Here is a 114,117-nt window from a genome sequence, read left to right on the forward strand (position 1 = left end):
CAGGCCGCGCTGGGCCAGGGTTTCCACGAGGCGCCGGTACCGCGGCAGCATCCCGGCGTGGTGCACGCCGATACCCGCACGGACCAACCGCGACAGCGTCTTGCCGAACCCGGTCGTGAACCGGAACCCGCCGATCGCGTCGGCGATCGCGTCCCGCTGCTCACGGGTGACCACCTTCACGCTCGACAGGGCCTGTGCCCGCTCGACGGCAGCGGCCTGGGAGAAGTGCACGATGTAGATCGGGGCCTCGCGCTCGTCGAGCAACGTCGTGACGAGTTCGTGCGCGGGCACCCTCGCGTAGGAGAAGTGCAGCGGCACGGGTCTCACCGCTCCGGTCACGCGCGCCACCGGGCGGCCTGTGCGGCGCTCGAGATCCTCGGCGATGTCGGTCACGTCGCCGAGCGTGGCCGACATCAGCAGGAACTGTGCGCGCGGCAGGAGCAGCAGCGGGATCTGCCACGCCCATCCGCGATCCGGGTCGCCGTAGTAGTGGAACTCGTCCATCACGACCTGGTCGATGTCGGCGTCGGCGCCCTCGCGCAGCGCGAGGTTCGCGAGGATCTCCGCGGTGCAGCAGATAATCGGCGCGTCCGGGTTCACCGACGAGTCTCCCGTCACCATGCCGACGTTCTCGGCGCCGAAGACCTCCACGAGCGCGAAGAACTTCTCGCTCACGAGCGCTTTGATCGGCGCGGTGTAGAACGTCACACCGCCTCGCGCGAGCGCTGCGGCGTGGGCGGCGATCGCGACCAGCGACTTGCCCGTGCCCGTGGGTGTGGACAGGACGACGTGGGAGCCGCCCGCCAACTCGATGACCGCTTCCTCTTGCGCCGGGTAGAGCTCGATCCCCCTGGCCGCCGCCCACGTCACGAAGCCGTCGTAGACGGTGTCCTCGTCGGCTCCGACCGGGACCAGCTCGAGAAGCGACGACATGCCCCCACTCTTCCATCTCGCCCCCCGGTCGGCACGATCGGGGACGACGCAACCCCTCGCGGAATCTTCGACCACACCCGTACCGTGGGGGAAGCGACGGAAGGAATCCCCGTGACCGACAGCTCCGAGACCCCGCGCATCACCCGCAACGACGACGAGTCCCGTTACGAGATCCACCTGGGCGAGGTGCTCGCCGGCTTCACCCGATGGGAGGCCGACGACCGCGGGCGCCTCCAAATGGTGCACACCGAGGTCGATCCCGCGTTCACGGGGCGTGGTCTGGCGTCGATCCTCGTCGCCGATGCCCTCGGCGACATCGCGGAGCGTGACGAGACGATCGTGCCGCGGTGCCCCTTCGTCGTCAGATACCTGCGGGACAATTCCGTGCCGGGCCTGTCGGTCGACTGGCCGCACGGCGCGCCGACCGACGACTGACGCCCATGACGCGCGTGGATGGCGCGGGCGAGGTCGTCGCCGAACAGGCCGCCGAGTGCGACGGGCCCCGCGCAGTGATGCTGGAGTCGCGCGAGGTGCCGCTCGGCGGCGTCCGTGCGATGTCGGTGCACCGCTCCCTCCCGCAGCGGGAGCTCCCGCTGGTGGGGGCGTGGTGCTTTCTGGACCGGTTCGGTCCGCAGCGCACGCGGATGCGCGTCGAGCCGCATCCCCACATCGGACTGCAGACGGTGACATGGCCCTTCGTCGGCGATGTGCGCCACCGCGACTCGGTCGGCAGCGACGTGATGGTCCGCCGCGGCGCACTGAATCTCATGACCAGCGGCGCCGGGATCGCACACTCGGAGTACTCGGACGGCGAGGAGGCGACCGATCTCGACGCCCTCCAGCTGTGGGTGGCTCTGCCCGAATCCCGCCGTCACGGCCCGCCGGACTTCGAACGCCACGAGGACCTCCCCACCCTCCGCCTGCCCGCGCGGATCGGGGAGGAGGGCCGTGCGACCGTCGTGCTCGGCCGCCTGGGGGAGGTCGTGTCGCCGGCATCCGTCTACACCCCGATCGTCGGCGCGGAGCTGCAGATCCCGGCCGGGGCCACCGTGGCGCTCCCTCTCGAACCGGCCTGGGAGCACGCGCTCATCGCGATCGACGGGACCGCGAGCGTGGACGTGCGGCCGGCGGGCGACGTCGACACGGTCGACCTCGACGACAAGCGCATGCTCTATCTCGGCACGGCGCGCGATCACGTGACGCTCTCGTCCGCATCCGGAGCCCGCCTCTTCCTCATCGGCGGCGCACCGTTCGAGGACGAAATCGTCATGTGGTGGAACTTCGTGGGCCGCGCCCACGAGGAGATCGTCGAGGCCCGTGAGGCGTGGGAAGCCCACGGCGAGCGCTTCGGCGAGGTCGTCGGGCACGGCGACGAGCGCATCCCCGCCCCGCCGTTGCCGAAGGTGCGCCTCACCCGACGCCGACGCCGCCTCTGACCTCGCCCCGAGGCGTGCACGGCTGCGGGGATCGTCGCCGGCACGCCGACGGGAGGTCCGGCGGCCCGGCGCGTCGCGCACGATCCCCGCGGGTGTGCCCTCCTGGCGACCCGGGCACGACGACCCAGGGAACGACGACGCGCCCGGACGTCGGCCCGGGCGCGTCGTGGTGGGGGTCAGCGGAGGACGAGGAACCCGGTCAGACCGACCGAGCGGGCCAGGGTGTCGCTGCCGGTGTAGGTGGCGACGACGACCTTGATGCCCTTCTTCTGAGCCGGCAGCTCGAAACGGACGGCTCCGTCGGCGAGGGTGCCGGTGAGCTTGGTCGAGCCGACCCACACCTCCACGGTGCCCTGCGGGACGGATCCGTCGTCGGCTTCCACCTCGACGGTGGCGACCCAGCTGGTCTTGGAGGTGCCGACGTAGCGGTTCATCGACACGTCGGTGTCGGTACCGACCTTGACGAAGACCTCGTTGCTGAGGGCCGATCCGGCGTTGGCGTTGCCCTCCGCGGCGGCCGTCACCCGCACCGACAGGGTCGTGCCGACGTCGTCGCGGGTCACCTCGTACGACGGGGATGTCGCCCCCTCGATCGGGGTGCCGTCGCGCAGCCACTGGAAGGTGTGCGCGACATCCGCCGGCTCCCACTCGCCCGACGTCACCTCGAGGATGCGTCCGACCTTCGCCGTGCCGGTGATCTCCGGCGCCGTGACCGCCTCCGGTGCTGCGGCCCCGGAATCCACCGACAGGATCGTGCGCACCTCGGAGTCTCCGTAGCGCACGACGCCCAGGTAGGAGGTCTCGGCCTGAAGGCCGCTCCAGGACAGCGCGTAGGTCGCCTCCTCACCCTTGGTCACCGGCAGCGGGTTCGGCGTCGCGGTGAGCGCTCCCTCACCCTCGGGGGTCACGAGGGCCTGGGTGAGGTCCCACGTGAACGGCTGCGTGATGGCGTACATGTTCGCGACGATCAGGTAGGTCCCGGCCGTCGGGGCGATCAGGCTCACCTGTTCGTCGGCGGATGCGGTCGCCGACACGAACTGCTCGTAGTAGCGGGTGTCCTCACGGCTGACCACGCGGTAGACGATCAGGTCGAGGTCGCTCCCCTCGTCATCGGAGGAGTCCAGCGTCCACTGCGCGAGCGTGGTGCCCTCCGCCACGTCGGCGAACCAGAACACGTTGCCGTCGGCATCGCCGGAGTTCTCGTCACCGGTGTGCCCGTCTACCGGGTTGGCCGGATCGGCGAGCAGCTCGACCGGCGCGAGACCGGAGAGGTTCAGGGGAAGCTCACCGGAGACGCCCGCGTCGATCGTGACGTCGGTCGATCCGGTGATGCCGGTGCCCGACACCTCGGCGGGGGCATCGGCGGTGACGGGACGGACCGCCAGCGGCGAGCGCGCCGTCGTGCCGTCCTCGCCCGTCCACGTCATCGACCCGGTGGCCCACTGCTCGACGGGGGCGTCGAGGTTGCGGATCGTCACCTCGAACGACTGCTGCTCGCCGGCGGCGCCGAAGGTGAGGGTGGCCGGCGAGACCGACACGTCGACACCGGGGATGGCCGCCTCGACCGTGTACGTGCCCGGCCGCGTCGCGGTGAGCGTACGGGTGACCGTCTGCTCCTTCGACAGCGTCCCGATCGCGAGCGACGCGAGGTTGAGGTCGCTCGGGTCGATCGGATCGATCCCGCCGAAGTCCCAGTTGCCGGTTCCCTCGACGAAACCGGCCCAGTCGACCGGGCCGTTCAGGTAGAGCACACCCGGGTCGAGGAAGTCCGTCGGCTCCACCTGCCCGGCGCCCTGCGCGAACGGATCGGTGGTGGCCGAACCGTCGGCGTTCACCGTGTCGGATGCCGTGGTCATCATCGCCGACTTGACCTCGTCGGGCGTGGCGCCGGGGTTGGCGGTCAGGTACAGCGCGGCCAGGCCCGCGACGTGGGGCGCAGCCATCGAGGTCCCCGAGAGGATGCCGAAGGTCGGGTCCTCCCCCGCGCCGTTCTCGGTCGCGGCGAGGATCGCCACACCGGGTGCGGCGACGTCGGGCTTGATGACGTCGCTGCCGTCGGCGAGCATGGGCCCGCGGCTGGAGAACCCGGCGATCTGCGGCACGGGGGTCTCCTCGCCGGTGGTGTTCTCCCCGATGAGGGTCGCTTCGGCGTCGGCGGTGTTCCGCACGTAGTCCAGCAGGGCCTCACGCGTCGTGTCGGGCAGATGCACCGTCGGCACCGAATGGAAGTCGTTGTCGAGCGAGCCCGGCGTGACGTTCACGAGGATCGACCCGACGCCTCCGGCCTCGGCGACCGTCTGCGATTTCTCGACGCGCGCGATCACCCCGCGATCGCACACCACGATGTGGCCCGCCGCGGCGGCCGGATCGATCGAGTCGAGGTAGCACAGGGCCGCGTCGGCGGCCGAGACGCCGGCCGCCGGGATGTCCCCGGCGTAGACGACGGGGGCGGTCACCGAATCGCCGAAGGGAACCGTCACCGATGCGCCGGCTTCGAGGAAGCCGTTCGGAAGCGACACCGTCCCCTCCCAGGTCGGGATGGTGGATGCCGCCACCGTGGTGTACCAGGGCGCGGCGTGATCGGCGGTCGACGCGTCGGGCCCGGAGTTGCCGGCGCTGGCGGCGACGAACACCCCGGCGACCGCGGCGTTGAAGAAGACCTGGTCGTCGGGCGACCACGTCGTGGTGGCCGCGCCGCCGCCGATGGAGTAGTTGATGACGTCGACGCCGTCGTTCACGGCGGTGTCGATCGCGTCGAGGAGGTCGCTCAGCGCGCAGATGTCGTCGCTGGTGACCAGGGGGTCGGGTCCGACGTAGCAGGCCTTGTACGACGCGACCTTCGCGGCGGGTGCGACGCCCGAGACGGCCCCGAAGTCGATGCCCTCCACCGAAGCCGACACACCCGCCTCACCGGCGGCCGTGCTCGCGGTGTGCGACCCGTGGCCGTCGCCGTCGCGCGGTGACAGGTAGTCGTACCCGAAGTCGAACCCGGCGTTGGCCGCGCCGGTGGCGAAGTACTTCGCCCCGATGAGTTTGGTGGAGTAGTCCTCCACGCTCCAGTCCTGGCCGGTGACCCGCGTCGCGCGGAACTCGTCGCCGTTCGCCTTCGCGAACACGACGTCGTCGCCGTCGAGGTACGGCTCGTCGCCGGGGACGGAGCCGAGCGGCTCACCCGCGAACGACGGGTGTTCCGGAGCGATGCCGGTGTCGACCACGCCGACCACGATTCCCTCGCCGGCCGCATCCGCACCGCCGAGCGACTCCCACACACCACCCGAGCCCTCCAGACCGAGGAACTCCGTGGAGGGCACGGCGACGGGGTGGCGGATCTCATCGGGGTAGACCCCCACGACACCCTTGGCCCCCGCGACCTTGGCCGCCTCCTGGGGCGACATCTTGGCACTGAAGCCGTTGAGGGTGACCTGGTAGGTCGCCTCGGGGTTCACACCCGTCTCTGCGGCCACATCCCGCTGGCGTTCCTCGAGGAAGCCGGCGTATTCCTTGACCTCGCTGGACTGCGTGTCGAGTTTCTCGCCGTCGGCGGGCTTGGTGGCCCGCAGGCCCGATTCGCCGCCGTCGTAGGTCGCGACGGGATCCTCCTCCAGCAGCACGATGTAGGTGCCGGTCGGAGACTCGATCGGGGTGGGCGGGTTCACCTCCTCGGACCCGGTGGCGCCGAAGGCGGTGGCGGTGGTGGTTCCGGTGAGCAGCGCGGCGACTGTGACGACCGCTGCCGCTCTCGCGGTGTTTCGACTCATGTGGTGAGCTCCCGACGGGGAAGGGAAGGGAAGGCTGCACGGCCCCGTTGCCGTGCAGTGGGCCCAAACGTAACTCACAGTCCGTTCCCAGGGAACGGGGTCTGCGTGAGAAACCGATGAGAGGACGGGGCTACGCTGGGCACGTGTCCACCCGATCCCGCCTTTCGACGAGCGTTCTGCTCACCTGCGCGGCGATCGGGGTGGCGACGGGGGTTGTCTCGGCCGGCGCAGGGGCGGTCAGCGGCGTCGTGTCGGCGGCCGTGCCGGTGCTGTACGGACTGGTGCTGGGCGTCCATGTCCTGCCCGGGGTGATCGCCCAGGTCCTGCTGCGGATGCCGTGGGTCGCGCTCATCTCCCACCTGCTGGCGGCGTTGGTGGCGAGCGCCTTCGTGGCCCCCTGGATCGGACGCTACCTCGGCACCGCGATCCTCATCGGCGGACTCCAGGAACTCATCGCCGCGATCGGACGCTACCGCCGCTGGGAGCGCTGGCGCTACTTCGTCTCGGCCGTCATCGTCGGGATCGTCCTGGCCGTTCCCATCGCGCTGGTCGCCGACCTCGCGCGGTTCGAGCCGTGGGCGCAGGTGATCTACATCGCCATGTTCATCGTCGGCCCGGTCGCCTGGACCGCTGCAGCCGTCGCGATCGGGGAGGCCCTGCGCCGCACCGGCGTCGGCCGCACCGCGCGCCGCCGCTGACCGCACCGCGCATCCCGACCGCCGCGAAGGTCGGAGAATCGGGTCGATGTCGGATGATCGAGCCGAGATGCTCCGACATCGGCGCGATCCTCCGACATCGGCGAGCGCACCGGGACCGCCGACGCGGCTTCCGATAGCGTCCGGAGGGTGATTGCCGCGCTCGTCGTCCTGCTCGCCCTCGCGGTATGGAGCGCCCTGTCGGGTCCCCTGCAGAAGCGCGGCGTGACCGCGGCGCTGTTTCTCGCGACGGTGGGCGTGGCCGCCGGCCTGGCGCTCCCCGACGTGTTCGACCTCGACATCGACCCGGCCGGCGCCGAACGGGTCGCCGAGGTCGCGCTGGTGCTGCTTCTGTTCAGCGACGCGATGCGGATCGACCTGCGGGCACTGCGCCGCCAATTGGAGTGGCCGAGTCGGCTGCTGCTGATCGGGCTTCCGCTGACGGTGCTGGCGGGCCTCGGCGTGGGGCTGCTGGTGTTCCCGGGCGTCGCCGTGATCTCGATCGCGCTGATCGCGGTGATGCTCGCTCCGACGGATGCCGCACTCGGCCAGCGCGTGGTCGATGACAGCTCGGTGCCCCCGCGCGTCCGGCAGGCGCTCGACGTCGAGAGCGGGCTGAACGACGGGATCGCGGTGCCGTTGTTCCTCGTGGCGTTGTCGGTCGCGAACGCCGAACTCGAGTCGAGCATCCCGTCGGCGGTCGCGGTGAACGTGGCCGAGCAGATCGGATGGGGAGCTCTGGCCGGCCTCGTCGCGGGCGTCGGCGGCGGGGCGCTGTTCCGCGCGGCGTCGACGAAGGGGTGGATCGACGGCCGGTGGCGCCAGGCCCTTCCCCTGCTGGCCGCACTCCTCGCCCTCGCGATCGCCGAGACGCTCGGCGGCAGCGGCTTCATCGCCGCCTTCGTCGGCGGACTCGCCTTCGGACGCACCGTGGGCAGTCCGCGCACCGAGGTCGGCGTCTTCACCGAGAGTGCGGGCGACCTGCTGGCCGCCGCGACGTGGGTGCTGTTCGGCGCCGTCGCCGTGACCCTCGCCCTGCCGCTGCTCACCTGGCAGGTCCTGCTCTACGCGGTGGCGAGCCTGACGGTGGTCCGGATGGTGCCGGTCGCCATCGCGCTCGCCGGCCGCCGCGTGGGGCTTCCCACGATGGCCTTCATCGGGTGGTTCGGCCCGCGTGGTCTCGCCTCGCTGGTCTTCCTGCTCATCGCGACCGGGGAAGGCATCCCCGACGCCGACATCGTCACGCCGACGGTCATCACCACCATCGCCCTGAGCATCGCGCTCCACGCGCTGACCTCGGTGCCGTTCATCGGCCGCTTTCACCGCTGGGCGCAGCAGCGCGCATCCGCCGATCCGCTCGCCGCCGAGGCGATCGCCACCGACGTTCCCCGGCGCCGCCACGACCACCCCGCGTGGCTCGCCCATCTGAATGCGGGAGCACCGGGACACCGGGAGTGAGGGTGGGCTAAGTTAGGAGCACCTCACCTTTTGTGATGGTGCTCCCGACGTCCGAACCCGAAGGGCATGACCCGTGGCCCGAGCCGACAGCGACCGGCCCGCCGCCCTCGCCGCGGGCGGCTCCGACGTCGGCTCTCCGCTGGCCCGTCTGCGCGACGTCGCCATCACGCACGACGAGTCCGCCGTCGCCACCCCCGCCGAGGTGTCGTTCGACGTGTCGCCGGGGGAGGTCGTGCTCGTCCTCGGCCCCAGCGGCTCGGGCAAATCCACCCTGGCACTCGCCCTGAACGGGCTCATCCCGCACGCGCTTCCGGCGACCCTCGCCGGCTCGGTCGTCATCGACGGGATGGACACGGCCGAGGCCTCCGTCGCGGCACTGAGCACCCGCGTGGGGATGGTGTTCCAGGACCCGGATGCGCAACTGGTCACCGGCACGCTCCTGGACGAAGTCGCGTTCGGACCGGAGAACCTGCGGCTTCCCGTCGCGGAAGTCTTGGCACGCGCCGAGGCGGCGCTGCGGCGCGTCGGCCTGTGGGATCGCCGGAGCGAGAACCCCGATCGGCTCTCCGGCGGCGGACGCCAGCGGCTCGCCATCGCCTGCGCGTTGGCGATGGGGTCACCCCTTCTGGTGCTCGATGAGCCCACCGCCAACCTCGATCCCCGGGGCATCGACGAGGTCTATGCGGCACTGGGAGACCTCGTCGCCGCGGGCGACCGCGCCATCGTGCTCGTCGAACACAACCTCGACGCCGCCATCGGCTTCGTCGACCGGGTCGTCGTCCTCGACGGCACCGGCGTTCTGATCGCGGACGGGCCCGTCGACGAGGTGCTGCGCACGCGCGCGGAAGAACTCCACCGTCTCGGCGTCTGGCTGCCGCACTCGACGCTGGCCGCGCTGCGGCTCCGCGCCGCCGGCTATCGACTCGACCCCCTTCCGCTGACCCCCGTCGAGTTGCGCGCAGCCCTCGCGACCGCGCCCGTCGTCACCGCCGCCCGCAGCGCTGCGCCCCGGCAGCGTCACGCCGGCGAGGTCGTGGTGACCGTGCGCGGGATGGATCTGCGACGCGGCCGCACCGACGTGCTCCACGGCATCGACCTCGACGTCAGGACCGACGAGTTCGTCGCCGTCGTGGGCGCCAACGGGGCGGGCAAGACCACCCTCGTCCAGGCGATCGCCGGGGTCATCCGTCCACCCCGCGGCTCCGTGCACGTGGCAGGGACCGACATCTCCCGCGTCGACCCACGGCGCCTGGCGACGCGCATCGGTTTCGTGTTCCAGAACCCCGAGCACCAGTTCATCGCCCACACCGTTTACGACGAGCTGGCCCACGGACTCCGGCGAGACGGGTTCGACGAAGCCGCCGTGCGCGACCGCGTCGAGGAGCTGCTGGAGCGGTTCGGACTCTCCGACAAGGCCGACGCCCATCCGTTCCTGCTCTCCGGCGGCCAGAAACGACGCCTCTCCGTGGGCACCGCGCTCATCGCCGGGGCCCCCGTGCTGGCACTCGACGAACCCACGTTCGGACAGGATCGCGCCCGCGCCGAGGAGCTGCTGAGCCTGCTGGGCGACCTGCGCGACGCAGGGACGACGATCCTCGTGGTCACCCACGACATGCAGCTGGTCGCCGAGCACGCCGACCGCACGATCGTCGTCGACGCCGGACGCATCGTCGCCGACGGCCCCACCTCTGCGGTCTTCTCGGACGACGAGCTGATCGAGCGCGCCGGGCTCCGCATACCGCCCCTGCGACGAGCTCTGCAGGCGCTCCCGGGGCATCCCGAACTCGACGGCGTCGCACGATTGGCCGACCTGCCCGGCGGTGCGCCGTGACCGAACCGCTCAGCATCCCGCACGCGCAGACCGCACCCGTGCCGGTGGACCCGTACGCGGCGTTGCAGCCGGCCTCCCCCATCCGGTTCCTCTACGGCATCAACCCGCTCGCGAAGCTGCTCGCGCCCCTGCCCGCGATGGCGCTGCTCGTGTTCGTGCGCGACATCACCACGCCGCTGGCCTTCGTCGCCCTCGCCTACATCGTCCTCCTGATCGGCGTGCGCCTCACCCGGCGCCTCATCGCCCTGCTGCTTCTGATCCCGGTGGCCGCGCTGGTGATGGGACTCGGCTTCGCGATCTGGACCGACGCCTCCGGCGTCGACCAGAGCGTCATCCTGTGGCAGATCGGCGGCTGGACGATGTACGGCGGCGCGATGCTCGTCGGACTCGCCACGGGCGCCCGCATCGCCGCGATCGTCTCGCTCGCCCTGATCGTCGGGCTGTCCACGAGCGGACCCGACCTGGTGCGGGCGAGTGTGCAGCAGCTGCGTGTGCCGTACCGGATCGGATACACCGCGCTCGCGGCGTTCCGCTTCGTCCCCCGGTTCGGCTACGAACTGGAAGTGATCCGCCAGGCGCACCGTGTGCGCGGCAGCCACGGTGGTCGCGGCCCGATCGCCGCCGTGCGGCGGTGGGTCGGGTACATCGTGCCGCTGCTGGCCGGGGCCATCCGTCATGCCGAGCGCGTGGCCCTCGCCATGGATGCGCGCGCGTTCGGCGCCCACCCCGACCGCACCGAGCGGCACCTCGTGCCGTTCCGGAGCCGCGATGTGGTGTTCATCCTCGCCTTCCTCATCGTGTCGGCGGGCGTGTTCGCCGCCACCTTCCCCTGGATCCTCGCCTGAGCATCCCGACGACCGACATCCCGAGAACGAACGGAGACACCGATGGCCCGCGCCGGCCGACTCGTCAAACCCGCCGTGCAGGAACTGATCCGCCTGACCGTGGTGCGCCGTGAACGACTGTCGCCGCACTGGATGCGCGTGACCCTCGGCGGCGCCGAGATCGAACGCTTCACCCCTCTCGGCTACGACCAGTGGTTCCGCATCTTCCTCCCCCTCGGCGGCGATGACGGCCTCGAGCGCATCCCCGCCAAGGCCAACAAGCTGTTCGGCTACCTCCGGTACCTCCGCATCCCCGACGGAATGCGCCCGGTCATGCGCAACTACACCGTGCGTGCGTACCGTCCCGCCACCGCGGTCGCCGGCGCCGAGATCGACGTGGACTTCGTCCTCCACGGCTCCGACGCCGACGGCACCGCCGGACCCGCCTCGCGGTGGGCAGAGACGTGCGAGCCGGGCGAGAACGTCGTCATCATCGACGAAGGACTCGCCTTCAATCCCGCCCGCGGTACCGACCGTGTGCTGCTGGCCGCGGACGAGACGGGACTGCCCGCCGTGGCGGGAATCTGCGCATCCCTCCCCGCCGACGCCAGCGGGATCGCCCTCGTCGAGGTCCCCTCGGAAGACGACGCACTGCCGTTCCCGCACCCGGCTGGTCTCGAGGTGCGCTGGATCGTGCGGGAGGGCGACGAGAAACCGGGCACCCTCGCCCTGTCGGCCCTCCAGCACCTGCGCGCAGACGAGCCGCCCACCCCGTTCCACGCCTACATCGTCGGCGAGCAGGCCCTGCCCACCGACGCCCGGCGCCACCTGGTCGGCGAACGGGGGCTGGACAAGGACCTCGTCAGCTTCTGCGGATACTGGCGCGCCGGCGCATCCTCCCCGACCCCCAAGGCGCAGTCCGCGCCCCCCTCGGAAGGCCACGCATGAGTCGCGTCTCCACCGTCTACCTGCTCACCTGCGCCGCGATCGGCGTCGCCGGCGGCGCGCTCCTGTGGGGCGCGGGCTGGATCGCCGGCGCCGTGTTCGCCGTTGCCCCGTTCCTCTCGGTCGCCGGCGCCGGCCTGTGGCTGCTGCCGGCCGCCGTCGGCATGCGCCTGCTGGAACGGCCCGGCACTGCGATGCTCATCGGCCTGCTGTCAGGACTGGTCGCCTTTCCGTTCCTCGGCGCGAGCCTGTGGTGGGCGTTCTTCATCGAGCTGCCCTTCTTGGTCCTGCTCTACCGGTCGTGGCGGACGTGGCAGTACATCGCCGGCGCCGTCGTGGTCGGCATCGTCTACCCGATTCTGTCCTGGGCCTCGTTCGACCTGGGTTCCCTGCCTCTCGGTCTGCAGATCACCTTCTTCGCACTGACGATGCTCTCGTGCCTCATCGGCGCCAGTCTCGGTGTGCTCATCGGCGATCGGCTGCGCAAGGCCGGGGTCGCCAAGCTCGCCCGTCGCCGCGGTCTCGCCGCGCGGGGCATGGGTCGTGGCGCGGGTCCCGCCGGGCAGCACTGAGGCCTCGCCGCCCGGCAGCCGGAGAGAAAACCTCCACGCGGAGGTTTTGGTGCTAGCCTGTGTCGGTCACCGTCGTCGACGTCAACGGTGACGGAAAGGAAGGTCACCGTGGCCCGACCGCTCGCCTCGGTTCAGCTCTACACGCTCGCCGAGCAGTTCTCCGCCGACATGGCGGGATCCCTCGATCGGCTCGCCGGCCTCGGCCTGCGGAACGTCGAGGCCTTCGACTTCGTCCGCCGCCCCGCCGAGATCCGCGCCGCCCTCGACTCCTCGGGCCTGGCCGCTCCGACCGGTCACGCCCCCCTTCTCTCCGACGAGCTGTGGACGCCGGACGGCTCGATCCCGACCCCGGCTCCGGAGGTCGTCTTCGACGCGGCCGCCGAGATCGGCATGACCACCGTCATCGACCCCTTCGTCGCGCCGGAGCGGTGGCGCACCCTCGAGGGCGTCACCGACATCGCCGAGCGCCTGAACACCCTCGCCGACACCGCCGCCGGCTTCGGACTCACCGTCGGCTATCACAACCACGCGCAGGAGTTCGTCGCCTCCTTCGACGATCAGAGCGCGTACGAGCGCTTCGTGGCGCTCACCGACCCACGCGTCGCGCTCGAGCTCGACCTGTTCTGGGCCCTCACCGGGGGCCAGGATGTCGTCTCCCTCGTCGAGAGGCTCGGCGAGCGCCTGGTGGCCGTGCACGTGAAGGACGGCGTGACCCCCGCCACCAACCCGTGGGAGCCCGGCGCTCCCGCGTTCGCGTCCTCGAGCCTGGACCAGCGTCACGCCGGCACGGCCGACGTCCCCCTTGCCGACGCGCTCCGCGCAGCGACCTCGCTGAAGTACGCCGTGATCGAGTACGACCACGCCCCGGGTGACGTCTTCGACGACATCGCCGCCAGCCTGGCGTTCCTCACCGACGGCGGGTTCGTCCGATGAGCGCGGTCGGCATCGGCATCATCGGGGTCGGCGTCATCAGCGACACCTACCTCGAGAACCTGGCGTCGTTCCCCGACACGGAGGTCCTGATCCTCGGCGACCTCGCCCCCGAGCGCGCCCGTTCGCAGGCCGAGAAGCACGGGGTGCCCGCATTCGGGACCGCCGACGACGTGCTCGCGCACCCGGGCGTCGACCTGGTCGTGAACCTCACCATCCCGGCCGCACACATCGAGGTCTCTCGCGCGGCGGTCGCGGCCGGAAAGCACGTGTGGACCGAGAAGCCGCTCGGACTGGACCGCGACGGCGCCGCCCTGCTGCTGCAGGAGGCGGCCGCCGCGGGGGTGCGCGTGGGCTCGGCGCCGGACACGCTGCTGGGACCGGGTTTTCAGACCGCGCGACGCGTGATCGACGAGGGTCGTATCGGCCGCCCGCTGTTCGCCCAGACCGTGTTCCAGACGCAAGGACCGGACCTGTGGCATCCGAACCCGGGCTTCCTGTTCGCCCGCGGGGCCGGGCCGCTGCTCGACATGGGTCCGTACTACTTCTCCGCGCTGGTGAGCCTGTTCGGATCCGTCGATCGCGTTTCGGCGGTGGGCACGAAATCGCGCACGGAGCGCGAGATCCACACGGGGCCGCGCGCCGGCGAACGCTTCCCCGTCGAGGTGCCCTCGACCATCCAGATCACCACCGCGTTCGCGTCGGGCCAGCAGGCGCAGAGCCTGCTGAGCTTCGACTCCGCCCTCGAGCGTCACGGCGTCGTGGAAATCCACGGCACCGAGGGTTCCATCGTCCTCCCCGACCCGAACCGGTTCGCCGGCCGCATCGCGACGGTCGCACCCCTCGGCGTCCTCCGCGACGGGATGAGGACCGAGCAGGAGTGGATCGAGGTGCCGCACCCCGACGTGAACGTCGGGCGCGGTCTGGGCGCCCTCGACATGGTGCGCGCGATCGCCGCGGGCCGACCGCACGTCGCATCGGGCGAGCTGGGGCTGCACGTGCTGGATGTCCTCCTGTCGGCCGAGGAATCCGCAGCGTCGGGCGCGACGGTGCCGGTGTCGAGCTCGGTCGCGTTCGTTCCGCTGCTTCCAGAGGGCTTCGACCCGTTCGCCGCGACCCTCTGAGCCGCAGCTCACTCCGGACTGTTCGGCCCCGCCAGAAGTGCGTCGAGCATCGCGAGGGCACCCTCGTGATCGACGGCGGGGTCGAGCAGCCACTGGGTCTGCAGACCATCGGATGCGGCGATGACGAGCGCCGCGACCAGCGTCGGGTCGACGTCGGCACGGATCGCGCCCGTCCGCTGCAACCGCCGCACTCGCTCGGCCATCTCGGCACGCAACCGCTCGAACCGGCCCGTCACGAAGCGCTGCGGTGCCGGATGCGCATCCTCGAGCGCCGCCGCCACAAGCGACGAGTACAACTGCACGAGACCCGGGATCGCGCGGTTCTGCTGCGCTGACCGGCGCATCGCCTCGGCGGGAGTGGACGCATCGGCGGGGTCGTCCTGCTCGTCCGATCGCCGTTCCGACTCGAGGTACACCGCCACGAGGAGTTCGTCGAGCGAGCCGAAGTAGTGCGTCAGCGCCGCGTGGGTGACCCCCACCTCGCCCGCGATGGCGCGCAGACTGGTGCGCTTGGACCCGCGCGCGGCGAACACTTCGATCGCGCGGTCGAGGATCTCCTGCCGCCGCGCGATGCCCTTGGCGTAGCTACCGCGTCCGCCGGCGCGATCCTCGGCCGGGTCGGATCCGCTCATCCTGCGAGCCTACCGACCTGACCTCATCATCCGTTCCGCGGGCACCTTCTGCGGGCGCCGGGCCGGATGGACCCGCAGAAGAGATGTGAGGCGTCTACTTCTTGCCGGCGAGCTGGCGGCCGACGATCTCGCGCATGATCTCGTTGGTGCCGCCGTAGATGCGGTGCACGCGGGCGTCGAGGAAGGCGCGCGCGATGGGGTACTCGGTGATGTACCCGTAACCGCCGTGCAGCTGGACGCACGTGTCGAGCACCTCCCACTCCCGCTCGGTCGTCCAGAACTTCACCTTCGCGGCTTCCTCCGCCGACAGTGCACCCTTGCCGTAGGCGAGCATCGCGCGGTCGATGTACGCCCACAGCGCGTCGACGGTCGCCGCGACGTCGGCGAGCTGGAAGCGCGTGTTCTGGAAATCGATCACCCGCTGGCCGAACGCCTCGCGCTCCTTCGTGTACGCGACGGTCCAGTCGAGCGCGGCGCCGGCGGCCGCGGCGGCGGCGACCCCGATCGACAGACGCTCGAGGGGGAGGTTCATCATCAGCTGCACGAAGCCCTGGCCCTCGCGTCCGCTGATGAGGTTCTCCTCCGGCACGAACACGTCGGTGAACGACAGCTCGGCGGTGTCGTGCCCCTGGAAGCCCATCTTGTGCAGCTTCCTGCCGTGGTCGAACCCCTCGGAGGCGGTCTCGATCAGCAGCAGGCTGAAGGCGTCGGGGCGGTTGCCCTCCCCCGTCTTGACGAAGGTCACGACGAGGTCTGCGGTCGCACCCGAGGAGATGAAGGTCTTCGCGCCGTTCACGAGGTAGCCGCCGTCGACCTTCTTGGCGGTCGTCGAGATGCCGCGCAGGTCGCTGCCGGCGCCGGGCTCGGTCATCGCGAGGGCCCCGATGATCTCCCCGGTCGCCATCCGCGGCAGGTACTTCTCCTTCTGCTCCTGCGTGCCCATGTGCACGAGGTACGGCACGGCGAGGTCGTCCTGGATGCCGAATGCGCCCGCGAGCGAACCCGAGCCGGCGGCGATCACCTCTTCGTTCACGATCGCGCGGAAACGGTAGTCCTGGAGCATTCCGGCGCCGCCGAACTCCTCCGGCACCGACAGCCCGATGAGACCCGCTTCGCCGGCGGCCAGCATGGTGGCACGGTCGACCTCACCTTCGGCGTCCCATTTCTCGCGCACATCGTTCGTGACGTGACGCTTGATGAACTCCTTGACGACGTCGCGGAAGGCCTCGTGGTCCTCGTCGTAGATGTCGCGCTCCATGCCGGTCTCCTCCTCGAGTGGTGAATCTGCGGGGTCGCCCCCGCGCGTCATCCTAGTTCGCGATGGGCGCGGACAAGAGCGGTTGTGAGATCCGGTCCTACGATGCGTGGCACGCGATCCCACTCTTTTGTCGGATGCGTCAACCGGCGTAGTCGGGCGCGGCGGGCAGACCGAAGAAGCTCTCCAGGGTGTGCCAGCCGCCCTCGGTGTAGTGGCGGGCGATGTCGGTTCCGACGTACCGGAGGTGCCACGGCTCGGGCGCGTACCCGGTGACGTCGGTGAAGCCCTCCTCGTATCGCACGATGAACCCGTACTCCCACGCGTGCGCCGCGACCCAGTCGCCCTGGGGTGTTCCGGCGAGGTCGTCGAGGCCGCCGCATCCACCCGCGTCGCACGCGACAACGTCGGCGGCGAGCCCCGCCTGGTGCTCACTGTGACCCGGACGGGCACTGATCTCGTCCGCGCCGTCGGCACCGCGCGCGTTCACGTGGGAGGCGTACGTGTCGACCTGGGTGCCGTAGGAGCGGAAGCCGCTCAGCAGAGCGATTTCCCCCACCCCGGCGTCGGCCGCGTCGGCCACCATCGACGACAGTGCCGCCGACACCGCCGGGCGCATGGCGGTGCCGGGGATGTTGCGGACCCCTTCGGGTGCGACGAGTTCGGCAGGACGGAAGTCGACGGGGTCGAGCTGGCGTGCCTTGTTGACCACGACCCACTCGAATGTGGGGTCGTCGAGGCTCACGCATGTCGCGGTGCCGGCCGCAACGGCGGAGCGGAACCGCTCGACTCCCCCCGCGGCAGCGATGGCCGCCGCGGTGTCGCGGGCTTCGAGTGCGGTGACGAGTTCCTCGGACGCGCAGATGTCATCCCCCGAGACCTCCGGCGCCACGACCGGCGACGGCAGGGCATCGGTCACCGGCGGCAGTGGTTCGTCGAAGGACCCCCACACCGAGACGTCGAGCGCGTCGCCCTGCGCGTCCCGCGACGACGCGTCGGCCAGGGGCGGTGCCGTGACGGCAGCGGTCACCGCGGCCGTCGTCCCGAAGACCAGCGCCGCGACTCCGGCGACGGCGAACACGGCACCGATGCGAGCGGCGCGACGGCGTCGCGCGTGGGCGCGGGGTCGCGGGGTCGAGTGCTCCAGCGGTCCGGCACGCGAAGCCGCCTCCCTCTCGCGCAGCGCACGACGAGTGAGGGGTTCGCCCGGTGAATCGGGCGGCTCGGGGTCCGCCACCCCCTCATTGTCGTCGATCGCATCCGGGATCTCGACCGCACCACGGCCGCCGCGCCGTCATCTTCGACGACACGCCGCTCGGCGTTGACTTTTCTTCGCAGTTTTGTTCGTATGGGTCCATGCGATGGCAGGGACAGGAACTGGGGGTCGCGGACACCGCCGCCCTTCCGGGCCTGGAGCACCTCGACGGCCTGGTGCAGTCGGTCACGACCCCCGACTTCTCCGGAGTGACCTTTCACGAGGTCATGGCGAAGTCGGCGCTCAACCACGTGCCGGGGGGCTCGTCCATGCCCTTCGACTGGACCGTCAACCCCTATCGAGGCTGCAGTCATGCCTGTTCGTACTGCTTCGCCCGCGGGACGCACGAGTACCTCGACCTCGATGCGGGCCGGGACTTCGACACCCAGGTGGTGGTGAAGGTCAACGTCGCCGATGTCCTTCGCCGGGAGCTCGCACGCGGCAGCTGGCAGCACGACCCGGTCATGCTCGGCACCAACACCGATCCGTATCAGCGGGCGGAGGGCCGCTATCGGCTGATGCCCGGAATCGTGTCGGCACTCGCCGACTCGGGCACGCCGTTCTCGATCCTCACGAAAGGCACGATGCTCCGGCGTGACCTGCCGATGCTCTCCGAGGCGTCGCGCGAGGTGAAGGTGACCCTCGCCATGTCGATCGCCCTCTTCGACGATCAGCTGCAGAAGGCCGTGGAGCCCGGCACCCCGACCGCCTCGGCGCGGCTGGAAACGGTGCGCGCCGCGACGGAGGCCGGATTCGAGGTCACGGTCTTCCTCATGCCGATCCTCCCCCACCTCACCGACTCGGTGGATGCCCTCGACCACGCGCTGGCGCGGATCCGGCAGGCCGGCGCGACCCGTGTCGTCTACGGCGCGCTGCACCTGCGGCCCGGCGCGAAAGGCTGGTTCATGGCGTGGCTCGAACGGGCGCATCCGGAACTGGTCTCGTCGTACCTCGGGCTGTATCCCGGCGTGTCGGCATACGCCCCGAAGGGGTATCGGGCGTGGCTCGCCAAGCGCGTGCGCCCCCTGCTCCGGGCGCATCGGCTCGACGGGACGCTCGAAGACGACCGTCCGGACCGGCGGGTCCCGGTGCCGGGCTTGGCCGCCTCGCCGCCGCCGATCGTCACCACCTCGCGGGGACGCGTCGCGGCGCGGCGCACAACCCGCGATGCAGCGGCGATGCTCTTCTGACAGACCGGCGACGACACCGGACGACGAGAGCCGCCCCGCGGGTGGCGGGACGGCTCCGCGCGGTGCGGATCCTCAGGAGGTGACGTCAGCGAGCTGACGGCCCGAGATCTCCTCGAGCAGGTCGTCGTCGGGGCGCACGTCGTCGAAGGGCGCATCGATCTCCGCGCGGTCCAGCAGCTCCGACATCCGACGGCGGCGCTGGCGCGGGACGAGCGTGACGACGGTGCCCTGACGCCCGGCGCGACCGGTTCGGCCCGAGCGGTGCAGGTACGTCTTGTACTCATCCGGCGCGTCCGCCTGGATCACCAGATCGATGTCGTCGACGTGGATCCCCCGCGCCGCGACATCGGTGGCCACGAGGACCTTCACCCGGCCCGAGGTGAGCTTCTCGAGGTTGCGGGTCCGCTTGGATTGATTGAGATCGCCGTGGAGGGCGAGTGCGGCGATGCCGGCGTCCTCGAACTGCTCGGCGAGCATCTCGGTGTACGCGCGGGTCCGCGCGAACACGAGAGTCTTGCCCTCGCGGTCGACGAGCGAGCGGAGGATCTCGGGCTTGTCGCGGTGGTCGACGACCAGCACACGGTGCTCGATGGTGCCCGAGTCCTGGTCTTCACCCGCCACCTCGTAGACGGCCGGCTTCACGAGGAACTCATCCACCAGCGCCGCGACCTCACGGTCGAGCGTGGCCGAGAACAACAGCTTCTGGCTGGACTCGGCGGTCAGGCGCAGAATTCGCTGAACCGGCTCGAGGAAACCCAGCTCGCACATGTGGTCGGCCTCGTCGAGAACGGCGATCTGCACCTGCGACAGGTCGAGCTTGCCCTGACGTTCGAGGTCCTCGATGCGTCCGGGGGTGCCGATGACGATGTCGACGCCCTTCTTCAGTGCACCGACCTGACGAGCCTGCGGCACGCCGCCGTAGATCTGGGTGGTGAACAGGCCGACGCTGCGCGCCAGGGTCTGCACCGTCCGGTCGATCTGCAGCGCGAGCTCGCGCGTGGGCGCCATGATGAGGGCACGTGGCGACCGCCCGAACTCGCGACGCTTGCCGGCCTGCGACCGCAGCACCGATTCGACCAGCGGTGCACCGAAGGCGATGGTCTTTCCCGATCCGGTCCGACCGCGCGCGAGCACGTCGCGCCCCTCGAGGATCGGGGCGACGGTCGCGGCCTGGATCGGGAACGGCTTCTCGGCGCCCAGCTCGGTCAGGCGCGTGACGATGTTCTGCCCGAGGCCGAGGTCGGCGAAAGTGACATCCGCGACATGGTCGGCCCGGACGGCTTCGGCCTGCAGACGCTCGTGCACCACGTCGACATGCTGCTCACGGGCCGCATCGCGCAACGGGGCGGACGCCGTGTGCGCACGGTCGGCGCGACGGTCGCGCTCGTACCCGCGGTCATCACGACGCGGGCGGTCGGAACGGGGCTCGAACCCACGGTCGTCACGACGCGCACGGTCGTACCCACGGTCATCACGACGCGCACGGTCGGAGCCGCGCTCGAACCCACGGTCATCACGACGCGCACGCTCGAACCCACGGTCATCACGGCGCGCACGGTCGTACCCACGGTCATCGCGACGCGAACGGTCGGAACCACGCTCGTACCCTCGGTCATCACGACGCGCACGGTCGGAGCCGCGCTCGTACCCACGGTCATCACGGCGCGAACGGTCGGAACCACGCTCGAACCCACGGTCATCACGACGCGAACGGTCGGAACCACGCTCGTACCCACGGTCATCACGACGCGCACGGTCGGAGCCGCGGTCCTCGTACCGGGGACGGTCGAACCCGCGGTCATCACGACGCGGACGGTCGTCGCGTCCGGCGCGGTCGGAGGCGCCGCGCGTGCGGATACCGCGCGACTCGTCGCGGGCGACCTTCTCCTGCGCGGTCCACCGGCGCTTGGGAGCCTGGCCCTCGTCCGCCGAGCGGTACCCGCGGTGACCGGGGCTCTTGCTGCCGGCCTTGCCGGCGGAGGACTCGCCGGGGCGGCGCTTGCGATCCTGATAGGACGTGGTGGCGCCGTATCGCGGCTCGAAATTCTTCGCGGGGCGTCCGCCCTGCGGCTTCTTGTTCTTGGGCATGGTGATGCCTTTCGGAGTGGTCGCACGAGAAACAGCGTCCGTTCGTGACGGACCACCCGGTCTTGCCGGGGCCATTTCGATGATGGTCATGCACGTCGGGATCGACGCCCATCATCGGCCCCAAGGACTTCACACACCGCCCGCGAACAGATCATCGCAGTGTCCAGAGCCGACCGACCAACATTAGCGGCAGAAGCCTGGGAGGCACCAGGACACGAATTCATAACATGGAATTAGCGCAAGACGTTCATTTCCATGCGGGAATTTCAATAATCTTGTCTTATGCCGCCCGCCGCCCTCGCCCCCCTCGCCGCGACCGAACGTCTCAAACCCGTCGCGGCGGCGGCCGTCACACCGACGTCTCGAGCGCGCCTTCACTCTGCTCACCGTTTCGGGAGCACGGCGATGGCGATTCTCGCGATCGGGGTGCTGACAGCGATCCTGACCACGAAGGACGCCAACTGGTGGACGCTGCACTTCTCGCAGCTCGGCACGATCGGCGACTTCTCGGCCCGCACCTTCAACACGACGGTGATCGTGTCCGGGTCGCTCCTGGCCGTCTACGGCATCGTCATCGGCATGACCCTCCCGGCGACGACCGGACGCCACACGCGTCGGGGCCTGCGCGCTTCGCTCATCACTGCGGGCCTGGCCATGACCGTGGTCGGGCTCATCCCGATCCCGGTCAGCGTCGTGATGCACGACCTCGCCGCTTCGACACTCGGCCTGTCGTTCTTGTCCCTCGTGGCCTGGAGCCTGGGTCTTCCCGGGCTCCCGCGCGCGTTCCGCCGGGTGACGCTGGGCTTCGTCATCGTGCTGGCGACCGGCATCATCGTGCTCACCGCGGGTTTCATCACCCTGGCGCTGTTCGAGTTCACCGCCTTCTCCGTGGTCGGATGCTGGCTCATCTCGCTGCCGCAAGCCCTCCGGCGTCACGCAGAGGTCACCGCGTCCATCGGGACCGAAAGCGGTGCGGAGGTCGGCACCGCGGTCGAGGTCGAGGCCGATCCGGTCGTCGAAGCCGCAGCGACACACGTGGTCCCGCCGCGTCGCCACCGCCGTCCCACCCTCCGCCCCGCCCGTCGCGTCGCACCCGCGACGACCATCGCGTCGCATCTGCGCCCCGCGACCCGGCGGACATCCACCGCTCCCGGGGTGAGCACCGGCACCACCCGCCTCGCTCCGCGCGCGGGGATGACCCCCACCTGCCGCGTCAGCACCGCCCACACCACGCACGCCCGTCCGGTGATCCACCGGACCGGAAGCCCGGGCCGCGGCGCCCGACCGGCACCTCACCGCACCCGCCGACGGATGCGTTCGGCCGCCGCCCCCGCCTGATCCGACAGAATTCTTGCTCGGTCTCACCCGATACGGGGCCGCACGCCCCTGGCGCCCCGCCCATCCGGGTCGAGCACGCGGCGCCCCTGTTCCGCTCCGGGGTGTCAACCCGTGGGCTCCGACCCGGGGGTTCCGCGAAGAAGAAGGGCGCCACCACGCGAGTGACGCCCTTCTTTCCTTCCGTCGTGGGACTCAGTCCGCGGCGGGCCCGTCGCGTCGGCCCTCGTCGCGGCCTTCCTCGTCACCGCGATCGGTGATCGAGTCCGTTTCGGCGTCTTCCGTCGGGAGTTCCTCCGGCAGATCCACATCTGCGCGCTCGGCGTCTCCGGAGGCGGAGACCACGGGCTCGGATTCTCCGTTCGCGGACTCCGCGTCGCCGGTCGCCGCACCGGCGGCCTCGGGAGCCGGTGCGTCGCTGGGCACCTCGACATCCGGTGCCTGCTCGACGGCCGGGACCTCGTCCGGGACGATCACCGGGGTCGACGCCTCGGTGACCTCCACCGCGTCCGGATCGACCCCCTCGGCCGCATCATCAGGCGCGGGTGCGTCCACGCTGACCTCGACATCGGGCGCCTCCTCGATCATCGGCACCTCGACCTCTGCGGCCTCCGCCGCGGGTCCGGCCGCGAGCGCCGCCTGACGCTCGCGGCGCTCGCGTCGCGTCTCGAAGGCACCTTCCGAGCCCACTTCCGAGCCCACTGCCGCGCCGACGAGAGCCGGCTCGAGTGCCGATGCGGAGTCGCCCTCCTTCGCGCCACGTCGTGCGAGGCGCCGCTCCTTGGCCCCCTCCACCAGGTTGTACAAGGTGGGCAGGACCAGCAACGTCAACACCGTCGAGGAGACCAGACCACCGATCACGACGATCGCCAGGGGTTGCGAGATGAAACCCCCGTGACCGGTGATCCCGAGAGCCATCGGGGTCAGAGCGAAGATCGTCGCCAACGCGGTCATGAGGATCGGGCGCAGGCGTCGCGCACCACCGGCGATGGTCGCGTCGTGGGCCGACAGCCCCTTCTCGCGATACTGGTTGACGAGATCGACCAGCACGATCGCGTTGGTCACGACGATGCCGATGAGCATCAGCACACCGATGAGCGACGAGACGCCCAGCGGCACACCGGTCGCGATCTGCAGGAGGATCGCCCCGGTCGCCGCGAACGGCACCGACACCAGCAGCAGCAGCGGCTGTCGCAGCGACTTGAAGGTCGCGACCATCACGATGTAGACGATCAGGATCGCCGCGAGCAGCGCCAGCCCCAGCTGCGTGAACGCGTCGGTCTGCTGCGTGACCACACCGCCCAGCTCGGCATCGGCGCCCTGTGGGAGGTCGATGTCCTCAAGGGCGGTCGTCACCGTCGCGGTCGCCGCCGTCAGGTCGTCGGTGGACGGGGTGACCGTCACCGTCGCGGTGCGCTGGCCGCGCTCGGTCGTGATCGACGTCGGCCCCTCGGTCTCGTCAACCGAGGCGATCTCGTCGAGCGCGATCGGACCGGTCGCCGTCGGGACCTGAAGCTCACGGAGCTCCTCGAGGGTGACCGGAGCGTCCGGTGCGTCGAGGTAGACCGTCACGGCGGTGTCGTCGATCTCGATCGAGCCGATCGACTGCGGCTGCATCGTGTTCGACACGAGCGCCCCCACCGCGACCTCGGACAGACCGCGCTCCGCCGCGGCATCCCGATCGACGACGACCGCGATGTAGGGAAGCGATGCGGACAGGTTGCTGGAGACCTGGCTGATGCCGTCGAGGTCGCCGATCGCCGAGACCACCTCATCGGTCGCCTCCTGCAGGGTCCCGGAGTCAGGCGCGGTGACGTCGATCTCGATGTCGCTCGACCCGAATCCCCCGCCGCCTGCGGCCGATACCGAGATGTCGCCGGCATCGTCGAGGTCGCCGACGACCTCGGTGACCTCTTCGCGAAGCGCGACCTGGTCGGCGTCCTCATCCGTGGTGATCGAGTAGGTGATGCCCGCCCCACCACCGGAGAACGCGTCGTTGAGGGACGAGCCGGTGGTTCCGATCGAGACCTGCACCGTCTGAATGCCCTCGATGTCGGCGAGCGCCGCCTCGACCTGCTCGGCGGCGGCCGCCTCGGCCTCCAGGCTCGGTGCCGCCCCGATGGTCTGGCTCATCGTGAAGGTGTTCTGACCCGAATCGCCGAGGAAGTTCGTCTTCATGAACGGCGCCGCGGCGATCGTTCCTCCCAGGACGAGCGCGGCAAGGGCCAGGGTCACCCAGGAGTGCCGCAGCGTCCAGCGCAGCACCGGCAGGTAGCCCTTCTGCAGGCGCGTCGGCGGGGCGGCGGGGTCCTCGGGGTCGATCGCTCGGCCGTTCTCGTCGAGCACCGGCTTGCCGGGCCTGAGGAACCAGTAGGCCAGCACCGGCACGATCGTCAGGGCGACCAGCAACGAGGCGAGCATGGCGATCGTCACGGTCAGCGCGAACGGTCGGAACAGTTCGCCGGTGATATCGCCGACGAAGGCGATCGGCAGGAACACCGCCACCGTGGTGATCGTCGATGAGGTGATGGCGCTGGCGACCTCGCGCACCGCGAGCAGGATCGACTGCTTCTTGTCGGCGTCGCCGACGTAGTGGCGCTTGATGTTCTCGATGACCACGATCGAGTCATCCACGACCCGGCCGATCGAGATCGTCAAGGCCCCCAGGGTGAGGATGTTCAGCGAGTAGCCGAACGTCTGGATGCCGATGAAGGTGATGAGCACGCTCGTGGGAATCGAGATCGCCGTCACGAGCGTGGAGCGCACCGAGAGGAGGAAGACCAGGATCACGAGGACCGCGAAGACGAGCCCGAGCATCCCCTCGACGGCGAGCGTCTCGATGGACTGCTCGATGTACGGGGCCTGGTCGAAAACGATCGTGAACTCGGCGCCACCGAGGGTGTCTTCGAAGCCCGCCAAGAGCGCGGTGACCCCCTGCGAGACCTCGACGGTGTTCGCGGCGGGGAGCTTGGTGACGGCGATCGTCAGCGCCGGCTCGCCGTTCACCCGGGAGATGCTGGTCTGCGGGTCCTCGGTGAGCTGCACGTCGGCGACATCGTCGATGGTCACCAGCCCCGCCTGGAGCTGATCGGCGTCCCCCGGGACGAGCGGAAGCTGCCCGACCTCGTCGACCGTGGTGATCTTCACGCCCGTCTGGACGGTGAGGGTCTCACCGTCCTCGGTGATCTCACCACCGGGGAAGAGCACACCGTTCTGATCCAGAGCGTCGGTGATCGCCTGCTGCGAATAGCCGGCGGCGGCGAGTTCCGCGTCGTCCGGGGTGATGGTGATGCGCTGGCCGATCGCCCCGACGACCTCGGCGGAGTTGACCCCGTCCACGTCTTCGATGTCGGGGATGACACTGGACTCGAGTGCAGCCTGCACCGTCTCGGCATCGTCGTACCCGGTGACGGCGAGCTGGATGACCGGGAAGTCATCGATGCTGGCCGAGATCACCGTCGGCTCGACCCCGTCGGGCAGCTGCGACGAGATGCGATTGATCGCCTGCGTCATCTTCTGCTCGGCGGTCGCCAGATCCGTGCCGTAGTCGAAGGAGGCTTGCACGATGGATGCGTTGGTCGTGCTGGTCGCCGTGCTCGCCTCGAGTCCGGGAACCCCCTGGATGGCCGATTCGATCGGGGTCGAGACATCGGTGTTGACCACTTCGGGCGACGCACCGGGGTAGGTGGAGACGACGATCAGGGCGGGGAACTCGATCGAGGGGATCAGTTCCTGCTTGAGACTGTTGAGCGCGATGCCGCCGAAGATGGCGGCGACGATGGTGATCAGGGCGATCAGCGCGCGGTTCTTGAGGCTCAGGACGGCGAGGTTCGACACGTGTGACCTTCGAGAATGGGGGCTGCGGTGCGGGACGGCGATACTCGGATGTATCCGTCTCAGTATTTCACGGGGCCGACAGCCGATCTCCGGGGGTTATCCCCCGGGATCGGAGCACGATCACGCCAACGCCCCGAGCACGAGCCCAAGCGCGGCAGCGGCCACGCAGGCCACGACCGTCCCCGCGATGTTGACCCAGGCCCGCCGACGCTCGCCGTCTCGAAGCAGCAGTGCCGTGTCGACCGAGACCGTGCTGAAGGTGGTGAAGCCCCCGAGCAATCCGGTGCCGAGGACCGCGACGAGGTCCGCCGGCAGGATGCCGCCGGCCAGACCTGTCACCAGGCCGAGCGCGAACGACCCGGCGACGTTCACGACGAAAATCCCCCGGGGGAACCGCGCCGCCACCCGCCCGGTCACGAGGACGTCGACGACATAGCGCAAGCCCGCGCCGAGCCCCCCGGCGACGGCGATGAGAAGGAACAGACCCGCGTTCACCGCGACCTCCCGGCCGCGTCGCGGAGCCGGTGTGCCAGCGCGATGCCCCCCGCCGCAGCGGCGAGCCCCGCGAGAACGGCCGCGACGGCCAACAGTATCCCCACCCAGGGCGCGGTTGACCCGGCGACCGCGGCCTGCACGGCGAACGCGCTGTAGGTGGTGAATCCGCCCAGCGCGCCGGTTCCCGCGAACGACCGCCAGAGCGGGTGGCGATCGCCCAGCGCCGCCACGACGACGCCGAGCAGGAAGGACCCCACCACGTTCACCGCGAGCGTCGCCAGGGTGACGGACGCGCCGGAAGCGAAAGGCAGCAGCACCAGCTCCCGCAGTGCGACACCGACGACTCCGCCGGCCACGACCAGCCCGAGGATGCGGGGACGAACGAGCGGCGTGCGAGTCACGCGGCCACGATAGTCCCGCGCCGCGGCTATCCGAGGATGAGGCGTCGGATCGCCGATTCCGGCTTGACCCCGAGGTCGAGCAGATCACCCCGCTCGTAACGGCGGAACACGCGTGGGTCGATGTAGGAGGCGCGGGCGACCGCGGGGGTGTTGCCGAGCGCCTCCGAAGTCGCCCGCACCGCGAGCGCCTCGGCCCGTTTCCGCTCGCGCTCGGTATCGACGGGGCCGATCCGGGCGAGCGCCTCGGCCGCCAGGATCGTGCCCCGGAGGGTCCGGAAGTCCTTCGCCGTGAACAGTCCTCCGGTCAGCGCCCGCACGTGCGCGTTGACGTCGGTCGGGGTCAGGGGCGTGCGCCGACGGCCTTTGCGGTACGACAGCAGATGCGATCGCGCCCGCCCCGCGGCGAGTTCGGCGATCGCGGGGGCGAGGTCGCTGTCCTCGATCCGGATGTGCGCACGCTGACCGCTCTTGGCCGGGAAGGACAGCGTGATGGTGTCGCCGTCGACCACTGCGTCGCGGCGCTGGAGCGTCGTGAGACCGCGGCTGCCATGCCGCTCGAGATACCGCGCCGATCCGATGCGGGGCGCGCCCTCGTCGAGCAGCTTGAACGCCACCGCCAGCACGCGTTCTCGATCCAGCGCATCCCGACGGAGGGCGGTGGTGGCCCGCCGCCTCGCGTGCGGCAGCGCGCCTGCGAGGTCGAGGGCGCGCGCGAACTTGCGACTGTCACGTCGCTCACGCCACTTCGGGTGGTAGATGTACTGCCGCCGTCCGGCGTCGTCGACACCGACCGCCTGGATGTGCCCGCAATCCTCGGTGCACACCCAGACCTCCTGCCATCCCGGGGGGATCACGAGCTGCTCGATACGCTGTCGATCCGTCGCTCCGATGTCGGCACCGCTCGGGTCGACGTAGCGGAACCCGTTGCGCGAGCGCACGCGCGTGATCCCCGGGTCGTCGGTGGGGTGGACCCGGACGAGCCTGACCACGACGGTCAGTGCTCGCGGAGCATGGCGATCAGCTCCGCCTTCCGCTTATCGGAGTACCCGCTGAGGCCCAGATCCTTCGCGCGATCTCGAAGGTCGTCGACGGTCCAGTCCTCGTAGCTGCCGGCCTGGCCACCGCGCCGCCCGACGGCGCTCTCCCCCTCGTTCGCAGCGGCGTTGGAGATCCGAGCGGCCTTCTCCTTCGAGGCGCCGTCCTTGCGCAGTTCTTCGTACATGTCGGGCTTCTTCAGATTCGACCCTCGTCCATCCGGCACGCTGTCCTCCTCGGTTCGATGTCGCGACGCTACTGCGGGTGCTCGCGTCACGGTCCGGGCTTGACAGTGCGCTCACGGCGCGTCCGCGTCGCACACCGTCGGGAATAGCACCGCGATTCGCCGCTCGTCAACCCCCTGGGGTCGGGCCCGCCCGGGTGCCACTGTCGTGACGTGCCAACCCGGCATGCGACCTGCCGCACAAGGCGCACGTCGACCATTCGAAGAGGAGCAATCTTCATGAACCTCGCACTGATCATCATCATCGTCGTCGCGATCGTGCTCGCGATCGTCGGCGGTCTCGGCGAAGCCCTCAGCTGGTTGCTGTGGGTGGCGCTGATCGTCGGCATCATCGCGCTCATCGCCCTGCTGTTCCGGGTGATCAGCGGAAGCAAGCGCCCCTGAGGCCTGTTTCACGACACGGATGCCGCGGCCCCGAGGGGTCGCGGCATCCGTCGTTCACCCCGGGTCACAGGTGCGCGTCGGCGTAGACCCCGAGGGCGTCGCGGACGAACGCGGCCCCCGCGGAGCCGCCGGCGGTCGTCGCGTAGTTCGCGCCGAAGCGCGGATCCGAAACGTACATGTCGGCGAGGCCGAGGACGTACCCCTTCACGTCCCCGTCGGGGTCGGCCGCCGGAGTGCCGGGCACACCGCGCAACCACGCGACGTGGCGAGCGGCGACCTCCTGCGCCTCCCGTGAGGAAGGCCCGGCGCCGCTCTCGGCGACCGCGACCCAGTCGCGCGAGAGCTGCGCGGTGCGCTCTTGCCACGCGGACCTGTCCTCGGCGCCGATACCGTTCCACCATGCGTCGCCGCGAGCGTAGGAATCGGCGCCCCAGCGGCGCTCGACCTCGTCGCGGTGCTGTGCGGGGTCGAATCCGTCGAACATCTTCTCCACCATGATCTGTTCACCTCCCTTCAAGGAATCGATCGTCGCCTCGACCGAGGCGATGCGGCGCGATGTGCGGTCCTGCTCACGTCGCAACCACTCCAGATGGACCTGGAGCGCCGCCTCGGGTGCCGTGCGCCGCGCAAGCACGTCGGCGATCTGCGGGAGCCCGATGCCGAGCTCCCGCAGAAGCAGGATGCGCTGCAGCCGGACCAAGGCGTCGGTGTCGTAGTACCGGTACCCGTTGGTTCCGATGCGCGTCGGCGGCAAGAGTCCGATGTCGTCGTAGTGCCGCAGCGTGCGACTGGTCGTGCCGGCGGCACGCGCGGTTTCCTGGATCGACCACTCCATGTCCGTCTCCTTCCGATGCGCCCCACGCTAGAGGTTGACGCAACGTCAATGTCAAGCGACGCATCGCAGGGGCCGGCGGGCGAAACGGGGACTATCGGCGACACTCTTCCGACTCGCGATATATCGTGTTATTGTCGAACTCACGACATATCGCGAGTATGGGGCTCGCGGGGAGGAGATGGACATGGCCCTGGAGAAGTGGATCATCCACCCGGGAGAGTCGCGCGTCATCGACATCGACGACGTGCGCTCGTTGAAGATCGGCATGGTCGGCGGGCAGATCGACGTGATCGCCCACGACGAACCCGGCGCGCGTATCGAAGTGCACGGCGTGACCGTGAAGGATCTGCGCATCGAGGCGAACGAGGACGCCGTCGAGATCGATCACCCGCAACTGCGTTGGGACAACTTCCTCGAGGTGTTCCGAAACTTCGGATCCAGCGGCCCCAAAGCGGAGATCAGCGTCGTCGTGCCGCGCACCGTGGCCCTGAACCTCGGCGTGGTCAACGCCAGCGCGCTGATCTCCGGCGTGCACGGCGACTCGCGGCTGAACACCGTCTCCGGCGATGTCATCGGCGATGGCCTGGAGGGCGACCTGTCGATCAACGCCGTGTCGGGCGACGTCCAGATCCGCGAACTGGTCGGCACCCTGAGCGCCAACAGCGTCTCCGGCGACGTCGCGGCGACCGGCCAGATCCGCACGGCGTCGATCGACACCGTATCGGGGGCCATGGTCGTCGACTCGACCGGGCCGACGCACACCATCGGGCTCAACACCGTCAGCGGCAACGCCACCGTGCGGCTCGACCGCGAGCTGCCGGTGAACGTCGTCGCGCGCAGCGTCAGTGGCCGCGTGCAGGTCGACGGCGTCATCCGCTCGGGGTCCGGCCCGACCAACTACAGCGGCTCGACCGGGGAGCTCAGTGGGATGTTCGCCGACATCCGCACCAACTCCGTCTCGGGCGACCTCACCATCCTCCGGCGCGACCCGGCCCCCGCCCCGGCCGAATCCGCCGATGCGGAGTCGGAAGGAGCCTGGTGATGCCCCCCGTTTTCTCGCACGGCGACCTGCGCCTGTACGTGCTGAACCTGCTCGACGACGGGCCGCGGCACGGATACGACATCATCCAGGCCCTGGCCGACCGCACCGGGGGCACCTACACCCCCAGCGCCGGCACCATCTACCCACGGCTTGCCAAACTCGAGGAGGAGGGCATGGTCACCAAGTCCGTCGACGGGCGGAAGACCGTGTACGAGATCACCGAGGCCGGGCGCGCGGAGGTCGCCGCCCGCCGCGAGGACCTCGCCGGGATCGAAGCCGGCCTGGCCGACTCGGTACGCCTCATCGCCGATGAGGTGCGCGGCAGCGTGCGGGACGCCATGCGAAGCCTGCGCGCCGATCTCGCCGCCGCCGGCGCCGAACAACGCACCGCCCCCGACGAGCGCACCGACGATGTGCGCACGCGCAGTCGCGAGCAGCTTCAGCGCGCCGACGCGGCCGTCAACGACTTCCGCGGTCGCGTGCGCGCCGATCTGCGCACCCACGTGGCGCGAGGCGGCGAGCTGTCCGAGAACCTCGTCGACGACCTGGTCGCGGGACTCGACGACATCGCCCGGGAGGTCACCCGCGCGCTGGCGGACTGACCGTCAGGACGGCCAGATGTCCTCGTCGTCGGCGACGGGCTCACCGAGCGGCACCACGAGCACGGGGCGATGCTGACGATGGGCGAGTCGCGCCGCGACGGATCCGGTGAAGAACTCGCGGATCGACTCGCCGAGGCCGCGCTTGCGCGTCCCGACCACGAGCAGCTTCGCGTCCACCTGCTCTGCGAGGTGCTTGATGGCCAGCGCCGGATCACCCACGAGCTGACGGACACTCCAGTCGAGGTCGTGCCCGTCGAGCGTCTTCTTGGCCAGGCGGGTCACCTCGGCGAGATCCGTTTCGCCGGCGGCGATGTTGATGTCGATGGGAGCGGTGTGCACGTATCCATCAGGGTCCTCGTAGCTGACGAAGCGCGTCACATCGACGTGCACGACCAGCAGATGGGCGCCGAGGAGCGAGGCATACCGCCCGGCTTCCTGGAGGACGCGGTCGGGCAGATCCGGGATCATGCCGACGATCACCGCGCCGTGGATACCCTCCGGAATCTGTCCGTCGACTACCTTGTCGGATGCCTCTTCAGCCATATGACGCTGGTCCTCCTCTGCCGTCGGCACCGCCGCGGCTGGGGGTGCCGTGATATTCTGAATGCTACTCTTCCCGGTTCGATTCCGGATTTCGAAATGCCCGGGCCGTGGCAGCGAAGAGCACACAGCCCGCAACTCAGATATGAGGGGGTCAGGCATGGGGCGTGGCCGTCAAAAGGCGAAGCACACCAAGATCGCTCGTGAGCTGAAGTCGTTCAGTCCGAGCGTGAACTACGCTGCGCTCGAGCGCGAGCTCGCAACCCACAGCGACGAGGACAACTACGTCGACAAGTGGGCGGACCAGTACGAAGACGAGGACGAAGACGAGGAATCGCTCGAACGAGCGTGACACTCGTCACCCGACTCTGACGCGGCGAACAGCGCGGGCCGATCGGCACCGCGCTGTTCGCCGTCTCTCCCCGACGCATCCCTTTGCGGCACCGCGCGACCCTGCCGGGTGCGCGCCGCGACCGCCGACGCTCAGCTCTCCTGCGACCCCTCGACCCACGCGAGATACTCCTCGCTGACGGTCCCGGTGACATACCGCCCGTCGAAGCAGCTCAGGTCGAGGTCGTCGATGTCGGTGCCCTCGAGGATCGCCGCCTTCAGATCCTCGACCTCTTGGTAGACCATGTAGTCCGCGCCGAGTTCCTCGGCGATCTCCGGGATCGTGCGCCCATGTGCGACCAGTTCGTGTCGCGAGGGCATGTTGATGCCGTACACGTGCGGAAAACGCACCGGCGGCGCCGCGGAGGCGAAGGTGACCGTCTTGGCGCCGGCGTCGCGGGCCATCTGGATGATCTCCTTGCTCGTGGTGCCGCGGACGACCGAGTCGTCGATGAGCAGCACGTTCTTGCCCTTGAACTCGCTCGACATCGCGTTGAGCTTCTGGCGCACGCTCTTCTTGCGGACCGCCTGCCCGGGCATGATGAAGGTCCGCCCGACGTAGCGGTTCTTGTAGAAGCCCTCGCGGTACTCAATGCCGAGCTTCCTCGCGACCTGCATCGCCGCCGGACGGGATGAGTCGGGAATGGGCATGACGACGTCGATCGCCTCGCGGGGCGTGTGCTTCGCGATCGTGTCGGCCAGCCGATCGCCCATCCGCAGCCGCGCCTCGTACACCGAGATGCCGTTCATGATGGAATCCGGTCGCGCGAGGTAGACGTACTCGAACGAGCACGGCTTCAGCGCGGTCTCGGTGGCGCACTGACGCGTGTGGAGGTTGCCGTCGAGATCGACGAAGACCGCCTCGCCGGGAAGGACGTCGCGCACGACCTCGAACTCACCGTTCTCGAGCACGAGCGACTCGCTCGTGACGACCCACTCGTACGACCCGTCAGGGGCGCGCCGCGTGCCGAGGATGAGGGGGCGGATGCCGAACGGGTCACGGAACGCGAGGAGCCCGTACCCCGCGATCAGCGAGATCGCCGCGTAGGAACCCTCCACGCGCTCGTGGACACGTGTGACCGCCTGGAAGACCTGCTCCGGGTCCAGGTCGAGCCCCGAGATGGCCGATTGCAGCTCGTTGGCCAGCACGTTGACCAGCAGCTCGGTGTCACTTGTCGTGTTCAGGTGCCGCCGATCCTTGCGGAACAGCTCCTGGGTGAGCTCGCGCGTGTTCGTGAGGTTCCCGTTGTGGACCAGCACGATGCCGTAGGGGGCGTTGACGTAGAACGGCTGCGCCTCCTCCTCGTTGCCGGCGGTGCCCTTGGTCGCGTAGCGCACGTGACCCAGACCCAGATTCCCCATCAGCGCGCGCATGTCACGGGTCCGGAAGGCTTCGCGCACCTGCCCCTTGGCCTTGTGGACGTGGAAGGTCCCGGACGGCTCCGCCGTGGCGATGCCGGTGGAGTCCTGGCCGCGGTGCTGCAGCAGCAGGAGGGAGTCGTAGATCTCCTGGTTGACGGGCCCGCGGCCCACCATCCCGACGATTCCGCACATGGGTGTTACCGGTCTCCGTCCGTGAAGACGGCCGTGCCGTGGGCACCGACCAGGCGCACGGCACCGCCGTCGACGCCCTTCGCGCCCTGCTCGTATTCTCCCTCGGGGCGATGCCCGTCTGCCACGACACCGATCTGCCACGTGGCGATCCCGGCGCGGGTGAGGGCTGCTGCCGCCTGCTCGGCACGATCGGCCGCGACGACGGCGACGAAGCCGATGCCCAGGTTCCACGTCCCCTCCGTGGCCGCGAGCTCGATCCCGCCCAGATCGGCGAGCACCTGGAACACCGCCGGTGGCGCCCAGGTCGAGCGGTCGATGTCGACCCACGTGCCCTGCGGCAGGATGCGCGCGACGTTGGCGGCGATACCGCCACCGGTGACATGGCTGAGTGCGTGGACGGCGTCGCCGGTCTCGGCGATGACGTTCAGGAGCGGCTGCGTGTACAGGCGCGTGGGCTCGAGGAGGACCTCGCCCCACGTGGTGTCACCGAAGTCATCCGCCCGGTCGCCGTACTGCACGCCGGCACCGGAGACGATGTGGCGCACGAGACTGTATCCGTTCGAGTGCAGGCCGCTGGAGGCCAGCGCGAGCACCACGTCGCCCGCCTGCACCCGCTCCGCACCGAGCACCGCATCCGCTTCGACCACACCCGTCGCCGCGCCGGCGACGTCGTAGTCGGCGGGACCGAGCAGGCCGGGGTGTTCGGCGGTCTCGCCGCCGACCAGCGCGGTGCCGGTCTCGGAGCAGCCGCGGGCGATGCCGGCGACGATGTCGGCGATGCGCTCGGGAACGACCTTGCCGCACGCGATGTAGTCGGTCATGAACAGCGGCGTGGCTCCCACGACGACGATGTCATCGACGACCATGCCGACCAGGTCGAGGCCGATGGTGTCGTGCTTGTCGATCGCCTGCGCGATCGCGACCTTCGTGCCCACTCCGTCGGTGCTGGATGCCAGCAGCGGACGCCGGAGGTCGCGGATCGCGGAGGCGTCGAAGAGCCCGGCGAAGCCGCCGACGCCGCCGAGGACTTCGGGACCGTGGGTGCGTCGGACGGCGGACTTCATCAGCTCTACCGCGAGGTCGCCGGCAGCGGTGTCGACACCGGCTTGGGCGTAGGGGTTCGCGGAGGCATCGCTCGAGGGTGAGGCCACGGGGACAGCCTACCCCGATGCCGGCGCCCCTCCCCGCCCTACAATGGCCGCATGAACGCCGGGGGGCCGGAGTGGGTGGTCCGCGAGGACGCGGGCCGTCCGGTGCTGCTCGCCCTCTACCTCCGGCATGCGCTCGGGATCCGCGCCCCGGACGAGCTCCCCGCCCTGCGTGGGATACCCACGCCGACTCCACCCCCGCCCGATGACCGGCACCTGCGCCTCGAGCGCGAGTGGCGCGAGTACTGGGCCATGACCGTCGAACCGCAGGCGCATCCCTCCACCGTCCCGTTGGATCTCGTGGACGGCTTCGAGACCCTCCTCGCCCTGCCGGTCGAGGGCAGTGACGTGCTGCGCGCCGCCGTCGCACCGCACGCGGATGCGGCCCTCACCTACGCGCACTCCGCCGCCGAGCGCTACCGTCACGCCTCCGCCAGCGGCACGCACTCCGCCTACCGGGCGTACGCGAGCGCGATCGCGGAGTACGAACGGCAGGTGGGGCGGCGTGCCCACTCGTTCGAACTCAACGTGCAGGTGCTGCCCCTCGCGCAACGCGGCGTGTGGTGGATCGGCTCGCTCACGATCGCGGTCACCGACGGACTGCGCGGGGATGTCGCCGCGTTCGACGCGGCGATCCATCCGATCATCGCCGAGCTGGCCTGAGCGGCGTCCCGCTCAGCTCTCGTCGAGGTCGTGCGCGTCGACCGAGTGGTCGACACGCACGGCGCGGGTACGACGCCCGACGGTGCGGTCCAGGACGAGCGCGAGCCCGCCGAGCAGCGCGAGGCCCACCGGCACGCAGATGAGCAGCAGGAAACCGAACACCTGGCCCTGGTCGTAGACGAGTCCGGTGTTCGGGCTCTCGTCGAGCGTGCCGCTGAACGAGAAGGTGAGGATCATCGCCGCGACGATGCCGAGGGCCGCCCCGAGGGCGAGGAAGACGCCGTACTTGGGCGCGCGGCGCACGGTGAGGTTCTCATCCATCCCTCCATCATCCCACCCGAGGCTGTGCCCGTCCCGAACGGCGAAGACCCCTCAGGGGCGGAGGGGGAGCAACGCGGCGATCTCCGATGCACGGATGCCCGACGCGCTGAGCTCGGGGGTTCCGACGGCATCCGTCCACGACGAGCGCCCGACGGCGAGGGAGATCCACGTGCCGGGTGTCATCTCGACCACATTGGGGGGCGTACCGCGCGTGTGGCGCGGGCCCTCGACGACCTGGACCGCACCGAACGGCGGCACCCGCACCTCGACCGAGGTGCCGGGTGCCTTCTCGGCGAGCAGCTGGAGCAGATAGCGCACGGCGGTGCCGAGATCGGCTCGAGCGGGCGTGGCGCCGCCGGCGGTGGCCTCATCCACGGCGCGGATCGCCGCGCGCCCCTCGTCCGTCGTGATCTTGCGGGCCATCCCTCGAGGCTATCCCTCGCCTGTGACCGCACGCGTACCGGCACGAACTCAGGCTGAGGGCGGCATCGACGCCTGCATTCGGGCACATGCCGGCTCACAGCCTGAGTTCGTGCACGGACGGCGGCAGACCGGTGTCGACGGGGGTGAGGGCGGGAGTGCCCGCCGTTAGGCTGGCGGGGTGAAGATCCTCGTCCTCGGCTCGGGTGCCCGCGAGCACGCCATCATCCTCGCCCTCCGGTCGGAGCAGGCTCCGCACGACATCCTCGCCGCGCCGGGCAACGCAGGGATCGGGCGCGACGCGACGCTCGTCGATCTCGACCCGAACGACCCGGCCGCGGTGACCGGCTTCGCCAAGGAGAACGCCGTGGACCTCGTGGTGGTCGGCCCCGAGGCACCCCTCGTCGCCGGCGTCGCCGACGCGCTGCGCGAGCGCGGCATCCCGGTCTTCGGCCCCGGTGCCGCCGCCGCGCAGCTGGAGGGGTCGAAGGCGTTCGCCAAGCGGATCATGGACGCCGCGGGGGTTCCCACCGGGCGCGCCGTGCGCGCCGCGACCGCGGCCGAGGTCGAAGCGGCCCTCGACGAGCTGGGCGCCCCGCACGTGGTCAAGGCCGACGGTCTCGCCGCCGGCAAGGGCGTCCTGGTGACCGACGATCGCGACGCGGCGATCGCCCACGCGACGCAGTACCTTCCGAGCGGACCGGTGCTGGTCGAGGAGTTCCTGTCCGGACCCGAGGTGTCCCTCTTCTTCCTCTCCGACGGCGACCACGTGCTCCCGCTGAGCCCGGCGCAGGACTTCAAGCGCCTCGCCGATGGGGATGCCGGCCCCAACACCGGCGGAATGGGCGCCTACTCGCCCCTCCCCTGGCTCGCCGACGAGCACGGCGGTGAGGAAGCCTTCGTCGACCTCGTCACGCGTGAGATCGCCGAGCCCGTCGTCCGGCAGCTCGACGCGGAGGGCACCCCGTTCATCGGCCTGCTCTATGCGGGCCTCATCCTCACCGACACGGGCGTGAAGGTGATCGAGTTCAACGCCCGGTTCGGCGATCCCGAGACGCAGGTCGTGCTGCCGCGCCTGGCCGAGCCCCTGTCGGAGCTGCTCCTGGCAGCGGCGTCCGGCCATCTGGAGGACTTCTCGCGCCCGTCGTTCGCCGATGGCGCGGCCGTGACGGTCGTCGTCGCCAGCGAGGGATACCCCGCGTCGCCGGTGACCGGGCGCGCACTGTCCGGCCTCGACGAGGCCGCCGCCGTCGACGGCGTTCACCTCGCCCATGCGGCGACCGCACTGCACGACGGCGGGTTCGTGGCCACGGGCGGCCGCGTCCTGAGCGTCGTGGGCGTGGGCGCCACGCTCGCCGAGGCGCGCGAGCGCGTCTACCGCGGCGTCGACGCGATCGGGCTCGAGGGTGGACAGCATCGCCGCGACATCGCCTCCCGCGCCGCCGGCGCCTGACCTCCGGGCACGGGCGACCGGACGGGAACCGGGTTCGCGGCGTCACAGCCCGGTCGGGATAATGGGCGGGTGAGCACCGCCGCACCCGTCCCCGCCTCGGCCGACCTCCCCGGTTGGCGTCACGTCTACTCGGGCAAGGTGCGCGATCTCTACGTGCCGGCCGAGGTTCCCGAATCGGCCGACGCCGACCGGATGCTGGTGGTCGCCTCCGACCGCGTGTCGGCGTTCGATCACGTGCTCTCCCCGGGCATCCCAGGCAAAGGAGAGCTCCTCACCTCGCTGAGCCGGTGGTGGTTCGACCGTCTCGCGGGCGGCGACGGCGGCCCGCGCATCCCGAACCACCTCGTCGCGGACGCCGAGCCCCCCGCGGAGGTGGCCGGTCGGTCGATGGTCGTCCACGCCCTCGAGATGCTCCCGGTCGAGTGCGTCGTCCGGGGCTACCTCACGGGGTCCGGCTATCAGGAGTACCTCGCCTCGGGCACGGTGTGCGGGATCCCGCTGCCCGCCGGGCTCGCCGACGGCGACCGCCTTCCGGAGCCGATCTACACCCCCGCCTACAAAGCCCCGATGGGCGAGCACGACGAGAACATCACGTTCGAGCAGTCGATCGAGCTCGTCGGCGAGATGCAGGCGACCGCGCTTCGCGACTCCTCCCTCGCGATCTACACACGGGCAGCCGAGACGGCCGAGGCCGCCGGCCTGATCCTGGCCGATACGAAGTTCGAGTTCGGCCTCGACGCGGCCGGCGCGTTGACGCTCGCCGACGAGGTTCTCACGAGCGATTCGTCACGCTACTGGGATGCCCGCAGCTGGCGGGAGGGAAGCACGCCGACCGAACGGATGGCGAGCTTCGACAAGCAGATCGTCCGCAACTGGCTCTCGGCGAACTGGGACAAGACCGGAGACCCGCCCGCGCTCCCCGCCGACATCGTCGAACGCACCACCGCCCGCTACCGCGAGCTTCTGCAGCGCCTCACGGCCTGAGCCGCCTCCACGAGGCTCTCGCGCACCCGCGGCGGTCGGCCGCGTCAGCCCAGGAGCATCCGCTCGAGGTTCTCGATCGGTTCGTACCAGCCCTGGTCGAGCACCCAGGCCTGGAACGCGCGGTCCCAGCCGAGCGCGACGCCCACTCCCACGACGACGAGGATGCCGCCGATGACTCGGCGGAACACACCGTGCGGATTGCTCAGCCAGCCGAGTCTGCGCACAAGCGCCGTGCCGGCCAGCGCGACGCCGAGCAACGCCAGGGCCAGGCCGATCGCGTACGCGGTGACGTAGACCGTACCGGCGGCGAAGCTCGCGGGAAGGACCGTCGCGACGATGAGGGCGTAGGTCGGGGAGCAGCTGCTGAAGGCGGGCCCGAGGGCGGCGCCCAGCGCGATGTCGCCGCTGAGTCCTCCCCGTCGGTACCCGCGATCGAGGAGACGTCCGCCGCCGGCCTGCAGGCCGGTCGCCATGGTCACGCGCTCCCACAGCGTCGGGAAGAGCATCGTCAGGCCGAGCACCGCGACGATGACCCCCGAGATGGACTGCCACACCCACGCGGGCACACCGAGGAGGGCGGAGGTGGCCTTGAGGAGGAGGGTGAAGGCGACCACCGATGCCGCGAGGGATCCGGCGATCACCATCGGGCGGAACCACTGCCGCTCCGCCATCCCGGCATCCGCCTGGGTGCGCGCGGCGGTGCCGCCGACGATGACCGGAAGCAACGGCAGCACGCACGGTGCGAGCACCGTGAGAACCCCCGCTGCGAACGAGACGAGCGTGAGTCCCAGCATCAGCCGAGGCCGAGTCCCGCCAGCGCCGTGTCGAGGGAGGGGTCGTCGTAGGGCACGAAGGAGGCGACCGCGGCGCCCGCGTCGTCCAGCGCGACGACGGTCGTCTGCTGTCGCACGTCGTAAGCCTGACGCAGGTCCTGATGGGTGTCGTAGTCGACCTTCAGGACGGTGATTCCGTCCGGCACCCCCTCGGCGACGATGTCCTCGTCGAGGGCGCGGCACTGCGGGCACCAGGTGGCGTGGAAGAACAGCACGCGGGTCCCCTCCGCCGCGGCGAGCGCGTCCTCCGAGTACTCGACGTACGACCCCGCCGGGGTCGCGGACGCATCGTCGGCCTGGTCATCGGCGACGCCCCCGGACGCCTGGTCGGCATCGGGCTCCTCGCTGGCTCCGGGCTCCTCGGTGGGCTCCGCTGAGCTCTGCACCGCCTCATCCGCGGACGACGCGGTCTCGACAGCGGCCGGGTCCCCTCCCCCCGAAAGCGACACGGCCGCTGCGCCGCCGACACCGACGACGAGCACACCGGCGATGGCCAGGGCGACGATGGTTCCGCGCTTCATGCTTCCATCCTCACGCGGACGACGCGGGAAAGGGATGACGAAGCGGTGACGGATGCGCCCGCCGACAACCGATATCGTGTCGGCGGCGCAGATTCGTCGCCGCCCATCCCCGAGGAGAACGCATGCCTGTCTGGTCCCTGCACGGAAACGGTCGCACCGTCGAGCCCGGCAAGGTGGTGGGTCCCACCGAGCGACTCAACTGGGGTGCGACCGTCGCGATCGGCATGCAGCACGTCATCGCGATGTTCGGTGCAACCTTCCTCGTGCCCGTCCTGACCGGATTCCCGGTCCCGACGACGCTGCTCTTCTCGGGTGTCGGCACGATCCTCTTCCTCCTCGTCACCCGCAACAAGCTCCCCAGCTACCTGGGGTCCTCGTTCGCCTTCATCGCCCCGGTCACGGCCGCGACGGCGACGGCGGGCATGGGATCCGCCCTCGCCGGCATCGTCGCCGTCGGGATCCTGCTGGCCGCCGTCGGCGTGATCGTCCAGATCGCCGGTCTCGGCTGGATCGATCGCCTGATGCCCCCGGTGGTCGCCGGCGCGATCGTCGCGCTGATCGGTTTCAATCTCGCGCCGGTGGCCTGGACGAACTATCAGGTGCAGCCGTTGACGGCCACGATCACCCTGGTCTCGGTGATCCTGTTCAGCGTGCTGTTCCGCGGTTTCCTCGGGCGGATCTCGATCTTCCTCGGCGTGATCGTCGGCTACGTCGTGGCGCTCCTGTCGAACGAGGTGGACTTCACCGCCGTCGAGCAGGCCGCCTGGATCGGGCTGCCGGAATTCCAGATCGCCGACTTCACCTCGCCGCAGACGTGGGGCGTCATCGCGATGTTCCTGCCGGTCGTGCTCGTGCTGATCGCCGAGAACGTCGGGCACGTGCGGGGAGTGGCCACGATGACCGACGCCTCGGTCAATCGCCACACCGGACGCGCGCTCATCGCCGACGGGGCGGCGACCACCGTGGCCGGTTTCTTCGGCGGCTCGGGAACCACGACCTACGGCGAGAACATCGGGGTCATGGCCGCCACACGCGTCTATTCGACGGCCGCCTACTGGGTCGCGGGCGCCACGGCGATCCTGCTCAGCCTCTCTCCGAAGGTCGGCGAGCTGTTCAACTCGATCCCCGCGGGCGTGCTCGGTGGAGTGACCACCGCTCTCTACGGGCTCATCGGCATCATCGGCATCAAGATCTGGGTCGACAACCGCGTGGACTTCTCGCGACCGGTCAACCAGTACACCGGCGCCGTGGCGCTCGTCATCGCGATCGCCGGGTTCACGATGCAGTGGGGAGACTTCCAGCTCGGCGCCATCGTGATCGGATCGGCAGCGGCACTGCTGATCTACCACCTCGGAAACGCGATCGCTCGCGCCCGCAGGACCGGTGCGGACGACGGGGGCCCGATCCCGGCCGTCGGGCCCCTGGGCGGCGACCCGGAGTAAGCCTCGACCCTCGGCATCGGCGCCTCGCGGCGATGCCGAGGGATCTCAGGCGGAGTCGCGCTCCACGAGGTCGGCGGGCAACACGGTCACGTGGTCGGGCTCCAGGCCCGCGAGACGGTCGAGCAGCATGGTGGCCATCTGCTCCCCCTGCTCGAACGAGGGCTGTCTCACCGTCGTGAGCTGGGGCGTGACCGACGTCGCGACCGGTGAGTCGTCGAAGCCGACGATCGCGATCTCGTCGGGCACCGCGATCCCCTCGGCCGCGAGCACGCTGAGCACCCCCTGGGCCATGAGGTCGCTGGCGGCGAAGATCGCGTCGGGGCGCTCTCCCGCCGCGAGCATGCGTCGCATCGCGACCGCTCCCCCGTCGATGGTGAAGTCGCCGTCCTCGACGGGGCCTTCCGGGAGATCCGATGCGGCGAGCGCGTCGCGCCACCCCTGCAGGCGGTCGATGGCGGCCGGCATGTCCAGCGGGCCGGTGATCGTGGCGATCCGGGTGCGACCCTTGGCGATCAGGTGCGCGGTCGCGTCGTACGCGCCGCGTCGGTTGTCGACGTCGACGTAGTAGTCGCGGTCGCGCGTGGTCACCGGCCGTCCGCCGTAGACGACCGGGACCGCGGCGGCGATCCGATCCAGATACGTGTCGCTGGTGTGGTGTGAGACGACGATGGCGCCGTCGACGGCACCGGACCGCATGTAGCTCGTGGTCTTGTCGCCCGGATCATCGCTGGCGATGACGAGATTCAGGACGTAGTCGGACTGACTCAACCGCGCGTTGATACCGGAGACGACCGAGGCGAAGAACGGGTCGCCGAAGAACCGGGTCGTGTCCTCCGGCACGATCAGCGCGATGGCGTGCGTCTGGCGGCTGGCCAGGGTGCGCGCCGCGCGGTTCGGGACGTAGTTCAGATCGGCGATCGCCCGCTTGACGGATTCCACCGCCTCCGGACTCACCGCCGGGGAGCCGTTCACGACGCGGGACACCGTGGAACGCGACACACCCGCCGCGGCAGCGACCTCCTCGATCGTGACGGCCCCGCGAGCTGCGGACGACATGGTCATCACGACTCCTTTCCCTACGCCAGAGCGAGCGGGCGGTGGGGAATCACAGCGCGCGCGAGGCGATGATGCGAGCGTACTCGCGACCGCTGTCCTTCACGGAGCGTTCCTGGGTCTCGTAGTCGACGCGGATGATGCCGAACCGCTTCTCGTACCCCCACGCCCACTCGAAGTTGTCGAGCATAGACCAGTAGAAGTAGCCGCCGACATCGACTCCGGCATCGATCGCGTCCAACACGGCGCCCAGATGCCCCCGCAGGAACTCCACGCGGTCCGCGTCGTGGACGCGGGTCTCGCCGGCTTCGACCACCGCGACGTCGTCATACGCCGCGCCGTTCTCGGTGACGTAGAGCGCGGTGCCGGCGGGGCCGGCGTAGTCGGCCGAGACGCGCTGCAGCAGGCGGGTGAGCCCTTCGGGCTGGACCTCCCACTGCATCGGAGTGCGCGGCAGCCCCCGCTCGTGCCAGAAGATGCCCTCGTGCGAGGGGAAGGGCGATTGCGCGGGCCGCGCGGTCGGCGCGTCGCCACCGATCGGAGCCACCTCCGGCTCGTGTCCCCCCACGTACTCGCCGTGGTAGTAGTTCACCCCGAGGGAGTCGATGCGGGTCGAGATCGCCTCGAGGTCGCCCGGCTTCACGGCGGCCTCGAAAGCCGCCACGGCACCGGCATCCACCGCGCGGATGTCCTCGACCACGTCGGCCGGGTATTCGCCTCGGAAGATCGGGTCGAGGAACCAGCGGTTGAACTGGCCGTCGATGCGACGGGCCGCGTCCACGTCGGCGGCGTCGCTGAGGTCCACCGCGTCGGCGACGGTGAGGTTCAGGGTGATGCCGAGGTTGAGCGAGGCGTCCCGTGCGCGCAGCGCGCCGATCGTCTGCCCGTGGGCGAGCATCAGGTGGTGCGAGGCGAGCAGGCCCTCCTCGACGCTGTAGTGGCCGGGAGCGTGGATGCCCGCGGTGTAGCTGAGGAACGACGAGCACCACGGCTCGTTGAGCGTGGTCCACACCTTCACCCGGTCGCCGAGGGCATCGTGCATGTCCAGCGCGTACTCCGTGAAACGCGCGGCGGTGTCGCGGTCCGCCCAGCCGCCCTTCTCCTGCAGCGCCTGCGGCAGATCCCAGTGGTAGAGGGTCAGCCACGGCAGGATGTCGGCGTCGAGGAGCTCGTCGACCAGACGCTTGTAGAAGTCGACCCCCGCGGGGTTCAGCGCACCGCCGTCGGGACGCACGCGCGACCAGGACGTCGAGAAGCGGTAGGTGTTCAGTCCCATCTGCTTCATGAGCGCCACGTCGTCGCGGTAGCGGTGGTAGTGGTCGCACGCGACCGAGCCGTCGTCGCCGTTGATCACGGCGTCCGGAACACGGCAGAAGGCATCCCAGATCGAGTCCCGGCGGCCGTCTTCGTGAGCGGCGCCTTCGATCTGGAAGGCCGCGGTGGCGGCGCCGAACAGGAAGTCCGACGGGAACGGACGCGAGGGGGCGGTCATCTGGGGGGAGTCCTCTCGGGAGGTGATCATGGTGCTCATCCCTTCACCGCTCCCGCCATGATGCCGCTCACCAGCTGCTTGCCGACGAAGACGAACAGGATCAGCAGCGGGATCGTCGCGAGCAGAACCCCCGCGAGGACGATCGAGTAGTCGACGAAGTAGTTGGACTGCAGCAAGGACAGGGCCACGGGGAGGGTCGGGTTCTGGCGGTCGAGCACGATGAAGGGCCAGAAGAAGTTGTTCCAGGCCGTGACGAACGTGAACAGGCCGAGCATCGCCGCGGCCGGTCGCGCGGCGGGCAGACCGATCGTGCGGAAGGTGCGGAAGGAGGTGGCACCGTCGACACGGGCGGCCTCGATGAGCTCATCCGGAACCGACTGTCGGAGATACTGCGTCATCCAGAACACCCCGAACGCCGTCACGAGCGCCGGCACGATGATCGCGCCGATCTGCCCGGTCCAACCCAGCTCGGAGAACAGGATGTACAGCGGCACGACGCCCAGCTGCATGGGCACGGCCATCGTGGCGATCACGAAGACGAGGAGCCAGTTGGCGCCCTTGAACTTCAGTTTGGCGAAGGCCCATCCGGCGAGGGTCGAGAAGAACACGACCGACAGCGCGATCAGCGCCGAGCTGTAGATGGAGTTCCACAGGGCGAGCCAGAAGTTCACCGCCGGGTCGTTGACGACCGCGAGCGCGTTGTCGATGAAGTTGCCACCGGGAAGCCACGACATGTTGGGGTCGCGGATGGTGGAGGCATCGCCCGATCCGATGAGGAACGACCAGTAGAAGGGGAACAGGGACCCGCCGAGCACGATCGCCAGCGCGCCGTAGACGAACCAGCCGGGCCGTGACCCGCGGATCGCGCGGGGCCGCCGGCGCCGCGGCTTCTCCTCGGCGGGGATGCCGTCGTCGGCGATGGTGACGGGAGGAGTGGTGGTGCTCATCGCTCGTCCTCTCGGGTCTGGCCTGCGGCGGGCGCCAGGGCGCGCGCACGGGCGTCGCTCTGAACGGCGAGCTTCGCAGCGCGGGCGGCGGCGCGTCGTTCGGATCTGGTCTGGGTGGCGCGCGTGCCTTCGGTGCGCACCAGCCCCTGCGTGACGAAGAGATTGATGACGCCGATGAGCAGGATGATGATGAACAGGATCCACGCGAGGGCGGCGGCACGGCCGAAGTTCCACTCGCCCCAGCCGATGTTGTAGAGCCACAGGGTGATCGTCAGCCACTGCGAGTTCGGCCCGCCGGTGCCGTACTGGTCGTACATGCGCGGCTCGTCGAAGATCTGCAGCCCCCCGATGGTGGAGGTGATGATCACGAAGATCAGCGTGGGGCGGAGGCTCGGCACGGTGATGGAGAAGAACTGACGCGGCTTGCTCGCGCCGTCCACCGTGGCGGCCTCGTAGTAGTCGCGCGGGATGGCCTGCATCGCGGCCAGGAGGATGAGCGTGTTGTAGCCGGTCCAGCGGAAGTTCACCATTGTGGCGATCGCGATGTGGCTGGCGAAGGCATCCGAGTGCCACTGCACGGCGGGAAGGCCGAGGTTCTGCAGCGTGGTGTTGACCAGTCCGTACTGGTCGCCGAACAGGTTGCTGAAGATGAGGGCGACGGCGACGGGCGCCATCACGTAGGGGACGAGGACCCCCATGCGCCAGAAGGTCTTGGCGCGGATGTTCTGATCCAGCATCGCGGCGATGAAGATCGCGGCGATCAGCTGCGGGATCGACGACAGCAGGAAGATGCTGAAGGTGTTGCGCAGCGCGATCCAGAACTTCGGGTTCCCGAGGATCCAGCCGTACTGCTCGAAGCCGATGAACTCGCCGGAGTTGCGGACGAGGTCCCAGTCCATGAACGAGATGACCGCGGTGTAGGCGATCGGGAACAGGCCGACGATCGCGAACAGGATGAAGAAGGGCGAGATGTAGAGGTAGGGGGAGAGCTTCAGGTCCCACCGGCTCAGCTTGTGCCCGAACGCGATGCGCTTCACCGAGCGCTGCGGCTCGGGCGGCTTGGGCGTCTCGCCACGTCGGCCCGTGGCCTTCGGCGGCGTGGTTGTCGCGGTCACGACGGTCCTCGATTCATGCGTGCGGTGCAGCGGGTTCAGGGGGTCCGGTCCGGGTGCGCACCCTCCCCGGCGTGCGTGGGGTCCACGCGCGCGGGGGTCGGGTGCGCACCCTTCCCGGCGAGGGGTGCGGCGGGTGTCAGCCGATCAGCTCGACTTCGGAGACCCACTGGTCCCACGAGGTCTGCGCGTCCTGCGTGCCGTCTTCCACGCGGGTCAGCGCCTGCTGCATCGCGTCGTTGATCTGGAAGTAGTACTCACCCTTGAACGGCGACACCGTCACGGCGTTCGCACGGTCGCTGAGGATCGTGCCGACCGGCGCGTCGTTGAAGTACGCGTTGGTGGCGTCGAGCAGCGTCGGGTCGGTGAGCGCGTCGTTCTGGCTCGGGAAGGTTCCGGCCGCCTCGAACGCCTTGACCTGCTGCTCCGGAGCGGTCAGCCAGTCGGCGAGGGCCTGAGCGGCCTCGACGTTCGCGCCGTTGCCCGGAACGGTCAGGTACGAGCCGCCCCAGTTGCCGCCGCCGTTCGGGAACACGTCCGCGATGTCCCAGCCGGTGGTGTCGGCCGCGTTGCCCTCGATCACACCGAGCATCCAGCCCGGGCAGAGCATCGTGGCGAAGGCACCGTTGGACAGACCGGCGAACCAGTCGTCGGACCACTGGCCGAGGTGCGCCGACTGGTCGGCGCTCGCGTCGAGCACCTGGTTGTAGATCTCCGAGACCTCGGGGTTCTCGGTGGCGATGATCTCGCCGGTCTCGGGGTCCTCGTAGGCGGCGGGAAGCTGGTTCACCATGCCCTGGTAGGTGCCCCCGGCGGAGTCGAAGAAGGCGTTCCCCGTGGCCTCGACGTACTGTGCGCCCATGTCGAAGTAGGTCGACCAATCGCCCTCGAGCATCGCGGCGACCTCGTCGCGGTCGGTCGGCAGGCCCGCCTCGGCGAACAGGTCGGAGCGGTAGCAGACGCCTTCGGGACCGATGTCGGTTCCGTAGCCGATGAGGTTGCCGTCGGCGTCGGTGGCTGCTTCGACCTTCCAGTCGAGCCAGCGGTCGGTCAGGTCGGTGGGGACCGGGGCGAGCAGGTCGGAGTACGCCATGACCTCGGGCAGCCAGTCGACCTCGATGGCCTCGATGTCGGCCAGGCCGGTCTTGCCGAGCTTCTGGAAGTAGTTGGCGCGCGCGTCGTTCGACGTGGCGGCACGGTTGTGGACGATCGTGACGTTCGGGTTCTCGTCCATGTACTCCTGCAGGAGTTCGTCGGTGTAGCCGAAGTCGTTGAACGTCGCGATGGTCAGTTCGACCTCTTCGTCGCCGGACCCGCCGCTCGACGAGTCGGATCCACCGGCGCAGCCGGCGAGGACCAGGGCGGTGGCGGAAGCCGCGGCTGCCGCGACAGCGGTGCGGCGCATGGCGCGTGATTTCACGGGATCACTCCTTTGTGGTGTGGGTCTTGGTGTGCGTCGGAAGTTCGCTGCCCCACGTGTGAGAGCGCTCTCACCGACTGACAGGAGACGCTACGGGAGCGCTCTCACAATGTCAAGAGAGCGCTCCCACTCGTTGAGTCACAGTTGCATCACGGGTCGCGGCGGGATGATCCCGCGCTATATGCCATCGACGGAATCATCGCGTCGGGGCCGCCCGCGCCGCGGGAGGAGAAGCGGCGAGATCGTCCTGCCGCTCAACTGCAAGGGCGTGACGAGGCGCGCAAGGCCCAGGGCGACGAAGCCCGCGATCATCTTGTCCACCAGCGAAGCGAGGAAGTTGACGGAGAACAGCGCGAGCCACATTCCCTGCGCGGTGCGCAGGGCGGTGATGTAGGCGTCGGTCGCGTGGCCGGATCGGTCGCCGTCGTAGAGCAGTCCGTTCAGGGGCACCGCGACGAGGGTGCACGCAAGTGCGACGAGCATGTTCAGCAGGATGAAGCGCGGCACGGTCCGCGCGAATGTCCGCATCCCGTAGCCCCACAGCACCGCACCCGTGGCGTTGACCAAGCCGAAGAGGACCGTCTCGGGTGAGGTGACGATCGCGCCGAGGGCGTTGGTGACCACTCCGACGACGACCCCGTACCACGGCCCGAGGACGAACGCCGTCGTGGCGGTGCCGATCATGTCGAGGAACACGGGCAGATCGAGGGCCCCGTGCACCGCCGTCCCGAAGAGGTTGAGGAACACCGACCCCACCATGAGCGCCACGATCACGCCGAGCCGGAGCGTGGCGACGCTCGGTCCGTCGGCGCCCCCCGCGCGCGGGAGGTCGGGATCGTCGTGCTCGCCGTCGCCTGCCCGGGCGTGGGGAATGACCGCGGAGGGCGACGTCACCGGTTCGCCATGGCCGTCTCGCGCCTCCGTGGCGTCGCGGACGTGGGACGCGGACCTCTCCGACTCCGCCGACGCGTCGGCAGCAGCGACCCGGGCCGCGATGCATCGGCGGCGCCACGCCGCGGCCTCCTGCTCATCCGCCCCGAGGGCGACGACGATCTCCGCGACCAGGTCCGCGTTGATCCGACGACGCCCGGGCCGGAACACGTCGTACACGGTCGAGCGCGCGATCCGCGCGCCGGCGGGGCTCATGCCGTCCGCCTCGCGACGGTCCGCGATCCGTGTGGCGATCTCGGCATACGACACGTCGCCGGACTCGATCCGGAGCCGCTGCAAGTCGGCGGCGATCTCGTCGAACGGCGCCGACCGGCGCGCGCTCCCGCTCATCTCGTCTGTCATCGTCTCTCCCGACGCCCCCCGGCAGCCCGTGTGAGGAGATGCTACGTCAGACGGCGGACAGGGCGGGACGCGGCGCCCTCTCACCCGACCGGCCCGCGCCGGGGTGTCCGGAAGTGTCCGGAATCGGCCCTCGATTCGAGAGGACCGGCCCACCTCACGTTGACTTGACGCTGTCGTCGCCGGCACCGCCCCGGACACGGAGAGTTCTCACCGTCCGCGCGGGCGACCCGGCGGCGAACCAGACTGTCGGCTCCTTCGCGCGCCGACGGCGGAGGCACCGGCTGTCCGGGGGGACAAGCGGCCTTCGGCAGGGTGTGGCCGCGGCGGGGGGCCGCGGCCACACCCTCTCCCCCGCTCCCCCGCATGATCCTCGCGGGCTCACGCCTGACGCGCGCGCCGATAGGATGGTGGCGTTCCCCTGCCCGCGACATCCGGAGCCTCGTATGCCCACCATCGTCGTCGACGTCATGCCCAAGGCCGAGCTGCTGGACCCGCAGGGGAAGGCCGTCTCCGGGGCGCTCAGCCGCCTCGGCATCGCTGATTTCTCCGATGTACGCATCGGCAAGCGCTTCGAGCTCGCCGTCGACGGCGAGGTCACCGACGAGGTCCTCGCCGCGGCCCGCAAGGTCGCCGACGAGATCCTCTCCAACGCGGTGATCGAAGACGTCGTGGGCATCGAGGTCGTCGAGTGACCACCCGCATCGGGGTCATCACCTTCCCCGGATCCCTCGACGACGCCGACGCCCGACGCGCCGTCTCCCTCGCGGGCGCCGAGCCCGTTGCCCTGTGGCACGGTTCACACGACCTCGACGGTGTCGACGCGCTCGTCCTCCCGGGCGGATTCAGCTACGGCGACTACCTGCGTGCGGGGGCGATCGCGGCCCTCGCCCCGATCATGACCGAGGTCAAGAGCGCCGCGGCAACGGGGATGCCGGTGCTGGGCATCTGCAACGGCTTCCAGATGCTCGTCGAGGCGCACCTGCTGCCCGGAGGGCTCATCCGGAATGCCCACCAGCAGTTCATCCGGCGCGACCAGCGCCTGCGCGTCGAGAACACGGACACCGTCTGGACGTCGCAGTTCACCGCCGAGCAGGAGATCGTGATCCCGCTCAAGAATGCCGATGGCGGGTACACCGCCGACGCCGACACCCTCGCGCGTATCGAAGGCGAGGGGCAGGTGGCCTTCCGCTACATGGGCGTGAACCCCAACGGCTCGCTCAACGACATCGCCGGCCTCACGAACGAGCGGGGCAACGTGGTCGGGCTGATGCCGCACCCCGAGCACGCGGTCGAGGCCGGCTTCGGCCCCGACACGACCGCAGCCATGCGCTCGGGCGTCGACGGGCTCACCGTCTTCACGTCGGCCGTCGCCGCGCTGGTCGCCTCCGCCGCCTGACGACGACGCGCGTCGGAGGCCGCTGGTCAGACCGTTCCGGCGGGGGGCCACACGCCGATGATGACCGCCATCACCGCGACCGTCACCAGTTCGTGCGCGATGTTCATCACCGTCAATGACGTCGGGCGACCCTCGAACGCGTCATGGGTGATGAAGCGCGCCGCGGTGAATCCGGCCCACAGGATGACCGACGTCGCCACCGCGGCCCACAGGTAGCCCCCACCGGAGAAATGCCAGGCGATCGTGGCGGCTCCCGCCAGCACCCACGCGGTGACGAAGCTCACGATGACCGTCGTGATGATGGGCCACAGTGCGGTCGCCGCAGGGCGGTCCATGTCGACCTTCGCCAGCGCCGCCCACCGCGTGCCGAACACGCGGGGTGCGTACCAGATCGAGCCCACAACCATGCTCGAAGCCGTGGCGAGCAGCACTGCCCAGTAGTTGATCTCGGGAATGGTCATATCGGCCTCCTCGCGCAGCGCCGACGGCGCCCTCGGCGCGAGCGTATCGGCCAGCCGGCCCGCGCGCATCCGCCCGGACGCCGCCGTCCGCGCGATAGCGTGGCGAGGTGACTTCCGGAAGCACCCCCCTCGTCGTCAGCGTGCCCACCGAGCGCCTCGCCACCGACATCCGACCGTTGCCCGACGGCGTCGAGGTGGTCATCTGGCCCATGGACGGGCCGGCTCCCCAGAACCGATTCGACATGGTCGTGCCGCCGTACATGTCCATGAAGTCGGTGCTCGATCACCTCGCCGGGATCGAGGTCGGCCTGGTGCAGTCGCAATCGATCGGATACGAAGGCGTGGCTGACCTCCTTCCCGCCGGCATGCGGTTCGCGAACGCATCCAGCGTGCACGAGACCTCGACGGCCGAGCTCGCCGTCGGGCTCGCGATCGCCGCGCAGCGCGGAATCGATCGTTTCGCGCGAACCCAGGCGCATGGACGGTGGGAGCCGTTCGTGGCACCGAGCCTGGCGGACCGGCGCGTGATGCTGCTCGGATACGGCGGCGTCGGAAAGGCCATCGCCGCCCGATTGGCGGGCTTCGAGGTCGAGATCGTCCCGGTGGCTTCGCGGGCCCGGACCGAAGACGGCCTGCGAGTGCACGACGTCGATGATCTTCCGGACCTCCTGCCGACCACGGACATCGTCATCACGTCACTGCCCGGGGGCGCGTCGACCCACCACATCATCGACGATGCGTTCCTCACCGCGCTTCCCGACGACGCCCTCGTCGTCAATGTCGGGCGCGGACCGCTCATCGACACCGACGCGCTCGTCGACCACATCACCCGCGGACGGATCCGCGCGGCACTCGATGTCACCGACCCCGAGCCGCTGCCGACCGGTCATCCGCTGTGGACGCTGCCGGGGGTGCTCATCGTGCCGCACGTCGGCGGAGCGTCGACGGCGATGACGCCGCGCATCTCGCGGCTCGTGCGCACCCAGATCGAGCGCCTCGTGGCAGGGGAGGAGCCGCTCAACGTCGTGTTCGGCGGCTGATGCCTCGTCGTCGCGGGGCGGGTTCGTCAGAGGAGGACCAGGACTCCTGCCACCACGGACACGGCTGCCAGCACGATCGCCGAGGCGATCAGGATCACGTGCACCCGATAGAAGGCCGTGCGCTTCCCGTGGGCATCGGTGGCACGGGCGTCATTGGCGATGCGCGGGTAGAAGCGCGGCCACACCACGACGTTGAACAGCGCGTTGACGAACAGGACGGCGGCCGCGAAGATCTCCACCCCACCACGCTACCCGGCGGGTGACACGACTCAGCGGGAGTCGATGTCGGCGCCCGACCAGAGGTCGCCGCACTCGACGCGGGTCGCGCCGTGGGAGCGCAGGTAGAGGCGCGCCCCGTCATCTCCCGTCACCGACTCGGCGACGGCCGGCACGTGGGCGGCACCGATCAGCACGGGATGCCCCGGGTCCCCCTGGTAGGTCGCCTGGACGAGCGCGGCCGAGGCGTCGCCCTCGGCCGCGGCGATGACCCGGCGCACCGCGGAAGACGGCGCATCGGGGACGTCGACGGGGAGGATCACGACCGCGGCGACCCGGGTGGCCGGCGACGCGGCGGCGACGAGGCCCGTACGCAGCGTCGCCGACAGCCCGTCCGCCCACGCCGCGATCCGCACGACCTCGACACCCGGGGGCACGAGCGCCGCGACGTCGTCGGCCCGCGCTCCCACCGCCACCACCACCCGCTCGCAGCCTCCGCGTCGGAGGGTGTCGACCGCTCGCGCCACCCACGGTGCGCCGGCGGTGTCTCGCGCCAGGCCCTTCGGTCCACCGAACCGGGTGCCGGCCCCCGCGGCCAGCACGAGTCCCACGATCGGGGCGACAGGAGCGTCCATGGCGTCGAAGCGTAGCGCGCCCGAAACACGACCGGAGTACCGTGACCGCATGCTGGGCTTGGGTTCCGAGGCGCATCGACGCCTCCGCGCGGGCGAACGCCTCGGAGTGGTCACGGTGATCGGCGTGCCCGGGAGCGCGCCGCGCGGCGTCGGCGCGTCGATGGCCGTCACCGCGCAGGGCGAGGTGATCGGGTCGATCTCGGGTGGATGCGTCGAAGCGGATGCGGTGGTGCTCGCGCGCCTCGCGCTCGCGACCGGCTCGGCCCACCGCGCCACCTACGGCCTCACCGACGTCGACGCGCCTGCCGCCGGGCTCGCATGCGGGGGGCGCATCGATGTGCTCGCATACCCCATCGCACTCGAGGACCCGGTCGTCGCCGACGTGCTCGCGCACGAAGACGAGGATCGGGCGATCACCCTGGGTCTGATCACCTCCGGTCCGGATGCGGGACGGACCGTCGCCGCGCACGATCCCGTCGGGCTGCCGGCCGAGCTCGCCGCGGACCTGTCGCGCGCCGCACTGCTCCGCGAGAACCGGACGGTGACGGCCGGTGATTCCGCGCCCGCGACGGTGGACGTCGTCGCGCTCAGCCGGGCTCCGCGGCCACGACTGATCATCGCCGGTGGCGGCGAGCACGCCGCGGCGCTGTGTCGGGTGGCGACCGCGGCCGGCTTCGCCGTGACGGTCGTGGACACGTGGGATGTGCTCGTCACCGCGGAGAGGTTCCCCGACGCCGCCGAGCGCGTCGTCGCCGCCCCCCACGACTACCTCGCCCTGCAGGGCCCCGATGACGTCGACCTGCGGACCGCGGTGTGCATCCTCACACACGACGAACGCCTCGATATCCCCGCTCTCGCGGCCGCACTGGCGCTGCCGGCCGGTTTCGTCGGCGCGCTCGGGGCGCGCCGCACCGTGGCGCGCCGCACCCAGCTCCTCGCCGAGCAGGGGGTTCCGGCGGACGCCGTCGCGCGCATCCACATGCCGCTGGGACTGGACCTCGGCGGACACTCACCGGACGAGACGGCGATCGCGGCGCTGGCCGAGATCGTCGCTGCCCGCCATGGCGGCACGGGCCTGCCGTTGCGGGAGACCTCCGGCCCGCTGCACGACGCCCGCGGCCGCACGCGCATGCACGAGCCCCGCAGCGAACCGGCCAGCACGACGGAGGCCCCCGCACCGTCGTGCTAGCGTGCCGTGCAACGCGGTCCTATCAACCATGGCCTCTCGGCCGATCACCGGCGGCACAGGGCGGGGACACCGGCGCATCCGACGCCGCAGACCCGAGGAGAGTCCATGTCCGCCACCCCCGCACCCGTCGACAAATCCCAGGCGGGACGCGACGCCCGCCAGTACCACATCGGCATCGCACCGGGCGAGGTGTCCTCCGTCGCTCTGCTGCCGGGTGACCCGTTCCGTGTGCCGCTGGTCGCGGAGTTCCTCACCGACGTCCGCGACGTCGCGCACAATCGCGAGCACCGCACGATGACCGGCTGGTACAAGGGACGCCACATCACGGCGACGTCCACGGGGATGGGATGCCCCTCGACGGCGATCGCGGTCGAAGAGCTCGCCCGCGTGGGGGTGACCAGCGTCATCCGGGTGGGGTCATCGGCCGGACTGCAGTCGGGGATCGCCCCGGGCGACCTGCTCGTGAGCGAGGGCAGCTACCGCATGGACGGCACGACGGATGCGTACGTGCCTCGCGGCTTCCCGTCGCTGCCCGACGCCGAGCTGACCCTCGCGCTCGCACGGAACGCCGAACGTATCGCCGCGGCGGCCGGAACGCGGGCCTACACCGGCATCAGCACCTCGAGCGACGCGTTCTACGCCGAGACCCCGCAGCTGATCGGCGAACTGAACGCGATGGGCATCCTGAACATGGAGATGGAAGCGTCGGCGATGTTCGTCGTCGCACGCCTCCGCGGCATGCGCGCCGGGATGGTCTGCGCAGCATCCAGCAACCTCGTCGACGGTGCGTCGGTCTACGGCGACACCAAGCAGGCCCTGAAGGAGGGCTGGATGCACTCCATCGAGGCCGCCCTCGACACCGCGGCCGAGCTCGCGCTCTGACCCCGCGGATGCCGGCCCGGCCGATTCGGCGGTGAGCTCGCGGGGGATGCGCGGGGTCGCGCGCGCGAAACACCGGCGTAATGACGCGATGGTTGACTCTCCTGACCTGTTCATGTGATCAACATCCCGAGGCTTCAGTGGACATCACGACCATCCGCGACTTCCGCGCCGCGCGCACGGACGCCGACCTCGCCCTCATCGAGGGCGAGACGCTGATCGCGGGTGGGACGTGGCTCATGAGCGAGCCCCAGCCCACCACCACCGGCTTCGTCGACCTCACCACGATGGGCTGGCCCGACCTCGAGGTCTCCGACGCCGGATTGCGCATCGGCGCAACCTGCACGATCGCCCGGCTCGTGCGATGGGCGCAGCAGGAGGCACCGGCGGAATGGACCGCCGCCCCTTTGGCCGTCGATGCCGCCAACGCCTTGCTGGCATCCTTCAAGATCTGGAACACCGCCACCGTCGGCGGCAACGTCTGCCGGTCCTTCGCCGCCGCCGGCATGGTCTCGCTCGCGGTCGCGCTCGACGGGGTCGCCGTCATCTGGTCGCCCCGCCCGCAGGCCGGGACGACCCTGTTCACCGAGCGCCGCCAGCCGGTCGCCGACATCATCACCGGCAACGGCACGAACTCCCTCGACCGCGGCGAGGTGCTGCGCGCGATCGAGATCCCCGTGACCGCCCTGCGCTCGCGGGCCGCGTTGCGGAAGATCGCCCTCGCCGAGCACGGCCGCTCCGGGGCGGTCGTCACCGGTCGCGTCGACCCCGACGGCTCGAGTGTGTTCGCCGTCACGGCGGCGACCGCCGCCCCCACCGTGTGGCGCTTCGGCGGGTTGCCCGCGGAGCCAGACCTCGCGGATGCCGTCGCCGGCGCATCCGGGTACTACACCGATCCGCTCGGGGCCGCCGATTGGCGTCGCGGGGTCAGCGTCGAACTGGCACGGCGCGTACGGGCACAGCTGGAGGATGCGGCGTGAGGTTCGACGTCAACGGTTCGGCGATCGAAGCCGACCCCACCCCCGGTCAGTGCCTGCGCACCCTGCTGCGCGAGCACGGTCACACCGAGGTGAAGAAGGGGTGCGACGCCGGCGACTGCGGCGCGTGCGGCGTGCTCGTCGACGGCGAGCCGGTGCACTCGTGCATCATCCCCGCCGCGCGCATGGAGGGTCGGTCGGTGACCACGGCCGCCGGCCTCGCCCCGGGCGACGACCTGCACCCGGTGCAGGAGGCGCTCGTGGAGAACTTCGGGTTCCAGTGCGGCTTCTGCACCCCCGGCATGGCCGTGACCGCATCCACTCTGTGCGAGCACGACCTGGACGATCTCGACCGGAAGATGAAGGGGAATCTCTGCCGGTGCACGGGGTACCGACCCATTCGCGAGGCGATCCGGGAAGCGGTCCTCGGTCCGGTGCGCGAGACCGGCCGAACCACGTCCCACCATGCGTCCGCACAGCCCACCGCATCCACGGGGACCATGTCCCACAATGCGTCTGCACACCCCACTCAGGCCGACCGAAAGTGGGACACGCAACAGGCCACAGAGGGATCCGGGACCGGCGTGGGGCGCTCGACGCGGCCCGAAGCGGCCCGGCGCGTCGTGCAGGGCCGCGAGCCGTACACCTTCGACGCCGAGGCCACCGGAGCGCTGGTGCTGAAGGTCGTCACCTCCCCGGTGGCGCACGCGCGCATCCGGTCCATCGACACCTCGGCGGCGCTGGCGATCCCGGGTGTCGTCGCGATCTACACCCACGAAGACGTCCCCACGACCCGATACTCCTCGGGGCGCCACGAACACCGCACCGACGACCCCGACGACATGCGGATGCTCGACGACGTCGTGCGGCACATCGGCCAGCGGGTCGCGGCCGTCGTCGCCGACACATCGACCGCGGCGGACGCGGCCGTCGCGGCCGTGGTCGTGGAGTACGACGAGCTGCCCGCCGTCTTCGATCCCGAGGCCGCCCGATCGCCCGGCGCGCCGCTGCTCCACCCCGACCGGACGCCGGAGGATCGAGTGGCCGAGGCCTCACGGAACGTCGTCGCCTCGGCGCACAAGACCGTGGGTGCCGACCCCGACGCCGCGCTCGCGCACAGCGCCGTGACCGTCACCGGCACGTGGCAGACCTCGCGGGTCTCGCACGCACAGCTCGAGACGCACGGCGCGATCGGATGGCTCGACGACGACGGCCGCCTGGTCATCCGCTCATCGACCCAGGTCCCCTTCCTCACCCGCGACGAGCTGTGCCACGTGCTCGACCTCGACCCCGAAACGGTGCGGGTCTACGCCCCGCGCGTCGGCGGCGGGTTCGGGGGCAAGCAGGAGATCTTCACCGAAGATCTCGTCGCGCTCGCCGTCCTGCGCACCGGTCGCCGCGTCGCGTACGAGTTCTCCCGCACCGACCAGTTCCAGCGGGCGTCGGTGCGGCATCCGATGCGGGTGTCGGTGACCCTCGGGGCGACCGACTCGGGTGAACTCACGGCGATGACCGTCGATGTGCTGAGCGACACCGGCGCCTACGGCAACCACGCGATCGGTGTGATGTTCCACTCGGTCGCCGAGTCGCAGATGCTCTACCGGTGCCCCGCTCGGCGCATCGACGCGGAGGCCGTCTACACGAACAACGTCCCCTCCGGGGCGTTCCGAGGCTACGGCCTCGGTCAGGTGATCCTCGGCGTGGAGTCGGCGATGGACATGCTCGCCGACAAGCTCGGGATCGACCCGTTCGATCTGCGACGCATCAACGCGCTGCGTGAGGGCGAAGAACTGCAGGACGACCACCCCCACGACGATGTCGCGTGGGGCAGCTACGGCCTCGACCAGTGCCTCGACCTCGCTCAAGATGCGCTGCGCCGAGGCAACGGCGTCGACGCCCCGGCGGGCTGGCTCGTCGGTGAGGGGATGGCGGCGTCGATGATCTCGACGATGGCTCCCCGCGGACACGTCGCCCACGCCACGGTCACCCTCACTCCCGCGGGCACCTATCTGCTCGGGGTGGGCACGGCCGAATTCGGCAACGGCACCTCGACGGTGCACCGGCAGATCGCCGCCGACGTGTTCGCCGCGCCGGCCGAGCGCGTACGACTGTGGCAGGCCGACACGGATGCCGTCGAGCACGATACGGGAGCGTTCGCATCGGCGGGCACGACGGTGGCCGGCAAGGCGCTGTACGCGGCGTGCCTGGCCTTGCGCGACCGGATGCTGTCGCTGGCCGCGGCACTCACCGGCACGACGGCGGCCGCGGCCGAGGTGACGCCGGAGGGCGTCCGCACCCCCGACCGGGTGGTGTCGTTCGCGGAGGTCGTGGCGGCCGCCTCGCCCGACGAACTGCGGCCGGAGGGGCTCGTCGCGGAGGGCTGGGAGCGCGGCGACATCCGCTCGCTCGCCTTCAACGTGCACGCGGCGCGTGTCGCCGTGGACCCCTCCACCGGTACGGTGCGGGTGCTGCAGAGCATCCAGTCCGCCGACGCCGGATTCGTGATGAACCCGGCCCAGTGCCGCGGGCAGGTCGAGGGCGGTGCGGCACAGGGTCTCGGCAGTGCGCTGTACGAAGAGGTGCTCGTCGAGGACGGGCGCGTGGTGAATCCGGTCTTCCGCACCTACCGGGTGCCGCAGATGGCCGACATCCCCGACACCGAGGTGTACTTCGCCGAGACCCATGACGCGATCGGCCCGTTCGGGGCGAAGTCGATGAGCGAGTCACCGTACAACCCCGTGGCCCCCGCCATCGGCAATGCCATCGCGCGGGCTCTCGGCGAGCGCCCCTTCCACCAACCCTTCACGCGGGAGCGCGTGTGGCGCCTCGCACAGTCGGGCTAAAGTGAGGCGGTGCCCGCCAGCGACCCCTCCGCCTCGATCGATCAGCTGATCGGCGACCGTCTCGGGCGCGCGATCCGCGAAGCCCGGTCGGAGCGCAAGCTCTCGATGCGGGCGCTGGCGACCTCCGCCGAGATCAGCCAGCCGTTCCTGAGTCAGATCGAGAGCGGGCAGACGATGCCCTCGCTCATCACGCTGTACCGCATCGCGACCGCGCTCGGCATGTCGCCGTCGGCGCTGCTCCCCGCCGACCCCGACCCCGAGGTCGTGCACGTCTCGCGTGCGGCCGACGCGCGCTGGGTGCCGGTCTCCGAAGCGCCGGACACCGCCCACACGCGGGTGATCCACGCCGGTGCCACCTCGCTGCAGGAGTACCTCGTCAAGCCCGGCGAGCGGGTGGGCGACTGGTTCGAGTCGGACGGCGAGGTCGTGCACTACGTGATCGAGGGGTCCCTCGCACTCGAGATCGAGGGACTCGGGATCTGGGAGCTGAGCGAGGGAGATGCCATCGCGCATCCGGGCGCCCTCCGCAACCGCTGGCAGTCGCGCGGCGACGGGTCGGCACGCGTCGCCCTCGTCTACACCGCCGGCACCTGATCGATCGCCGATCCGCGCACCGCTCATATCGTGTCCGGCGCGGGGTGTCGACTCCTCGTTTCCGAGCGCGATCATCCGTAGGTTGGACGCATGGCGCGAGACGAGCATCGGCCGGAGGAGCTCTACACCGGCCCCATCGACCTGCCCGGGCTGCGTGAGCTGGCCGAGGCGGAGTCCGAGGTCGACCAGCCCGAGATCACCTACGACGAGCAGCGGTATCCGGCTCGCCCCCGGCGGCTGCGGCCGCGCGATCAGCTGCGCCGCGGCGGGGTGCGGCGCCGGGCGACCGACCCGCGCACCGCGAACGGCACGAATCCGCGCTACGTCGACTGGCTGGTGAACCAGTCGATGCTGCACGACGCGGACGTGCTGGCGCGCGAGGTGTCGGGGCAGCCGGCGATGTGGCGCAACCCGTACGCCCGGCCGGACGCGCGGCGCGCGATCGCGTCGACCGATGTGTGGTTCACCGCCTACCCCATCTCGCTCATCACCCGTCAGGGGCAGTCCTTCCTGTCGGCGCTCGGTGAAGAGGAGCTGTGGGCGACCTTCGAACGCATCGGCATCACCGCGATCCACACGGGTCCGGTCAAGCGGGCCGGCGGGATCGCCGGATGGGTCGACACGCCCAGCGTCGACGGGCACTTCGATCGCATCAGCACGCAGATCGACCCCACCTTCGGCACCGACGATGAGTTCCGCGCACTGTGCGACGCCGCCGAGAGCCACGGCGGCAGCATCATCGACGACATCGTGCCCGGCCACACCGGCAAAGGCGCGGATTTCCGGCTGGCCGAGATGGGCTACAAGGACTACCCCGGGATCTACCACATGGTCGAGATCCAGCCCGAGGATTGGGGTCTGCTGCCGGATGTGCCGGGCGAGGTCGACAGCATCAATCTCGATCCCGACACCGAGCACGAGTTGGCAGAGCGCGGGTACATCATCGGTGCGCTGCAGCGGGTCATCTTCTACACCCCCGGGGTGAAGGAGACGAACTGGAGCGTCACCGCACCGGTCACCGGGCCCGACGGCGTCACCCGGCGTTGGGTGTACCTGCACTACTTCAAGCAGGGACAGCCCTCGATCAACTGGCTCGATCCCACGTTCGCCGGTATGCGTCTGGTCATCGGGGATGCGCTGCACTCGCTGGGCGAGCTCGGCACCACGGCGCTGCGGCTCGACGCAAACGGCTTCCTCGGTGTGGAGAAGAGCGCGGAGGGACTGCCGGCGTGGTCGGAGGGGCACCCGCTGTCCCACGCGGCGAACCACATCATCGGTGGCATGGTGCGCAAGGTGGGCGGGTTCACGTTCCAGGAACTGAACCTGACGATGGAAGACATCCGCGACACCGGCGCGGTCGGCGCCGACCTCTCGTACGACTTCGTGGGACGGCCCGGTTACCACCATGCGCTCGCAACCGGGCAGACGGAGTTCCTCCGGCTCGCGCTGACGACCTCGCTGGAGCTGGGTGTCGAACCGGTGCAGCTCGTCCACGGGTTGCAGAACCACGACGAGCTGACCTACGAGCTGGTGCACTGGGCGACGCGTCACGCCGACGACCTGTACCGGTTCCGGGGTGGCGAGATCACCGGTGGCGAGTTGGCCGAGACCGTCCGCGCCGAGCTCACCGAGAGCCTCACCGGCACCGCCGACTACAACCGCGTGTTCACGCAGAACGGCATCGCCTGCACGACGACGTCGCTCATCGCCGCCACGCGGGGATTCGCATCGCTCGAGGAGATCACCGACGCCGACGTGCCCGTCATCCGTGACGCGCACCTGCTCCTGTGCGCGTACAACGCCTGGCAGCCGGGCGTGTTCGCCCTGTCGGGGTGGGATCTGACCGGCATGCTCACCGTCGCGCCCGACGAGGTCGCCGACCTCGTCGCATCCGGAGACACCCGGTGGATCGAGCGCGGCGCGCACGACCTGCTCGATGTGGCCCCGAAGGCGACCGGATCGGCGGCGGGGATGCCGCGGGCGCGCGCCCTGTACGGTCCGCTCCCGGCGCAGCTGGAGGACGCGGAGTCGTTCGCGTCGCGTCTGGCCGGAGTGTTGGATCTGCGCCGTCGTCACGGGATCGCGACGGCCACCCAGGTGGACATCCCGCAGGTCGCGCACGCGGGCATGCTCGTGCTGGTGCACCGCCTCGACGAGGGCGACCCCGAGGTCGAGGCGCCGCTGCAGGTGACCGTGCTGAACTTCGCCGGGGAGCCGACGGAGGGAACCGTGCACTCCGAGCACCTCACCCCTGGCTGTGAGGTCGTCGACGGCGCGAGCGGCGAGACGGTCGGCCACGTCGACGACCTGCACAGCTTCTCGGTGTCGCTGCCGCCCTACGGGGCGATGTTCCTCCTGCTGGATGCGCCGGAGGCGCCCACGGGGTGACCGCCGCCCGCGCGGAGGGTCGTCAGACGGCGTTGCGGAAGGTGAGCGCCGCGTCGATCCCGGCCAGCGGAACGGCGACCCAGTCGGGGCGGTTCCGGGCCTCGTAGATGGTTTCGTACACGGCCTTGTCGAGCACGAGCGCGCGCAGCAGCGTCCCGTCGAGGTCGGCGGAGCCGGCCGCGGTCGCGTACGCGTCGATGAAGGTGCGCTGGCAGTCGGCCGTCCAGGTGGCCGCGTCTGCGCCGCCGCCGACCGCGCCGGCGTAATCGAACGACCGCAGCATTCCGGCCACGTCGCGCAGCGGCAGGTCGGGGATCGCCCGCTCCTCCATCGGACGCAGCGGTTCGCCCTCGAAATCGACCAGGCGCCAGCCGCGCCCGGGCACGGCGAGCACCTGACCGAGGTGCAGGTCACCGTGGATGCGCTGCAGCTGAGGCCACTCGTCGTCGAGGGCGGCGCGGTAGACGGCGTCGATCGCGTCGACGCGATCCGCGACCGCGGGCACCTCGGACGCCGCGATCCGCAACCGGCGACCCCACGCGGATCCGATCGCCGCCACCACATCGGGGGCCGCCTCGGTCGTCTCGAGGGTGACGCTGAGCGCGCCGTGCACGCCGGCGACGGCGATCGCGAGGTCGCGGGCCGCCTCGGTGAAGTCGCGGCCGTCGCGGGCGGCCTCCAGCGCGATCGCCCAGCCGTCGCGCACGCCGGGCAGGAATTCCTGTGCGAAGCCGATCGTGCCCTGCGCCGAACCGGACTCACGCCCGACATCCGGCCAGGACGCATCCTGACTGCCGAAGAACCGCGGGATGTAGGGCGACCCGGCGACGCTCAGGGCGCGCTGCACCGTGACGTCGGGGTTCTCGCCGTGGTGGAGGGTGCGGAACAGCTTCAGGATGATGGTGGGCTCGCCGCGCTCCTCGAACACGATCGAGGTGTTCGACTGCTCCCCCGTCAGCACGCGCGCCCCTGTGATGCGGCGCACATCCACCCCCATCTCCGCGAGGGATTCGACCGCGAAGTCGTGCTGCCGCGCCGCGTCGACGTAGGCGCGCCCCTCCGCGGGGTCGACCACGTCGGCGACGTCGTCGGGTCCGGCCGCGACGAGGGGGACGTGGTAGAGCGTCGGGAGCGTCCCGGCGTCGTCCATCACGAGGTAGCGCGTGCTGCCGGCCGGTCCGGGTTGCGCGTCGAGGATCCTCAAGCGCGACTGGTGCCCTTTTCCGGCGTACCAGCGCTGAGTCGTCATCCAGGTCGCGAGCGCATCGAGGAAGTCCACGCTCTACCGTGACGCGTATCGGGGGCGCGACACAAGGGGTGGACGCGGGCGGGCATCGCGTGCCACCCTGCACCGCCTAGCGTGGAGGGATGAGCGAGCCGGCGGACACGGGCGAGGCCGTCGAGGTCGCGCCGCACCGATGGCGTGCGGTGGTCGCAGCCCTGGCGAATGAGACGGCGCGACGCGTCCATGCGGAACTGACCCTCGGCGTGCACAGCGCCACCCTGCAGACCCTGTCGCCGTCTCGGCGTCGGCAGATCACCAGGGTCTTGACGCAGTCCGGCCTGGTTCGGGAGCAGAACGGGCGTCTTGCGGCGGACAACGCGGTGTTCGCCGATCTCCTCGCCGCGGCACCCGCACCGCCCAAACCGACGGGTCTCGCGCGGTTCTTCGACGCCGGCGGGCGCATTGCGGTGTACCCATCGAATCCGCAGGTGCGTGCCGAACTGCTCTCCTGGGTCGCACCCTCGGTGTTGGACCCCGGAGAGGTCCTGTCCGAGCAGCAGTTCAACGCCCGGCTGAGCGGCCACGCCCACGACGTCGCGATCCTGCGCCGCCACCTCGTCGATCACGGTCTGATCGAACGCACCCCCTCCGGCACGGAGTACGCGTTGCCCGCACCCGGGGAGCGGTAACCGCAGCGGGAGCTCAGAGCAGGCGCTCAGACCAGGCGCTCGAAGACCAGGGTCGCCTGAATGCGGTCACCGCCACCGAAGCCCGTGCTGCCCGACGAGGCGGTACTGATCGTGTGGAGTCGATAGCCGAGCGCAGCCTGCCGGTTGATGACGCCCTCGAGCTCGACGAGGTTGTTCGACCCGGAGCCGAAGAACTTCTCCTTCAAGACGACCTGCAGCACGACGTAGCTCATCCCGGTCTGTGCGGGACGGGGCTGGGCGCCCGCGACCGCATCCGCTTGCGCGCGGCTGATCATCCCGCCGATGCCGGGCTCCGTCGGCGGGGGCGGCTGGATGTCGTCGGTCCACTTCTCGCCGGTCCACCACCGCTTCTGCCCGGTGCCGTCGTCGTACCAGCCTGCCTGCGCATTCGCCATGACTCCCCCGTCCGCCGGATCCCCCGATCCGGCTCCTGCCCACCGTAGCGGGGTTGCGGACATCGCCTCCCCGGCGCTCGCGGGACGGGTGAGCCGCGCACACCCGATGGGAAGATTTGTTCGATGGGATTGTCGGGAAACATGGCGTTACTCGTTGTTTTGTTCTACACTTGGAAGCGCAGACCCCAGTCCCGAGGTGAAGATGACTTCGAAAGCGCACGACCCCGCTGACGCGGCGAAGACCGGTCGGTTCGCGCTGCGCGCCAGGGAGATCGCCGCGGTGAAGGCGCGGATCTTCGCCGAGGAGACAGCTCTGCACGCGGAGGCGTATGCCTTCACCGTCGAGCAGACAGAGCGTCTGCGTGATGCGTCGACGAAAGAACGTGAGATGCCGCTTCGCGCGATGGCGGCGGAGATCGGGGCCGCCACCCGGGAGAGCGATCGGGTGCTGCAGTCACGGCTGTTCGAGGCTCATCGCGCGGTGACCCTTTTTCCCGCGAGCTACGACGCGTTGCGCGAGGGTCGAATCTCCCAGCGCCACCTGACTGTCATCGTCGAGAGGGGCGCCGAGCTCGAGGACCCGGAGGCCCGCTCCGCATACGAGAGCGACGTTCTCGCCTACGCCGAGACCACGACCGCGGCGCGCACTCGGACATTCGCCGAGCAGGTCGCCGAGAAGCACGACCCGAAGACGATCCAGGAGCGCCACGACGCGGCGGCACTCACGCGGAGGGTCTGGGTCGAAGACCTCCGCGACGGGATGGCGATGCTCGGAGCGATCGGACCGGTGACCGAGATCCACGGTATTCACGACCGACTGACCCGCCAGGCACGCGCGATCAGAGATGCGGATCGCGCCGCGCGCCGCACCGTCGACCCTCCGGCGGAGGACCCCGTCACCGCCCGTTCCGCCCCGGGCGGGGCCGCCGCGGACGCGGCCGGAAGCCCCCGTCGAGACATCGGGGTCGACGAGCGCGGCATCGATCAGATCCGCACCGACGTGCTGATGGACATGCTTCTCACCGCCGCGCCGACGATCGACCCCATCGGCGACACGGTCGAAGGCGGGTTGGGGGCGATTCGAGCGCACGTGCAGCTCACCGTCCCGGCGTCCACCCTCGCCGGCACGACCTCCGGCGGGGCGCAGCTCGACGGGGCGTGCGCTGTCGACCCGGAGACGGCGAAGGTGCTCGCCGGACACGCTCCCGGCTTCGACCGGGTGTTCCTCGACCCCATCACCGGGGCTGTCCTCAGCGTCGACCGCCGCCACATCACCTCGGCGCAGAAGCGCTACCTCCTCGCCCGCGATGTGCACTGCCGATTCCCCGGATGTCGGCGTCCCGCCCGGGAGTGCGATTGGGATCACCGGAAAGACCATGCCCACGGTGGCCGAACCGACGTCGACAACGTCGGAGCCTTCTGTCGACGGCATCACACGTTGAAGCACGCGACACCGTGGACGGTCACGCAACGCCCGGGGGGCACCCTTCACTTCATCGCGCCCTCGGGGCTCCGCCACATCGAGACGCCTCCACCTCGAGTGATGTTCTCCCCCGACCCACCCGGCCCGACTCGCACGTCAGCACCGCCCGCCGCGCCGTTCTGATTCGATGCCGCCGCGCCGCCTGTGGACGACGGGGGGGGGCGGGAAACACCATCGAAACGCGATTGCCTCGAGCAATACACGATTGCCTCTTACTATCGATGCCGATGAACGCTTCCCGTCTGCTGGTCCCCGACGCCGTTGTGACCATGAACGATTCCCTCGACGTCCTCACCGACACCGCCGTGGTCGTGACCGGCGACACGATCAGCGCCGTCGGGCCGGTCGCTGATCTGTCGGCGCAGCATCCCGCTGCTGAACGGGTCGACCTCACCGACCGGGTTCTCATTCCCGGCCTGATCAACGCGCACCACCACTCCGGCATGCTGCGCGGTACGGCCGAACACCTGCCGGTGTGGGAGTGGCTGCGGCTGCACATCGACCCGATGCACCGCGTGCTGCGGCCCGACGAGGCCGAGGCGGCCGCGTGGCTCTGCTACGCGGAGGGTCTCCTGTCCGGCACGACGACCGTCGTCGATATGTGGCGGTACATGGACGGCGCCGCGCGCGCCGCCCAGGGGCTCGGCAACCGCGTCGTGACGGTGAATTACGTCGGCGAGCACCCGGACTTCGACTACTTCGACACCCTCGATGACAACGAGCGGATGCTGCGGGAGTGGGCCGGCGCCGCCGGTGGCCGCATCATGCCGTGGGTGGGCCTCGAGCACTGGTTCTACGCCGACGAGGCCGGGCAGAAACGCGCGATCGACATGGCCCGCCACTTCGACACCGGGATCTACACCCACTGCAGCGAGTCCGAGATCGAACTCGCCGACTTCGACAGCCGATACGGGATGCGCCCGATCTTCGCGCTCGACAAGCACGGCTTCTTCGACACCCCGCGCGCGATGCTGGCGCACGCGGTGTGGCTCGATCAGGCAGAGGTCGATCTGATCGCCGAGCGCGGTGTCGGCGTCTCGCACAACCCCATCTCGAACATGAAGCTCGCCAGCGGCATGGCACCGGTCGCCGAGATGCTGGCCGCCGGGGTCAATGTCGGCCTCGGCACCGACGGTGAGAAGGAGAACAACAACCTCGACATGTTCGAGGAGATGAAGGTCGCTTCGCTGCTCGGCAAGCTCCGGTCGATGGATGCCGCCGCCATGGACTCGTGGCAGGTGATGCACATGGCCACCCGCGGCGGGGCCGCCGCCATCGGTCAGGGCGACCGGCTCGGTCGCATCGCTCCCGGGTTGCAGGCCGACCTCGTCGCGGTGCGGACCGACACCCCGCGCATGACGCCGTTCCTCCCCGCCGGCGGTCACGCCAACATCCACCACAACCTGGTGCACGCCGTCCGCGGGTCGGACGTGGACATGACGATGGTCGCCGGCGACATCGTCGTGCGCGGCGGAGAGCTCGTCACCGCCGACGTCGACGAACTCATCGCGCGCGTGCGCACCCTCGTGCCGGGACTGTTCGAGCGCCGACAGCAGTGGCTCGACGCCCACGGCGACCCCGAGGGTCTGTTCCACTGACGTCGAGGGAATACCTGACGGCGGGTTATCGTCGTCCATGACATGACCGAATCTGCGACGACGACCCCGAAGGCCCCCGACGCCGACGCCATCGACGAGAGCCTCGGGGCGCGGTACGGGGATGCGGCTCCCGACACCCTCGAATCGGTCAACGACGTCATCGCTCTCCAGCTGCGACACCGCTCGGTGCGTCGCTTCACGCCCGAAGACGTCTCCGACGACGCGATCACCGCGATCATCGCGGCGGCGCAATCGGCATCGACGAGTTCGAACATGCAGTCGTGGTCGGTGATCGAGATCCGCAACCCCGAGCGCAAGGCGGCAGCCGCCGAACTCTCCGGGGACCAGGAGTTCATTCGCCGGGCTCCGGTGTTCCTCGTGTTCGTCGCCGACTGGGCACGCAACCGCGTCATCGCCGAGCAGCGCGACGCGGGCACGGCCGGCATCGACTACCTCGAGAGCACGCTGGTGTCGTTCGTGGATGCGGGCATCGCCGCGCAGAACGCCGCGATCGCGGCCGAGTCGCTCGGCCTGGGCATCACCTACGTCGGGTCGGTGCGGAACAATCCCCTCGCCCTCGGCGACCTCCTCGACCTGCCCGCCGGGGCGTTCCCGGTCGCGGGAATGGCCATCGGACACCCCGATCCCGACGACACCGCCGGCGTCAAGCCCCGCCTCCCGCAGGATGTCGTGCGCCACCGCGAGACGTACACGATCCCCTCCGACTCAGCGATCGACGCGTACGACGACGCCCTCTCGGCCTACTACGCCTCGCAGGGCACGGCGCGGCCGTGGACGCCGGCCGTGCTCGCGCGGGTGCGAGACGAAGCCAGCCTGCACGGTCGCCACGTGATGCGCGAGGCCCTGGAGCAGCGCGGCCTGCCCTCGATCTAGAGTCGCCAACCGCGGCGGTCAGCGGTCTCCGCTCGACACCGTCGGGTCGAGCAGCGCGTCGAGCACGAGGTGCTGCGCGCGGAAGTCCGCGCGCAGCCGGGCCTTCGTCGCGTCGTCGCACCATGCCCCGTCGATTCCCGCGAGCGAGATCTGCTTGGCGACCTCGGGGCCGAACCCCATTCCCGTCAGCCCGTCGACGTACTCACGGCCGAGGTCGGTGCGGAAGAACACGGCGTCGTCGGTGGAGAAGCTCACCGGCACGCCCTCGCGGATGAGCGTCGCGATGCGGTGATCCGGCGAGGGGGCCCACCCGGAGAGCACCTGAGTGGAGATCGGGGTGCACGCCACGTGGGTGCCGGATGCGATGAGGTACGCGAGCACGTCCGGGTCGTCGACGGCACGGTATCCGTGGTCGATGCGGTCCACGTCGAGGTGGTCGAGCGCGACACGCACCGAATCCGGCTCGGCCGGCATCGTCTCGGCGACATGCGCGGTGCGCTTCAGACCGTGCTCGGCGGCGAGCCGGTAGGCGTCGATCCACAGCCCCGGGTCCTCCCCGCCCGCCGCGGTGAGGTGGTCCTGCCCGATGCCGACCACCTCCGCGCGCGGGTGACGGATCATCTCGCGCACCATCTCGACGGCGGCCTCGGGCGACAGCGATCGGTTGATCGCGTTGACGATGCGGAACCCGACGCCGAACTCGTCCTCAGCCCGGCGGAGACCCGCGATGATGCCGTCCATGAAGTCGGGATAGGACAGGGAGGCGCTCGAGTTCTGCGAGTTGACGTAGTACTCGCGGTAGCGCAGGTTGCCGGCGCGCACGGCATCCTTCACCCCCTCGTATACGACCTCGGCGAAGTCGTCCTGCGTCCGAAGCACGTCATTGGCCGTGACGAACAACGCCAGAAAGTCCTGCAGGTTGTCGGAATCGATGAGCGCGTCGATGTCGCGGGAGGGCAGAGTGACGCCATTGCGGTCGGCGAAGGCGAGCAGCATGTCGGGGCGCATGAGCGCGATGAGGTGGCAGTGCAGTTCGGCCTTCGGCAACAGGCGCAGATAGTCGGGGTAGGAGATCATGGCGGGTCCTCGGGTTCTGGGGGGGCGAGATCAGGTCTACCTGCGACATGTGTCCGGGGTGTTGCGGCATAGGCTGACGGGATGGCTGCCGGCGCGACGATCCACACCTTCACCGTGACACTCGCGGATGTGGATCGCGGGGTCTACGACGAGCTGTCACTCCGGGTGGCTCGGCATCCGTCCGAAACCGACGTCTACATGCTCACGCGCGTGCTCGCCTACGGGCTGGAGTTCGCCGAAGGCATCGCGTTCACCGAGGGCATCTCGGCCGCCGATGAGCCGGCGATCGTCGTCCGCGATGCCACCGGCGCGCTGACGGGGTGGATCGAAGTGGGTGCGCCAGATGCCGCGCGGCTGCACGAGGGCAGCCTGAAGGCCGGCCACGTCGCCGTGTACACCCACCGGGATCCCGCCAAGCTCGTCGCGAGTTGGCAGGGAAAGCGCATCCATCGCGGGGCCGAGATCCTGGTGCACAGCTTCGACCGCGGGTTCCTGGAGGCGGCATCCGCGCACATCGAACGCCGCACGACGATGAGCCTGTCGGTCACCGAACGACACGTCTATCTCGAGCTGAACGGGGAGACGCTCTCCTCCGACATCCACTCCGTCGCCGCGGTCTGAGGCGGTGGGCCGCGGCCCGAAACACGCACGAAACCTGATAGCTACAAGCAATCAATGATTGCTGTATAGCATCATGAGCACCCCCGCCCCCGACGTGAGGTGCCCGCATGACTCCCCCCTCCCCGCCGACGCTCCGCGACGGCGTCGCGCGATTCCTCGCCGACGACCCCGGCCGCCTGCTCATCGGCGGATCGTGGCAGGCCGCCGCGTCCGGCGAGACCTTCGACACCGTCGATCCGGCTACCGGACACGTGCTCGCCTCCGTCGCCCGCGGCGGAGCCGACGATGTCGCACACGCCGTCGCCGCCGCGCGCGACGCGCTGCACCGCCCCGACTGGCGGGGGATGAGCCCCGCGGACCGCGGCGCCATGCTCTGGCGCATCGCCGACCTCATGCAGGAACACCTCGACGACCTCGCCGAGCTCGAGACCCTCGACCAGGGCAAGAACCTGCGCACCTCCCGCTTCGGCGAAGTGCCCGCCGCGATCAACCAGTTCCGCTACTACGCGGGGTGGCCCACCAAGATCTTCGGGCAGACCATCCCCACCTCGATCTCGCGCACGCCCGCCGGCAAGGAGCTCTTCGCCTATACGCGCCGCGAACCCGTCGGCGTCGTCGGAGCGATCGTGCCGTGGAACTCACCGCTGATCATGACCGCGATGAAGCTCGCCCCCGCCCTGGCCGCCGGCTGCACCATCGTGCTCAAGCCCGCGGAGAACACCCCCCTCACCGCGGCATTCCTCGGTCGGCTCCTGCAGCGCGCCGGGGTTCCCGACGGCGTCGTCAACATCGTCAGCGGCTATGGCGCCGAAGCGGGCCAGGCCCTCGTCGAACACCCGGATGTCGCGAAGATCGCCTTCACCGGCTCGACCGCCGTCGGCAAGCGCCTCGTGCAGACCGCCTCGGCCGACCTCACCCGCCTGACCCTGGAGCTCGGCGGAAAGTCGCCGTCGCTGATCCTCCCCGACGCCGACATCGACGCAGCCATCGAGGGCGTCTCGCGCGGCATCTTCGACAACGGCGGCCAGGTGTGCGTCGCCAGCGCCCGCGTCTACGCGCACCGCGACGTCTACGACCGCGTCGTCGACGGGATGGCCGCAGCGGGCGAGAAGCTGCGACTCGGACACGGCCTCGACCCCGACGCCGACCTCGGTCCGCTCGTGAGCACCCCCCAAGCCGAACGCGTCGCCTCCCTGGTCGACGCGGGCGCGGCCGACGGCGCCCGCGTGGTCACCGGCGGCACGCGCGAGGGGACCTTCTACACGCCGACGGTCCTCACCGACGTGCGCGCCGACATGCCGCTCATGCGGGAGGAGATCTTCGGGCCCGTCGCCGTGGTCACCCCGTTCGACGAGCTCGACGAAGTCGTCGCGTGGGCCAACGACTCCCGCTACGGCCTCGCCGCGAGCGTCTGGACCGAAGGCCTCAGCAACGGCCACCGGGTCGCCGCGCAGCTCGAAGCGGGAACCGTGTGGGTCAACTGCCATTCCTTCCTCGGACCCGAGCTTCCCAAGGGCGGCCACAAGGAATCCGGGTGGGGAACCGAGAACGGCCCGCAGGGGCTGGAGAACTACCTGGAGACCAAGACCGTGGCGATGGTGATCTGACGATGAGCGACACGACCAAGCCGATCCTGCTGGGCGCGTTCGAGATGATGAACCCCAGCAACGGAATGCCCACCTGGACCGACCCGCGCGGCCGCGGGGACGACTGGGACCGCCTCGACTACTGGGTGGACCTGGCCGCGATGCTCGACGAGGCGGGATTCGACTTCCTGTTCTTCGCCGACACGTACGGCTACGCCACCCTCGAGGGCAAGATGCCGAACGAGGTCGCCGCCCACGGCATCCAGTTCCCCGCCCTCGACCCCATGCTCGCCATCCCGGCACTGGCGCAGGCGACCGAGAACATCGGGTTCGTCGTCACCTCTCCCACCACGGTCGAGAAGCCCTACGCCACCGCCCGCCGTTTCGCGACGCTCGACCGGTTCACCGGCGGGCGCATCGGCTGGAACATCGTCACGGGCAGCTCGCAGGCCACCACCGATGAACTCTTCGGGGTGACCGCGAAGCTCACGCACGACCAGCGCTACGACGCCGCCGACGACTTCCTCGACACGTGCCTGCGGTTCTGGGAGCACAGCTGGGACGACGACGCCGAGCTGCGCGACCGCGCGCAGCGCCTGTACGCCGACCCGGAGAAGCTGCACCGGGTCGAGGTGGACGGCGCATACCAGCGCTCGCACGGCATCTTCGCCGTGCCACCGACCCCGCAGCGCACGCCCGTCCTGTTCCAGGCCGGCACCTCCGACCGCGGCCGGGCCTACGCGGCGCGCAACGCCGAGGCGGTGTTCATCCAGGGGCAGTCGATCGCATCCGCCGCCGCGCACGTCGCCGACATCCGCGCGAAGGCGGAGGCACACGGTCGCGACGGCGCCGAGGTGAAAGTCGTCAGCGGCATGACCGTCACCGTCGCGCCGACCACCGAAGAGGCCCTCGCCCTGCGCGCCGAGTACGAGGCACTCCTCGGCATCGACGACGCCGCGGTGATGTTCGCCGGCATCACCGGCATCGACCTCACCGGCGTCGACCCCGACACGCGTCTGGTCGACCTGCGTACCGACTACGGCCAGACCCTGGTCGACCGCTACGCCAAGAACGACCCGGATGTGCGAGTGCGGGGCGTGCTGGACCAGTTCCGCACGAAGGCGATCCGCGGCTTCCAGATCACCGGGAACCCGGTCGAGGTCGCCGATGAGATCGAGGCCATCATCGACGGATCCGGCATCGACGGCCTCATGCTCGAGCCGACCTTCGGTGGGCCGGACTCGTACCGCGCGTTCATCGAGCTGGTGCTGCCGCTCCTCGTCGAGCGCGGACGCGCGAGCGCTCCGGCGTCGACCCTGCGCGAGCGGTTCACCGGGCGGGCGCGACTTGCCCCCGACCACCGCGCGCACCGCCTGACGGCGAGCGCCGCATCCGACCCCGCCTGACCCGCACGACGACGACCCGTACGACCCCTGCTCCGCAGTCAGGAACTGTGGGTTCCTCCCTCCAGTCGGCCGCAGAAACCGACTGCGGAGCAGGCACCATCCACCCGAACCGCACACCGCGGGCAAGAGAAGAGACCGAATGAAAGCCGAAGCCGTCGAGGCGGTGATCCGGGGCCTCAAGCGCGCCGGCGTCAGCGTCGCCACCTACCTCCCCGACTCGCTGCTGAAAGAGCTGTACCCGGCGCTCGACGCCGACGCCGACATCCGCACCATCCCCGTCACCAACGAGGGCGAAGGCGCGGCGATCGCCGGCGGCGTGTTCCTCTCCGGCAAGCGCGCCGTGCTGGTCATGGAGAACTCCGGTCTGCGTGCCGCGACCGAGCACCTCGCCCGCCTGGGCCTCGGCGCCGGCATCCCGGTCGTCATGATCATGAGCTACCGCGGCGAGCTCGGCGAGAACAACTGGTGGGCGATCCCCCACGGCATCACCATGGAGCCGCTGTTGCAGACCCTGCGCACCCCCTACACGATCGTGCGCGAGGTCGACGAGATCGAGCAGGCGGTGGTCAACGCGTACGAGCACGCCTACGCGTCGTACCACCACGCCGCCGTCGTGCTCGGAGGAGGTCTGGTCCGATGAGTTACTCCCGTTTCGAAGCCATGAAGCTGCTCGCCGCGCGCCTGCAGGACGAGCTGGTCATCCTCTCGCTCGGTGGCGCCGTCGACGAGTGGTACAACGCCGCGCCTCACATGCGGGAGGCGAGCCTGTTCCAGCAGCAGCTCGGATGCGTCTCCGGGGAGGCATTCGGCCTGGCCGTGGGACTCCCCCACCGCCAGATCGTCTCGCTCGACACCGACGGTGGGCTGCTGTTCAACCTCGGCATCCTCGCGACCCTCGGCAACGAGCAGCCGAAGAACCTCTTCATCGTGGTGTGGGACAACGAGCAGTACCAGTCCATCGGCGGGCCCCGCACCCACACCAACGGCGGACGCGTCGACCTCGCCGCGATCGCCCGCGGCGCCGGCGTCGACAAGGCCTTCACCGCGCAGACGCTCGAAGAGTTCGACGAGCACTGCGCTGCGGGACTGGCCGCCGAGGAGCCGTACATCGTCGTGGCGAAGACCGACGGCATCCTCGAGCCCGGCATCAAGCGAAAGCACTCCGATGGACGCGAGGACAAGTACATCTTCGTCCGCCACGTCGAAGCCACCGAGGGCATCACGATCATGGGCCCGAGCGAGCACAACTGATGCTGCATACCGGCCTCGGTGTCCTTCCCACCACCGCCATGTCCCACTTTCTGCGCTCAACACCCCCCGCGAGCAGCAGAAAGTGGGACACACCCTGGCGCCGGGGCGGGGACGCACCCTGGCGCCGGGGCGGGGACACAGCCTGGGAGGGTGATCGCCGCACCATGCCCGGAGGAAGGATGGCGGCCTGATGCCGTTCGTCACCGCACCCGCCGCCTCCTACGATTACCTGGTCGTGGGCGGCGGCGCGGCCGGATGCGTCCTCGCCGCCCGCCTGTCGGAGGACCCGGATGCGACGGTGCTCCTCGTCGAGGCCGGTCCCTCGCACAGCGGGGTGAGCGAGATCCTCGAGGCCGCGCACTGGGATGCCATGATCGGCGGTCCCTACGATCACGGCTACGCCTCCACCCCCACCGACCACGTGCTCGGGCGCGCGATCGCCATGCCGCGCGGACGCGTGCTCGGCGGGAGCTCCTCGACGAACGCGATGCTCTGGTACCGGGGCGCGCGCGCCGACTACGACGCCTGGGCCGCGGCCGGCGCGATCGGCTGGGGGTACGACGACCTCCTCCCCTACTTCCGCCGCTCCGAGGCGCGCCCCGGCGGCGACCCGGCGTTCCGCGGGCTCGAGGGCCCCATGCGTGTCGGTCCGCTCACGCGCGTGCATCCGATCGCGCACGCGCTGATGGATGCGGCCGGCGAGCGCGGCCTTCCCGTGATCGACGACGCCAACGCCGCCTCGAACGAGGGCGCGGTCTACGCCGACTACAATGCGATCGAGGGCGCCGACGGCTCGTTCGAACGGTGGAGCACCGCCCGCGCCTACCTCGAACCCGCCCTCGCCCGACCGGGTCTGCACATCCTCGTGGACAGTCCGGTTCACGACGTCGTGCTCGACGGCACGGTCGCCACCGGCATCCGACACGAGGTCGACGGTGCGCTCACCACCACCCGTGCCGCACGCGTCGTGCTCGCGGCGGGCGCGCTCGACACCCCTCGCCTGCTGCAGCGGTCGGGGATCGGCGACCCGGCCCGCCTGCGCGAGGCCGGCATCCCGGCCCGCCACGACCTGCCCGGCGTCGGTGAGAACTTCCAGGACCACCCGCTGATCCTCGGGGTGAACTTCCGCGCCCGACGTGACCTCGGCGCCGTGCTCGGCAACGGCGGCGGCGCGATGGTCAACTGGCGCAGCTCGTACGCCGAGGCCGGGCCCGACCTGCACACCGTCATCGCGCACGGCTCCCGCGGCGACGACGCCCTGCACGCCCGCCACGACCTGTCGGGCAACCGCGTCTTCGCACTCGTTCCCGGACTGTACGGGTCACGCAGCGTCGGATGGGTGCGCTCGCGCTCGGCGGATCCGACGGTTCCCGCCGACTTCCAGCCGAACTACCTCGCCGACCCCACCGACCTGGCCGCCATGGTCGAGGCACTCGACGCCGTGCAGGACCTCGTCGCGACCTCGGCCTATGCCGACCTCGCCGAGGGGCCGCTCACCCCGCCGGCGTCGATGACCTCGCGCCCGGACCGTGTGCGCTTCGTGCGCGAGAACATCGGCTCGTTCTTCCACTGCGCCGGCACCGCCCGCATCGGAACCGACGAGATGGCCGTCGTCGATCCGTCGCTCGCGGTCCGAGGTCTCCAGGGTCTGTGGGTGGCGGATGCCTCCGTCATGCCGGTCATCCCCACCGCGAATACCCAGGCACCGACCGTCGCGATCGCCGAACGCGCAGCCGACCTGCTGCGGGCAGACTGATACTCCGAACCGTTCTCCGCGACCCCGACTCGAGAGAAGGACCCCCATGCTGTCCACCACCGACTACCTGCGACTGCTCCCCAAGGCCGAACTGCACTGCCACTTCGTATCGGTGATGCGGGTTCCGACCCTCATCGAACTCGCCGCGAAGCACGATGTCGCCCTCAAGACGGATGACCTCGACGCGCTGCTCGAGTACGAGGGGCTTCCCGACTTCCTCGATGTCTTCAACGCCGCGCACCTGGCGCTGACCACCGGTGACGAGATCGCGCGGGTCGCCTACGAAGGCGTCGAAGACGGCGTGCGCGACGGCAACCTCCGCTACCGCGAGTACTTCATTAACCCCGACAACTTCGCGCCCCGCGGAATCGACTATCCGAGCCTCATCGACGCGATCACCGACGGGCTCACGCAGGCCGAGCGCGACTTCGGCGTCGGGTTCCGCCTCGTCGCTGCAATCAACCGCTCGCTTCCCGCCGCGGCGGCCACGGCGATGGTCGAAACCGTCCTGGCGCACCCCCGCGACGTCGTGGTCGGCATCGGACAAGACGACCTGACGCCGGAACTCACCGAGGACCCCCTCCGCTTCCGCGAGGCGTACGAGCTCGCCGGGCGCCACGGCCTGAAGCGCACCGCGCACGTCGGCGAGACCATGAACGCCTCGCCCTGGAACGTCGTCGACGCGATCGAGACCCTCGGCGTCGACCGGGTCGACCACGGCTACCGTGTCGTCGACGACGCGGACGCCCTCGCGCGCGCCCTCGCATCCGGGGCGCCCTTCACCTGCACGCCGCACTCGACGCACATGCTCTCGCACTGGGACTTCGCCCCCGAGCACCGCATCGCACAGATGGTGCGCGCTGGCCTTCCCGTCACCCTCGCCACCGACGACGCCGTGTTCTTCAAGACCGACATCGGCCGCGAGTACACCCACGCGCTACCGGCGATGGGTCTCGACGACGCGGATGCCGCCCGCATCGCCCGCGCCGGGTTCGAAGCCGCGTGGTGCGACGACGATCAGAAGGCACGGATGCTCGCCGACGTAGACGCGCAGATCCTCGCGCTGTCCGCGTTGCGCTGACCGGACCTCACCAGAGATCGACGGTCTGGTGGAGGGCTCGCAGGAAATCGTGGATCTCGGATGCCGGCGCGCCGGACCGCATGATCACATGCATCCCGAGCAGATACGTCGTCAGGAGGTCGGTCCGCGTGCGGACCACCTCGGCGCCGGCCGCTGCGGCCTCGTCCACTCCGCACGCGCGCGCAACCAGGACGGATAGGCACGCACGCATCTGCTCCCGGTAGTCGGCCGCGAAGTCGTATTCGTGGAGGTGTCCGCGCAGCTCGTTCGATGCCATCACCATGAGGCAGCCGTCGCGCCCGCGGGCCGAAACGGCGTCCGTCTCGAAGAGATCGAGGAACCGATGCACGGCCTCCGGCCCGGACCCGGAGGAATCGATCATGGCCGCGAACGCGCCCATCCGTTCCGCGAGATAGCGCCGGAGCACGCGAGCGAACAGCTCGTCCTTGGAACCGAACGCGCGATAGAGGCTGGGCTTGTGCATGCCACTGATCTCGACGATCTGGGACATGGAGGTCTGCGCGTAGCCGTGGCGCCAGAAAAGACCGGTCAGCTCACCGAGCACCACGTCTTCATCGAAGAGACGCGGTCGACCGACCGTCACGGATTCCTGCGTTGCCATGCGCACATCGTAGAGGACCAGCACGGGATTGTGTACCGATTGGTACGAGCGCGGATCCAACGTGTTACCGTTCGGTACAGAACAGGGCGCATCCGCGACGGAACCGCGCTCCCGCCCCCACACGAAGGAGAGAGCATTGGTCGAATTCACCCGACACGACGAGTCCACCGCACCCGAGGCGGCCAAGCCCCTGCTCGCGGCCTCGCAGAAGCAGAACGGGCGCATCCCCGGCCTGCACGCGGTCATGGCCGACGCGCCGGGCCTGCTGGAGGGCTACCAGAACCTCCACCGGCTCTTCATGGATTCCAGCTTCGACAAGGACGAACTGACCGTCGTCTGGCAGACGATCAACGTCGAGCACCGGTGCCACTACTGCGTGCCCGCGCATACCGGAATCGCCAAGCGGATGGGCGTCGACGACGCCATCACCGACGCGCTGCGCGACGGCACTCCGTTGCCCACCGAGCACCTCGAGGCCCTGCGCACGTTCACCCTGGCGATGGTGCGCGACCGCGGCGAGGTCAGCGACGAGACCGTGCAGGCCTTCCTCGACGCCGGCTACACGCAGCGCCAGGTGCTCGAGGTCGTCCTCGGCCTGGCACAGAAGGTCATGTCGAACTACACCAACCACCTCGCCAAGACGCCGATCGACGCCATGAACCAGAAGTACATCTGGCAGGGCGTGGACTCAGCGGTCTGACCGCGATGCGCGCCCCCGCCGACACCGTCGGGGGCGCGCCCACAGGCACGTGGGCTCGCCCTCCCGCGATCGCCCTCAGCAGGTCTACGGACGTGCGTCGAGATCGGGATGCGCGCGACGCGCCTGCTCGCGGGTGATCACCCGCGGACGACCGAAATCGCCGACCTCGCAGAACGCCCCACACGCGCGGCACCGCCACACTTCCGCCATCAACTCCTGGCTCATGCCGAGCGTGTCGAAGTGGCCGACATGGGTCACCCAGAACGCAGAGCAGACCTCGCACGCGCCCGGTCTCGTGCCGTTCATCGCACCTCCCGGTTCAGAAGAACTTGTTGTATGCCCAGCGCCACGACAGTGCGCGTAGCGCCTCGGCGCCGAGGCCGGGCCAGATCCTCTCGAACTCCTGCGAGAAGCGGATCGACTTGTCCTCGTTTCCGAATTCCTCCCGCCGAATGCGCACACCGTCGCTCGCTCGCACGATGCGCGTGACCGTCGCCAGAAGATCCGAACCCCCGGTCGGCGCGAGCCGGAGCACCGCATCGGCATCCGCGGCAGGGGTTCGGGACCGGCCGTATCCGACGTACGCGATCACCGCCTGGTCCACCATCGCCGGATCCGACGGAGCTTCCCCGGACGGATCGCCCTTCTCCGACGTCATAATCGTCACAGTAATCGACCGCGACAGAAGGTGAGCGATGAACCGCGAAGACCTGCTCCGCATCGTGGAGGACGAAGGCCTCGACACCCCGATCTTCGACCGCTCTCGGGATCCGGAGATGGACAGTGTTGTCATCCGGCAACAGGACGGCGCGTGGTCTGTCTTCGTCTCCGACGAGCGAGGGTATGCCTTCGAAAGGACGTATCGAGAATTCGCCTCCCAACCAGAGGCCCTCGCGTACGCGCTCGCGAAGCTCCGCCAGGTCCAGAAATCCTCACGTTCGCACGCGGCCGCCGGGGCCGCGGCACAGACGCGTCGAGCCCCTGAGGACACAGCGGACGACCCCCGCGCGGCTCTGCTGCGGACGCTGGTGGACAACCTCCGCGGGGTCGGCGCGGACTGGTCGTCGCTGGCGATCGTCGTGAACCTGCGGGGATCGCGCGTGAGCGGCACGTCGGGCTTCGCCTACCTCCCGGACGGCGGCGTCGAGGCGACCGCGGCGCGGCCCTCCGCCATCGCCCCGGCCGTGGCGGAGTACCTGCGGATGCGCTACCCGGGCGACGCCGCGTTACCGGTGGCGATACTCGTGCAGCTCGACCGGCCGACGGGCCGCTACGAGATCACCTTCGAGGATGCCGACACCACACGATGGACCGCGACCCCGGCGACAATCGACGATGTGCGCGAACAACTCCGGCCACGCCTCGGAGACACCGCCCGATGACCTCGTTCGCCGACGCGCGCGACCGACTCCGCCTTCTGATGTTCGACGCGGCCGAGCTGGGCATCTTCGCCGGCACGCTGCCCGAGGCCGACAACCCCGCGATCGCGCACGCCGGGGCCGAAGCGTCGGTCGGCGTGCATATCGCGGGTGAAGGATTCGCCACGAACGCGCGCGTGCACGGCTGGGACGTGTCGTTCCAGGAGGTCCTCCAGGTCGCGCTTGCGAGAACGCCGACGACGACGCTGACCGGCGCGGGCACGATCGAGCTCGCTGACGAGGGTCAGATCGCGGCCCTGTTGCTCGATCCTTCGCGCGCATCGGATCTCGACATCGTCGGAGACCTCACCCTCCTTCCCCTGTCGCCGTCGCGATCGATCGTCTTAGGTGCGACCGATGAGGAGGGTTTCGGACATGCACTCGATGTCGCCGACGAGCTGATCCGCGCCGGGGCGCCGCTCGCCAGCATCCACCCGCTCTCCTTCACCGACGGCGTCTGGACGCCTCTGCCCTGGCGGGAAAGGTTCCCCGGTCTCCGCACACGTATCGCGCGCGTGACGCGGGAGTTCGGAATCCGGGCGTATCGGGAACAGGCGAAAGTCCTCGACGAGAGCGAGGTGCGCGTGCTCGATCCTCGCCTCGAAGAACTCGACGATGGCACCGCCGTCACGTTCGCGACCTGGTTGAGCGGCACCGCCGCACTCCTGCCCGTCGTCGACAACGTCTTCCTCGCCCGTCCCGACGGACGACTCGCCGTCATGGGATTCGCCGACTTCGTGGCGCGCAGCGACGGAGCCGTGCGACGGACCGACCTCGTCCCGCTTCGCTTCTTCATCCCGGACTCCCTCGCCTTCGACGGGAACTCCTGACCGCTCCGTTCCGGCTCACCACAGCTCGACGCTCTGGCGAACTCCCCCCCTTTGCCGCGCCCCCGCCGACACCGTCGGGGGCGCGACATAAGGTCGGAGCATGCGACGTCTTCTGACCACAACGATCATCGGGCTGGCGGGCGCCCTCGCCCTCACGGGCTGCTCCCCCACCACGGTCGACCCGACCTCCTGGATGAACGTCGTCCGGAACGAGAACCGCGAACGCACCGACATCATCGCAAGCCTCGAGGCCGGGATCGCGGAAGAGGGCCTGACGCTCTCGGCTCCGAACCTGGGTGGGATCGCCGTCACAGGGTTCGAACACGCCTGCACGGGTGGCGGCACGGTCGCCTTCACGTGGTCGGCATGGAACACCGACGGACGCACAGAGGAGACGCGCGAGATCGCGTGCGACGACTTCACCGATGAGATCGAGCTCGATACGCCCCTCGAGGGGGTCTACGCCGCCGAGGCGCACGCCTACATCCTCGACGGTTCCCCCGCCGCGGTCTCTCTCATCCTCGTCGGCGACGACGGCGCATCGATGCCGTGACCGACCACCTCGCACGACTCCGAAGCCGACGCGACGACGTCGCGCGCCGACTCGCGCACCTCACCGCCGAGATCACGACACTCCGCGGCGACCGCGGCGCCGAATCGGCGGATGACGAGCACGACCCCGAAGGTGTCACGCTGTCGGCGGAGTGGTCGCGCCTCGAAGGCCTTCGCGCCGCCGCCCGGGCCGAGCTGGACGATATCGACGCGGCGCTCGGTCGCCACGCATCGGGTACGTACGGGGTCTGCCGCACCTGCGGCCGCGGCATTCCGACCGCGCGGCTCGAGGCCCGCCCGGACGCCACGCAATGCGTCGCGTGCGCCGCCGCATCCGGACGCTGACCCGCCTGCGCCTCTCCGATAGGATCGGCACGACGACAACAGCAGTGGGAGCAGATGTCCTCCGGGCCGGGGGAGGCATCAGAAAGCGACCCACCATGTCTTCAGGAGCTTCTGCGCGATCCGCGATCGCGGCGTACCGCGTCCTCCCCGCCCGCGCCGGTTGGGGCTACCTCATCGCGACGTCGCTCGGCCGCCTGCCCTTGTCGATGATGCCGCTGGCGATCCTCACTCTCGCCACGGCCTCCACGGGGTCGATCGCCCTCGCCGGCGTCGCGGCGGCCGCGGCCGCGCTCGGCGAGGCAGTCGGCGCCCCCACGAGCGGCGCGCTCACCGACCGGTTCGGCCAGCGACCTGTGCTCCTGGCCGGCGTCGTCCTGAACGTCGTGTTCGCGGTGACCTTCGTCACCACGATCGCCGAGGCTCCGGACGCCCTCATCATCGCGCTCGCGGGTGCCACCGGGCTGTCGCTGCCGCAGGTCGGTCCCCTCTCCCGGGTGCGGTGGATGGCCATGAGCCGAGATGACCTGTCGGCGGCGTTCGCGTTCGAGGGCGTCACCGATGAGGTGGTGTACATCGTCGGTCCCGCCTTGGTCGGCATCCTCGCCGTGACTGTCTCCCCGGAGGTGGCACTGCTGTCGGCCGCGGGGCTGATCGCCGTGTTCGTGACGCAGTTCGCCCTTCATCCGTCCGCGCGCTTCACGATCCGACGCGACGACGCCGCAACGGACGCCTCGCCCGACACGGCCCTCCCCCTCTCGACCACCGCGCGGCGTGCCATCGGAGCACTCGTCCTCGGCGGGATGCTCGCGATGGGCACCTTCTTCGGCGCCAGCCAAGCAGGCCTGACCTCCTTCGCCCTCGCCAACGGGCTCGGCGACTCGGGGAGCCTCCTCTATGCCGTGATGGCCGTCGGGTCGGCGGCGACGACCGTGGCGATGGTCGCTCTCCCCGACCGGATCGGCTTCCCCACCCGCTGGGTGATCGCCGGCGCCGGGATGGCGCTCGGCGCGGTCGGGATGATGCTCGCGCCGAACGTGTGGATCCTCCTGGTGTGGGCGATCATCGCCGGCGCGTTCCAGGGACCCGCCCTGCTCACCATCTTCAGCGTCGCCGGGTCCATCGCTCAGCCGGGGCGTGCGGGAATCCTCATGACGCTGACCGGGAGCGGTGTGGTCATGGGTGTCGCCGTCGGCACCTCGCTCGGCGGTGCGCTCGCGGCGGAGGGCGGATCCGCCGCCGCGTTCGGCCTGGTGGTCGCGGCCGCCGCGGTGCTCGCCGCGCTGGGCATCGGCGTCGGCGCCCTCACCCGGCGACCCTGACCGCACCGCCCCTCCGGCGTCGAGCGCACGATCTTCCGCCGAAAGGACGACCTCTCGTTCACTCGCGTCGACATCTGGTGGAAATCTCGTGCAGATAGCGTCGAGGAGTCCCCCGCACGAAGGAAATGACGACATGAGCGAGCTCGCATCCAGCTACACGATGACCCTGCCCGAGTGGCTCACCTCCGAGATCGACGAACTCCCTCGGACGCTCGCGACCGATGCGGATCGGATGGCCCTGGTCAACGACCTCGCCGACCGCAACTGGCGCGCGGGCAACGGCGGACCGTTCGCCGCGATCGTCGTCGACGAATCCACCGGCGACCTGGTGTCCGCGGGGGTCAACGTGGTCCTGAGCACGGGGGTGACCTCCGGTCACGCCGAGGTCATGGCGCTCGCCCTGGCCCAACGCGCCCTGGGACGCTGGAACCTCGGCGAGGACGGCGCCCGGCTGGCCTTGATCGTCAACTGGCGCCCGTGCGTCCAGTGCTATGGCGCGACGATGTGGAGCGGCGTCCGCTCCCTCGTCGTCGCCGGTGAAGGACCCGAGCTCGAGGAACTGACGGGATTCGACGAGGGACCGGTCGTGGCGGACTGGGCCGATCAGTTCCGCGCACGGGGCATCGACGTCACGATCGGCGTGGCCCGCGAGGAAGCCCTCGAGGTGTATCGCGCCTACGGCGCCAGCGAGAGCCTCGTCTACAACGCCCGCGGCGACTCCTGAGCCGCGACCCAGACGCACCACCCGCACCGGTGCACCAACTCAGGCTGGCGCTCGGCTCAAACCCGTTGTGCCGGGCAGAATCGCATACCCGAACGGACCCAACCTGAGTTCGTGCGCGGTCGGTTGCCGTTCGCGCCGACGATCGCCGGGCGGCGAGGCCGGGGCGGCAGGTCAGGCGCGGCGGGCGCCCTGCTTGACGACCACCAGCCGGTAGGGGGCACCATCGGCCGACCACCACCGGTGGAGGACCCCGCCGGCGTAGTACGCGGAGTCACCGACGTGCATGGTGCGCACATCACCGTCGAGGTCGAGGAACACCGTACCCTCGACGACGTAGACGAACTCGTCTTCGGGATGCTGGAACGCCTCCCCGGGTTCGGTGGCAGCGGCGCTGATCTCGACCGGGTGCAGCGGACGGGATGCCGCAGCGAGCAGCCGCGCGGTGCCCGAGGCGAAGCCATCCGGCACCGTCGTGCCGGCAGGCTCACCGCGACGCTGGATCTCCACGGCGGGGAGGTCGTGGGTGGGCTCGTCGGCCGCGGCGACCAACTCGATCGGGCTCGTCTGCAGCGCGAGTGCGATGCGGCGCAGGGATCCGAGGCTCGGCTGCGCGAGCCCCCGTTCGAGTTGGCTGAGGAACGGGTGGGACAGCCCCGTCGCCTCGGCGACCTGCACGAGCGTCAGCCCGTGGGCCTTGCGCAGGTGACGGATATGCGCCCCCAACCGCAGGCCAGACGGGTCGACCTCGGATCCGCCGGAGCGGCCGCCCGTGGTCGTTCCCGCGGGTAGCGTCGTGCTCGTCACCGCGTCATCCTCACGCGGGGAGGTCGACGCCGGCGCGCGCGGCGTACTCGCGCACATCGTCGATGAACGCCTCGCGTCGACGCGCCGTCAGCCACGATGCCTCGAAGGAGTTGATCGCCAGCTGCACCAGGTCGGTCGCCGTGAGGCCGGCCTGCTCGGCGAGGGCGACGTAGTTGTCGCCGACGTACCCGCCGAAGTAGGCGGGGTCGTCGGAGTTGACCATCACGCGGGCTCCCTGACGCAACAGGGAGACGATCTCCTCGCTCTTCATCTGGTCGGTGACGAAGGAGTTCGACACCGGGCACGTGGTGAAACCGATGCCCCGGGCGATGGCGGCCTCGACGAGTGCGGGGTCTTCGACGATGTTCGTCCCGTGGTCGATCCGGTCCACCTGGATGTCCTCGAGCACGGTGCGGATGTTGTCGATCGATCCGACCTGGTCGATGTCGCAGTGCATCGTCAGGAAGAACCCCTCCGCACGGGCGCGCGCGAACACGGCCGCGAACTTCTCCGGCGGGTTGCCGCGCTCGTCGGAGTCGAGCCCGACCCCGACGATCCACGCCTTGTACGGGAGCGCCTCCATGAGGGTCGCCATCGCATACTCGGCGGAGAAGTCGCGCAGGAAGCACAGGATGAGCTCGGCGGAGATGCCCAGTTCGTCCTGTGCCCGCACGGCGGCACGGCGGTACCCGGTGATGACCTCGGCGAAGGGCACCCCGCGACTGGTGTGCGCCTGCGGGTCGAAGAACATCTCGACGTGCACGACCCCCTGCGCTTTCGCGCGCTGGAGGTATTCCCAGGCGAGGTCGTGGAAGTCGTCCGCGGTCTGGAGCACTTGCATGGCCGGGTAGTAGACGGCGAGGAAACTCGTCAGGTCGGTGAAGTCGTAGCTGGCCTTCACGTCGTCGACGGTCTTCTGGTCGAGTTCGATGCCGTTCTTCGCCGCGAGGGCGAACTTCAACTCCGGTTCGAGAGTGCCTTCGAGGTGCAGGTGCAGCTCCGCCTTCGGGAGCCCGTGGGCGAAGGCGGAGAGGTCGGTGGTGCTCAAGCGATCAGACGCCCTTCTGAGGGTGCATGCCCATACGGGCCAGGACGACGTCCTCGACGATCTGGACGACGTTGTAGAGGATAAGCGACACCGCGGTGACCGCGACGACGGAGGTCCACAACGCACTGAACTGCGCCTGCGGCACGTACCCCGCGATGGATCCGCCGATACCGCCTCCGACGGCGAGCCACTCCGCCAGCAGCGCGCCGGTGATCGCGCCCGGCACCGAGATGCGCACGGCCGCGAAGAATGCCGGCAGCGAGGTGGGCATCGCGACCTTCTGCAGCTTCGTCCAGGCCCCGCCGCCGTAGACGTCGACGAGGTCGTTCATCTGGGGGGATGCCGAACGCAGCCCGAAGGAGATGTTCACCAGGGCGGGGAAGAGCACGACGATGCCGCCGATGACGGCGAGGGTCCAGAAGTCGCGCCCGAAGATGAGGATGATGACCGGCGCCATGGCGACCAGGGGCACGGAGCGCAGCAGCATCGCGACGGGCATGAGCGCGTGCTCGATGCCCTTGTTCAGCTGGAACACGGTTGCCCCGAGGGTCGCGACCACGAGGCCGGCGATGAAGCCGATCGCCGCGTCGCCCAGGGTGACCATCAGGTTGCCGAAGATCATCTCGCGGTTCGCCTCGGCCGCGGGCACCTCGAAGAGGAAGTTCCACACGTCGATCGGTCCCTTGGCGATCAGCGGCGAGATCTGGAAGATCCACAGCACGCCGACCCAGATCACGAGCACGGCCACGATCGTGCCGACGAAGGTGACCACGCCCCACAGGAGCGCCTTCAACGCCCCGGTCGCGGCTTGCTTGCGCATCGTGCTCTGCAGCTGCGCGGAGGAGGTGTCCGGCTGGGTGGCCGGTTGCGGCGCGACCGGCGGGCTGGTGACGGATGTCATGACGCACTTCCCTTCGACCAGGGCGCGGCCACCCGCGCGATGATGCCGACGATGCCGAACCCGGCGAGCGAGACGGCTCCGGAAGCGAGGGCCAGCGCCCACACCAGCGGGGCATCCGAGGCCTGCTGGGCAAGGACCATCGCGAGCCCCACGCCGACTTCGATCTTGCCGAAGAACTCTCCCAGGACGGCGCCGAGGAATGCGGCGGGCACAGCGATCTTGAGGGCGTTCAGGATCGCCGGCAGCGCGGCGACCAGGCGCACCTTGAACAGCTGGGTGAACTTCGACCCGCCGTAGACGGTGATGAGGTCCAGGCTGGTCTTGTCGGCCGATTTCAGGCCGAGCAGGGCGCCGACGACGGTCGTGAAGAAGCACGACAGCGCGGCGAGGAGGATTGCGGTGCCGGAGGGTTCTCCCACGGCGGGCGGCGGGATCAGGACGACCGCGAGCATGCCGATCGCGACGATCGGAACGCAGTAGGTGAGGATCGCGACCTGCATCGCGACTCCTTCCAGCCGCGGCACGATGAGCACGACGCCCGACAGCAGCAGCGCCAGCCCGTTGCCCCACAGGTACCCGATCCCCGCCTCGGCGAGCGTGACGGCGAAGTTGCGGGCGAAGTAGTCCCACCCGGCGGCGATGTAGGCGCCGATCACCTCGGGAGGGCTCGGGATGGGGTGGGCCCCCGTGGAGCTGACCCAGACGGCCGAGATGATCCACCAGAAGGCGATGAGTCCGACACCGCCGATCGTGCCGATCAGCCACGGCGGCAGGTGCACGTCCTCCCACTCGATCGTGCGGGACTTCGAGGTGGCCTCAGTGGTCATCGGCCGCCGCGCCTCCCTCGCCGAAGAGCAGCTCGGAAGCCTGGTCGACGTAGGCGTGGAATTCGGGGCTGCGCATCATCTCGGGAAGACGCGGGCGCGGCAGGTCGATGGTCATGACCTCTTTGACCCGACCGGGGCGCGGGCTCATGACCGCCACCTGGTCGGAGAGGAAGATGGCCTCGGAGATGCCGTGGGTCACCAGGAGGGTGGTGGCCGGCTTCTCGGTCCAGATCCGCAACAGCTCGAGGTTGAGCTTCTGCCGGGTCATGTCGTCGAGGGCACCGAAGGGTTCGTCGAACAGCAGCACTTCGGGGCGCATGATGAGCGAGCGGGCGATCGACACGCGCTGGCGCATCCCGCCGGACAGCTGCGCCGGCTTGGCTTTCTCGAAGCCCTTCAGGCCTACGAGCGAGATCATCTCGTCGACGTAGGCCTTGTCCACCGACTGTCCGGCGATCTCGAAGGGCAGTCGGATGTTCGACAGGACGCTGCGCCAGGGCAGCAGTGCCGAATCCTGGAAGGCGATGCCGAGTTTGTTCTCCTTGCGCAGCTCCTTCGGGCTCTTGCCGTCGACGCGGGTGGTACCGCTGGTCGGCTGCTCGAGCCCGGCGAGGATGCGCAGGATGGTGGACTTGCCGCATCCCGACGGCCCGAGCAGCGACAGGAACGTGCCCTGGTCGGTGTGGAGGTTGGCGTCCTGGAGGGCGACCACCTGCTTGCGGCCGCTCGAGAAGACTTTGTTCAGGTCGGTGATCTGCAGGCCGGTGCCCAGGGTCGTCCCCTGGGCACCGGTCTGGGCGACGGGAATCGTCACAGTGGAACTCTCAATCAGCCCATGAAGTCGAGCAGCTCGGGGTTCTCCTCGTAGACCTCGGCCAGGAGCGAGAGGTCGAAGAGGTCCGACGCGGCCAGCTCGATGCCGGCGCCGGCGAGGCTCTCGATGGTGGCGGCCTGGAGGTCGTCACTGATCGTGAAGAGTCCGTTCGCCTCGACTTCGTCGGTCACGACGAGGTCGTTCTGTGCGATCGAGCCGGCGGTCGAGGTCTCCGGGTCCAGGCCCAGGTCGGCGCCGTACTCCTCGTAGGCCAGGCGTGCGCCCTCCTCGGGGTCGTTGACCTGGTCGGTCCACCCCATGATCTCGGCCTTCAGGAACGCCTTGATGGTCTCGGGGTTGCTCGAGATCATCTCGTCGGTCGTCGTGAGGGTCTCGGCGACGAACGGCAGGCCGTTGTCGGCGAAGGGCAGGTTGACCGTGTCATAGCCCTCGTGCTCGATGATGATCGACTCGTTGGTCAGGTAGGCCATGAAGCCGTCGACCTCACCGTTGGTCAGCGGAGCCGGGTCGTACTGGACGGGGACGATCTCGAGGTCGTCGGAGGTCATGCCGTTCGCGGCCAGGAAGGCGTTGAACAACGCGGTGTTCGAGTCCTGCACACCGATCTTCTTGCCGGCGAGGTCCTCGACCGTGGCGATGTTGCCGCCGTCGGCCAGCGACAGGATCGTGAAGGGGTTCTTCTGGTAGGTCGCGCCGACGATCTTCAGCGGCGCGCCTTCGGAGGCGACGACCGAACCGATCGACACGGCGTCGCTCATGGCGATGTCGGCGGTGCCCGAGATGAGCTCGGTCGCACCGGTCGACGGGCCGGGGACCAGGGTGACCGAGTCGAAGCCGGCGTCGGTGTAGTAGCCCTTGCTGTCGGCGAAGAACTCGCCGGCGAACTCCTCGTTCTTGATCCAGCTGAGCTGCACCGTGAGGTCGGTGATCATCTCTTCGGATGCCGCGTCGTCGGTGTCGGCGGCGGGCTCGGAGTCGGACGAACCGGCGCAGGCGGTCAGGGCGAGCGCCGACACGGCGATGCCGGCCAGTGCCGCGGAGATGCGGCCCCGTCGGGAAGAAAGGAAGGTCATGTGAGATGTCCTCTGATGCGGGTGGTGCCTCGGGTAAGGGATTGCGGCTCGGGACGGATCCCGTTCCACATGCGAAGGACGCTACGGGATGTAGATTTCACGAACACTGGCCGCGGTGTTTCGAGGTCGTTACACCCGCCGATGATCTTCCGGTCGGCTCAGTGCGGGTGGCCGAGCTCGGCCGCGATCCTCGGCAGCCGGTCGTGGACACGCACGCTCGCCTCGGCCGACAGGGGGTTCGTCGACAGGCCGTGCTGCGACACGAGCCGCCCGCCGACGTAGACGCGCTGGAGGTTCCGCAGGCTCATCGACAGCACGTACGAACGCACCGGGTGCCACAGCGGTCCCACGTCCGGACGCCGCGGATCGACGACGACGAAGTCGGCGAACTTGCCCACCTCGAGACTTCCGACCCGATCTGCCACGCCCATGATCTCGGCGCTGCCGAGGGTGTGCAGGCGCAGGACGGTCTCGGGCATCATCGACAGCGGATCCTTCGTGCGCGCACGCTGCATCGTCATACCCATGCGCATGTTCTGCCACGGGTCCGACACGTCGGTGCAGGCCTGGTCGTCGAGGCCCATGCCGACCTTCATGCCCATCTCGAGCATCTCCGGCACCAGAGCGACCCCCGAGGCCAGGCGGCCGTTCGAGGCCGGCTGCCACGACATCGACGCCCCGCCGGCGGCGGTCTGCTCGATGATCTCGGGCGTGGTCTGGATGAAGTGCCCGAACATCATGTCCGGGCCGAGTGCTCCGGCGTCGCGATAGAGCGCGAACTTGGACTGCTGGAGCGGAACCGCCTCGGGGGACTCCAGGAAGTGGGCCTGGTTGGTGACCCCGAGACGGCGCATCGCCTCGACCTCGACCTCGGCGGCGTCCTCCCGCGGCGACCACTGCACCTGGCCCATGATCGAGGCGCCGAGGGCGAAGTCGGCGTCGAGCGACCGCGTGTGGGCGACGCTCTTCGCGAACCGGTCGTGGATCTCCTCATCGCTGCCGACCGTGGCATCCATGCCGATCGAGTCGACGAAGCGGATCCCGGCGTCCAGACACGCGTCGGCCTGGCGGGTGTGATACTCCAGTTCGCGCATCGGCGCGTCGCCCACGCGCTTGCCGTCGACCATCCGCTCCCAGGACTGCAGGGGATCCGTGAAGTTGTAGGCGGTCGTCACCCCGTTGCCGAGGAAGTCGAGCGCGCCGTGGAGGGTCGACCAGTAGATGTCATCGGCGCTGGCACCCGAGGTCATCCCGAGCATCGAGTCGCACCACCCGTACAGGGTCTCGGCCACGCCGAGCCCGCGCAGGCCGCTGGTGAAGAGGTGGCTGTGCGACGACACGAACCCGGGCGCCACGAAGCTGCCGGCGACGTCGACGGTCTCGTCGGCGGTCGTGCCGGCGGGCGGCTCACCCGCGCCGAGCGCGGCGATGCGGCCGTCTGCGACGAGCATCCAGCCGCCGTCGATGTAGCCGGGGTCGTCGGTTCCGGCGGGGACCGTGATGAGGCGGGCGTGGGTGATGAGCAGGCTGGTCATAGGAGTCCCGTCAAGGCGATGCGTGTCCCGATCTCTGCTGTTTCAGGCCCTCTAGAGCGCTGAATTCGGGACATGGTGGGCAGGGGCTGAGGTGGTCAGGAGGCGCGGGCGTGGGAGAGGTTCAGGACGGCTTCGGCCAGGGCGCGGATGCCGTGGGCGACGTCGCCGGTCGACACCGACTCCGCCGGGTGGTGGCTGATGCCGTCGGGGTTGCGGAGGAACAGCATGCCGATGTCGGTGATACCGCCCATGGCCATGCCGTCGTGACCGGCGCGGCTGAAGATCGTGGCCGGATCCTCGGCCGTGGGCGTCGTCGACCCGATGCCCTCGCGGAGGACGTCCTGCAGGATCGGCGCGCAGGAGACGGCGGCCGCGCTGTGGATCTCACGGGCGCGCCAGCGCAGGCCGCGGCGCCCCATGATCTCGTCGAGCTCACCCGAAAGGGTGTGCCAGACCCGGTCGCGTTCGCCGTCGAACTCTCCCCGCAGGTCGAGCGAGAACTGCGCCTCACCGGGGACGATGTTCACACCGCCCGGGAACGCCTCGAACCGACCGACCGTTCCGATGATGTGGTGCTCCGCTCGGCAGAGCCTCTCGACCGCGAGCGCCCCCTCGCTGGCTCCCAGAAGGGCGTCGCGCCGCATGTCGTAGGGGGTGCCGCCGGCATGACGGGCCTCACCCTCGACGGTGAGGAGGAAGCGACGGGCGCTGGCGATGGAGGAGACCACCGCGAGCGACTCGCCCCGCCGGTCGAGCTCCGGCCCCTGCTCGATGTGCGCCTCGAGATAGCCGACGAGCTCGTCCGGGCGTCGAGCGGCCTCGCCGATCCGGCCCGGGTCGAGACCGAACTCGAGGAAGGCCTGGCGCAGGGTCGTGCCGTCGCCGTCGGTGAGGGCCCACCACTCGTCCTTCCAGGTGCCGGCCACCGCCGACGAGCCGAGGAGCGCCGTGCCGAAACGGGTGCCCTCCTCGTCCCAGAACGCGATGATCTCCAGCGCGAAACCGAGCGCCGAACGCCAGTGGTCGTCGTCGCGCACACGCAGCAGCCGAACGACCTCCATCGCCATGAGCACGCCGAGCATGCCGTCGAAGCGGCCCGCGTCGGGGACGGTGTCCAGGTGCGAGCCGAGCATGAGGGCCGGCTCGTCGCCGGTCGTCGCGCCGCGGGGGTCGGATCCGAGCCGTCCGACCTGGTTGCCTGCGGCGTCCTGCCGCGTGGTCATACCCAGCTCGCGCATCCACTCGGCCACCAGGCGGTTCACCCGCGCGTGCTCGGGCGACAGGTAGACCCGCTCGATGCCGCCTTCCATCGAGGTCTCGCGGGCCAGTTCGTCGCACCTCCCCATCACGCGGCGAGCCGACGCGGCGATCGCGTCGGGGGAGACCTGCAGCAGCGAGGCGTTCACGAGAGCGCGTCCGCGGCCGCGTCGACGCCGCCACCGACCGGCACGCGCGCACCGAAGCGTCGCAACACGTGCTCGAGCGCCGCGAGCGTGCTGAAGACCGCATCCGGTCGCGCGTTGTAGCCCATCGTGCCGATACGCCACACGCGGCCGTGCAGCGGGCCGAAGGAGGTGCCGATCTCGATGCCGAAGTCCTCGAGCATCGCCTGCCGCGCCGCGTCGCCGGCCACGCCCTCGGGGATCTCGACGGCCACGACGTTGGTCATCTTGTGTGCGACATCGCCGAAGACGGTCAGGCCCAGCCCCTGCACGCCGGCGAGCATCGCCTCGCCGATGCGACGGTGCCGCTCGATCACCGCGTCGCGCCCCTCGAGCAGGAGCACACGGGCGCACTCCCGCGCGCCGTAGAGCATCGTGGTCGCCTCGGTGTGGTGGTTCAGCCGGCGCGGCCCCCAGTAGTCGAGGACCATGCCGAGATCGAAGTAGTTCGAGCGCACGAAGTCGTCGGCGCTCGCGTCGTCCGCCTCACGGATACCCGCCTCGATGCGCTTGCGCGAACGCACGACCTTCACGGCCCGATCGCTCAGGGTCAGCGGGGCCGAACCCGAGGGACCACCCAGGCACTTCTGCAGGCCGGCGGTCGCCGCATCCAGCCCCCACGCATCCGCCTCGAAGGCGTTGCCGCCGAGGGAGGCGGTGGCATCGGTGTAGAACAGCACACCGTGACGGCGGCAGATCTCGCCGATCTCCTCCAGCGGCTGGCACATCGTGGTCGAGGTGTCGCCCTGCACGATCGCGAGCAGGGTCGGCTGCACGCGCACGATCGCCTCTTCGATCGCCGTCGCCGTGAACACCTGCCCCCACTCCACCTCGATGGTGTGGACCTCGGCCATCGCGCGTTCGGCGATCTCGGCGAGCAGGTGGCCGAAACGCCCGAACACGGGTACGAGCACCTTCTCGCCCGGGCGCACGAGAGAGGTGATGGCCGCCTCGATGCCGGCGCGGGACGTGCCGTCGATGAGCACCGTCGCGTCGTTCTCCGTCGCGAAGACCTCGCGGTACAGCGCCTGCGTCTCGGTCATGGTGGCGGTCATGAACGGGTCGTACTGCCCGACGAGCGGCGCCGACATGGCGCGCAGCACACTCGGGTAGGCCGAGATCGGGCCGGGGCCCATGAGCAGACGGGCGGGCGGGTCGATGGGTGCGGGGAAAGTCATGGTGTCTCTGATCGGGGTTCGTCGGATGCGCGGACTCGTCGGGGCTCTCGAAGGGTCACGCAGTGCGGGTGAGGGTGGCGTGAAGGCGCTGCGCCAGGCGGACCAGGGCGAGGTCGGTCCCCGCCGGGGAGACCAGACACACCCCGACGGGTGCTGGTCCGTCCGGGGTCGCGACCGTCATGAGGGGGACCGACACCGAGGGCAAGCCGGCCACGGCCGCCGGTGTGGTCATGCGGAGGCTGGCCAGGCGGGTGGCGTCGACGTCAGCCGGTTCCGCCGTGCGCGACGGCGCGGGACCGGGGGCGGTCGGCAGGAGGAGGACCCCGCCGCGGACGATTCCGGCGAGGCTCTGCGCGATCGCCTTCACCGCCGCGCGCGCCTCGGTCTCGTGCGCGGAGGTCACCTGCGAGGCCGCCCGGAAGCGTTCCCCGACGGCGGGGCCGACGGCGCCGGGGTGCTCGCGCAGCCAATCGCCGTTGTTGCGCCACGCCTCGGCGCCCTGCACGGCGCGGAAGGGGACCGCGTAGTCGTCGAGGTCTCCGATCGAGACGGCACCGACCTCGGGCGGTTCGTCCGCCGCGGCCAGCAGCGTCAGCATCCGCTCGAAAGCGGCGCGCGTCTCGGGCTCGACGACGGCGAGCGCCTCCCGGGGCACGAGGAACCGCCACGGCAGGTCTTCGGCGGAAGGGCCGTAGACGCTCTCGGTCGACTCGGACCCGTCGTAGCTGAGGCACCAGTCGGCGACGCGGCGGAGGGTCTCGCCGTCGCGGGTGAGCCACGCGACGGTGTCGAAGGACTGCGCGAGCGGCAGCATCCCCTGGCGCGGCACGAAGTCGTGGGTCGTGCGCAGGCCCCACAGCCCCTGGTACGACGCCGGGACCCGGACCGAGCCGGCGGTGTCGGTCGCGAGGCCGATGTCGGCATGGCCGAGCGAGACGGCGGTCGCCGGGCCGCTGGAGGAACCGCCCGGCAGCGCCCACGGGGCGGCGGGGTTGGTCGGTGTGCCGTAGTGGACGTTGTCGCCCGCGATCGAATACGCGAACTCATCGGTGCGGGCGATGCCGCGCAGCGACGCTCCCCCGCGCAGGAGGTCACCCACCGCCGGCGCGGTGCGCGGTTCCGGCCGTGCGCCGTCGAGGAAGGTCGGGTTGCCGGCGCCGATGCGGTATCCCTTGATCGCGAAGACGTCCTTGACCGCCACGGTCAGTCCCTTCAGCGGCCCCTCCCACGCGCCCTGGTACAACGGGTCGCCGACGGTGCGCCACACGGACGCGTCGAAGGCTCCGCCCACGGCGTCGAAACCGGTCGTGGACGCGTGGGTCGCCGCCATCTCGGCCGGGCCGTCGAAGTCGGCTTCACGGATGCGCGCGTGCACCCCGCAGACGATGTCGACGACCTGCGAAATGTCGAAGTCCACCGCGGCCGAGAGGTACGCGTAGGCGAGATGCTCATCCATGCCGTATCGGGCATGCAGAAGGGACAGCGAGGCGCGCACACACCGCCGCATGGCCTCGCCGAGGTCTTCGTGCATCCCCGTCGGCACCAGATACTCGTGCGTCTTCACCAGCGGGCCGTCGAGCACGCCGAACCGCGCGTGCGCCTCCGCCGCCGGGACGACGTCGAAGCGCAACGTGGCGCGCAACGACGCCTCGAGGGCGGTGAGGGCCACCTCGCCGTCGCCCTGCGCGAAGTGCGGGTCGCCGACGTACGCGAGGGCACCGGCGACCTGCACCGGCAGGTAGAGGGTCGTACCCACCGTCAGCAGCTTGATGTCGATGTTGCCGCCGTGCGGTCCGGGAGGGACCGAATGGGGGCGCTGCGCCCCGGAGACGGCGAGGCCCATCGTGCCGAGGAAAGGCGCGAGGGGGTACTCGACCTGCCGCTCGACGTCGGATGTGCCCTCGAGTGTGTCGTGCAACGGCAGCGCCCCGTAGAGCTGCCCCGCCCGCTCGTGGACGGGCGAGAACACGCTGACGTTGTGCTCGCCCCGCGGCAGTTCGCCGACGAGGGCGCCCTTGCCGTGCCGGTTCGAGATGACGCCGTACGGCACGCGCGGGTCGAGCCGCTCGACCGTGATCGCCAGCAGGTCGCCCGGCTCGGCGCCCTCGACGTGGATGGGCCCGGTCACCACATGCGGCCCGTCGTGCTGCGGGTCGCGGGAGAGCTCGGCGGCGATCTGAACGGCGTCGTCGAGCACGGCATCGGAGGCCACCCCGTGCCGCCCGAAGAACGCACGCGGGTCCTTGCCCTGATCTTCGAGGATGCCCTCGTGACTGACGGTGTCGATCGTCACGGTCTCACCCGGGGTGATGCGCAGGACGGCGGCGTCGGTCTCGCACGGCAGACGCCCCCACGTGACCGTGTCCAGGCGCGCGGGCAGGTAGTGGTCGCCGGGGATCTCGCCGCGGCCGGGCTGCAGGATCTCGAACGCCTGGGTCATGTCGCCATCCTCATCCATGTGGTCACCGGACCGCATCCGCTCGGCTGAGCAAGCGGCCTGCGGGGTTGCTGCGCCACGGCGGGGCCTCGCCCGCGGCGCCCTCGGCGACGTCGAAGACCGAGCACCCGTGCAGCCACGTGCGTCGGGTGCGTCCGGTGAGGTGCCGACCGTCGTATGCCGATATCGGATTGCGATGGAACAGCTCGTGCACGTCGACGTGCAGCGGATCGTCGACACCGAACACCGTCAGGTTCGCTGCGGCACCGACCTCGATGCGTCCCGCGTCCACGCCCGCGATCGCCGCGGGTCCCGTCGAGAAGAGCGGCACGATCTTCTCCAGGGGGATGCCGCGCTCGCGCGCCTCGGTCCACACCGCCGACATCCCGACCTGGAGGCCGGCGATGCCGCCCCACGCGAGACCGAAGTCCCCGTCGCCGTCGCGCTTGCGCTCGACCGTCGAGGGCGAGTGGTCGCTGACGATGCCGTCGATCGTGCCGTCGAGCACGCCCTCCCACAGCAGATCTCGGTTGGACGCCTCCCTGATGGGTGGGCAGCACTTGAACTCCCCCGCCCCGTCGGCGATCTCTTCGGCGATGAGGGTGAGGTAGTGCGGGCACGTCTCGACCGTGAGGGGCAGGCCCTCGGCCTTCGCCTGCCGGATCGCGGGCAGGGCGTGGGCGTCACTGAGGTGGAGGATGTGTGCGCGCGCCCCGGTGCGACGCATCGCATCGATGACGCTCGTGATCGCCGCCTCTTCGCTCGCGGGCGGGCGCGAGCGAAGGAAACCGTCGTAGTCGCGGCCGAGCGGCCCGTCGGGACCGAGGAAGGTGGGGTCTTCGGCATGCACGATCAGCTGCGAGCCGATCGCGGCGATCTCGGTCATCGCCTCCGCCATCTGCGCTGTCGTGAGGTGTCCGAACTCGTCGACACCCGACGGCGCGAGGAAGCACTTGAAGCCGTACACGCCGGCGTGATGCAGCGGGGCGAGTCGACCGAGGTTCTCCGGGACGGCCCCGCCCCAGAAACCGACATCGATGTACGCCGAGGCCGCCGCCGCGGCGCGCTTGACCTCGAGCGCGCCCGGGGTGATCGTCGGCGGGACGGAGTTCAACGGCATGTCGATGATCGTCGTGATCCCCCCGGCGGCCGCGGCGAGGGTCGCCGAGCGGAACCCCTCCCACTCGGTGCGCCCCGGCTCGTTGACGTGCACATGCGAGTCGACCAGGCCTGGCAGGAGAACCGCATCGTCGGGCACGAGGACTCGCCACTCGGTGTGCGTCTTCTCCGCCGGGTCGAGGATGTCGACGATGCGCCCGTCGTCGAGCACGACGGTGGCGGGCTGGAAGGATCCGTCGATGAAGGCTCGTCGAGCACGGATCGCGGTGCGCACGGGTTTCACGCGGCCGACGTTACGCGCGGCGCGTTTCCGCGGTGTTACCTGCACGAACATTCTTCGCGCCGCCTCCGCGGTCCCGCGGAACGGGACGCGCGTCATCTGCGGGAAACGCATCCGCGGTAACGTGCGCTCGTGCATCTCGACGACTTCAACACCCTCGACGAGCCCACCGCCCGCGACCTCGTGCGGGTGTGGGCGGCGGTCCCCTCCTGGGTCGACGACATCGTCGCGTCCCGCCCCTACGCCTCCATCGACATGCTGACCGCGCACGCCGCGGAGCAGGCGAAGGGATGGGGCGCGGCCGAGCTCGCCGAAGCGCTGTCGCAGCACCCGCGTATCGGTGAGAAGCCCGAGGGGGCGAACGCCGAGGCCGCCGCATCGCGCCGCGAGCAATCGGGCATGACCGACGCCGACCCGGCCGTAGTGGCCGCGATCGCCGCGGGCAACACCGACTACGAGAAGCGCTTCGGCCGTGTCTTCCTCATCCGCGCCGCCGGCCGCACCCCCGACCAGATCCTCGCCGAGCTGCAACGCCGGCTGAGCAACGACGACGAGACCGAGACCGCCGAGGCCTGCACGCAGCTGGCCGAGATCGCCTTGCTGCGACTGCGCGGTGCCGTCGTGGGCTCCGGCGGCACGAACGGAAAGCCGGTGTCATGACCACTCACCTGACCACCCACGTTCTCGACGCCTCGCAGGGTCTGCCGGCGCGCAGCATGAGCATCGCGCTCGCCCGCCTCCACGATTCGGGAGAGGTCGCGCACATCGCCGACGGACTCACCGACGACGACGGCCGCCTCGCCCTCGGTCCCGAGCTGCTCGATCCCGGCACGTACCTAATCACCTTCGCCACCGGCGCATACTTCGAGGCACAGCAGGTCGACGCGTTCTACCCGCTCGTGACGGTGAGCTTCACCGTCACTCCCGCGCAGGAGGGCGAGACGCCGCACCTGCACGTCCCGCTGTTGCTCAGCCCGTTCGCGTACTCGACCTATCGCGGCAGCTGACCCCGGGAGGCGTCAGGCGAACAGGGCAGCGTCAGGAGACGGGCTGCTGCAGATCGATGACCCAGCCCGAGGCGTCCGGGCCATCGAACGGCGTCTGCAGGTAGACCTCGCGACCCGCGCCGGCCGGACGCAGCCCGCGACGCTCGACCTCGCCCATCAGACCCTGCCAGGCAGCCTGGATCCCCGACAGATCCGGGGCTTCGAGCCGGGTCGTCACCGCGCGGTCGGCCGCGGCGACGTCGATGCGCTGCAGCCCCGCCGGGACGGGCGCATCGCCCACCTGCTCGCCGACGACCACGCGCATGCCCTCGCCCTCGACCTCGTAGGTCGCGACGCCCGGGCCGACTCGGTTCGCCGATGCCGCATCCACCGCGCCGTTGACCCGGTCGAACATGGGGCCGATGTCGCCCTCGATCTCCTCGATCGACGCGACTCCGGCCGTGAGCCCCACCAGGGCGACGGCGGGCAAGGGGAATTCGGTGTACTCGGACATGATCGGTCCTCTCTCGATCAATCGGAGCTTCGCCTCGATGCGGCTGATGCGCACGGTGTCCTGCGCGACCTGGGCCCGCAGCTCATCCCGACGCGCAGCCAAGAGGGCCTCCACCCTCCCGGCGGTGAGCCCGTCGCCCAGCATCGCCCCGACCTGCTCGAGCGAGAAGCCGAGGTCCTTCAGGGCGACGAGCTGGTTGGCGCGCGGCAGCTGACTCGCCGAATACGAGCGGTAGCCGGTGTGCGCGTCGACCCGCGCCGGCACGAGGATTCCGAGCCGGTCGTAGTGACGCAGCATCCTCACCGACACACCCGCCATGCGGGCGAACTCTCCGATACTCAACATGGTGGTCCCACTCCACCCCCTGACACCGTGTCAGGGTCAAGTGTCCCGCATCGACGTCTCTCAGGCGGTGAAGACGGTGTGCACGTCACCGGCGACGGCGCGGCCGCCGAGCGCCTCGAGCTCGAGCAGCACCGCGCTGCCGATCACCTCGGCGCCGAGCTCCCCGAGCAGCTGGTGGCTGGCGCGAAGCGTGCCACCGGTGGCGAGCACGTCGTCGAGCACGAGCACGCGGGAACCGGCGGGGATGTCGTCCGACGCCTCGACCGCGGCTTCACCGTACTCGAGGGCGTACGACACCGTCGCGGCGGGCCGTGGCAGCTTGCCCGCCTTGCGGATCGGCACCATACCGGTGCCGGTCGCCACGGCGGCGGCGCCGGCCAACAGGAAACCTCGCGCCTCGATGCCCGCGACGACGTCGAAACGGCCACGGAACGGTTCGACGAGGGCCTCGACGCACACGCGGAAGGCGGCTGCGTCGGCCAGCAGCGGGGCGATGTCGCGGAAGAGGACCCCCGGTTCGGGGAAGTCCGGAACGACGGCGATGAGCTGTTCGGCGCGGGCGAGGTCTGCGTGCACCCGGCAACACTACCCGGCGCGCGGACCGCGCCTGCTGTCAGGATGGGCGCATGACCGCCGCCACGCGCCGCCCGCTGGGGCCGGCACCGGAGCCGCTCGCCTTCGCCGCCGCGATCCGCAGCCTCTCCGACCGCTTCGCCGCCGACGCCGCCGCGCTCGACCCGGAGGCGCCGATCGCGTCGGCTGCCTGGCCCACCGTCGGGGGGATGATCGACCATCTCGGGCAGATCCAGCGGTGGTCCGCCGCGGTCTTGCGCACCGGCGGGGCCGTCGACCGCGCCGATCACGTGCGACCGTCCGGCCGCGAGCGCATCTCCTGGTTCGTCGAGGGATCGTCGGCCCTCGCGTCCGAGATCGAGGCGCGGGACGCTGCCGCGGAATGCTGGTCGTTCGTTCCGGGCGGGACGGTCGGCTTCTGGGCGCGCCGCCAGGCGCACGAGGCGCGGAAGCACCTGTGGGACATCGGGACCGCGACGACCGAGGTACCCGGGCTGCCGGAGGCGGGTGGACTCGAAATGGCCGCCGACATCGTCGACGAGCTCTACGCGGTGTTCCTGGCGCGCGCCGTCCGGGGTGGCCTCGCACCGCTCCCCGCACCCCTCGAGCTCGTCGCGTCCGACGCCGCTGTGTCCTGGCATGTGTCCGCCGACTGGACGATCATCCGCTCAGCCGATCCGGCGGGCGATCCCGCCGCCACCGTGGTGACGGGATCCCTGGGCGACATCGCGCTGTTCGCCTGGGACCGCGCGGTGCCCGAGGACCTCCCCGACCGCTTCTCGATCACCGGGTCGCTGGCGACCGTCGCCGCCTACCGGGACGCCCCCGTGCATCCCTAGGACGCCCCACACTCCCGCCCCCGAGAGCCGCGGTGAGCGACCACTCACCCGTCACCCGGTGTCGGAATCCAGCCGCAGAGCGACACCCAGCGGCAACCGAACCCCTCGCGCACACCACAGACCGCGCGCGACCGACCGCTCACCTGTCACACGCTGTCGGAATCCGCCGGACGAGGACACCTCGCCGCACGCGGAGGGATCCTCGGCGAGCTCCGCGTGCCAGCGGGCACCGCGGCGGGACGAAGGTCCGGATCAGAGGGTGCCGACGCCGAGGTTGATGGGACTGTCCTCGATGTTGCCGACGATGCCGCGGATGATGCCGGCCCCGTCCGCCCCGCGAAGACTCTCGTACCAGGCCTCGGTGGCATCCGGATCGAAGGCGTGGGTCTCGTGGGCGCGCTTGCGGGCACGGTCGACGAGTTCGCCGGCTCGCACGGTGCGCGACTTCTCGTAGCGCCGCAGCGTGTCTTCGACCGAGATCGTGTTCGTCGCGACGGCCGTGGCGAGAGCGAAGGAGTCCTCGAGCGCAGAGCACGCCCCCTGGCCGATGTCGGGCGAGGTGTTGTGCGCGGCGTCGCCGAGGATCGCCACGCGCCCCTTGACCCAGGTGTGGAACGGGGCGATGTCCCAGATCTCGACGCGGTTGAGTGACACCTCTGGGTCGATGGAGTCCAGGAGCGCCTGCACGCCCGGGGCCCACGAGCCGAACGCCTCGCGCAGCGGTGCCAACCCGTCGGCGCGGTCGTACGGCAGGCCGGACGGCTGCGGGATGTCGACGAAGAAGTAGAAGCGATCGTCGGCGACCGGCATGACGGCGCAGCGCTTGCCGTCGCCGACGTAGGTCGTCCACTGATGGACGGGCCCGATGGCCTCGTTCGCCGGGACGAGGCCGTTGAAATTCGTGTAGCCCGAGTACTCCCGCTGGATGCCGCCGCCGGTGACATGGTCGCGCACGAAGGATCGCGCACCGTCGGCGCCGATGACCATGTCGGCGGTGTCGGTCGACCCGTCGGCGAAGGTGATCGTCACGGTCTTGCCGTCATCGTCGAGCGCCGTCGCGGTGCGCGAGAGGTGGATGTTCTCCCGCCCGAAGGTGTCCATCAGGAGCGCCTGCAGGTCGGCCCGGGCCACGGGATACGGGCGTTGCCCGGTGAGGGTCGTCACCGGCTCCAGGGAGAAACGGCACATCTCTTCACCGCTCACGCCCTCGTAGTAGGCCATGTCGTCCATCCGCCCGCCGAGGGCGGCGACCTCGTCGGCCAGGCCCAGCCAGTTGAGGACCTTCACGCCGTTGGACCACAGCGACAGCGCCGCCCCGACCGGCTTGTTCTCGCGCATCTTGTCGTAGAGCACGACGTCGTGTCCGAGGCGCTGCAGGGCGATCCCGGCGCTGGCTCCGCCGATTCCGGCGCCGATGATGACGATCTTCATGTGGTGAACATTAGGCGTCGTGTGTCACGAGCCTGTTACACGGGATGCGCCGGGGGGGGCGCATCGGGTGCGGGCGCCCCTCGCGAGACGCCCGCACCCGACCCGTCAGGTCCGGGCCCGCGAGCGGCGAACCAGGAGAACGACAGTCCCGGCACCGAGCAGCGAGAGCGCGGCGCCCACCAGCGGAAGGAAGGATGCCGCATCGGCGCCGGTCGTGGCGAGGTCGCCGGTGGTCCCGCCGCTCGCCTGGTCGTCGGCGGTACCCCCGGTACCACCGCTGTCCCCGGTGTCGCCACCGGAGTCACCCGAGTCACCGGAATCACCCGAGTCCGGGTCGTCGGCGGCCACCACGCGGATGCGGTACTCCTCGGACGGGACGCCGTCCTTGGTGATGTCCGTCACCGTCACGCGGTACTCGCCGGCACGGGTCGGGGTGCCCGCGAGCTCCCCCGTGCGGGCATCCACCCACAGGCCCCCGAGGTCGACGGCCTCCTCGTGGGTGCCGAAGACGGCACCCTGCCCGACCGAGCCGGCCAGCGGTGCGCGGTAGACCTCGCCCACCGTCGCGTCGGCCAGCGAGACGGCGGTGAGGACCGACGCACCGGCCGCCACGTCGAGCGTGTACTCGCGGGCGACGGCGAAGGGGTCGGCCTCGTCGATGACCGAGAAGACCGCGACGCCGACCGTCTCCGGGGTGCCCGAGAGTCGCCCGGTCGAGGCCTCGAGGGATGTTCCACGCGGCAGGGTCCCCTCGACCACCCGGAGATCGAGGACCTCCGCCGAGGTCTCCACGAGGTCGACCGCGAGAGCCTCGCCGACGACGGCGTCGATCGTCGCCGCGTCGATCAGCGACGCGGGTGCGGCGTGCACCGTGAACACGAACGCGGCGTGCTCGCCTGCACCGGCGGAGTTGGCGACCGTGAACGCGAAGTCCCCGGCCGTCGTCGCCGTTCCCGTGAGGCGCCCGGTCGGATCCAGCGAGAGCCCCGGGGGCAGCGCGCCATCGATCACGGCGAGGTCGACACCCGAACCGTCGGCGGGATTCCCTTCCAGATCCGCGTCGGCGACCAGCATCCGGTCGACCTCGAGTCCCTGTTCGGTGCTCATCGGACCACCGATGTAGGACGCGGCCACGGGCGCGGCCGCGCGGGCCGCGGTGCCGGTCGTCTCGTGCAGACTGAGGCTGGCCTTGACGACCGCTGGCTCGGACTGGAGGCGGTAGGTGTCGCCGAGCTCCCACACCCGAACGCCGAGGAACCGGTGCGCGTCGAGGAGCGACTCCTGCTGAAGCGTGAAGGTCGACCGCGTCGCTCCCGGGATGTCTGTCGCGGCGCCCGACGCGTCCACGTAGTACCACTGATAGCCCCAGACCGGGTCGGCGGACCCGGACGGGTCGGTCGGCTGCGGGATGTCCCACGTGCCCGGGCACGCGACGACGGTGGTGCCGACCAGAGGCTGCGGCATGACCGGTGCCCCGGCCACGCACTGGTCGGCGGACGCGGCCAGCTCGGGGAGGGCGTCGTTCGTGGCGGCGGGGCCGGCGAGGCAGGACTTCTTGGTCTGCGTCACGGTGGGCGCGGCTACCTGCACGTCGAGCCCCCCGACGCTGGCCGGGTAGGTGGAGCTGACGTGCGAGACGTAGCCGGCGTCGTAGCCGCGGATGCCGTACTTCCAGTCGCCCTCGAGGGTGTAGACGGTCTCGGTCCACGCGTACATGAAGTACTGGTACGGCGGGATGCTGATCTTCGAGGACGTCTGCGACGTGCGGGAATCGGCGACGGTCTTCGCCTCCTTGTGGTCGTACGTGTACGTGACCGAGCCGCTGGCCTCCCAGACATCCTTCACGCCGCCCTTGACGCCGGCACTGATCGAGAAGGTGTGGCCGTCCGACACGGTGCGCTGGTGACTGCTGGTGATCGAGCTCGCGACCGTCTTCTCCTCCGGCGATGGCCCGTTGTTGAACTCCTGGGGGTTTCCGACCCCCTCGACCCCGGATCCGCATCCGATCAACCTCTGCGATTGGACGCCGCTCTGGGTGACGGCCGAGTCGGTGGCCGCCAGCCATGTGCTGGAGCCGGGAAGCCGCACCTCGCAGGTGCTTCCGCCGTTGGCTGCGCAGTCGTAGGCGCCCTGCACGGCGGCCCGCTGCAGCAGCCACGACCAGTGGACCCACCACCCTTGGGAGTCCTTCTGGTCGTTGTAGACCCCGAAGGACTGCGCCGTGGGGTCGATGGCGACCTTGATCTGGCCGGTCGTGCCCACGGCATTCGGCTTCCAGTACGCGTCGGCGCCGCACTCGATGAATCCGCGCGCGGGCTTGTTCGCCGCCCGCGTGTCCCACGCCTCGATGTTGCCGAGGCCGTTCAGACCGTCCCGGTAGCTGAAGAAGCAGTTCCCGGTGGTCACGCTGACGATGCGGAACTGATGCCGGTTCTCCCCGGGCGCACTGTCGCCACGGGGCTCTTCGACGATGGGCTCGATCATGAACTGCTGCTTGGTGTTGACCGACGAGCAGGTCTGGCCGATCTGGTCGCGGACGCGGTCCCCGAAGGATCCGGGGTTGTTGTAGGTCCACTGGTCGGTGAGACACTGCCCGTTCGGCAGCACGATCCGCACGTAGCCGGTCGGGGCGTCCGGGTCGATCACGCTCATGGTGACGAGGGGGCTCGATCCGTCCTGCCAGTGGTCATCGGTCATCGCGATGGACTTCACCGCCATGTCGCGACCTGGGCCGATGGCGCCGGCGGCGACCTCGGTCGATGCCGCCGATGCCGCCTGCGCGGTCGCGATGCCCCCCAGCAGCATCGCGGCCGCGGCGCAGACGGCCGTCATTCTTCGCGCCACGGATCGTCGTCGCGTCACACGGGGTACGCGCTGTGGTGAGGTCATCGCTGGTGTCTCCTGTCGCATGATCGGACTATCCGGACACTTTTTATCAGATAAAGGTGAACGTCGTGTGATCGGATGATGTCGCCTGCGCCCGGGAGGCGTCCGCGGTGGAGCCGGGACTAGCCTGGAGCACTATGACGACCCCCACCCCGGAGACCACCCCCACCCCGGAGAACGGAACCGACGCGATGCCCAGTGCCGAATGGTGGCGTTCGGCGGTCATTTATCAGATCTATCCGCGGTCGTTTGCGGATTCGTCGGGTGATGGGGTGGGGGATCTGCGGGGGGTGACCGCGCATCTGGATGATCTGGCCTCGTTGGGGGTGGACGCGTTGTGGTTGAGTCCGTTCCAGGTCTCGCCGCAGAAGGATGCCGGTTACGATGTGGCCGATTACTGCGATGTGGATCCGATCTTCGGCAGCCTCGCGGATTTCGATGAGATGCTCGCCGGTGCGCACGCCCGGGGTATCCGGATCATCGTGGATCTGGTGCCGAACCATTCCTCGGACCAGCATGCGTGGTTCCAGCAGGCGTTGACCGCGGGCCCGGGCAGTGCCGAGCGGGCCCGGTACGTGTTCCGTGACGGGAAGGGCGAGGACGGTGAGGTTCCGCCGAACAACTGGGAGTCCGTGTTCGGTGGGCCCGCGTGGAGCCGGGTCACCGAACCCGACGGGACGCCCGGGCAGTGGTACCTGCACCTCTTCGACGCGTCACAACCCGATTTCGACTGGTCCAACCAAGAGGTTCGGGAGATGTTCCGCGGAGTGCTGCGGTTCTGGCTCGACCGCGGTGTCGATGGATTCCGGGTCGATGTCGCCCACGGCCTGGTGAAGGCCGACGGGCTCCCCGATTACACCCCGCCGGCCGATACCGGCTCCATGGGAGGCGAACAGGCCGACGTGCCCTACTGGGGCCAACCGGGCGTGCACGAGATCTGGCGGGACTGGCGCACCGTGCTCGAGGAATACGACGGCGACCGGGCCCTGTGCGCAGAAGCATGGATGCCGAGCCCCGACATCACCGCACTATGGGTCCGCCCCGACGAGATGCACCAGGCGTTCAACTTCCCCTACCTCGAAACCCCCTGGAACGCCCCCGCACTCCGGAAGGTGATCACCGACTCCCTCCGCGCCTTCGGCGGCGTCGGAGCCCCCGCCACCTGGGTCCTGTCCAACCACGACGTCGTCCGCCACGCCTCCCGACTCGCCCTCACCGCGGAAAACCCCCAAGGCGCCGGCATCGGACCCGACAGCCCCGGCAAACCCGACCCGATCATCGGAATCGCCCGCGCCCGCGCCGCCACAACCCTCATGCTCGCCCTCCCCGGCTCCGCCTACCTCTACCAAGGCGAAGAACTCGGCCTCCCCGAAGTGATCGACCTCCCCGACCACGCACGCCAAGACCCCACCTGGTTCCGCACGAACGGGCAACGCTACGGCCGCGACGGCTGCCGCGTCCCGATCCCCTGGACCTCCACCGCCCCCGCCTACGGCTTCAGCCCCGACGGCGCATCCTGGCTACCGCAACCGGAAGAATTCGCCACCCTCGCCCGCGACATCCAGGAAACCGACCCCGACTCCACACTCTGGCTCTACCGCACCCTCCTCGCCGAACGACGCGAACGCCACCTCGGCACCGGCACCCTGACCTGGCTCAACGAATACCCCGACGACATCATCGCGTTCCGCAACGGCACCCTCACCATCCTCGCCAACACCGGCACCCACCCCGCCCCCCTGCCACCCGGCACCATCATCGCCCAATCCGGCCCACTCCCCCACGGCACCCTCCCCCCCGACACCACCGCCTGGCTCACCACCCCCTGACCCCCCCACACCACACACACCCGACGAGCCACCCCTTTCGCGCCGACCGGGCCCTATCCATGCTGAGACAAAGGGCCGGCTCGACGCGAAAGGGGCGGCTCGGGACGATGGTGCACCCGGCGACGGGCGGGAGGTGACGTCGTAGGCTCGGGACATGGGCCCCGACCTCGAAACGCGCACCGACCTCGAACGCCTCTACGTCGACCTGCACCGGCACCCGGAGCTGTCGTTCCAGGAGACCCGCACCGCGGGCGTCATCGCCCGGGAACTGGACGCCCTCGGGATCGAGTACGAAGAGGGAGTGGGCAAGACCGGCATCGTCGCGGTCATCCGCAATCCGGCCGACAGCGGCGAGCCCGGCCCGACGGTGTGGCTTCGCGCCGACACCGACGCCCTGCCCGTCGAAGAGCGCACCGGCCTCGATTACGCCAGCACCGCCCGCGGCACCGATCCGCAGGGCCTGGATGTCCCGGTCATGCACGCGTGCGGTCACGACATGCACATCAGCGCGATGCTCGGCGCCCTGAGACGCCTGGTCTCGACGAAGCACGAATGGGCCGGCACGATCGTCGTGGTCTTCCAGCCCGCGGAGGAGTACGGCGCCGGCGCGAAGGCGATGATCGCCGACGGTGTGCTCGAGCGGTATCCCACCCCGGATGTGGTGCTCGGCCAGCACGTCACCCCGCTCCCGGCCGGCACCATCGGGGTGCGAAGCGGCACGCAGATGGCGGCGTCGGACGGTCTGCGCGTCACCCTGCACGGGCGTGGCGGCCACGGATCCCGCCCGCACGCGACGATCGATCCGATCGTCATGGCGGCGGCGACCGTGATGCGCCTCCAGACCATCGTGTCCCGCGAGGTCGACCCGCGTGATGTCGCGGTCGTCACCGTCGGCGCGATGCACGCGGGGCTGAAGAACAACATCATCCCCGCCGAGGCCGTGCTCGAGCTCAGCCTGCGCTACCCCGACGACGAGGCCCGCGAGCGCGTCATGGAGAAGGTGGAGCGGATCGTGCGGGCCGAGGCCGCAGCATCCGGAGCCGAAGACGCCCCGACGATCGTGATCGACCACACCCTGCCGCCCACGATCAACGACGTCGACGCCACGACGCGTCTGCGCACCGCGTTCGACCGCCACTTCGGCGAGGGCACGGTGGTCGACCCCGGCATGTTCACCGGGAGCGAGGATGTGTCGTGGTTCGCCCGCGAGTCCGGCGCGCCCCTCGTCTACTGGTTCTGGGGCGGGATCGACGCCGACGCGTACGCGGCCGCGGTCGCCGCCGACACCGTCGAGCGCGATATCCCGACGAACCACTCACCGTTCTTCGCGCCCGTCATGCAGCCCACCCTCGACAACGGCGTCGCGAACGTGGTCGTGGCCGCGCGGGAATTTCTCGCCACGCGCTGATCCTCGTCGCCACCGCACGCTCCAATGTCGGAGACTCGCGTCGATGTCGGAGAGTTCGCGCCGAATCCTCCGACATCGGGCTGGTTCTCCGACATCCGACACCGCCCGGGCTGCGCGAGGCGGCGACCGAGGATGCTGCGCGGCGTAGCCTGGAGGGTGTGAGTTCCCCCGCCACCTCGTCCGGCGGCGTCCCCGCGGCCCCCGCGGTGCCCGACGCAGCCGTGCTCCGCGCCGATTTCCCGCTGCTGGCGAGCCGCTCGGCGGACGAACCGCTGATCTACCTCGATTCGGCGGCGACGGCGCAGCGTCCCCAGGCGGTCATCGACGCCGAGGTCGACTACCTGCTGCGCGCCAACGCGGCGGTCCACCGCGGGGCGCACATGCTCGCCGCCGACGCGACCGAGCTGTTCGAGGATGCGCGGGGCACGGTCGCCGGCTTCGTGGGCGCCGACGCCGATGACCTGGTCTGGACATCGGGGGCGACCGCCGGCATCAACCTCGTCGCCTACGCGATCGGCAACGCGACCGCGGGTCGGGGCGCGCCGGAGAGCTCCCGCTACGTCCTGCGCACCGGCGATGAGATTGTGGTGACCGAGAGCGAACACCACGCCAACCTCATCCCGTGGCAGGAGCTGGCCGCACGGACCGGGGCGGTGCTGCGGCACATCCGGGTGCACGACGACGGCAGGCTCGACCTCGATGCCGCTGCCGCCGTGATCGGCCCGCGCACCCGCATCGTCGCGTTTCCGCACGTGTCGAATGTGCTCGGCATCGTCAACCCGGTCGATCGGATCGTCGCCCTCGCCCGTGAGGTCGGCGCGGTGACGATGCTCGACGCCTGCCAGTCGGCACCGCACCTTGCCCTCGACCTGCCCGCGCTGGGCGTGGACTTCGCCGTGTTCTCGGGACACAAGATGCTCGGCCCGAACGCGATCGGCGGCCTCTACGGCCGCGCCGACGCTCTCGAGTCCCTGCCGCCTTTCCTCACCGGCGGCTCGATGATCACGACGGTCACCCTCGACGATGCGGCGTACCTGCCCCCGCCGCAGCGCTTCGAGGCCGGCACGCAGCCGGTGTCGCAGGCGATCGGCCTCGCCGCGGCGGTGCGGTACCTCGAGGGCGTCGGCATGCCCGCCGTGCACGCGCACGAGCGGCACCTCGAGCGTCGGATGCGCGACGGGCTGCGCGAGATCCCCGGCATCCGGATGCTCGGCGACGCCGAGGGCGTCGACCGCGTGGCCCTGGTCGCGTTCGAGGTCGACGGCGTGCACGCTCACGACGCGGGGCAGTTCCTCGACTCCCGCGGCGTCGCCGTGCGGGTCGGCCACCACTGCGCTGCTCCCTTGCACCGCCGGTTCGGTATGACCGCGTCGGTGCGCGCGAGCGCCGCGCTGTACACCACCGACGACGACGTCGATGCGTTCCTCGACGCGGTCGCCGGCATCCGCCCGTTCTTCGGGGAGGTCTGATGAGTCTCGAATCCCTGTACCAGGAGCTGATCCTGGATCACTCCAAGCGCCCGAAGGGCAAGGGCATCGCCGAGGCGACCGATCGCTCGGCGGTCTCGCACCAGCGCAACCCGATCTGCGGCGACGAGGTGACCCTGCAGGTGCGCCTGACCGACGACGGCACCGCCATCCGGGACATCACGTGGGACGGTGCGGGATGCTCGATCTCGCAGGCGTCGGCGTCGATGCTCGTCGCTCTCGTCGACGAAGAGCGAGAGCTCGCCGGCACCGAGGTCGGCGTCGAGGATGCGCGCGCCCTGATCGAGAAGTTCCGGGAGGCGCTTCGATCGCGCGGGTCGATCCCGCTCGACGAAGAGACCTTCGGTGACGCCGCCGCCCTCTCGGGGGTGTCCAAGTACACCGCCCGCGTCAAGTGCGCGATGCTCGCGTGGGTCGCCCTCGAGGACACCCTCGCCCGCGCCTGACCCGCGATCCCGCGGGCGGATGGGCACGCCCGCGGGGATCGTCGGCGACACGCCGCAGTGTCGGCCCGAGAGGCGGCGCGCCGCCGTGCATCCCCGCTGCCGTGCACAGCATTCCGAGCCGGTTTTCCGGCCCGCAGCCGGGCTGGAACGGGGTGGGACGGGATGGATCGCCTCAGCCGAGACCGGTGCGGTGCCCGCCCGGGTCGGCCTCACCGGCGACGGGTTTGGCCGAGAGGCCGACCGATCCGGATGCGGGGTTCTTCGACAGCGCGGCGCCGACGGCGACCGACTCGTCGACATCGACATAGCGGGGGCGCAGCGTGACCGCCTGCTGCTTCTTCTGCTCGCGCTTGGCCTTGCGGGAGCTGTAGGCCAGATTCAGCACCTCGACGAAGATGGCGAAGGCCATGGGGCCGTAGATGAACGCCTTGTCGATGTGGAACCCGAAGCCCTCGGCGATCAGGAACGCGCCGATGAGCACGAGGAAGGCCAGCGCCAGCATCTTCACCGTGGGGTGGTTGTTGACGAAGGTGAAGATGAACCGGGCGGCGAAGAGCATGATGCCGAACGAGAGCACCACCACCACGACGATGACGAGCAGGTTCGTGGTCATGCCCACGGCGGTGATGACCGAGTCGAGCGAGAACACGATGTCCAGCAGCAGGATCTGGGCGATCACCGACCCGAAGGTGACGGTGGCGACCTTTCCGGCGTCGCCGTGTCCCTCCTCGGAGCCCTCGAGCTTGTGATGGATCTCGGTCACGGCCTTGTAGACGAGGAAGAGCCCGCCCGCGATGAGGATGATGTCCTTCCACGAGAAGCCCATGCCGAAGATCGTGAAGACCTCTTCGGTGAGGGTGATGATCCACCCGGCGAAGAAGACGAGCACGACGCGGATGAGCATCGCCAGTGTCAGCCCCAGGTTGCGGGCCTTGGCCTGCTGCTCCTTCGGGAGCTTGGAGGCGAGGATCGAGATGAAGATGACGTTGTCGACGCCCAGCACGATCTCGAGGACGAACAGCGTGACGAAGACCGCGATCAGGTCGGGGGTGAGGGCGAAGGAGAAGTCCACGCCGCCATCGTAGGCGAGCGCCCCGCCGCCGGCGCGGAGGGCGCGACGCGGGGGCGCTCGACCTCGGCTCAGGCGGTGATGAGCTCGCGCTCGAGGCGCGCGTAGCTGGCTTCCATGCCGTCGGTCATGCCGGTGGCCAGCACCATGTCTCGGGTGTCCTCGTCGGGATACTCGATGATGACGGTGAGGAGGGTGGCGCCGTCCTCTTCGTACAGCGACATGTCGTTGATCGTCGGGGGGAAGTCGGTCCCGATCATGTGCTCGGTCGTCACCATCCGGCGCGGGGCGTCGCTGACGAGCGTCTCACCGTCGAACCCGAAGGCCTCCCCCTCGGTGCCGGGCATCGGCTCCCACTCGTAGCGGTACCGCCCTCCGACGGCGGGATCGATTTCGCAGGTCGACATCCGCCACCCGTCGGGGCCGAGCATCCACCGCGTCATCAGCTCGGGATCCTGGTGCGCGCGCCACACCAGTTCGCGGGGACCGTCGATCAGACGGGTGATGCGCACGTGCGTGTCGGAGAGCAGCTCCATCCGGGTGCCCTTGCCCTGCGCATAGTCGCGGAGGCCCTGGAGCACGGCGTCGAGCTGGTTCATCGCGAGCGTCGACCCCTCGACGGCGCCCATCGCGACGACCTGTTCGAGCGCCTCGGCCGACGTGAAGTACGTGGTGTTGGTGAGGGTCGAGCCCGCGCCGTCCGAGGCGAAGTCGAAAGTCATGCGCATCGACGGCATGCCCGCCATCGGCTCGCCGTCCTCGCCGACGAACGCGTCGAGCACCTCGAATCGGTGCGGGGCGTCGATGGCCAGGAACTCCCATGATCCGGCGGAGGTCTCGCCGCGCGGTCCGGTCATGGCGTATCGCGCGTGCCCCCCGACGCTCAGGTCGAACGCCGTGAACGTCGCCGGCCATCCCGGCGGTCCCCAGAAGCGCTCGAGCTGACGCGGATCGGTGAACACGTGCCAGAGACGCTCGACGGGGGCGGCGAAGGCGGCGCGCAGCGTCATCGTGAGCGCTTCGAGGTCGGTGGTGACGGCGGTGACGGGCATGACGTACTCCTCAGGTGGTGGATGCCGGTGGCGGCGTGGGAGGAACCGATGGCGAGGGTGGACCGGGCTCGGCGAGCAGCGCGTCGAGGCGGTCGATGCGGGAACGCCAGATCTCCTCGTAGCGGGCCAGCAGCGTCCGGGCGCGGGCGATCATGCGCGGATCGGCGCGCACGAGGCGCTCGCGCCCTTCCGCGCGCTTGACGATGAGCTGGGCCGCTTCGAGGACGGCGACGTGCTTCTGCACTGCGGCGAACGACATGTCGTAGTCGCGGGCGAGGGCCGAGACGGAGTGCTCGTCGTCGAGGGTGCGTCGCAGGATGTCGCGGCGGGTCGCCGCCGCGAGCGCCTGGAAGACGCGGTCCATCTCGTCATCTGTGAGCTCCGTTTGTGCAACCATTTGGTTGTAGGTTACGGCGGGGGAACCTCCACGTCAAGGGGCGGGTTGTCGAAATCGACGGCGCGGGGTTGGGGAGTTCGACGAGCACCGACCGCCTGCCCGCGCGTTCCGCTACGACACCGGGATACCGGCGATCTGCTTCGAGAGCCACCGTCGGCTGGGCCCGTGTGTGCACAGGTCCAGGGCGCGCTGCATGCTCCTGCGGGCCGACAGCGCATCACCACATTCGAGCAAGAGCGCCCCCCGCGCCGCGTGATAAGGCTGGAACCTCAGCATCGTCGGGTCCTCATCGGCGAGCTGTTCCAGCGCACGAAGGCCGATGGCCGGGTCCGTGACGCGCGCGATGGCGACCACGCGCGCCACCCGCGCACCTTTTCTCGGTGTGACGTGCACGAGCGCGTTGTAGAGCTGTGCGATCGTCTCCCAGTCGGTGACACCCGATCTGCGGCGCGCGGAGTGCGCCGACTGTATCGCGGCTTCCCACTCGAATGGGCCCGGGGGTGCGGTGCGAGCGGTGCTCATCCCGGCATGGAGCAGCCGCTCGGCGCGGCCGATCAGTTCGGCATCCCAGAGTGCCGTGTCCTGCTGCTCGGTCGGCACGAGCGTCTCGTCCCGGAACCGGGCCGATCGCCGCGAGTGGAGGTAGAGCAGCAGCGCGGCAAGACCCCGTACCTCATGGTCGTGCGGCAACGCGGTCAGCATGAGCTGGCTGGCATGGACAGCCTCGTCCGTCACCCGCTCGGCAGAATCAGCCGGCGCAACCCGCAGCCACTCGATGGAGTACGCGGCGTAGATGGCATCGAGCACGGCCGCCACTCGTTCACGAGGGATGCCCGCGGGAACCTCGAACGCATCTCGATCGGCTCGAAGCTTCTGCTTCGCACGGACGAGCCGCTTCGACAGGGTGGCGCTCGGAAGCGCGAACGAGGTCGCGATGTCGACCGTGGACACGCCGAGCACGACCTGCAGGATGAGCGGAGCGTGCACGCCACGGTCGAGCATCGGATGGACGCAGGCGAACATGAGCGCGAGGGTGTCGTCGTCGCGGGTCGGCGGGCGCGTGTCCGCGCGGAGCTCGTCCGTCTCGTCCAGCGCGCGATTGCGGCGATGTTCAGCCGACCGGAGGATGTCACGCACACGGTTCTTGGCCACGACCACCACCCACGCGTACGGGTCCGCCGGCGGGGACGCAGGCCACGCCGTCAGGGCGCGTTCGATCGCGTCACCGAAGGCGTCCTCGGCCAGCTGCACATCGCCGCACCACCGCACGAGCATGCCGACGAGCCGCGCCCGGTGCTCCCTGACGAATCCGGCGGGATCGAAAGGGGCCGAGAGCGGCTCGAAGGCTGCGTCCGCGACGTCGACCGTGTCACCCCGGCATGGCGGAGCCGCGAACCTCGACCTTGCCGTAGTGCACGGTCGGGCACTGCTTGGCCCACTCGACGGCGACGCCGAGATCGGGGGCTTCGATGACGAAGTATCCGCCGAGCTGCTCCTGTGTCTCGGAGAAGGGGCCGTCATGAACGACCGCCTCTCCGTCCATCGCCGAGACGGTGACGGCGTTCTGCGTCGGCTGGAGCCAGTCGGTGTCGACGAAGACACCCGCGTCGCGGAGCATGCCGATGTAGGCGCCGAAGACGGCCAACTCCTGCTCCATCTCTTCGGGGGTGGGCTCGCCCATGGTGCTCGGGTCGCTGTAGAGGAGGAAGGTGTATTTCATGGAGGTCCCTTCGGTGTGACCGAACCCTAGCGGGCGCTTGTGGCGACGGCGTGAACGGTCTTGCCCGCCCAGTCGTGGGCGGCGAGGTTGCGGATGCCGATCTCGACGGACGGGCCGAGGATCTTGCCAGCGAGCAGGCCGAACAGGCGCAGGAGCGGATTGTGACCCGCGTCCAAGGTCATCGACCACGTCACGATCGACTCGGCACCGTCGGGCTTGATGTCGATGCGTTGGCGAGACTGCCCCATTCCTCCCATGTCGATCGCGTACTCGACACTCGAGGCGGTCACGTCGGTGACCGTCTGGGTACCCTTGCCGTTCTTCCCGCGGAAGGCGAAGGCCGACCCCACGCCGGACGCCACGCCCCTCGGGGTGATCTGAAGGTTCGGGTCTTGCGTGAGGTGCGGGTTGATGACCGTGAAGCCGGCCGTCGACGAGACCAGGGCGGTGATCTGCGCCGGCGTCGCCGGAACCCGGCCCTGACGTGTGACGGTGGTGAATCTGCTCATTGTCGTTCTCCTCTCGAAGGGTGTGAAGGGGTTCTTCGATAAGGGGACGAATGACGTTCGCCTCCGAGGACACCTCGGGCAGAAGAACTTCTGCGGAACGACGAGCAAGCACAAGACCGCACCACTCGGGTCGGGCATCCCGACGTCGCGCGGGGTACACGCACGTACGAGAAGGGACCCGGGGTCTCCCGGGTCCCTTCTCGTGTCGGCGATG

General features: G+C 70.1%; 109 protein-coding genes (1 of these 109 only partly in view). 54 read left to right on the top strand and 55 right to left on the bottom strand.

Translation table 11 applies throughout. The features are described 5' to 3' along the window. Positions 1–933, bottom strand: the 5' end (the start) of a protein-coding gene (locus tag RZO50_RS03215; RefSeq protein ID WP_322598249.1) for a DEAD/DEAH box helicase. It extends 1,581 nt beyond the left edge of the window; only the first 933 of its 2,514 coding nucleotides appear in the window; its start codon is at positions 931–933; its stop codon lies off the left edge, out of view. A gap of 111 nt (positions 934–1,044) precedes the next feature. Here RZO50_RS03215 and RZO50_RS03220 point away from each other — a divergent pair, with 111 nt between their 5' ends. Then, complete coding sequence (locus tag RZO50_RS03220; RefSeq protein WP_322598250.1) at positions 1,045–1,368, top strand: GNAT family N-acetyltransferase; 324 nt, start codon at positions 1,045–1,047, stop codon at positions 1,366–1,368. Positions 1,369–1,373: 5 nt separating this feature from the next. Beyond that, the gene (locus RZO50_RS03225; RefSeq protein ID WP_322598251.1) at positions 1,374–2,369 is read left to right on the top strand and encodes a pirin family protein; all 996 of its coding nucleotides are present in this window, start codon (positions 1,374–1,376) and stop codon (positions 2,367–2,369) included. A 176-nt stretch (positions 2,370–2,545) separates the two neighbouring features. On the opposite strand, the gene RZO50_RS03230 is transcribed toward RZO50_RS03225, so the two are convergent. Then, positions 2,546–6,127 carry a S8 family serine peptidase gene (locus tag RZO50_RS03230; protein ID WP_322598252.1) on the bottom strand — a complete coding sequence of 1,194 codons (3,582 nt, stop codon included), beginning with the start codon at positions 6,125–6,127 and terminating at the stop codon, positions 2,546–2,548. A gap of 143 nt (positions 6,128–6,270) precedes the next feature. On the opposite strand from RZO50_RS03230, the gene RZO50_RS03235 reads away from it, so the two are divergent. From RZO50_RS03235 to RZO50_RS03270, 8 genes are all read left to right on the top strand, one after another. Then, positions 6,271–6,825 carry an ECF transporter S component gene (locus RZO50_RS03235; RefSeq protein ID WP_322598253.1) on the top strand — a complete coding sequence of 185 codons (555 nt, stop codon included), beginning with the start codon at positions 6,271–6,273 and terminating at the stop codon, positions 6,823–6,825. Positions 6,826–6,972: 147 nt separating this feature from the next. Then, positions 6,973–8,280 (top strand): cation:proton antiporter, encoded by a 1,308-nt coding sequence (locus RZO50_RS03240; RefSeq protein ID WP_322598254.1) that lies wholly within the window; start codon positions 6,973–6,975, stop codon positions 8,278–8,280. 73 nt (positions 8,281–8,353) lie between these two features. After that, the gene (locus RZO50_RS03245; RefSeq protein WP_322598255.1) at positions 8,354–10,111 is read left to right on the top strand and encodes an ABC transporter ATP-binding protein; all 1,758 of its coding nucleotides are present in this window, start codon (positions 8,354–8,356) and stop codon (positions 10,109–10,111) included. After that, positions 10,108–10,956 carry an energy-coupling factor transporter transmembrane component T gene (locus tag RZO50_RS03250; RefSeq protein ID WP_416211521.1) on the top strand — a complete coding sequence of 283 codons (849 nt, stop codon included), beginning with the start codon at positions 10,108–10,110 and terminating at the stop codon, positions 10,954–10,956. Before RZO50_RS03245 ends, RZO50_RS03250 begins: the two co-directional genes overlap by 4 nt. Positions 10,957–10,998: 42 nt before the next feature. After that, the gene (locus RZO50_RS03255) at positions 10,999–11,883 is read left to right on the top strand and encodes a siderophore-interacting protein (protein WP_322598256.1); all 885 of its coding nucleotides are present in this window, start codon (positions 10,999–11,001) and stop codon (positions 11,881–11,883) included. Next, positions 11,880–12,452, top strand: a complete 573-nt coding sequence (locus tag RZO50_RS03260; RefSeq protein WP_322598257.1) for an ECF transporter S component — start codon at positions 11,880–11,882, stop codon at positions 12,450–12,452. The genes RZO50_RS03255 and RZO50_RS03260 overlap by 4 nt, the downstream gene beginning before the upstream one ends. 108 nt (positions 12,453–12,560) lie before the next feature. Further along, on the top strand, positions 12,561–13,385 hold the full coding sequence (locus RZO50_RS03265; RefSeq protein ID WP_322598258.1) for a sugar phosphate isomerase/epimerase family protein: 825 nt from the start codon (positions 12,561–12,563) through the stop codon (positions 13,383–13,385). Then, the gene (locus RZO50_RS03270; RefSeq protein ID WP_322598259.1) at positions 13,382–14,506 is read left to right on the top strand and encodes a Gfo/Idh/MocA family protein; all 1,125 of its coding nucleotides are present in this window, start codon (positions 13,382–13,384) and stop codon (positions 14,504–14,506) included. Before RZO50_RS03265 ends, RZO50_RS03270 begins: the two co-directional genes overlap by 4 nt. Before the next feature lie 8 nt (positions 14,507–14,514). Here RZO50_RS03270 and RZO50_RS03275 read toward each other — a convergent pair whose 3' ends face one another. From RZO50_RS03275 to RZO50_RS03285, 3 genes are all read right to left on the bottom strand, one after another. Continuing rightward, the gene (locus tag RZO50_RS03275; RefSeq protein WP_322598260.1) at positions 14,515–15,138 is read right to left on the bottom strand and encodes a TetR/AcrR family transcriptional regulator; all 624 of its coding nucleotides are present in this window, start codon (positions 15,136–15,138) and stop codon (positions 14,515–14,517) included. Positions 15,139–15,232: 94 nt separating this feature from the next. Further along, complete coding sequence (locus tag RZO50_RS03280) at positions 15,233–16,396, bottom strand: acyl-CoA dehydrogenase family protein (protein WP_322598261.1); 1,164 nt, start codon at positions 16,394–16,396, stop codon at positions 15,233–15,235. 139 nt (positions 16,397–16,535) lie between these two features. Next, positions 16,536–17,630, bottom strand: a complete 1,095-nt coding sequence (locus RZO50_RS03285) for a M15 family metallopeptidase (protein WP_322598262.1) — start codon at positions 17,628–17,630, stop codon at positions 16,536–16,538. A 119-nt stretch (positions 17,631–17,749) separates the two neighbouring features. Between RZO50_RS03285 and RZO50_RS03290 the strand changes: the two genes are divergently transcribed. Continuing rightward, a complete protein-coding gene (locus RZO50_RS03290; protein ID WP_322598263.1) occupies positions 17,750–18,838 on the top strand; it encodes an Rv2578c family radical SAM protein in 1,089 nt (362 codons plus the stop codon). Between the two features lie 72 nt (positions 18,839–18,910). On the opposite strand, the gene RZO50_RS03295 is transcribed toward RZO50_RS03290, so the two are convergent. Beyond that, on the bottom strand, positions 18,911–20,926 hold the full coding sequence (locus tag RZO50_RS03295) for a DEAD/DEAH box helicase (RefSeq protein WP_322598264.1): 2,016 nt from the start codon (positions 20,924–20,926) through the stop codon (positions 18,911–18,913). A 405-nt stretch (positions 20,927–21,331) separates the two neighbouring features. On the opposite strand from RZO50_RS03295, the gene RZO50_RS03300 reads away from it, so the two are divergent. After that, positions 21,332–22,264 (top strand): DUF998 domain-containing protein, encoded by a 933-nt coding sequence (locus RZO50_RS03300; RefSeq protein WP_322598265.1) that lies wholly within the window; start codon positions 21,332–21,334, stop codon positions 22,262–22,264. A gap of 192 nt (positions 22,265–22,456) precedes the next feature. Here RZO50_RS03300 and RZO50_RS03305 read toward each other — a convergent pair whose 3' ends face one another. The 5 genes from RZO50_RS03305 to RZO50_RS03325 form a co-directional block, all read right to left on the bottom strand. Continuing rightward, the gene (locus RZO50_RS03305) at positions 22,457–26,098 is read right to left on the bottom strand and encodes an efflux RND transporter permease subunit (protein WP_322598266.1); all 3,642 of its coding nucleotides are present in this window, start codon (positions 26,096–26,098) and stop codon (positions 22,457–22,459) included. Positions 26,099–26,218: 120 nt separating this feature from the next. After that, entirely contained in the window at positions 26,219–26,593 is a 375-nt protein-coding gene (locus RZO50_RS03310) for a fluoride efflux transporter FluC (RefSeq protein ID WP_322598267.1), read from the bottom strand. Beyond that, positions 26,590–26,994 (bottom strand): fluoride efflux transporter FluC, encoded by a 405-nt coding sequence (locus tag RZO50_RS03315; RefSeq protein ID WP_322598268.1) that lies wholly within the window; start codon positions 26,992–26,994, stop codon positions 26,590–26,592. The genes RZO50_RS03310 and RZO50_RS03315 overlap by 4 nt, the downstream gene beginning before the upstream one ends. Before the next feature lie 26 nt (positions 26,995–27,020). Further along, the gene (locus RZO50_RS03320) at positions 27,021–27,983 is read right to left on the bottom strand and encodes a DNA topoisomerase IB (protein WP_322598269.1); all 963 of its coding nucleotides are present in this window, start codon (positions 27,981–27,983) and stop codon (positions 27,021–27,023) included. A gap of 5 nt (positions 27,984–27,988) precedes the next feature. Then, on the bottom strand, positions 27,989–28,255 hold the full coding sequence (locus RZO50_RS03325; protein WP_322598270.1) for an SAP domain-containing protein: 267 nt from the start codon (positions 28,253–28,255) through the stop codon (positions 27,989–27,991). A gap of 237 nt (positions 28,256–28,492) precedes the next feature. On the opposite strand from RZO50_RS03325, the gene RZO50_RS03330 reads away from it, so the two are divergent. After that, positions 28,493–28,657: a hypothetical protein gene (locus RZO50_RS03330; protein WP_194423242.1), complete on the top strand. Its 165-nt coding sequence runs from the start codon at positions 28,493–28,495 to the stop codon at positions 28,655–28,657. A gap of 64 nt (positions 28,658–28,721) precedes the next feature. Here the strand turns inward: RZO50_RS03330 and RZO50_RS03335 are convergent, their stop codons facing one another. Beyond that, complete coding sequence (locus tag RZO50_RS03335; protein ID WP_322598271.1) at positions 28,722–29,492, bottom strand: MerR family transcriptional regulator; 771 nt, start codon at positions 29,490–29,492, stop codon at positions 28,722–28,724. Between the two features lie 184 nt (positions 29,493–29,676). Here RZO50_RS03335 and RZO50_RS03340 point away from each other — a divergent pair, with 184 nt between their 5' ends. After that, entirely contained in the window at positions 29,677–30,534 is an 858-nt protein-coding gene (locus RZO50_RS03340) for a DUF4097 family beta strand repeat-containing protein (RefSeq protein ID WP_322598272.1), read from the top strand. Then, positions 30,534–31,136: a PadR family transcriptional regulator gene (locus RZO50_RS03345; RefSeq protein WP_322598273.1), complete on the top strand. Its 603-nt coding sequence runs from the start codon at positions 30,534–30,536 to the stop codon at positions 31,134–31,136. The genes RZO50_RS03340 and RZO50_RS03345 overlap by 1 nt, the downstream gene beginning before the upstream one ends. A 3-nt stretch (positions 31,137–31,139) precedes the next feature. Here RZO50_RS03345 and RZO50_RS03350 read toward each other — a convergent pair whose 3' ends face one another. Next, the gene (locus tag RZO50_RS03350) at positions 31,140–31,679 is read right to left on the bottom strand and encodes a universal stress protein (protein WP_322598274.1); all 540 of its coding nucleotides are present in this window, start codon (positions 31,677–31,679) and stop codon (positions 31,140–31,142) included. A 157-nt stretch (positions 31,680–31,836) separates the two neighbouring features. Here RZO50_RS03350 and RZO50_RS03355 point away from each other — a divergent pair, with 157 nt between their 5' ends. After that, entirely contained in the window at positions 31,837–32,028 is a 192-nt protein-coding gene (locus RZO50_RS03355) for a DUF3073 domain-containing protein (protein WP_194423247.1), read from the top strand. Positions 32,029–32,159: 131 nt separating this feature from the next. Here the strand turns inward: RZO50_RS03355 and purF are convergent, their stop codons facing one another. Both purF and purM read right to left on the bottom strand, forming a co-directional pair. Further along, positions 32,160–33,620: an amidophosphoribosyltransferase gene (gene purF, locus RZO50_RS03360; protein ID WP_322598275.1), complete on the bottom strand. Its 1,461-nt coding sequence runs from the start codon at positions 33,618–33,620 to the stop codon at positions 32,160–32,162. 5 nt (positions 33,621–33,625) lie between these two features. Further along, positions 33,626–34,684, bottom strand: a complete 1,059-nt coding sequence (gene purM, locus RZO50_RS03365; protein WP_416211573.1) for a phosphoribosylformylglycinamidine cyclo-ligase — start codon at positions 34,682–34,684, stop codon at positions 33,626–33,628. A 138-nt stretch (positions 34,685–34,822) separates the two neighbouring features. Between purM and RZO50_RS03370 the strand changes: the two genes are divergently transcribed. Then, positions 34,823–35,431, top strand: coding sequence for a zinc-binding alcohol dehydrogenase (locus tag RZO50_RS03370; protein WP_322598277.1), 609 nt, complete (start codon positions 34,823–34,825; stop codon positions 35,429–35,431). 12 nt (positions 35,432–35,443) lie between these two features. Here the strand turns inward: RZO50_RS03370 and RZO50_RS03375 are convergent, their stop codons facing one another. Together RZO50_RS03375 and RZO50_RS03380 are read right to left on the bottom strand one after the other, a co-directional pair. After that, positions 35,444–35,752 carry a potassium transporter Trk gene (locus tag RZO50_RS03375; RefSeq protein WP_322598278.1) on the bottom strand — a complete coding sequence of 103 codons (309 nt, stop codon included), beginning with the start codon at positions 35,750–35,752 and terminating at the stop codon, positions 35,444–35,446. A gap of 51 nt (positions 35,753–35,803) precedes the next feature. Beyond that, complete coding sequence (locus RZO50_RS03380; protein WP_322598279.1) at positions 35,804–36,175, bottom strand: sterol carrier family protein; 372 nt, start codon at positions 36,173–36,175, stop codon at positions 35,804–35,806. Between the two features lie 178 nt (positions 36,176–36,353). Between RZO50_RS03380 and purD the strand changes: the two genes are divergently transcribed. Both purD and RZO50_RS03390 read left to right on the top strand, forming a co-directional pair. Next, on the top strand, positions 36,354–37,625 hold the full coding sequence (gene purD / locus RZO50_RS03385; protein WP_322598280.1) for a phosphoribosylamine--glycine ligase: 1,272 nt from the start codon (positions 36,354–36,356) through the stop codon (positions 37,623–37,625). A gap of 69 nt (positions 37,626–37,694) precedes the next feature. Then, positions 37,695–38,609, top strand: a complete 915-nt coding sequence (locus RZO50_RS03390) for a phosphoribosylaminoimidazolesuccinocarboxamide synthase (protein WP_322598281.1) — start codon at positions 37,695–37,697, stop codon at positions 38,607–38,609. A gap of 44 nt (positions 38,610–38,653) precedes the next feature. Here the strand turns inward: RZO50_RS03390 and RZO50_RS03395 are convergent, their stop codons facing one another. Together RZO50_RS03395 and RZO50_RS03400 are read right to left on the bottom strand one after the other, a co-directional pair. Further along, on the bottom strand, positions 38,654–39,403 hold the full coding sequence (locus RZO50_RS03395) for a cytochrome c biogenesis CcdA family protein (protein ID WP_322598282.1): 750 nt from the start codon (positions 39,401–39,403) through the stop codon (positions 38,654–38,656). Beyond that, positions 39,403–39,963 (bottom strand): thioredoxin family protein, encoded by a 561-nt coding sequence (locus tag RZO50_RS03400; protein WP_322598283.1) that lies wholly within the window; start codon positions 39,961–39,963, stop codon positions 39,403–39,405. The genes RZO50_RS03395 and RZO50_RS03400 overlap by 1 nt, the downstream gene beginning before the upstream one ends. 122 nt (positions 39,964–40,085) lie before the next feature. Between RZO50_RS03400 and RZO50_RS03405 the strand changes: the two genes are divergently transcribed. After that, positions 40,086–41,405, top strand: a complete 1,320-nt coding sequence (locus RZO50_RS03405) for a uracil-xanthine permease family protein (protein WP_322598284.1) — start codon at positions 40,086–40,088, stop codon at positions 41,403–41,405. A gap of 45 nt (positions 41,406–41,450) precedes the next feature. Here the strand turns inward: RZO50_RS03405 and RZO50_RS03410 are convergent, their stop codons facing one another. From RZO50_RS03410 to RZO50_RS03435, 6 genes are all read right to left on the bottom strand, one after another. Continuing rightward, complete coding sequence (locus RZO50_RS03410; protein ID WP_322598285.1) at positions 41,451–42,467, bottom strand: LacI family DNA-binding transcriptional regulator; 1,017 nt, start codon at positions 42,465–42,467, stop codon at positions 41,451–41,453. 43 nt (positions 42,468–42,510) lie between these two features. Next, positions 42,511–43,980 (bottom strand): GH1 family beta-glucosidase, encoded by a 1,470-nt coding sequence (locus tag RZO50_RS03415; protein WP_416211523.1) that lies wholly within the window; start codon positions 43,978–43,980, stop codon positions 42,511–42,513. A gap of 5 nt (positions 43,981–43,985) precedes the next feature. Further along, positions 43,986–44,897 (bottom strand): carbohydrate ABC transporter permease, encoded by a 912-nt coding sequence (locus tag RZO50_RS03420; RefSeq protein WP_322598286.1) that lies wholly within the window; start codon positions 44,895–44,897, stop codon positions 43,986–43,988. Next, positions 44,894–46,012 carry a carbohydrate ABC transporter permease gene (locus RZO50_RS03425; RefSeq protein ID WP_416211525.1) on the bottom strand — a complete coding sequence of 373 codons (1,119 nt, stop codon included), beginning with the start codon at positions 46,010–46,012 and terminating at the stop codon, positions 44,894–44,896. Before RZO50_RS03425 ends, RZO50_RS03420 begins: the two co-directional genes overlap by 4 nt. 136 nt (positions 46,013–46,148) lie before the next feature. Next, complete coding sequence (locus RZO50_RS03430) at positions 46,149–47,429, bottom strand: extracellular solute-binding protein (protein ID WP_322598287.1); 1,281 nt, start codon at positions 47,427–47,429, stop codon at positions 46,149–46,151. A gap of 177 nt (positions 47,430–47,606) precedes the next feature. After that, complete coding sequence (locus RZO50_RS03435; RefSeq protein ID WP_322598288.1) at positions 47,607–48,722, bottom strand: hypothetical protein; 1,116 nt, start codon at positions 48,720–48,722, stop codon at positions 47,607–47,609. Between the two features lie 443 nt (positions 48,723–49,165). Between RZO50_RS03435 and purS the strand changes: the two genes are divergently transcribed. Then, positions 49,166–49,414, top strand: a complete 249-nt coding sequence (gene purS, locus RZO50_RS03440) for a phosphoribosylformylglycinamidine synthase subunit PurS (RefSeq protein WP_322598289.1) — start codon at positions 49,166–49,168, stop codon at positions 49,412–49,414. Continuing rightward, a complete protein-coding gene (purQ, locus tag RZO50_RS03445; protein WP_322598290.1) occupies positions 49,411–50,118 on the top strand; it encodes a phosphoribosylformylglycinamidine synthase subunit PurQ in 708 nt (235 codons plus the stop codon). The genes purS and purQ overlap by 4 nt, the downstream gene beginning before the upstream one ends. 26 nt (positions 50,119–50,144) lie before the next feature. Here the strand turns inward: purQ and RZO50_RS03450 are convergent, their stop codons facing one another. After that, on the bottom strand, positions 50,145–50,579 hold the full coding sequence (locus RZO50_RS03450; RefSeq protein WP_322598291.1) for a DUF1761 domain-containing protein: 435 nt from the start codon (positions 50,577–50,579) through the stop codon (positions 50,145–50,147). Positions 50,580–50,686: 107 nt separating this feature from the next. Between RZO50_RS03450 and RZO50_RS03455 the strand changes: the two genes are divergently transcribed. Beyond that, positions 50,687–51,619, top strand: a complete 933-nt coding sequence (locus tag RZO50_RS03455; RefSeq protein ID WP_322598292.1) for a 2-hydroxyacid dehydrogenase — start codon at positions 50,687–50,689, stop codon at positions 51,617–51,619. A gap of 26 nt (positions 51,620–51,645) precedes the next feature. Here RZO50_RS03455 and RZO50_RS03460 read toward each other — a convergent pair whose 3' ends face one another. Both RZO50_RS03460 and RZO50_RS03465 read right to left on the bottom strand, forming a co-directional pair. Beyond that, a complete protein-coding gene (locus RZO50_RS03460) occupies positions 51,646–51,858 on the bottom strand; it encodes an SCO4848 family membrane protein (RefSeq protein WP_322598293.1) in 213 nt (70 codons plus the stop codon). Positions 51,859–51,888: 30 nt separating this feature from the next. Beyond that, positions 51,889–52,470 carry a nucleotidyltransferase family protein gene (locus tag RZO50_RS03465; protein ID WP_322598294.1) on the bottom strand — a complete coding sequence of 194 codons (582 nt, stop codon included), beginning with the start codon at positions 52,468–52,470 and terminating at the stop codon, positions 51,889–51,891. On the opposite strand from RZO50_RS03465, the gene RZO50_RS03470 reads away from it, so the two are divergent. The 6 genes from RZO50_RS03470 to treS all read left to right on the top strand — a co-directional run bounded on the left by RZO50_RS03470 (position 52,469) and on the right by treS (position 61,340). Continuing rightward, the gene (locus RZO50_RS03470) at positions 52,469–53,659 is read left to right on the top strand and encodes an XdhC family protein (RefSeq protein WP_322598295.1); all 1,191 of its coding nucleotides are present in this window, start codon (positions 52,469–52,471) and stop codon (positions 53,657–53,659) included. The genes RZO50_RS03465 and RZO50_RS03470 overlap by 2 nt on opposite strands. 105 nt (positions 53,660–53,764) lie before the next feature. After that, the gene (locus RZO50_RS03475) at positions 53,765–54,541 is read left to right on the top strand and encodes a nucleoside phosphorylase (protein WP_322598296.1); all 777 of its coding nucleotides are present in this window, start codon (positions 53,765–53,767) and stop codon (positions 54,539–54,541) included. Between the two features lie 137 nt (positions 54,542–54,678). Then, positions 54,679–55,518: an FAD binding domain-containing protein gene (locus RZO50_RS03480; RefSeq protein WP_322598297.1), complete on the top strand. Its 840-nt coding sequence runs from the start codon at positions 54,679–54,681 to the stop codon at positions 55,516–55,518. After that, positions 55,515–58,358, top strand: a complete 2,844-nt coding sequence (locus RZO50_RS03485; protein WP_322598298.1) for a molybdopterin-dependent oxidoreductase — start codon at positions 55,515–55,517, stop codon at positions 58,356–58,358. The genes RZO50_RS03480 and RZO50_RS03485 overlap by 4 nt, the downstream gene beginning before the upstream one ends. 9 nt (positions 58,359–58,367) lie before the next feature. Continuing rightward, a complete protein-coding gene (locus tag RZO50_RS03490) occupies positions 58,368–58,952 on the top strand; it encodes a helix-turn-helix domain-containing protein (protein ID WP_322598299.1) in 585 nt (194 codons plus the stop codon). 90 nt (positions 58,953–59,042) lie between these two features. Next, positions 59,043–61,340, top strand: coding sequence for a maltose alpha-D-glucosyltransferase (gene treS, locus RZO50_RS03495; RefSeq protein WP_322598300.1), 2,298 nt, complete (start codon positions 59,043–59,045; stop codon positions 61,338–61,340). Positions 61,341–61,362: 22 nt separating this feature from the next. Here treS and RZO50_RS03500 read toward each other — a convergent pair whose 3' ends face one another. Next, positions 61,363–62,619, bottom strand: coding sequence for a maltokinase N-terminal cap-like domain-containing protein (locus RZO50_RS03500; protein ID WP_322598301.1), 1,257 nt, complete (start codon positions 62,617–62,619; stop codon positions 61,363–61,365). 89 nt (positions 62,620–62,708) lie between these two features. Here RZO50_RS03500 and RZO50_RS03505 point away from each other — a divergent pair, with 89 nt between their 5' ends. Then, positions 62,709–63,254, top strand: a complete 546-nt coding sequence (locus RZO50_RS03505; RefSeq protein ID WP_322598302.1) for a DUF2087 domain-containing protein — start codon at positions 62,709–62,711, stop codon at positions 63,252–63,254. A 26-nt stretch (positions 63,255–63,280) separates the two neighbouring features. On the opposite strand, the gene RZO50_RS03510 is transcribed toward RZO50_RS03505, so the two are convergent. Then, positions 63,281–63,670, bottom strand: a complete 390-nt coding sequence (locus RZO50_RS03510; protein WP_322598303.1) for a DUF2510 domain-containing protein — start codon at positions 63,668–63,670, stop codon at positions 63,281–63,283. A 202-nt stretch (positions 63,671–63,872) separates the two neighbouring features. Between RZO50_RS03510 and RZO50_RS03515 the strand changes: the two genes are divergently transcribed. From RZO50_RS03515 to RZO50_RS03525, 3 genes are all read left to right on the top strand, one after another. Next, complete coding sequence (locus RZO50_RS03515; RefSeq protein WP_322598304.1) at positions 63,873–65,276, top strand: HNH endonuclease signature motif containing protein; 1,404 nt, start codon at positions 63,873–63,875, stop codon at positions 65,274–65,276. A gap of 104 nt (positions 65,277–65,380) precedes the next feature. Continuing rightward, positions 65,381–66,751, top strand: coding sequence for an amidohydrolase family protein (locus tag RZO50_RS03520; protein ID WP_322598305.1), 1,371 nt, complete (start codon positions 65,381–65,383; stop codon positions 66,749–66,751). A gap of 42 nt (positions 66,752–66,793) precedes the next feature. Further along, positions 66,794–67,645 (top strand): nitroreductase family protein, encoded by an 852-nt coding sequence (locus tag RZO50_RS03525; protein WP_322598306.1) that lies wholly within the window; start codon positions 66,794–66,796, stop codon positions 67,643–67,645. An 18-nt stretch (positions 67,646–67,663) separates the two neighbouring features. Here RZO50_RS03525 and RZO50_RS03530 read toward each other — a convergent pair whose 3' ends face one another. Then, positions 67,664–68,722: an adenosine deaminase family protein gene (locus RZO50_RS03530; RefSeq protein WP_322598307.1), complete on the bottom strand. Its 1,059-nt coding sequence runs from the start codon at positions 68,720–68,722 to the stop codon at positions 67,664–67,666. Positions 68,723–68,803: 81 nt separating this feature from the next. On the opposite strand from RZO50_RS03530, the gene RZO50_RS03535 reads away from it, so the two are divergent. The 7 genes from RZO50_RS03535 (at position 68,804) to add (RZO50_RS03565) (ending at position 76,423) form a co-directional block, all read left to right on the top strand. After that, entirely contained in the window at positions 68,804–69,343 is a 540-nt protein-coding gene (locus RZO50_RS03535; protein ID WP_322598308.1) for a YaeQ family protein, read from the top strand. Between the two features lie 107 nt (positions 69,344–69,450). Beyond that, positions 69,451–70,950, top strand: coding sequence for an aldehyde dehydrogenase family protein (locus RZO50_RS03540; RefSeq protein ID WP_322598309.1), 1,500 nt, complete (start codon positions 69,451–69,453; stop codon positions 70,948–70,950). 2 nt (positions 70,951–70,952) lie between these two features. Beyond that, positions 70,953–72,335: an NtaA/DmoA family FMN-dependent monooxygenase gene (locus RZO50_RS03545; protein WP_322598310.1), complete on the top strand. Its 1,383-nt coding sequence runs from the start codon at positions 70,953–70,955 to the stop codon at positions 72,333–72,335. A 139-nt stretch (positions 72,336–72,474) separates the two neighbouring features. After that, complete coding sequence (locus tag RZO50_RS03550; protein WP_194423283.1) at positions 72,475–72,975, top strand: thiamine pyrophosphate-binding protein; 501 nt, start codon at positions 72,475–72,477, stop codon at positions 72,973–72,975. Next, the gene (locus RZO50_RS03555) at positions 72,972–73,586 is read left to right on the top strand and encodes a thiamine pyrophosphate-dependent enzyme (protein ID WP_322598311.1); all 615 of its coding nucleotides are present in this window, start codon (positions 72,972–72,974) and stop codon (positions 73,584–73,586) included. Before RZO50_RS03550 ends, RZO50_RS03555 begins: the two co-directional genes overlap by 4 nt. A 190-nt stretch (positions 73,587–73,776) precedes the next feature. Continuing rightward, the gene (locus RZO50_RS03560; RefSeq protein WP_322598312.1) at positions 73,777–75,342 is read left to right on the top strand and encodes a GMC family oxidoreductase; all 1,566 of its coding nucleotides are present in this window, start codon (positions 73,777–73,779) and stop codon (positions 75,340–75,342) included. 46 nt (positions 75,343–75,388) lie between these two features. Beyond that, the gene (gene add, locus RZO50_RS03565) at positions 75,389–76,423 is read left to right on the top strand and encodes an adenosine deaminase (RefSeq protein WP_322598313.1); all 1,035 of its coding nucleotides are present in this window, start codon (positions 75,389–75,391) and stop codon (positions 76,421–76,423) included. Positions 76,424–76,430: 7 nt separating this feature from the next. Here the strand turns inward: add (RZO50_RS03565) and RZO50_RS03570 are convergent, their stop codons facing one another. Beyond that, on the bottom strand, positions 76,431–77,045 hold the full coding sequence (locus tag RZO50_RS03570) for a TetR/AcrR family transcriptional regulator (RefSeq protein ID WP_322598314.1): 615 nt from the start codon (positions 77,043–77,045) through the stop codon (positions 76,431–76,433). Between the two features lie 136 nt (positions 77,046–77,181). On the opposite strand from RZO50_RS03570, the gene RZO50_RS03575 reads away from it, so the two are divergent. Beyond that, the gene (locus RZO50_RS03575) at positions 77,182–77,745 is read left to right on the top strand and encodes a carboxymuconolactone decarboxylase family protein (RefSeq protein ID WP_322598315.1); all 564 of its coding nucleotides are present in this window, start codon (positions 77,182–77,184) and stop codon (positions 77,743–77,745) included. A gap of 84 nt (positions 77,746–77,829) precedes the next feature. On the opposite strand, the gene RZO50_RS03580 is transcribed toward RZO50_RS03575, so the two are convergent. Continuing rightward, positions 77,830–78,051, bottom strand: coding sequence for a hypothetical protein (locus tag RZO50_RS03580; RefSeq protein WP_322598316.1), 222 nt, complete (start codon positions 78,049–78,051; stop codon positions 77,830–77,832). Between the two features lie 13 nt (positions 78,052–78,064). Further along, the gene (locus RZO50_RS03585) at positions 78,065–78,403 is read right to left on the bottom strand and encodes a hypothetical protein (RefSeq protein ID WP_322598317.1); all 339 of its coding nucleotides are present in this window, start codon (positions 78,401–78,403) and stop codon (positions 78,065–78,067) included. 37 nt (positions 78,404–78,440) lie between these two features. Between RZO50_RS03585 and RZO50_RS03590 the strand changes: the two genes are divergently transcribed. The 6 genes from RZO50_RS03590 to RZO50_RS03615 all read left to right on the top strand — a co-directional run bounded on the left by RZO50_RS03590 (position 78,441) and on the right by RZO50_RS03615 (position 82,933). After that, complete coding sequence (locus RZO50_RS03590) at positions 78,441–79,127, top strand: hypothetical protein (protein WP_322598318.1); 687 nt, start codon at positions 78,441–78,443, stop codon at positions 79,125–79,127. Continuing rightward, entirely contained in the window at positions 79,124–79,993 is an 870-nt protein-coding gene (locus RZO50_RS03595) for a hypothetical protein (protein WP_322598319.1), read from the top strand. Before RZO50_RS03590 ends, RZO50_RS03595 begins: the two co-directional genes overlap by 4 nt. A 100-nt stretch (positions 79,994–80,093) precedes the next feature. Continuing rightward, a complete protein-coding gene (locus RZO50_RS03600; protein ID WP_322598320.1) occupies positions 80,094–80,546 on the top strand; it encodes a hypothetical protein in 453 nt (150 codons plus the stop codon). Next, positions 80,543–80,890 carry a TraR/DksA family transcriptional regulator gene (locus RZO50_RS03605; RefSeq protein ID WP_322598321.1) on the top strand — a complete coding sequence of 116 codons (348 nt, stop codon included), beginning with the start codon at positions 80,543–80,545 and terminating at the stop codon, positions 80,888–80,890. The genes RZO50_RS03600 and RZO50_RS03605 overlap by 4 nt, the downstream gene beginning before the upstream one ends. 95 nt (positions 80,891–80,985) lie before the next feature. Further along, positions 80,986–82,209, top strand: coding sequence for an MFS transporter (locus tag RZO50_RS03610; protein WP_322598322.1), 1,224 nt, complete (start codon positions 80,986–80,988; stop codon positions 82,207–82,209). 133 nt (positions 82,210–82,342) lie between these two features. Then, complete coding sequence (locus RZO50_RS03615; RefSeq protein ID WP_322598323.1) at positions 82,343–82,933, top strand: nucleoside deaminase; 591 nt, start codon at positions 82,343–82,345, stop codon at positions 82,931–82,933. A 171-nt stretch (positions 82,934–83,104) separates the two neighbouring features. Here the strand turns inward: RZO50_RS03615 and RZO50_RS03620 are convergent, their stop codons facing one another. The 11 genes from RZO50_RS03620 to allB form a co-directional block, all read right to left on the bottom strand. Next, the gene (locus RZO50_RS03620; protein ID WP_322598324.1) at positions 83,105–83,737 is read right to left on the bottom strand and encodes a helix-turn-helix domain-containing protein; all 633 of its coding nucleotides are present in this window, start codon (positions 83,735–83,737) and stop codon (positions 83,105–83,107) included. Between the two features lie 10 nt (positions 83,738–83,747). Continuing rightward, the gene (add, locus tag RZO50_RS03625) at positions 83,748–84,785 is read right to left on the bottom strand and encodes an adenosine deaminase (protein WP_322598325.1); all 1,038 of its coding nucleotides are present in this window, start codon (positions 84,783–84,785) and stop codon (positions 83,748–83,750) included. 4 nt (positions 84,786–84,789) lie between these two features. Beyond that, positions 84,790–85,686 carry an ABC transporter permease gene (locus tag RZO50_RS03630; RefSeq protein WP_322598326.1) on the bottom strand — a complete coding sequence of 299 codons (897 nt, stop codon included), beginning with the start codon at positions 85,684–85,686 and terminating at the stop codon, positions 84,790–84,792. Then, positions 85,683–86,513, bottom strand: a complete 831-nt coding sequence (locus RZO50_RS03635) for an ABC transporter permease (RefSeq protein WP_322598327.1) — start codon at positions 86,511–86,513, stop codon at positions 85,683–85,685. The genes RZO50_RS03630 and RZO50_RS03635 overlap by 4 nt, the downstream gene beginning before the upstream one ends. Further along, the gene (locus tag RZO50_RS03640; RefSeq protein WP_194424217.1) at positions 86,503–87,321 is read right to left on the bottom strand and encodes an ABC transporter ATP-binding protein; all 819 of its coding nucleotides are present in this window, start codon (positions 87,319–87,321) and stop codon (positions 86,503–86,505) included. The genes RZO50_RS03635 and RZO50_RS03640 overlap by 11 nt, the downstream gene beginning before the upstream one ends. 20 nt (positions 87,322–87,341) lie before the next feature. Then, a complete protein-coding gene (locus RZO50_RS03645) occupies positions 87,342–88,421 on the bottom strand; it encodes an ABC transporter substrate-binding protein (RefSeq protein ID WP_322598328.1) in 1,080 nt (359 codons plus the stop codon). Between the two features lie 158 nt (positions 88,422–88,579). Continuing rightward, positions 88,580–89,956 (bottom strand): amidohydrolase family protein, encoded by a 1,377-nt coding sequence (locus tag RZO50_RS03650; RefSeq protein WP_322598329.1) that lies wholly within the window; start codon positions 89,954–89,956, stop codon positions 88,580–88,582. Between the two features lie 95 nt (positions 89,957–90,051). Further along, positions 90,052–91,362, bottom strand: a complete 1,311-nt coding sequence (locus tag RZO50_RS03655) for a Zn-dependent hydrolase (protein WP_322598330.1) — start codon at positions 91,360–91,362, stop codon at positions 90,052–90,054. Further along, entirely contained in the window at positions 91,359–92,576 is a 1,218-nt protein-coding gene (locus RZO50_RS03660) for a pyridoxal-phosphate-dependent aminotransferase family protein (protein WP_322598331.1), read from the bottom strand. Before RZO50_RS03660 ends, RZO50_RS03655 begins: the two co-directional genes overlap by 4 nt. Before the next feature lie 55 nt (positions 92,577–92,631). After that, positions 92,632–95,016 carry an amidase family protein gene (locus RZO50_RS14700; protein WP_416211531.1) on the bottom strand — a complete coding sequence of 795 codons (2,385 nt, stop codon included), beginning with the start codon at positions 95,014–95,016 and terminating at the stop codon, positions 92,632–92,634. A gap of 22 nt (positions 95,017–95,038) precedes the next feature. Next, a complete protein-coding gene (allB, locus tag RZO50_RS03675) occupies positions 95,039–96,415 on the bottom strand; it encodes an allantoinase AllB (RefSeq protein ID WP_322598332.1) in 1,377 nt (458 codons plus the stop codon). Between the two features lie 129 nt (positions 96,416–96,544). Here allB and uraD point away from each other — a divergent pair, with 129 nt between their 5' ends. Together uraD and uraH are read left to right on the top strand one after the other, a co-directional pair. Beyond that, positions 96,545–97,072 (top strand): 2-oxo-4-hydroxy-4-carboxy-5-ureidoimidazoline decarboxylase, encoded by a 528-nt coding sequence (gene uraD / locus RZO50_RS03680; RefSeq protein ID WP_322598333.1) that lies wholly within the window; start codon positions 96,545–96,547, stop codon positions 97,070–97,072. After that, a complete protein-coding gene (gene uraH, locus RZO50_RS03685; protein WP_322598334.1) occupies positions 97,069–97,419 on the top strand; it encodes a hydroxyisourate hydrolase in 351 nt (116 codons plus the stop codon). The genes uraD and uraH overlap by 4 nt, the downstream gene beginning before the upstream one ends. 31 nt (positions 97,420–97,450) lie before the next feature. Here uraH and RZO50_RS03690 read toward each other — a convergent pair whose 3' ends face one another. Both RZO50_RS03690 and RZO50_RS03695 read right to left on the bottom strand, forming a co-directional pair. Further along, positions 97,451–98,257 (bottom strand): MerR family transcriptional regulator, encoded by an 807-nt coding sequence (locus tag RZO50_RS03690; protein WP_322598335.1) that lies wholly within the window; start codon positions 98,255–98,257, stop codon positions 97,451–97,453. A gap of 60 nt (positions 98,258–98,317) precedes the next feature. Then, a complete protein-coding gene (locus RZO50_RS03695; protein ID WP_322598336.1) occupies positions 98,318–98,833 on the bottom strand; it encodes an adenine phosphoribosyltransferase in 516 nt (171 codons plus the stop codon). 50 nt (positions 98,834–98,883) lie between these two features. On the opposite strand from RZO50_RS03695, the gene RZO50_RS03700 reads away from it, so the two are divergent. Continuing rightward, complete coding sequence (locus tag RZO50_RS03700; protein WP_322598337.1) at positions 98,884–99,669, top strand: maleylpyruvate isomerase N-terminal domain-containing protein; 786 nt, start codon at positions 98,884–98,886, stop codon at positions 99,667–99,669. Between the two features lie 252 nt (positions 99,670–99,921). On the opposite strand, the gene hpxO is transcribed toward RZO50_RS03700, so the two are convergent. Then, the gene (gene hpxO / locus RZO50_RS03705) at positions 99,922–101,100 is read right to left on the bottom strand and encodes an FAD-dependent urate hydroxylase HpxO (RefSeq protein WP_322598338.1); all 1,179 of its coding nucleotides are present in this window, start codon (positions 101,098–101,100) and stop codon (positions 99,922–99,924) included. 105 nt (positions 101,101–101,205) lie between these two features. Beyond that, on the bottom strand, positions 101,206–103,932 hold the full coding sequence (locus RZO50_RS03710) for a putative Ig domain-containing protein (protein WP_322598339.1): 2,727 nt from the start codon (positions 103,930–103,932) through the stop codon (positions 101,206–101,208). A gap of 191 nt (positions 103,933–104,123) precedes the next feature. Here RZO50_RS03710 and RZO50_RS03715 point away from each other — a divergent pair, with 191 nt between their 5' ends. The 4 genes from RZO50_RS03715 (at position 104,124) to sufU (ending at position 109,156) form a co-directional block, all read left to right on the top strand. Continuing rightward, positions 104,124–105,815 carry a glycoside hydrolase family 13 protein gene (locus tag RZO50_RS03715; RefSeq protein ID WP_416211532.1) on the top strand — a complete coding sequence of 564 codons (1,692 nt, stop codon included), beginning with the start codon at positions 104,124–104,126 and terminating at the stop codon, positions 105,813–105,815. Positions 105,816–105,969: 154 nt separating this feature from the next. Beyond that, positions 105,970–107,223, top strand: coding sequence for an amidohydrolase (locus RZO50_RS03720; protein WP_322598340.1), 1,254 nt, complete (start codon positions 105,970–105,972; stop codon positions 107,221–107,223). A 158-nt stretch (positions 107,224–107,381) separates the two neighbouring features. Further along, positions 107,382–108,692: an aminotransferase class V-fold PLP-dependent enzyme gene (locus RZO50_RS03725; RefSeq protein WP_322598341.1), complete on the top strand. Its 1,311-nt coding sequence runs from the start codon at positions 107,382–107,384 to the stop codon at positions 108,690–108,692. Continuing rightward, a complete protein-coding gene (gene sufU / locus RZO50_RS03730) occupies positions 108,689–109,156 on the top strand; it encodes a Fe-S cluster assembly sulfur transfer protein SufU (RefSeq protein WP_322598742.1) in 468 nt (155 codons plus the stop codon). The genes RZO50_RS03725 and sufU overlap by 4 nt, the downstream gene beginning before the upstream one ends. 172 nt (positions 109,157–109,328) lie before the next feature. Here the strand turns inward: sufU and RZO50_RS03735 are convergent, their stop codons facing one another. The 6 genes from RZO50_RS03735 to RZO50_RS03760 all read right to left on the bottom strand — a co-directional run bounded on the left by RZO50_RS03735 (position 109,329) and on the right by RZO50_RS03760 (position 113,903). Further along, a complete protein-coding gene (locus RZO50_RS03735; protein ID WP_322598342.1) occupies positions 109,329–110,228 on the bottom strand; it encodes a TerC family protein in 900 nt (299 codons plus the stop codon). Positions 110,229–110,296: 68 nt separating this feature from the next. Further along, positions 110,297–111,277, bottom strand: coding sequence for an SRPBCC family protein (locus RZO50_RS03740; RefSeq protein ID WP_322598343.1), 981 nt, complete (start codon positions 111,275–111,277; stop codon positions 110,297–110,299). A 10-nt stretch (positions 111,278–111,287) separates the two neighbouring features. After that, on the bottom strand, positions 111,288–111,674 hold the full coding sequence (locus tag RZO50_RS03745) for an ArsR/SmtB family transcription factor (RefSeq protein WP_322598344.1): 387 nt from the start codon (positions 111,672–111,674) through the stop codon (positions 111,288–111,290). Positions 111,675–111,785: 111 nt separating this feature from the next. Further along, complete coding sequence (locus RZO50_RS03750) at positions 111,786–113,132, bottom strand: RNA polymerase sigma factor (RefSeq protein WP_322598743.1); 1,347 nt, start codon at positions 113,130–113,132, stop codon at positions 111,786–111,788. Next, entirely contained in the window at positions 113,044–113,394 is a 351-nt protein-coding gene (locus tag RZO50_RS03755; protein ID WP_322598345.1) for a YciI family protein, read from the bottom strand. Before RZO50_RS03755 ends, RZO50_RS03750 begins: the two co-directional genes overlap by 89 nt. Positions 113,395–113,420: 26 nt before the next feature. Next, positions 113,421–113,903: an SRPBCC family protein gene (locus RZO50_RS03760; RefSeq protein WP_322598346.1), complete on the bottom strand. Its 483-nt coding sequence runs from the start codon at positions 113,901–113,903 to the stop codon at positions 113,421–113,423. Positions 113,904–114,117 lie beyond the last annotated feature (214 nt).

The organism is Microbacterium xanthum (assembly GCF_034531355.1).
Taxonomy (GTDB): Bacteria; Actinomycetota; Actinomycetes; order Actinomycetales; family Microbacteriaceae; genus Microbacterium; species Microbacterium xanthum.

What these genes read in the sequence shown, in the direction of transcription:
- RZO50_RS03225 (WP_322598251.1), top strand. Translation starts at nt 1,374, where the DNA reads ATGACGCGCGTGGATGGCGCGGGCGAGGTCGTCGCCGAACAGGCCGCC.
- RZO50_RS03230 (WP_322598252.1), bottom strand. Translation starts at nt 6,127, where the DNA reads ATGAGTCGAAACACCGCGAGAGCGGCAGCGGTCGTCACAGTCGCCGCG.
- RZO50_RS03255 (WP_322598256.1), top strand. Translation starts at nt 10,999, where the DNA reads ATGGCCCGCGCCGGCCGACTCGTCAAACCCGCCGTGCAGGAACTGATC.
- RZO50_RS03260 (WP_322598257.1), top strand. Translation starts at nt 11,880, where the DNA reads ATGAGTCGCGTCTCCACCGTCTACCTGCTCACCTGCGCCGCGATCGGC.
- RZO50_RS03270 (WP_322598259.1), top strand. Translation starts at nt 13,382, where the DNA reads ATGAGCGCGGTCGGCATCGGCATCATCGGGGTCGGCGTCATCAGCGAC.
- RZO50_RS03275 (WP_322598260.1), bottom strand. Translation starts at nt 15,138, where the DNA reads ATGAGCGGATCCGACCCGGCCGAGGATCGCGCCGGCGGACGCGGTAGC.
- RZO50_RS03280 (WP_322598261.1), bottom strand. Translation starts at nt 16,396, where the DNA reads ATGGAGCGCGACATCTACGACGAGGACCACGAGGCCTTCCGCGACGTC.
- RZO50_RS03290 (WP_322598263.1), top strand. Translation starts at nt 17,750, where the DNA reads ATGCGATGGCAGGGACAGGAACTGGGGGTCGCGGACACCGCCGCCCTT.
- RZO50_RS03295 (WP_322598264.1), bottom strand. Translation starts at nt 20,926, where the DNA reads ATGCCCAAGAACAAGAAGCCGCAGGGCGGACGCCCCGCGAAGAATTTC.
- RZO50_RS03300 (WP_322598265.1), top strand. Translation starts at nt 21,332, where the DNA reads ATGGCGATTCTCGCGATCGGGGTGCTGACAGCGATCCTGACCACGAAG.
- RZO50_RS03330 (WP_194423242.1), top strand. Translation starts at nt 28,493, where the DNA reads ATGAACCTCGCACTGATCATCATCATCGTCGTCGCGATCGTGCTCGCG.
- RZO50_RS03335 (WP_322598271.1), bottom strand. Translation starts at nt 29,492, where the DNA reads ATGGAGTGGTCGATCCAGGAAACCGCGCGTGCCGCCGGCACGACCAGT.
- RZO50_RS03340 (WP_322598272.1), top strand. Translation starts at nt 29,677, where the DNA reads ATGGCCCTGGAGAAGTGGATCATCCACCCGGGAGAGTCGCGCGTCATC.
- RZO50_RS03345 (WP_322598273.1), top strand. Translation starts at nt 30,534, where the DNA reads ATGCCCCCCGTTTTCTCGCACGGCGACCTGCGCCTGTACGTGCTGAAC.
- RZO50_RS03350 (WP_322598274.1), bottom strand. Translation starts at nt 31,679, where the DNA reads ATGGCTGAAGAGGCATCCGACAAGGTAGTCGACGGACAGATTCCGGAG.
- RZO50_RS03355 (WP_194423247.1), top strand. Translation starts at nt 31,837, where the DNA reads ATGGGGCGTGGCCGTCAAAAGGCGAAGCACACCAAGATCGCTCGTGAG.
- purF (WP_322598275.1), bottom strand. Translation starts at nt 33,620, where the DNA reads ATGTGCGGAATCGTCGGGATGGTGGGCCGCGGGCCCGTCAACCAGGAG.
- purM (WP_416211573.1), bottom strand. Translation starts at nt 34,684, where the DNA reads ATGAAGTCCGCCGTCCGACGCACCCACGGTCCCGAAGTCCTCGGCGGC.
- RZO50_RS03370 (WP_322598277.1), top strand. Translation starts at nt 34,823, where the DNA reads ATGAACGCCGGGGGGCCGGAGTGGGTGGTCCGCGAGGACGCGGGCCGT.
- RZO50_RS03375 (WP_322598278.1), bottom strand. Translation starts at nt 35,752, where the DNA reads ATGGATGAGAACCTCACCGTGCGCCGCGCGCCCAAGTACGGCGTCTTC.
- RZO50_RS03380 (WP_322598279.1), bottom strand. Translation starts at nt 36,175, where the DNA reads ATGGCCCGCAAGATCACGACGGACGAGGGGCGCGCGGCGATCCGCGCC.
- RZO50_RS03395 (WP_322598282.1), bottom strand. Translation starts at nt 39,403, where the DNA reads ATGCTGGGACTCACGCTCGTCTCGTTCGCAGCGGGGGTTCTCACGGTG.
- RZO50_RS03400 (WP_322598283.1), bottom strand. Translation starts at nt 39,963, where the DNA reads ATGAAGCGCGGAACCATCGTCGCCCTGGCCATCGCCGGTGTGCTCGTC.
- RZO50_RS03405 (WP_322598284.1), top strand. Translation starts at nt 40,086, where the DNA reads ATGCCTGTCTGGTCCCTGCACGGAAACGGTCGCACCGTCGAGCCCGGC.
- RZO50_RS03410 (WP_322598285.1), bottom strand. Translation starts at nt 42,467, where the DNA reads ATGACCATGTCGTCCGCAGCTCGCGGGGCCGTCACGATCGAGGAGGTC.
- RZO50_RS03415 (WP_416211523.1), bottom strand. Translation starts at nt 43,980, where the DNA reads ATGATCACCTCCCGAGAGGACTCCCCCCAGATGACCGCCCCCTCGCGT.
- RZO50_RS03420 (WP_322598286.1), bottom strand. Translation starts at nt 44,897, where the DNA reads ATGAGCACCACCACTCCTCCCGTCACCATCGCCGACGACGGCATCCCC.
- RZO50_RS03435 (WP_322598288.1), bottom strand. Translation starts at nt 48,722, where the DNA reads ATGACAGACGAGATGAGCGGGAGCGCGCGCCGGTCGGCGCCGTTCGAC.
- purS (WP_322598289.1), top strand. Translation starts at nt 49,166, where the DNA reads ATGCCCACCATCGTCGTCGACGTCATGCCCAAGGCCGAGCTGCTGGAC.
- RZO50_RS03450 (WP_322598291.1), bottom strand. Translation starts at nt 50,579, where the DNA reads ATGACCATTCCCGAGATCAACTACTGGGCAGTGCTGCTCGCCACGGCT.
- RZO50_RS03470 (WP_322598295.1), top strand. Translation starts at nt 52,469, where the DNA reads ATGGCGTCGAAGCGTAGCGCGCCCGAAACACGACCGGAGTACCGTGAC.
- RZO50_RS03465 (WP_322598294.1), bottom strand. Translation starts at nt 52,470, where the DNA reads ATGGACGCTCCTGTCGCCCCGATCGTGGGACTCGTGCTGGCCGCGGGG.
- RZO50_RS03475 (WP_322598296.1), top strand. Translation starts at nt 53,765, where the DNA reads ATGTCCGCCACCCCCGCACCCGTCGACAAATCCCAGGCGGGACGCGAC.
- treS (WP_322598300.1), top strand. Translation starts at nt 59,043, where the DNA reads ATGGCGCGAGACGAGCATCGGCCGGAGGAGCTCTACACCGGCCCCATC.
- RZO50_RS03505 (WP_322598302.1), top strand. Translation starts at nt 62,709, where the DNA reads ATGAGCGAGCCGGCGGACACGGGCGAGGCCGTCGAGGTCGCGCCGCAC.
- RZO50_RS03510 (WP_322598303.1), bottom strand. Translation starts at nt 63,670, where the DNA reads ATGGCGAATGCGCAGGCAGGCTGGTACGACGACGGCACCGGGCAGAAG.
- RZO50_RS03515 (WP_322598304.1), top strand. Translation starts at nt 63,873, where the DNA reads ATGACTTCGAAAGCGCACGACCCCGCTGACGCGGCGAAGACCGGTCGG.
- RZO50_RS03520 (WP_322598305.1), top strand. Translation starts at nt 65,381, where the DNA reads ATGAACGCTTCCCGTCTGCTGGTCCCCGACGCCGTTGTGACCATGAAC.
- RZO50_RS03525 (WP_322598306.1), top strand. Translation starts at nt 66,794, where the DNA reads ATGACCGAATCTGCGACGACGACCCCGAAGGCCCCCGACGCCGACGCC.
- RZO50_RS03530 (WP_322598307.1), bottom strand. Translation starts at nt 68,722, where the DNA reads ATGATCTCCTACCCCGACTATCTGCGCCTGTTGCCGAAGGCCGAACTG.
- RZO50_RS03535 (WP_322598308.1), top strand. Translation starts at nt 68,804, where the DNA reads ATGGCTGCCGGCGCGACGATCCACACCTTCACCGTGACACTCGCGGAT.
- RZO50_RS03540 (WP_322598309.1), top strand. Translation starts at nt 69,451, where the DNA reads ATGACTCCCCCCTCCCCGCCGACGCTCCGCGACGGCGTCGCGCGATTC.
- RZO50_RS03545 (WP_322598310.1), top strand. Translation starts at nt 70,953, where the DNA reads ATGAGCGACACGACCAAGCCGATCCTGCTGGGCGCGTTCGAGATGATG.
- RZO50_RS03550 (WP_194423283.1), top strand. Translation starts at nt 72,475, where the DNA reads ATGAAAGCCGAAGCCGTCGAGGCGGTGATCCGGGGCCTCAAGCGCGCC.
- RZO50_RS03555 (WP_322598311.1), top strand. Translation starts at nt 72,972, where the DNA reads ATGAGTTACTCCCGTTTCGAAGCCATGAAGCTGCTCGCCGCGCGCCTG.
- RZO50_RS03560 (WP_322598312.1), top strand. Translation starts at nt 73,777, where the DNA reads ATGCCGTTCGTCACCGCACCCGCCGCCTCCTACGATTACCTGGTCGTG.
- add (WP_322598313.1), top strand. Translation starts at nt 75,389, where the DNA reads ATGCTGTCCACCACCGACTACCTGCGACTGCTCCCCAAGGCCGAACTG.
- RZO50_RS03570 (WP_322598314.1), bottom strand. Translation starts at nt 77,045, where the DNA reads ATGGCAACGCAGGAATCCGTGACGGTCGGTCGACCGCGTCTCTTCGAT.
- RZO50_RS03580 (WP_322598316.1), bottom strand. Translation starts at nt 78,051, where the DNA reads ATGAACGGCACGAGACCGGGCGCGTGCGAGGTCTGCTCTGCGTTCTGG.
- RZO50_RS03585 (WP_322598317.1), bottom strand. Translation starts at nt 78,403, where the DNA reads ATGACGTCGGAGAAGGGCGATCCGTCCGGGGAAGCTCCGTCGGATCCG.
- RZO50_RS03590 (WP_322598318.1), top strand. Translation starts at nt 78,441, where the DNA reads ATGAACCGCGAAGACCTGCTCCGCATCGTGGAGGACGAAGGCCTCGAC.
- RZO50_RS03595 (WP_322598319.1), top strand. Translation starts at nt 79,124, where the DNA reads ATGACCTCGTTCGCCGACGCGCGCGACCGACTCCGCCTTCTGATGTTC.
- RZO50_RS03600 (WP_322598320.1), top strand. Translation starts at nt 80,094, where the DNA reads ATGCGACGTCTTCTGACCACAACGATCATCGGGCTGGCGGGCGCCCTC.
- RZO50_RS03610 (WP_322598322.1), top strand. Translation starts at nt 80,986, where the DNA reads ATGTCTTCAGGAGCTTCTGCGCGATCCGCGATCGCGGCGTACCGCGTC.
- RZO50_RS03615 (WP_322598323.1), top strand. Translation starts at nt 82,343, where the DNA reads ATGAGCGAGCTCGCATCCAGCTACACGATGACCCTGCCCGAGTGGCTC.
- RZO50_RS03630 (WP_322598326.1), bottom strand. Translation starts at nt 85,686, where the DNA reads ATGACATCCGTCACCAGCCCGCCGGTCGCGCCGCAACCGGCCACCCAG.
- RZO50_RS03635 (WP_322598327.1), bottom strand. Translation starts at nt 86,513, where the DNA reads ATGACCACTGAGGCCACCTCGAAGTCCCGCACGATCGAGTGGGAGGAC.
- RZO50_RS03645 (WP_322598328.1), bottom strand. Translation starts at nt 88,421, where the DNA reads ATGACCTTCCTTTCTTCCCGACGGGGCCGCATCTCCGCGGCACTGGCC.
- RZO50_RS03650 (WP_322598329.1), bottom strand. Translation starts at nt 89,956, where the DNA reads ATGACCAGCCTGCTCATCACCCACGCCCGCCTCATCACGGTCCCCGCC.
- RZO50_RS03660 (WP_322598331.1), bottom strand. Translation starts at nt 92,576, where the DNA reads ATGACTTTCCCCGCACCCATCGACCCGCCCGCCCGTCTGCTCATGGGC.
- RZO50_RS14700 (WP_416211531.1), bottom strand. Translation starts at nt 95,016, where the DNA reads ATGACCCAGGCGTTCGAGATCCTGCAGCCCGGCCGCGGCGAGATCCCC.
- uraH (WP_322598334.1), top strand. Translation starts at nt 97,069, where the DNA reads ATGACCACTCACCTGACCACCCACGTTCTCGACGCCTCGCAGGGTCTG.
- RZO50_RS03690 (WP_322598335.1), bottom strand. Translation starts at nt 98,257, where the DNA reads ATGTTGAGTATCGGAGAGTTCGCCCGCATGGCGGGTGTGTCGGTGAGG.
- RZO50_RS03700 (WP_322598337.1), top strand. Translation starts at nt 98,884, where the DNA reads ATGACCGCCGCCACGCGCCGCCCGCTGGGGCCGGCACCGGAGCCGCTC.
- hpxO (WP_322598338.1), bottom strand. Translation starts at nt 101,100, where the DNA reads ATGAAGATCGTCATCATCGGCGCCGGAATCGGCGGAGCCAGCGCCGGG.
- RZO50_RS03710 (WP_322598339.1), bottom strand. Translation starts at nt 103,932, where the DNA reads ATGACGGCCGTCTGCGCCGCGGCCGCGATGCTGCTGGGGGGCATCGCG.
- RZO50_RS03715 (WP_416211532.1), top strand. Translation starts at nt 104,124, where the DNA reads ATGACGACCCCCACCCCGGAGACCACCCCCACCCCGGAGAACGGAACC.
- RZO50_RS03720 (WP_322598340.1), top strand. Translation starts at nt 105,970, where the DNA reads ATGGGCCCCGACCTCGAAACGCGCACCGACCTCGAACGCCTCTACGTC.
- RZO50_RS03740 (WP_322598343.1), bottom strand. Translation starts at nt 111,277, where the DNA reads ATGCCCGTCACCGCCGTCACCACCGACCTCGAAGCGCTCACGATGACG.
- RZO50_RS03745 (WP_322598344.1), bottom strand. Translation starts at nt 111,674, where the DNA reads ATGGTTGCACAAACGGAGCTCACAGATGACGAGATGGACCGCGTCTTC.
- RZO50_RS03755 (WP_322598345.1), bottom strand. Translation starts at nt 113,394, where the DNA reads ATGAAATACACCTTCCTCCTCTACAGCGACCCGAGCACCATGGGCGAG.
- RZO50_RS03760 (WP_322598346.1), bottom strand. Translation starts at nt 113,903, where the DNA reads ATGAGCAGATTCACCACCGTCACACGTCAGGGCCGGGTTCCGGCGACG.